The sequence below is a fragment of the Arthrobacter sp. NPDC080086 genome, assembly GCF_040702285.1.
The window spans coordinates 1-103,350 of the sequence record NZ_JBFBKP010000006.1 but is presented as its reverse complement, the minus strand read 5'-3'; the positions used below and the strand labels follow the sequence as shown (position 1 = coordinate 103,350).

At 60.5% G+C, this 103,350-nt stretch carries 105 protein-coding genes; 31 read left to right on the top strand and 74 right to left on the bottom strand.

Annotated features, from left to right (window positions below):
- Positions 1–195: 195 nt before the first annotated feature.
- From AB0305_RS04490 to AB0305_RS04460, 7 genes are all read right to left on the bottom strand, one after another.
- Entirely contained in the window at positions 196–618 is a 423-nt protein-coding gene (locus AB0305_RS04490) for a hypothetical protein (protein ID WP_366171779.1), read from the bottom strand.
- A 28-nt stretch (positions 619–646) separates the two neighbouring features.
- Positions 647–1,270 carry a glutathione S-transferase gene (locus tag AB0305_RS04485; RefSeq protein WP_366171777.1) on the bottom strand — a complete coding sequence of 208 codons (624 nt, stop codon included), beginning with the start codon at positions 1,268–1,270 and terminating at the stop codon, positions 647–649.
- Positions 1,271–1,735: 465 nt separating this feature from the next.
- Positions 1,736–2,194 (bottom strand): hypothetical protein, encoded by a 459-nt coding sequence (locus AB0305_RS04480; protein WP_366171775.1) that lies wholly within the window; start codon positions 2,192–2,194, stop codon positions 1,736–1,738.
- Between the two features lie 247 nt (positions 2,195–2,441).
- The gene (locus tag AB0305_RS04475) at positions 2,442–2,828 is read right to left on the bottom strand and encodes a hypothetical protein (RefSeq protein ID WP_366171773.1); all 387 of its coding nucleotides are present in this window, start codon (positions 2,826–2,828) and stop codon (positions 2,442–2,444) included.
- Positions 2,829–3,042: 214 nt separating this feature from the next.
- Positions 3,043–4,821, bottom strand: a complete 1,779-nt coding sequence (locus tag AB0305_RS04470) for an ATP-binding protein (protein ID WP_366171771.1) — start codon at positions 4,819–4,821, stop codon at positions 3,043–3,045.
- A 128-nt stretch (positions 4,822–4,949) separates the two neighbouring features.
- Positions 4,950–5,645 (bottom strand): response regulator transcription factor, encoded by a 696-nt coding sequence (locus AB0305_RS04465; RefSeq protein ID WP_366171769.1) that lies wholly within the window; start codon positions 5,643–5,645, stop codon positions 4,950–4,952.
- Positions 5,646–6,103: 458 nt separating this feature from the next.
- Positions 6,104–6,601 carry a hypothetical protein gene (locus AB0305_RS04460; protein WP_366171767.1) on the bottom strand — a complete coding sequence of 166 codons (498 nt, stop codon included), beginning with the start codon at positions 6,599–6,601 and terminating at the stop codon, positions 6,104–6,106.
- 913 nt (positions 6,602–7,514) lie between these two features.
- Between AB0305_RS04460 and AB0305_RS04455 the strand changes: the two genes are divergently transcribed.
- From AB0305_RS04455 to AB0305_RS04435, 5 genes are all read left to right on the top strand, one after another.
- Positions 7,515–7,958, top strand: coding sequence for a hypothetical protein (locus AB0305_RS04455; protein WP_366171765.1), 444 nt, complete (start codon positions 7,515–7,517; stop codon positions 7,956–7,958).
- Positions 7,959–8,358: 400 nt separating this feature from the next.
- A complete protein-coding gene (locus AB0305_RS04450; protein ID WP_366171763.1) occupies positions 8,359–8,559 on the top strand; it encodes a hypothetical protein in 201 nt (66 codons plus the stop codon).
- A 235-nt stretch (positions 8,560–8,794) separates the two neighbouring features.
- Entirely contained in the window at positions 8,795–9,616 is an 822-nt protein-coding gene (locus AB0305_RS04445; RefSeq protein WP_366171761.1) for an alpha/beta hydrolase, read from the top strand.
- Positions 9,617–9,799: 183 nt separating this feature from the next.
- Positions 9,800–10,087, top strand: a complete 288-nt coding sequence (locus tag AB0305_RS04440) for an H-NS family nucleoid-associated regulatory protein (RefSeq protein WP_366171759.1) — start codon at positions 9,800–9,802, stop codon at positions 10,085–10,087.
- Between the two features lie 665 nt (positions 10,088–10,752).
- Positions 10,753–11,592 carry an N-6 DNA methylase gene (locus tag AB0305_RS04435; protein ID WP_366171757.1) on the top strand — a complete coding sequence of 280 codons (840 nt, stop codon included), beginning with the start codon at positions 10,753–10,755 and terminating at the stop codon, positions 11,590–11,592.
- A 41-nt stretch (positions 11,593–11,633) separates the two neighbouring features.
- Here AB0305_RS04435 and AB0305_RS04430 read toward each other — a convergent pair whose 3' ends face one another.
- Entirely contained in the window at positions 11,634–11,990 is a 357-nt protein-coding gene (locus AB0305_RS04430; RefSeq protein WP_366171756.1) for a hypothetical protein, read from the bottom strand.
- A gap of 239 nt (positions 11,991–12,229) precedes the next feature.
- On the opposite strand from AB0305_RS04430, the gene radC reads away from it, so the two are divergent.
- From radC to AB0305_RS04415, 3 genes are all read left to right on the top strand, one after another.
- Entirely contained in the window at positions 12,230–12,736 is a 507-nt protein-coding gene (radC, locus tag AB0305_RS04425) for a DNA repair protein RadC (RefSeq protein ID WP_366171754.1), read from the top strand.
- Positions 12,737–13,348: 612 nt separating this feature from the next.
- Positions 13,349–15,229, top strand: coding sequence for a ParB N-terminal domain-containing protein (locus tag AB0305_RS04420; protein ID WP_366171752.1), 1,881 nt, complete (start codon positions 13,349–13,351; stop codon positions 15,227–15,229).
- A gap of 567 nt (positions 15,230–15,796) precedes the next feature.
- A complete protein-coding gene (locus AB0305_RS04415; protein WP_366171750.1) occupies positions 15,797–16,417 on the top strand; it encodes a hypothetical protein in 621 nt (206 codons plus the stop codon).
- A gap of 311 nt (positions 16,418–16,728) precedes the next feature.
- Here the strand turns inward: AB0305_RS04415 and AB0305_RS04410 are convergent, their stop codons facing one another.
- Complete coding sequence (locus tag AB0305_RS04410; RefSeq protein ID WP_366171748.1) at positions 16,729–17,262, bottom strand: hypothetical protein; 534 nt, start codon at positions 17,260–17,262, stop codon at positions 16,729–16,731.
- A gap of 353 nt (positions 17,263–17,615) precedes the next feature.
- Between AB0305_RS04410 and AB0305_RS04405 the strand changes: the two genes are divergently transcribed.
- Together AB0305_RS04405 and AB0305_RS04400 are read left to right on the top strand one after the other, a co-directional pair.
- On the top strand, positions 17,616–17,975 hold the full coding sequence (locus tag AB0305_RS04405) for a hypothetical protein (protein ID WP_366171746.1): 360 nt from the start codon (positions 17,616–17,618) through the stop codon (positions 17,973–17,975).
- A gap of 7 nt (positions 17,976–17,982) precedes the next feature.
- Complete coding sequence (locus AB0305_RS04400) at positions 17,983–21,084, top strand: LPD7 domain-containing protein (protein WP_366171744.1); 3,102 nt, start codon at positions 17,983–17,985, stop codon at positions 21,082–21,084.
- A gap of 278 nt (positions 21,085–21,362) precedes the next feature.
- Here AB0305_RS04400 and AB0305_RS04395 read toward each other — a convergent pair whose 3' ends face one another.
- The 37 genes from AB0305_RS04395 to AB0305_RS04215 form a co-directional block, all read right to left on the bottom strand.
- Positions 21,363–22,715, bottom strand: coding sequence for a hypothetical protein (locus AB0305_RS04395; protein WP_366171742.1), 1,353 nt, complete (start codon positions 22,713–22,715; stop codon positions 21,363–21,365).
- A 254-nt stretch (positions 22,716–22,969) separates the two neighbouring features.
- Positions 22,970–26,275, bottom strand: a complete 3,306-nt coding sequence (locus tag AB0305_RS04390; RefSeq protein ID WP_366171740.1) for a hypothetical protein — start codon at positions 26,273–26,275, stop codon at positions 22,970–22,972.
- Between the two features lie 156 nt (positions 26,276–26,431).
- Positions 26,432–26,779, bottom strand: coding sequence for a hypothetical protein (locus tag AB0305_RS04385; RefSeq protein ID WP_366171738.1), 348 nt, complete (start codon positions 26,777–26,779; stop codon positions 26,432–26,434).
- 221 nt (positions 26,780–27,000) lie between these two features.
- Positions 27,001–27,384, bottom strand: coding sequence for a hypothetical protein (locus tag AB0305_RS04380; protein WP_366171736.1), 384 nt, complete (start codon positions 27,382–27,384; stop codon positions 27,001–27,003).
- Positions 27,385–27,503: 119 nt separating this feature from the next.
- The gene (locus AB0305_RS04375; RefSeq protein ID WP_366171734.1) at positions 27,504–28,421 is read right to left on the bottom strand and encodes a hypothetical protein; all 918 of its coding nucleotides are present in this window, start codon (positions 28,419–28,421) and stop codon (positions 27,504–27,506) included.
- A 110-nt stretch (positions 28,422–28,531) separates the two neighbouring features.
- Positions 28,532–30,775 (bottom strand): DUF2235 domain-containing protein, encoded by a 2,244-nt coding sequence (locus tag AB0305_RS04370; protein WP_366171732.1) that lies wholly within the window; start codon positions 30,773–30,775, stop codon positions 28,532–28,534.
- Positions 30,772–31,344, bottom strand: coding sequence for a DUF3304 domain-containing protein (locus tag AB0305_RS04365; protein ID WP_366171730.1), 573 nt, complete (start codon positions 31,342–31,344; stop codon positions 30,772–30,774). The genes AB0305_RS04370 and AB0305_RS04365 overlap by 4 nt, the downstream gene beginning before the upstream one ends.
- The gene (locus tag AB0305_RS04360; protein ID WP_366171728.1) at positions 31,345–32,184 is read right to left on the bottom strand and encodes a DUF4123 domain-containing protein; all 840 of its coding nucleotides are present in this window, start codon (positions 32,182–32,184) and stop codon (positions 31,345–31,347) included.
- Between the two features lie 28 nt (positions 32,185–32,212).
- On the bottom strand, positions 32,213–35,092 hold the full coding sequence (locus AB0305_RS04355; RefSeq protein ID WP_366171726.1) for a contractile injection system protein, VgrG/Pvc8 family: 2,880 nt from the start codon (positions 35,090–35,092) through the stop codon (positions 32,213–32,215).
- Between the two features lie 147 nt (positions 35,093–35,239).
- Entirely contained in the window at positions 35,240–36,646 is a 1,407-nt protein-coding gene (locus AB0305_RS04350) for a hypothetical protein (protein WP_366171724.1), read from the bottom strand.
- A 19-nt stretch (positions 36,647–36,665) separates the two neighbouring features.
- Positions 36,666–37,811: an ABC transporter substrate-binding protein gene (locus AB0305_RS04345; protein WP_366171722.1), complete on the bottom strand. Its 1,146-nt coding sequence runs from the start codon at positions 37,809–37,811 to the stop codon at positions 36,666–36,668.
- Between the two features lie 86 nt (positions 37,812–37,897).
- A complete protein-coding gene (locus AB0305_RS04340; protein WP_366171720.1) occupies positions 37,898–38,170 on the bottom strand; it encodes a hypothetical protein in 273 nt (90 codons plus the stop codon).
- Positions 38,171–38,237: 67 nt separating this feature from the next.
- Positions 38,238–38,537, bottom strand: a complete 300-nt coding sequence (locus tag AB0305_RS04335; protein WP_366171718.1) for a hypothetical protein — start codon at positions 38,535–38,537, stop codon at positions 38,238–38,240.
- A 178-nt stretch (positions 38,538–38,715) separates the two neighbouring features.
- Positions 38,716–39,036 (bottom strand): hypothetical protein, encoded by a 321-nt coding sequence (locus AB0305_RS04330; protein ID WP_366171716.1) that lies wholly within the window; start codon positions 39,034–39,036, stop codon positions 38,716–38,718.
- A 27-nt stretch (positions 39,037–39,063) separates the two neighbouring features.
- Positions 39,064–39,618 (bottom strand): hypothetical protein, encoded by a 555-nt coding sequence (locus AB0305_RS04325; RefSeq protein ID WP_366171714.1) that lies wholly within the window; start codon positions 39,616–39,618, stop codon positions 39,064–39,066.
- A 4-nt stretch (positions 39,619–39,622) separates the two neighbouring features.
- Entirely contained in the window at positions 39,623–40,072 is a 450-nt protein-coding gene (locus tag AB0305_RS04320; RefSeq protein WP_366171712.1) for a hypothetical protein, read from the bottom strand.
- Between the two features lie 4 nt (positions 40,073–40,076).
- Positions 40,077–40,778 (bottom strand): StbB family protein, encoded by a 702-nt coding sequence (gene stbB, locus AB0305_RS04315; RefSeq protein ID WP_366171710.1) that lies wholly within the window; start codon positions 40,776–40,778, stop codon positions 40,077–40,079.
- A 42-nt stretch (positions 40,779–40,820) separates the two neighbouring features.
- Positions 40,821–42,194 carry an LPD7 domain-containing protein gene (locus AB0305_RS04310; RefSeq protein ID WP_366171708.1) on the bottom strand — a complete coding sequence of 458 codons (1,374 nt, stop codon included), beginning with the start codon at positions 42,192–42,194 and terminating at the stop codon, positions 40,821–40,823.
- Entirely contained in the window at positions 42,191–44,005 is a 1,815-nt protein-coding gene (locus tag AB0305_RS04305; protein ID WP_366171706.1) for a type IV secretory system conjugative DNA transfer family protein, read from the bottom strand. The genes AB0305_RS04310 and AB0305_RS04305 overlap by 4 nt, the downstream gene beginning before the upstream one ends.
- Positions 44,005–44,358: a hypothetical protein gene (locus tag AB0305_RS04300; protein ID WP_366171704.1), complete on the bottom strand. Its 354-nt coding sequence runs from the start codon at positions 44,356–44,358 to the stop codon at positions 44,005–44,007. The genes AB0305_RS04305 and AB0305_RS04300 overlap by 1 nt, the downstream gene beginning before the upstream one ends.
- Complete coding sequence (gene virB11 / locus AB0305_RS04295) at positions 44,355–45,401, bottom strand: P-type DNA transfer ATPase VirB11 (protein WP_366171702.1); 1,047 nt, start codon at positions 45,399–45,401, stop codon at positions 44,355–44,357. Before virB11 ends, AB0305_RS04300 begins: the two co-directional genes overlap by 4 nt.
- Complete coding sequence (locus tag AB0305_RS04290; protein ID WP_366171700.1) at positions 45,398–46,663, bottom strand: TrbI/VirB10 family protein; 1,266 nt, start codon at positions 46,661–46,663, stop codon at positions 45,398–45,400. The genes virB11 and AB0305_RS04290 overlap by 4 nt, the downstream gene beginning before the upstream one ends.
- A 4-nt stretch (positions 46,664–46,667) precedes the next feature.
- Positions 46,668–47,363, bottom strand: coding sequence for a hypothetical protein (locus AB0305_RS04285; protein ID WP_366171698.1), 696 nt, complete (start codon positions 47,361–47,363; stop codon positions 46,668–46,670).
- On the bottom strand, positions 47,364–48,164 hold the full coding sequence (locus AB0305_RS04280) for a TrbG/VirB9 family P-type conjugative transfer protein (protein ID WP_366171696.1): 801 nt from the start codon (positions 48,162–48,164) through the stop codon (positions 47,364–47,366).
- Positions 48,161–48,940, bottom strand: a complete 780-nt coding sequence (locus tag AB0305_RS04275) for a type IV secretion system protein (protein ID WP_366171694.1) — start codon at positions 48,938–48,940, stop codon at positions 48,161–48,163. The genes AB0305_RS04280 and AB0305_RS04275 overlap by 4 nt, the downstream gene beginning before the upstream one ends.
- A 9-nt stretch (positions 48,941–48,949) precedes the next feature.
- Positions 48,950–49,141: a hypothetical protein gene (locus AB0305_RS04270; RefSeq protein WP_366171692.1), complete on the bottom strand. Its 192-nt coding sequence runs from the start codon at positions 49,139–49,141 to the stop codon at positions 48,950–48,952.
- Entirely contained in the window at positions 49,138–50,082 is a 945-nt protein-coding gene (locus AB0305_RS04265; protein ID WP_366171690.1) for a type IV secretion system protein, read from the bottom strand. Before AB0305_RS04265 ends, AB0305_RS04270 begins: the two co-directional genes overlap by 4 nt.
- Positions 50,083–50,101: 19 nt before the next feature.
- Positions 50,102–50,428: a hypothetical protein gene (locus AB0305_RS04260; RefSeq protein WP_366171688.1), complete on the bottom strand. Its 327-nt coding sequence runs from the start codon at positions 50,426–50,428 to the stop codon at positions 50,102–50,104.
- A gap of 262 nt (positions 50,429–50,690) precedes the next feature.
- The gene (gene virB5, locus AB0305_RS04255; protein WP_366171686.1) at positions 50,691–51,422 is read right to left on the bottom strand and encodes a P-type DNA transfer protein VirB5; all 732 of its coding nucleotides are present in this window, start codon (positions 51,420–51,422) and stop codon (positions 50,691–50,693) included.
- A gap of 72 nt (positions 51,423–51,494) precedes the next feature.
- A complete protein-coding gene (locus AB0305_RS04250) occupies positions 51,495–53,984 on the bottom strand; it encodes a hypothetical protein (protein WP_366171685.1) in 2,490 nt (829 codons plus the stop codon).
- A gap of 10 nt (positions 53,985–53,994) precedes the next feature.
- Complete coding sequence (locus AB0305_RS04245) at positions 53,995–54,369, bottom strand: VirB3 family type IV secretion system protein (protein WP_366171684.1); 375 nt, start codon at positions 54,367–54,369, stop codon at positions 53,995–53,997.
- A 3-nt stretch (positions 54,370–54,372) separates the two neighbouring features.
- Entirely contained in the window at positions 54,373–54,669 is a 297-nt protein-coding gene (locus AB0305_RS04240) for a TrbC/VirB2 family protein (protein ID WP_366171682.1), read from the bottom strand.
- 54 nt (positions 54,670–54,723) lie between these two features.
- Positions 54,724–55,404, bottom strand: coding sequence for a lytic transglycosylase domain-containing protein (locus AB0305_RS04235; protein WP_366171680.1), 681 nt, complete (start codon positions 55,402–55,404; stop codon positions 54,724–54,726).
- Between the two features lie 153 nt (positions 55,405–55,557).
- Positions 55,558–55,929 (bottom strand): hypothetical protein, encoded by a 372-nt coding sequence (locus tag AB0305_RS04230; protein WP_366171678.1) that lies wholly within the window; start codon positions 55,927–55,929, stop codon positions 55,558–55,560.
- 238 nt (positions 55,930–56,167) lie between these two features.
- The gene (locus tag AB0305_RS04225) at positions 56,168–56,926 is read right to left on the bottom strand and encodes a LuxR C-terminal-related transcriptional regulator (RefSeq protein WP_366171676.1); all 759 of its coding nucleotides are present in this window, start codon (positions 56,924–56,926) and stop codon (positions 56,168–56,170) included.
- Between the two features lie 277 nt (positions 56,927–57,203).
- Positions 57,204–58,682 carry a M81 family metallopeptidase gene (locus tag AB0305_RS04220; protein ID WP_366171674.1) on the bottom strand — a complete coding sequence of 493 codons (1,479 nt, stop codon included), beginning with the start codon at positions 58,680–58,682 and terminating at the stop codon, positions 57,204–57,206.
- A complete protein-coding gene (locus tag AB0305_RS04215; RefSeq protein WP_366171672.1) occupies positions 58,679–59,989 on the bottom strand; it encodes an MFS transporter in 1,311 nt (436 codons plus the stop codon). The genes AB0305_RS04220 and AB0305_RS04215 overlap by 4 nt, the downstream gene beginning before the upstream one ends.
- A 188-nt stretch (positions 59,990–60,177) precedes the next feature.
- On the opposite strand from AB0305_RS04215, the gene AB0305_RS04210 reads away from it, so the two are divergent.
- A complete protein-coding gene (locus AB0305_RS04210; protein WP_366171670.1) occupies positions 60,178–61,095 on the top strand; it encodes a LysR family transcriptional regulator in 918 nt (305 codons plus the stop codon).
- Between the two features lie 174 nt (positions 61,096–61,269).
- Here the strand turns inward: AB0305_RS04210 and AB0305_RS04205 are convergent, their stop codons facing one another.
- The 18 genes from AB0305_RS04205 to AB0305_RS04120 form a co-directional block, all read right to left on the bottom strand.
- Positions 61,270–61,629, bottom strand: coding sequence for a hypothetical protein (locus AB0305_RS04205; protein WP_366171668.1), 360 nt, complete (start codon positions 61,627–61,629; stop codon positions 61,270–61,272).
- A 499-nt stretch (positions 61,630–62,128) separates the two neighbouring features.
- Entirely contained in the window at positions 62,129–62,359 is a 231-nt protein-coding gene (locus AB0305_RS04200) for a hypothetical protein (protein WP_366171666.1), read from the bottom strand.
- 31 nt (positions 62,360–62,390) lie between these two features.
- The gene (locus AB0305_RS04195; RefSeq protein WP_366171664.1) at positions 62,391–63,026 is read right to left on the bottom strand and encodes a HEAT repeat domain-containing protein; all 636 of its coding nucleotides are present in this window, start codon (positions 63,024–63,026) and stop codon (positions 62,391–62,393) included.
- A gap of 83 nt (positions 63,027–63,109) precedes the next feature.
- Positions 63,110–63,436, bottom strand: a complete 327-nt coding sequence (locus AB0305_RS04190; RefSeq protein ID WP_197335150.1) for a hypothetical protein — start codon at positions 63,434–63,436, stop codon at positions 63,110–63,112.
- A 54-nt stretch (positions 63,437–63,490) separates the two neighbouring features.
- A complete protein-coding gene (locus tag AB0305_RS04185; protein WP_366171662.1) occupies positions 63,491–64,087 on the bottom strand; it encodes a hypothetical protein in 597 nt (198 codons plus the stop codon).
- An 87-nt stretch (positions 64,088–64,174) separates the two neighbouring features.
- Positions 64,175–64,564 carry a hypothetical protein gene (locus AB0305_RS04180; protein ID WP_197335154.1) on the bottom strand — a complete coding sequence of 130 codons (390 nt, stop codon included), beginning with the start codon at positions 64,562–64,564 and terminating at the stop codon, positions 64,175–64,177.
- A 145-nt stretch (positions 64,565–64,709) separates the two neighbouring features.
- Positions 64,710–65,159: a hypothetical protein gene (locus AB0305_RS04175; RefSeq protein ID WP_366171660.1), complete on the bottom strand. Its 450-nt coding sequence runs from the start codon at positions 65,157–65,159 to the stop codon at positions 64,710–64,712.
- A gap of 241 nt (positions 65,160–65,400) precedes the next feature.
- Positions 65,401–65,769 carry a hypothetical protein gene (locus tag AB0305_RS04170; RefSeq protein ID WP_048933483.1) on the bottom strand — a complete coding sequence of 123 codons (369 nt, stop codon included), beginning with the start codon at positions 65,767–65,769 and terminating at the stop codon, positions 65,401–65,403.
- A gap of 89 nt (positions 65,770–65,858) precedes the next feature.
- Positions 65,859–66,188, bottom strand: a complete 330-nt coding sequence (locus tag AB0305_RS04165) for a CPCC family cysteine-rich protein (RefSeq protein WP_366171658.1) — start codon at positions 66,186–66,188, stop codon at positions 65,859–65,861.
- Between the two features lie 28 nt (positions 66,189–66,216).
- Positions 66,217–66,729: a hypothetical protein gene (locus AB0305_RS04160; RefSeq protein WP_366171656.1), complete on the bottom strand. Its 513-nt coding sequence runs from the start codon at positions 66,727–66,729 to the stop codon at positions 66,217–66,219.
- Positions 66,730–66,760: 31 nt separating this feature from the next.
- Complete coding sequence (locus AB0305_RS04155) at positions 66,761–67,219, bottom strand: DUF6882 domain-containing protein (protein WP_366171654.1); 459 nt, start codon at positions 67,217–67,219, stop codon at positions 66,761–66,763.
- A 75-nt stretch (positions 67,220–67,294) separates the two neighbouring features.
- On the bottom strand, positions 67,295–67,585 hold the full coding sequence (locus tag AB0305_RS04150; RefSeq protein WP_366171652.1) for a hypothetical protein: 291 nt from the start codon (positions 67,583–67,585) through the stop codon (positions 67,295–67,297).
- A 174-nt stretch (positions 67,586–67,759) separates the two neighbouring features.
- Entirely contained in the window at positions 67,760–68,077 is a 318-nt protein-coding gene (locus AB0305_RS04145; RefSeq protein ID WP_366171783.1) for a TonB family protein, read from the bottom strand.
- Between the two features lie 355 nt (positions 68,078–68,432).
- Entirely contained in the window at positions 68,433–69,869 is a 1,437-nt protein-coding gene (locus AB0305_RS04140) for a TolC family protein (RefSeq protein WP_366171650.1), read from the bottom strand.
- A 66-nt stretch (positions 69,870–69,935) separates the two neighbouring features.
- Entirely contained in the window at positions 69,936–73,010 is a 3,075-nt protein-coding gene (locus AB0305_RS04135) for a hypothetical protein (RefSeq protein WP_366171648.1), read from the bottom strand.
- A 24-nt stretch (positions 73,011–73,034) separates the two neighbouring features.
- A complete protein-coding gene (locus tag AB0305_RS04130) occupies positions 73,035–73,472 on the bottom strand; it encodes a hypothetical protein (RefSeq protein WP_366171646.1) in 438 nt (145 codons plus the stop codon).
- A 60-nt stretch (positions 73,473–73,532) separates the two neighbouring features.
- Positions 73,533–74,999, bottom strand: a complete 1,467-nt coding sequence (locus AB0305_RS04125) for an HlyD family type I secretion periplasmic adaptor subunit (protein WP_366171644.1) — start codon at positions 74,997–74,999, stop codon at positions 73,533–73,535.
- A complete protein-coding gene (locus AB0305_RS04120; RefSeq protein ID WP_366171642.1) occupies positions 74,986–77,175 on the bottom strand; it encodes a type I secretion system permease/ATPase in 2,190 nt (729 codons plus the stop codon). Before AB0305_RS04120 ends, AB0305_RS04125 begins: the two co-directional genes overlap by 14 nt.
- Before the next feature lie 163 nt (positions 77,176–77,338).
- Here AB0305_RS04120 and AB0305_RS04115 point away from each other — a divergent pair, with 163 nt between their 5' ends.
- Entirely contained in the window at positions 77,339–78,541 is a 1,203-nt protein-coding gene (locus tag AB0305_RS04115) for a hypothetical protein (protein ID WP_366171640.1), read from the top strand.
- 257 nt (positions 78,542–78,798) lie between these two features.
- Here the strand turns inward: AB0305_RS04115 and AB0305_RS04110 are convergent, their stop codons facing one another.
- Positions 78,799–80,220, bottom strand: a complete 1,422-nt coding sequence (locus tag AB0305_RS04110) for a replication initiation protein (protein WP_366171638.1) — start codon at positions 80,218–80,220, stop codon at positions 78,799–78,801.
- 818 nt (positions 80,221–81,038) lie between these two features.
- Between AB0305_RS04110 and AB0305_RS04105 the strand changes: the two genes are divergently transcribed.
- Together AB0305_RS04105 and AB0305_RS04100 are read left to right on the top strand one after the other, a co-directional pair.
- On the top strand, positions 81,039–82,391 hold the full coding sequence (locus tag AB0305_RS04105; protein WP_366171636.1) for an AAA family ATPase: 1,353 nt from the start codon (positions 81,039–81,041) through the stop codon (positions 82,389–82,391).
- Positions 82,388–83,365 (top strand): ParB/RepB/Spo0J family partition protein, encoded by a 978-nt coding sequence (locus AB0305_RS04100; protein ID WP_366171634.1) that lies wholly within the window; start codon positions 82,388–82,390, stop codon positions 83,363–83,365. Before AB0305_RS04105 ends, AB0305_RS04100 begins: the two co-directional genes overlap by 4 nt.
- Positions 83,366–84,152: 787 nt before the next feature.
- On the opposite strand, the gene AB0305_RS04095 is transcribed toward AB0305_RS04100, so the two are convergent.
- Both AB0305_RS04095 and AB0305_RS04090 read right to left on the bottom strand, forming a co-directional pair.
- Positions 84,153–84,413, bottom strand: coding sequence for a hypothetical protein (locus tag AB0305_RS04095; protein ID WP_366171632.1), 261 nt, complete (start codon positions 84,411–84,413; stop codon positions 84,153–84,155).
- The gene (locus AB0305_RS04090) at positions 84,410–85,042 is read right to left on the bottom strand and encodes a hypothetical protein (RefSeq protein WP_366171630.1); all 633 of its coding nucleotides are present in this window, start codon (positions 85,040–85,042) and stop codon (positions 84,410–84,412) included. The genes AB0305_RS04095 and AB0305_RS04090 overlap by 4 nt, the downstream gene beginning before the upstream one ends.
- A 152-nt stretch (positions 85,043–85,194) precedes the next feature.
- Between AB0305_RS04090 and AB0305_RS04085 the strand changes: the two genes are divergently transcribed.
- On the top strand, positions 85,195–85,431 hold the full coding sequence (locus AB0305_RS04085) for a hypothetical protein (RefSeq protein WP_366171628.1): 237 nt from the start codon (positions 85,195–85,197) through the stop codon (positions 85,429–85,431).
- A 30-nt stretch (positions 85,432–85,461) separates the two neighbouring features.
- Here the strand turns inward: AB0305_RS04085 and AB0305_RS04080 are convergent, their stop codons facing one another.
- Positions 85,462–85,920 carry a ProQ/FinO family protein gene (locus tag AB0305_RS04080; RefSeq protein WP_366171626.1) on the bottom strand — a complete coding sequence of 153 codons (459 nt, stop codon included), beginning with the start codon at positions 85,918–85,920 and terminating at the stop codon, positions 85,462–85,464.
- A gap of 754 nt (positions 85,921–86,674) precedes the next feature.
- Here AB0305_RS04080 and AB0305_RS04075 point away from each other — a divergent pair.
- The 5 genes from AB0305_RS04075 (at position 86,675) to AB0305_RS04055 (ending at position 91,422) form a co-directional block, all read left to right on the top strand.
- A complete protein-coding gene (locus tag AB0305_RS04075) occupies positions 86,675–87,370 on the top strand; it encodes a hypothetical protein (protein ID WP_366171624.1) in 696 nt (231 codons plus the stop codon).
- A complete protein-coding gene (locus AB0305_RS04070) occupies positions 87,367–88,197 on the top strand; it encodes a hypothetical protein (RefSeq protein ID WP_366171622.1) in 831 nt (276 codons plus the stop codon). Before AB0305_RS04075 ends, AB0305_RS04070 begins: the two co-directional genes overlap by 4 nt.
- Positions 88,198–88,258: 61 nt before the next feature.
- Positions 88,259–89,995 carry a tyrosine-type recombinase/integrase gene (locus tag AB0305_RS04065; RefSeq protein ID WP_366171620.1) on the top strand — a complete coding sequence of 579 codons (1,737 nt, stop codon included), beginning with the start codon at positions 88,259–88,261 and terminating at the stop codon, positions 89,993–89,995.
- Positions 89,996–90,776: 781 nt separating this feature from the next.
- Positions 90,777–91,214 (top strand): hypothetical protein, encoded by a 438-nt coding sequence (locus AB0305_RS04060; protein WP_366171618.1) that lies wholly within the window; start codon positions 90,777–90,779, stop codon positions 91,212–91,214.
- A 19-nt stretch (positions 91,215–91,233) separates the two neighbouring features.
- Positions 91,234–91,422 (top strand): hypothetical protein, encoded by a 189-nt coding sequence (locus AB0305_RS04055; RefSeq protein WP_366171781.1) that lies wholly within the window; start codon positions 91,234–91,236, stop codon positions 91,420–91,422.
- 69 nt (positions 91,423–91,491) lie between these two features.
- Here the strand turns inward: AB0305_RS04055 and AB0305_RS04050 are convergent, their stop codons facing one another.
- Positions 91,492–91,725 (bottom strand): hypothetical protein, encoded by a 234-nt coding sequence (locus AB0305_RS04050; RefSeq protein WP_366171616.1) that lies wholly within the window; start codon positions 91,723–91,725, stop codon positions 91,492–91,494.
- A 235-nt stretch (positions 91,726–91,960) separates the two neighbouring features.
- Here AB0305_RS04050 and AB0305_RS04045 point away from each other — a divergent pair, with 235 nt between their 5' ends.
- Complete coding sequence (locus AB0305_RS04045) at positions 91,961–92,263, top strand: hypothetical protein (RefSeq protein ID WP_366171614.1); 303 nt, start codon at positions 91,961–91,963, stop codon at positions 92,261–92,263.
- A gap of 418 nt (positions 92,264–92,681) precedes the next feature.
- Here AB0305_RS04045 and AB0305_RS04040 read toward each other — a convergent pair whose 3' ends face one another.
- Entirely contained in the window at positions 92,682–93,461 is a 780-nt protein-coding gene (locus AB0305_RS04040) for a hypothetical protein (RefSeq protein WP_366171612.1), read from the bottom strand.
- Between the two features lie 599 nt (positions 93,462–94,060).
- Between AB0305_RS04040 and AB0305_RS04035 the strand changes: the two genes are divergently transcribed.
- From AB0305_RS04035 to AB0305_RS04020, 4 genes are all read left to right on the top strand, one after another.
- Positions 94,061–94,756 (top strand): site-specific integrase, encoded by a 696-nt coding sequence (locus AB0305_RS04035; protein ID WP_366171610.1) that lies wholly within the window; start codon positions 94,061–94,063, stop codon positions 94,754–94,756.
- Positions 94,757–94,924: 168 nt separating this feature from the next.
- A complete protein-coding gene (locus tag AB0305_RS04030) occupies positions 94,925–95,125 on the top strand; it encodes a hypothetical protein (protein WP_366171608.1) in 201 nt (66 codons plus the stop codon).
- A 75-nt stretch (positions 95,126–95,200) separates the two neighbouring features.
- Positions 95,201–95,485 carry a hypothetical protein gene (locus AB0305_RS04025; protein ID WP_366171606.1) on the top strand — a complete coding sequence of 95 codons (285 nt, stop codon included), beginning with the start codon at positions 95,201–95,203 and terminating at the stop codon, positions 95,483–95,485.
- A 16-nt stretch (positions 95,486–95,501) separates the two neighbouring features.
- A complete protein-coding gene (locus AB0305_RS04020) occupies positions 95,502–95,990 on the top strand; it encodes a DUF1643 domain-containing protein (protein WP_366171604.1) in 489 nt (162 codons plus the stop codon).
- Between the two features lie 374 nt (positions 95,991–96,364).
- Here AB0305_RS04020 and AB0305_RS04015 read toward each other — a convergent pair whose 3' ends face one another.
- From AB0305_RS04015 to AB0305_RS04005, 3 genes are read right to left on the bottom strand one after another with little or no spacing between them, the layout of a single operon-like run.
- Entirely contained in the window at positions 96,365–97,258 is an 894-nt protein-coding gene (locus AB0305_RS04015) for a nucleotidyltransferase (RefSeq protein ID WP_366171602.1), read from the bottom strand.
- A gap of 14 nt (positions 97,259–97,272) precedes the next feature.
- On the bottom strand, positions 97,273–98,211 hold the full coding sequence (locus AB0305_RS04010) for a patatin-like phospholipase family protein (protein ID WP_366171600.1): 939 nt from the start codon (positions 98,209–98,211) through the stop codon (positions 97,273–97,275).
- Between the two features lie 54 nt (positions 98,212–98,265).
- Complete coding sequence (locus tag AB0305_RS04005) at positions 98,266–98,709, bottom strand: hypothetical protein (RefSeq protein ID WP_366171598.1); 444 nt, start codon at positions 98,707–98,709, stop codon at positions 98,266–98,268.
- A 19-nt stretch (positions 98,710–98,728) separates the two neighbouring features.
- Between AB0305_RS04005 and AB0305_RS04000 the strand changes: the two genes are divergently transcribed.
- The 6 genes from AB0305_RS04000 (at position 98,729) to AB0305_RS03975 (ending at position 102,638) form a co-directional block, all read left to right on the top strand.
- A complete protein-coding gene (locus tag AB0305_RS04000; protein WP_366171596.1) occupies positions 98,729–99,331 on the top strand; it encodes a hypothetical protein in 603 nt (200 codons plus the stop codon).
- 153 nt (positions 99,332–99,484) lie between these two features.
- Positions 99,485–100,630, top strand: coding sequence for a hypothetical protein (locus AB0305_RS03995; RefSeq protein WP_366171594.1), 1,146 nt, complete (start codon positions 99,485–99,487; stop codon positions 100,628–100,630).
- A gap of 58 nt (positions 100,631–100,688) precedes the next feature.
- Positions 100,689–101,045 carry a hypothetical protein gene (locus AB0305_RS03990; RefSeq protein ID WP_366171592.1) on the top strand — a complete coding sequence of 119 codons (357 nt, stop codon included), beginning with the start codon at positions 100,689–100,691 and terminating at the stop codon, positions 101,043–101,045.
- A 98-nt stretch (positions 101,046–101,143) separates the two neighbouring features.
- Positions 101,144–101,422, top strand: coding sequence for a hypothetical protein (locus AB0305_RS03985; protein ID WP_366171590.1), 279 nt, complete (start codon positions 101,144–101,146; stop codon positions 101,420–101,422).
- A 159-nt stretch (positions 101,423–101,581) separates the two neighbouring features.
- A complete protein-coding gene (locus AB0305_RS03980; RefSeq protein WP_366171588.1) occupies positions 101,582–101,914 on the top strand; it encodes a hypothetical protein in 333 nt (110 codons plus the stop codon).
- 40 nt (positions 101,915–101,954) lie between these two features.
- Positions 101,955–102,638: an SOS response-associated peptidase family protein gene (locus AB0305_RS03975; RefSeq protein ID WP_366171586.1), complete on the top strand. Its 684-nt coding sequence runs from the start codon at positions 101,955–101,957 to the stop codon at positions 102,636–102,638.
- Here the strand turns inward: AB0305_RS03975 and AB0305_RS03970 are convergent.
- Positions 102,635–103,024 (bottom strand): hypothetical protein, encoded by a 390-nt coding sequence (locus tag AB0305_RS03970; RefSeq protein ID WP_366171584.1) that lies wholly within the window; start codon positions 103,022–103,024, stop codon positions 102,635–102,637. The genes AB0305_RS03975 and AB0305_RS03970 overlap by 4 nt on opposite strands.
- Positions 103,025–103,350 lie beyond the last annotated feature (326 nt).

Here is a 103,350-nt window from a genome sequence, read left to right as displayed (position 1 = left end):
TGGACAACCCGATGGACAGGCTGCGCCTGCCCACAGGTTGCCCACGAGGCTACCCACACTTGCCCACAGCAGCACCAGTGTGCGAGCCCACATCACGAGCAATGTTTGATATTTTGAACCCCATTTTGAACCCCACCTGCGAGCGCTAGCGCCATGAAAAACTAGATGGGATATCCGCGGTCGCGGACCGGGTGCCTATCCCATCTGGGGCAAGTGTGAAGTGGGGAGGCCTAGGGCCTTGAGTATGGTGCCGAGCTGTGTGATGTAGCCCGCGTCGAGCGCGCCATGGAGGCAGGGTGCTACGTGCACCATGGCCAACGCCGGAATGAAGCCTGGATCGCTCCGCGCCGGATCATTGACCTCTACGATGAACGCTTCCGCACGGTAGTCATCGAGTCCGGCATAGAGTCTGTCGATCTCACTGTGCGTTAGCGCGTAGACCATCCCTGCCGCGACCTTGCCGGGGGCGTGCATCAGTATCGCCTTAGCCGCCACCACGATCTGGTGGTCGTGGATATACCCGATGCGCGGCTGGCGAGGTTGCACCCCTTTTTTTGCCAGACCGACGGCGTCCATGTGGAGGCCGTAGAAGAACATGTCGACGAGTCGTTCCATCATGCGTGTCGTTGAGAAGCGGCCATCAGGCCTAAGGAGTGCCGTTGCGGCAGTACTCGGCAAAGCCAGGCCAGTCGCTCAGACGTTCCATGTAGGCCAACGTCGCCGGGAAGCCTTCGTGCGTCAGAGGCGTTTCAAGCCAGCGATTGACCGAGAGGCCGATCGGAATGTCGGCCAAGGTGAATGACGTACCGGCGATGAAGCCTCCGGTACGTTCCAATTGCCCTTCGATGATGGTCATGTGCTTGGCCCATGCAGCGCAGGAGTTCGCAATCTGTGCCGAGTCCTGATAGTTAGGGTCACGCCGTGCAAGCGCCATGAAGGCGTAGGACCACGATCTGTTCAGGTCCGTGGCCTGCCAATCCATCCATTGGTCCACGCGGGCGCGGGCGATTGCCCCAGTCGGGTAGAGGTAGACCGCATGCTCGCGGTTAGCCAAGTAGCGGATGATCGTGTTCGATTCCCACAGCGTGAAATCTCCGTCGCGAATCACAGGTACCAACGCGTTTGGATTGAGGGCAAAAAACTCGGGCGTGTTGGTGGCGCGGAAGCCCGATCCCCAGTCTTCCCGTGTGAAAGCGATTCCCAGTTCGGCACAGGTCCAGAGCACCTTGCGTACATTGATGGAAGTGGCCTTGCCTAGTATCTGCAACATGGCGATGGAGGAGCGCTAGCGGTTCGTCGCGACGATTAAGGCCCGACCGCAGGTTAGCTTCTGTTGTTCTGGACGGCCCAGTGTATCGGCCAGGCGTATAGCGTCACCGATACGGTTCGATACAGTTCGACGCATTTTTACCGGGCCAGCGCTGTCTTGGCGCTGGCACACTCACGGTTGGACGCGCTGCTGTCAATACCGTCAGCACAATGAAATTGGCTTCGTCGACGGCTACTACGTCTGCGCAAGACGTTTTCTACAGCGGCACAACCCTCCCGGCAATTGCTGGCTCCAGCGCGCTGATACAGTAGCGGCTGCTTTCCATGCATTGGGAGTCATGCGTTGGAAATCTGGAGCATGTTATCGGTCAGCCTCGTTGTAGCGACTCTGCCGTTGGGCGTGCCATCGACAAAAGCAAGCGAAGCCGTGTCGTTGGCGCCCGAGGATAGGTTCACAGCCTAGCGGTCAGTTCCGAATCTGCGGCAATCCCGGTCCAGGATTGGGCGCCCCAAAGTTGCAAGTCCGAAATCCGCGCGCTGTACAGGGGTCTCCAGTCGTGCGCGCAGCCGGTGATTTGCTCGGTTGGCCGCCACTTTGGCGGGCCAATTGGCTCTGCAGTTGCACGACCGAGTCCATCACAGTATCTCTGGAGCCACCGTATTGTTTCGGTTGCAGACTTCCTCCTTGCAAGCCCTCCGACACTAGGCGCTCCACCTCAGCTTGCTGCGCACGCGCTTCAGCGTCCGCTTTCTGCTGTTCATCCCTTGCCCGGTCGGCGGCTGCCTGATCCGCAGTCTTGCAGATCCGGCATGTCTGCAGCACGATCTGCTTCTTACGGATCGGCTTTTCACTGGTGCCCATGACACGATCGCTCTCTTCCTTGCCATTCGGAAGGATGGTGAAAGACGGTGTGCTGTCGAGCAAGTACTCGACCTTTGCGCATGCCGGCGCATCGGCTCGTATGAGTAAGTCTGCGCCATACAGACCCTTCTGGCTGCCAGTCGGAGTCATCTGAATACTGGCATTGCAGCTGCCAATGATTTGAGTGCAATCGCACTCCTGAGCTTGCGCCTGAGTGACTGTACCAAGAGTCAGGAGTGCCAACGTCCCGAGTGCCCGAGGCAGCATGCGTGAAGAGTTGTGCATGTTATCGACCCTCGTCAAATTGGGCTTAGCTGCACTTGCGTACCGTGCTGACCTTGTCGAGCAGTTCAGTGCGGCGAGCGTAGGCGTCCGCGGTTTCCTTGCTGCTGTCGTGAGACTGTTGGAGTTGGGCGTTGGCGGCATGCTGCTGGCTCGCGAGCGAAGCATTGCCGGCGCCCATCGCCAGGCCCTCGGCCACCGCTCCGAGTAAGTCGACAAAGCCGAAGCTGCTGTTGTCTTCGTGGTAGTTCTTGTTTGCTTCCACGGCGGCGCGCTCTCGACTCAACGCCTCGCAATTCATGGTTGTGTAGGTTTGCGGATCTTGCATTGGCGGTAGCGAAGTGCATGCGCCAAGAATGGCCGTTGCCGCCAACGCAGCAGCACAAACAGCGTTCGATTTTTGCGAGTTCATCATATCCCCCCACTGAATTTACGCGGGCCAGTTGGAACGCGTGCCCGTGTGCCTGAGTCGGCATTGGTAAGCACGCGCCGATTTTCGTGGCGGAACTCCCCTATGCGTGAACGGAAGATAGGTGTTCTCGGGTGTGCGGGCATCCCCAGTTTTGGGGATGCCATAACCTCAGCGGCCCCGGAGGCCTCGTTGGGAGAATTTTGTTGGTAGTCGCGAACTACTTGAGAAGAGGCAGCAGCAAACGCACTACAGTGCCTTCGCTCGATGACTCGATCGACAGTTCGGCACCGATAGCCGCCGCTCTGGCGCGCATGTTGGTCAAACCGTGGCCGTGTATCACTGTGGCGACATCGAAACCTGGTCCGCTGTCCCAGACCTCGATCAGCACCGTACCTGCCTCTGTATTCTGCTCACCAAGGCTACGCGCGACCACTCGCAGCGCGCCCCCGCCGGCATGCTGCATGGCGTTCGAAAACGCTTCGAGCAGCAGGTACTGCAACTCGCGCACGATCTGCGGTGTAAGGCCAGCCACGGGTGGCAGGCGCTCGACTTGCCAGTCCACCGTCAGCCCGGCGGCCAGCAGTCGGTCGCGCAGACGGTAGCGCAGGTTGCCCAGCACCGCAGCCAGATCACCACCGGTGTCTTGCAGGGCATCCACTGAGAGTTTCAGGGTATCAAGGGCTTGCTGGAGGTGCTGCTGTAGGGCAAGGGGGGAACCCTTGCCGGAGCGCAGCAGGCTGAGCGCCCCGACCAGCGTGCTGCCAAGTCCGTCATGCATATCGCGCATGATGCGGCCGCGTTCCTTGAGGGCCGCCTGCTCACGTTCGATCTCGCGCGAACGGGCGTAGAGGTTGTGCAGCTCGATCTCCTTTTGGGCCACTTTCTGGTCGAGGTCGTGGTTGAGCTCCGCGAGCATTCGGCTCGTGCGGGTGTAGCGCTCTGCCAGCAACCAGGCCATGGCCAAGCTGAATAGCAGCGACACGTACTTGGTCAGGGCGGTTTCCCAATAGAAGTCTCCGATCATGGTGATCCGCACGATATCCGCAGACGTGAGCGCGGTTGAGAGCCCCACCGCAGTGGCGAGTGCGATGCGCTCTCGGTTTGGGCGGCGCAAGGTAGACCACACAAGCGCACTGCCCACGATGCACGCCATCACAACGTTGATGGCCCAATCGGCCATCTTGAGGAACGGCACGCTCAGCACGCTCGCCATCAGCACGATCAACGGCAGCTTGACCCACAGGTATATGTTGACCAGCCGGACCGGCCAGCGCACGCGGACGTCAATGATGATGAGCGCGAACCTGGCGGTGGCCACCATGAAAACCGCGCGGCCTGAGAGGATGATGACTTGCCACACCCCACGTGAAAGTGGCACGTCGGTTAGAAAAAACTCTGCAAGGCTCACGGCCCACGCGATCTCGGCCAGCGCGTATAGGCCGAACAGCGGATCGCGCTGGCGCCACCAGATCAGCAGCGAGATGCCGGCCAGTACCAGACTGACGGCGGCAATGACCAGCGGGCCGATCACGCGGAACCACAGTGCGCCCTCGTAGCGCGCGCGCATCGTGCTGCCAGGTCCGAACTCCACCGGCGACAGGCCACCACGCGCGCTTGCAAGTGCTGCAATGGTGATCTCAAGCGTGTTGTCGGTCTGCAGCATGGCCTCTGGCACTGGCACATAGAGGGGGCGCTGGCCACCATACGCAGCCGGTGTGCATAGATCTCCGGAAGCAGCCAGCAGCTTGCCGTTGAGCCACATCTCAAAACTGTTGGCGGCACGGGCCACGTAAAAAGCCGGGCTGTCATGGCCGGTGGCGACATGGCGGAAGGTTAGCCGGTAGGTGGCACGGCCGTCCTTGCCCGGGAACGTGCGATCCCAGTACTGCGGAAGTTGCACCGCTCTGAGGGCGGTACCGGCATGATTGCTGGCATCAATGCCGCTGTCTGCAGTGCAGCGCGTCAGGCTGATTGCCGCTTCGGCATTGCGAAGCACTTGCACGTCGTGATCAGTGCCGTCCTGCGCTGCGCGACTGGCCAAAGGCCAAACAGCGCCCAAAAGAACGAAGCTGATCCACAGGGCTGCGTTACGTATTGCGGCACCACGCACTATGTAGAGCGCCCTCACAAAGATTTCAGCAGACCGAGCTTGTGCGCCTCGAAGACAGCCTCGGTGCGCGAGTTCACTGCCAGCTTGCCGTAGATGTTGCGGATGTGCGAAGCCACCGTATTCACGGTGATCGAGAGATAACCGGCAATTTCCGCATAGGTATAGCCACGCGAGATCAGATCGAGAATTTCGCTTTCGCGCGTTGAAAGCGCGATGCTATGCGTCGGCGGCGGGGTGGTCTGGCCGTGCGGTTCCGCCTCGCGCAGCCGGTTGATCACCTGTCGCGCAATCACGGGGCTCATTGGCGAGCCTCCGGATCGCAATTCGAGTACCGAGGCGCGCAACTCATCATCGGATGCATCCTTGAGCAGATAGCCCGATGCGCCCGCAGCGATGCTGGCCAGGACGTTGGATTCATCCCCGAACATTGTGATGACCATGCAATCGCATTGCGGATGCTGCTGGCGCGCAAAGCGGATGACGTCAATGCCCGATCCATCCGGCAGGCCGAGGTCGCACAGGACAACGTCGGGCACATTCGCGCGCAGCCAGGACAATGCACTTGCGCGATCACCGCAGCTTGCCACCACATGGATGCCGGGCACGCTGCCCAGTGCGGCATGCAGGTGCGTGCTGGTGGTGCGGTCATCCTCTACGAGGAGGACACGAATCGCAGTATCCGCGGCCGGAGGTGGGGGCGAGTGGCGCATGTTCGGAGACGAGCTACTCCGGTTGGTCAGGATGGATCAGACAACGCAGGTCGATCCTAGCGATACGTTCTGTACCGGTCAATGTTGGCGCAGGGAGTGATCTGGCGCCGTACGAGCCTCCTTTCTGCGAGTTCCTGATCTCTGCGCCTGTTCTCAAGGGTGGAGTTGATCGGCCGCTACGGTCAAATTTCCCGCCAATCGTGGCTGCATAGTGATAGTGCACGACAAGTCTTCCTTTGGTCGGCTTGCGAGGTGTCGCTCGGCGGCGGGCCGTTCCAATGTGTGGACGATAGCTTTGTACGGCACGACTGGTTGGAGCGCATCCCCTGTTTTGGGGATGCGCTGATCAAAGATTGCGAAACGTCGCAGCGGCGCTCGGATGCCGTCCGCAATATCAGTCGCGCAGCAGCACGCACGCCGTTTCACCGGTAGTCGCCCTCGTCCTTGTCTAGTTGCGCTCAGCGATGGAATTCACATGTAACCCTGAAGCGAGGATTGGCCGGACGATGTGGGTTCGTTTTGCGCTCGGATGCAACTTTTTCCATACTGTCTCGTAACGCGACCACAACTAGACAGATTCCGAGATGCCAACGCCGCCAGCCATAGAAGGGGCCGAGTAGGGCGGAGGACGCGATGCATTCGGTGTCGAACAGCTTTCTCTGTTCGGGGTCGAGCGTGGAGCGCCCGCTGGATGAATTCGTACGATGAAAGGTAACCCGGCGGAATTCAATGCGGCGCGGGTTTTCGAGTGCGCGCGCTGGCGAGCACGCACTGTCGCGACCCTTCGATCGCGTTCCCAGCGCCCGATACAGCACGAGCGCGAGGGAGAAGTGCTCAATCACATCAAACATTCGCGGCACGTCTCCGACGAGCTGATGGACAGCTGTCTCGCCTTCGCGGTGCTGGCCGTGCTTTCTATGAACTGCTTTTCTGGTTCTTTGGTTGGTTTGGTTCATTAAATACTGATTGGAGAGGAAATGTCAGAAAACTGGACCTTGGGCTTTGATTCCATCAACCCCTATCAAGGCGAATTGCGGTGCACAAAGAATCGCTCAGCCGTCAAGTTGACCAACACCGTCGAAGGGTTCGCCAGCGCGGTTGTGTCGCTGGAAGACTGGTGGCCAGCGCTCTCACTGGTCAATTTCTCTACCGGCTTACCGAATACTTTTTACTTTGATCCGCGGCCGCCGGGTAGCTGGTGGGTGGTTCGTGGTACCGAGGCCGTACAGCTCAGCGCTGACGGTGCAACCGTCTTAACCCGTCTCGCCTCCCTCAAGGAAATATTCCCTGGACTGGCGCTATTGCCGCGAGAGGACGTTGACTTTACGTCTGGATTCGATTCCATGAACCTGTGCAGTGACGGATGGTGGTTCACTAGCGGTCCCTGGCTCGCCAAACTTAGCGACGACTTCAGCGGTATCAAGGCCCCGCCAACCACACTTATCGACCCCGCGCTGTTCCCGATTTTTTTGGGCACCGACTGGGCCTCGGGAGTGGATACGCTCTGCAGCACGACGGACGGATGGTGGACCACTAAGGGCTCGTTGATTGCTCAGGTCGCACTTAGCCGGACCGGCTGGAATGTGCTGCCAACTCGGCTGTCCGACAGGCTAAGAAGCATTGTCATCGTTCAGCCCGGCAGCTATGTCGTGGATAACACAGCTCCCATTCCAGACGGCACCGCTGAGGTCACGATTGAAATGTGGGGGCCAGGTGGCGGTGGGGGACAGAGCGTTGGGGAACCCAACAGTTGTGGCGGCGACGGAGGCGCTGGGGCTTACCTGAAGGACACATTTCCCTTCACTCCCAGCAGCCAATTCAAGCTCCACGTAGGCGGTTCCGGTGATTGCACCTACTACGGGGATTCCGTTGAAGACAGCATACTCGTCGCGGCTGGTGGTGGAGGTGGTGGCGGTGCGGGTGGCTTCGGCTATGGCAACGGTTGGGGAGGCGCTGGTGGTGCTGGAGACGGCTATACCAAAGGCGACCTGCGGGGTGGCGCGGCCGGCAATGCTGGCCAAAGTGGGTACGGCGGCAACGGCAGTGGTGGTGGTGGTGGCAAAGCCGACTCAGGCGGTGCTGGCGGCGCAGGAGGACAGGGTAGCGCTAACGGTAGCAATGGCCAACAAGGGGCGAGCACCGGCTCTGAGCGTGGCGGCGGGGGCGGCAAGGCGGGAGCCCATGGTGCTGCTGACAATCCGCCCAGTGACGGACGAGGTGGGGACGGTGGAGCCGGCGGTGGCGGAGACGGCGGGGACGGCGGGGGGAAGGCTGGGGGTGGTGGAGGCGGTGGTGGAGGTGGTGGTGGCGTAGGTGGGGCGGCTGCAGGTGGTGGTGGAGGTGGCGGCGGCGGCGATGGCGGTTTTACAGGCAGTAACGGCGGGGGAGGAGGTGGTGGCGGCGCTCAGGGCTGGAGTAGGGTACGGCTGACCACCCATTTCGACGGCGGGAATGGGACCGTTCCTGGAGGCAGCCCACCGCCCGGGACGGCGGTCGGTGGCCAAGGTGGTGTCAATGATGATGGCAATAAATACACGCCACCAACCTCTGGCGGGCCAGGTGGTATCAGGCTCAGTTGGCCGGCTACGCGGGGCTGATCACATCAGCCACGCCGATCCGTTCGCCATGTCCAATCGACGGGGAACCTCGCGTTGAAATCCCACCTAACATTGCGCGTCGGGCCGCTCGTGCAGGTCGGCGTGATCGTCGCCGGGTGAGCTATCTGCAGCGCGAGGATGCACTTGCTGCAGCGGTTGTTCATGCGCTTGAACAGCGCCTGGCTTCCCATGCAACACGAATTCAGATGACGCGCGAGCCGGGGCACGTGGTCTATACGTGCCCCGCCAGGAATGGCTTCGTCTATACCGCACCGATGCAAGCGGAGCTGCGTGGACTGAGCGAGGATCGCACCTAGCCCAGTTGTTGCGGCACGTGGTGCTCGATGCCCCGCCGTGCGATCAACGTTGCCGCTGCTCCCGTCGACATGCCGGCCATGGTGGTCCACTAGGCTGTGGACAGCCGCTGGCGCGGCCCGTGTGGATAGCCTGGTGGACAACCCGATGGACAGGCTGCGCCTGCCCACAGGTTGCCCACGAGGCTACCCACACTTGCCCACAGCAGCACCAGTGTGCGAGCCCACATCACGAGCAATGTTTGATATTTTGAACCCCATTTTGAACCCCACCTGCGAGCGCTCGCGCCATGAAAAACTAGATGGGACATCCATCATTCAGAAGACGCCAGTCACGCTGGTGCTGCTTCCCGGCATGGACGGGACCGGCCGATTGTTTCAGCCGCTGCTCGCCGAAATGGGGAAGGGCATCGTGCCAAAGGTCCTCACGTATCCGGAATCGGAGCCCCTTACCTACGAAGCGTTGATTCCTCGCATTCAGGCCGCGCTACAGGCCATAGACGGACCTTATGTCGTGCTCGGTGAGTCATTCTCCGGGCCGTTGGCAATCGAAATCGCTGCTAGCTGTCCGCCCGGCATGAGGGGCTTGATTCTGTGCTGTACCTTCGCGCGTAACCCGCATCCTCGGCTGCGCCCACTCAGGTCCGCCCTGAGCCTACTTCCGTTCAACGTCGCCATCACCAGCATCGGCAGCCGGCTGCTGTTTGGCCGATTCTTCACCCAGCCTTTGCATCGCCTGTTCCTGGAGGCCGTGGCCACGGTAACGCCGGCGGTCTTTCGCAAGCGCTTGCGATCCGTGCTCGAGGTGGATGTCACCGGCAAACTCGCCGCGGTGCAGGTGCCGCTCCTCTATCTCCAGGGAGCGCAAGACAATGTCGTGCCGCGTTCCGCAGCTGTGCTCATTCAGCAGATTCGACCGGACACGAAACTTGTCGAGATGGACGCACCGCATTGTCTCCTGCAGGCCGTGCCACGGGATGCGGCATGCGCGATTGACGAGTTTGTCGCGTCGACAGCTGATCATGCCGCGGCTTCGCAATGCCGTTCGGTTGGCTCGTGATCGTTACCCGTACGTGCCCACGGCGGCGCCAGTGTGCGAGCCCACATCACAAGCAATGTTTGATATTTTGAACCTCCTTTCGAACCCCACCTGCGAGCGCTCGCGCTGTGGCAATCTCAGTGGGCCCGCACGGGATCTTGCTCAGCGATGATCCGTGGCCATCCTCTCCGGACGTCTTCTCCCATGCCGAACCGCGCTGTGCTCCCAATCGATGAACCCAGCTCAGCTGTAACCCTGCGGCGCCGCGCCGATGCGATCACGTGGGTCCGTCTTCAGATTGCGCGTTACGGGCTGTCGTATGCCGACCTGGCGGCGGCAGGCGTGTTCCCATCGCGACAGCGAAAGCAGCTGAAGGTGCGCTATCGAAGCGCGGATGGCCAGACCTGGGACGGGGAGGGCGAGATGCCCGACTGGTTGCAGCGCGCGGTCAATGCTGGCCAGAGTGTGGAGCACTTCCGGGTCGACACCTGAGGCATCTGCCGGGCGCAGGACCCCCAGCTCCAACCGTCGTTGCAGAGGCGCAGACCTGTTCGAGGCTGCGCTTTTTTTCGTTGTGGCCATCACGCCTTGATGAGGGCTGCCGCGGCGTCGTGCTCATGAAATCCAAGTGCGGGCCGACGGCCCGTGAATGACGGGCGTCCCGCACCGCCTGCGCCCGGGCCAGTCCCGCGCCAGCGCTGCGCACTGTCACGCGCCTGGCTGATCCGGTCACATGCGGCGCAGGCCGCAGGCGGCGCCGACGCAGCCGTCACGCCAGCGCCAGAGCGCTGTCATGCCGGCCGCCTGATGTCGGCACCGCCAACGGCACAGCGACACGGCTGGCCACCACGTCGCGCATCCCCACACAACCCCCGTCACGCGGTGAGGGGGCCTTGTGTGGGGATGCTTGATGCGACGCGGCGACCAGCCGTGTTGCTCGCCGCTCGAACCCCACCCGATCCCAACCCTTGCCCGTGAGGGCAAGGGCTATCCCCACCCCCCGCCCGCCCCTGGGCGGGAGCGAGGGAAACCGAGCGAGAGGATCGCTCGTAAGTGCCTCTCCGAAAGAAAAAGCCCCGAGGCGGATCACTCCCCGGGGCTTCTTGACCACTTCTCACGGAGGCTCGTGAACTATGGCTAAGCGCCAGTCTACCCATTTGGACGCACACCAGCAGGCACTGGTGAAATTAATTGAGCAATGCGCGCGCAGGCATCGCCGGCATGAGGTGTTCCGCGATTTCTGCGAACTCGCGGCACTGTCCCTCAGCAACCGCGTTGATCTGCTGCAGTACGAGGCACGCGAGGCGCGCTACCTGGAAATCGTGAAGCGCTACGAGCGCGAGGAAGTGGAATGCTTCCCGCGCATGCTGGGCTGTCTGGTCGAATCGCTGGAGGGCGGCCACAAGGATGCGTTGGGCCAGATTTTCGAAGCACTGCAATTGGCCGACCACTGGAAGGGCCAGTTCTTCACGCCGTTCGAGGTGTCGCGGCTGATGGCCAAGATTCTGATGTCCGGCGCGGCCGCCGAGATCGAGCGCCAGGGCTTCCTCTCATTGATGGAGCCGGCCGCCGGCGCCGGCGGCATGGTGATCGCGGCAGCGTCCGCGCTGCTCGATGACGGCATCAACTATCAGCAGACCATGCATGCCACGCTCATCGATATCGACGCGACCGCGTGCCACATGGCCTATGTGCAGCTGTCACTGCTGCATGTCCCGGCCATCGTGATCCACGGCAATGCGCTGGCGCCAGACAAGGTCTGGGGCCATTGGGTGACGCCCGCCCATGTGATGGGCCTGTGGGACATGCGTTTGCGTCGCCGCGATCGTGAAGCGGCAGCGCGGGAAGAGGTCGACCAGGAACAGGGCGCAGCTCAGACCGTGAGCGCTACGGCGCCCACCGTCGCCACGGCGTCCGATCCGCTTGCACAACACCGTGCGGCGATCGTGACGCGCCGCATCGCGCAGAGCGAGCAGCTCGATTTGTTCGGCACCTGACCCTAGCGAGAGCCTCGCTGCCCGCAATGAACGCGGGCAGCTCAGCTGGCCTGGTCTGTGACCGCCTCCATGTTGAAATGCACCGCAGCGTAGTGAGCGTTGCAATCCCATACCTTGACGCCATCGCGATAGAAGGTGCACCACCGGCCATCGCTTACGCACACCGCCTCTGGATGCACGCTGCTGTGTCCGTCCTCTTCTGCGCTGAGTAGATCCGCCTCGCGGCATGTGGCGCGATAGGTGCCGGCGGCAATTGGAGGCGGCAACACGGGTTTCCGCCTCACCATGAACTGCTCTCCTGGTACATCTGTTTCCAAAAAACGCGTGGTGGTATGGCGCTGACGATAGCACGCGTGCCGGGCTATGTGTCGTGCACGGCGCAGCTTGTCGCGGTCCATTTTGCGGTCGCTTGAGGTTTCCGCCCGATGTGGGCGATGTGCCCGATCGGACGGTGTGTGCGTGAGAAGGGAGGGCGGACTTGCCGTTCCCTTCACCGTACCACGGCGTTCGCGCCGTCAAGGGCTGCGCGTGCCCAGCACGCTTGCGGCCTGCGGCCGTCGGAGACCCTGGACGGCTTGCGCTGCGCCGTGATGGCGACGGTGCCGGGCAAGTCCGCCCGAGCAACCGGAGCAAGACCATGTCGCAACATTCCATCCCTCTTCATGCCGCGCTGTCGGTGCGTGACGACCAAGGGTGCTATCAACTCGCGACGGCCGACCAGATCCTGGAGGCCGCGCGCCAGGTCATCGACCGCAAGATGGCGCGCGGTGCAGCGTTCAGCGCGCCAGCTGCGGTCAAGCAATACCTCCAGGTCAAGCTGGCCGGGTTCGAGCACGAAGTCTTCGCGGTGCTGCTGCTCGATGCGCAGCATCGGTTGATTGAGTACGTCGAGATGTTCCGCGGCACGATCGATAGCGCTGTGGTGCATGCGCGCGAAGTGGTCAAGGAGGCGTTGCGGCACAACGCGGCGGCGGTGATCCTGGCACACAACCATCCGAGCGGCAATCCCGAGCCGAGCAGTTCGGACAAGGCCCTGACCCTGCGGCTGCGGGACGCACTGGCCTTGGTCGAGATTCGCATGCTGGACCACATCGTCGTAGGAGGTGATCGGACGGTGGCGTTTGCCGAACGCGGCTTGCTTTGACGTTGGCGGGGCTTCGGCCCCTTTTTTGCGCCCTGAGCGCAGCCCTCCGGCCGGCAAGCGGCCTGCGCGGCGTCATCAGCGGTGCCCGTCTCCCGCAATGGATCAGAAAGAAAAAAGGCCCAAGCAAACGCTTGGGCCGGAAGTCCACCAAGGAGGTGGAGGAGACAGGCGCATTATCGGGGGATTTTTGCTGCACTGCAATATTGTGTGCCTTCGATGATCTGCCGTCGTTGTTTCCCATCCACGCAGCATCGCAGATCGGATCGGCCATCCAGTGCCGCTCGGATTCCAGTGCGGGCCTGCGGCCCGCAATAGGCGCTCGCCGCGCGGCGTTGGCCAGCGGTGACGGCGTGCCTTGCGCGCCATTCTCCCGAGCCCGTCGCCCTTATCCGGGACCGTAGTCAACGCCAACCAGGCGGCCAAGGGTTCGCAAGCCGCGCAAAGCGCGCCCTTGTCCACCTGGCCGGCGTTGCCTCCTTGGGTCCCAGGGCGACGAACTCAGGAGAACGGCGGCAAGGCTGACAGGCCGCCGCACCGCCTGGTCAACCTGCCCACGAGGGGGCTCCGAATCTAGGAGCCCGGTAGCACGACAACCTCTTATGGAATCCCATCATGCAAGAACACCTGACCACCGTACCGCTGTCCCGACTGCTCGAATCCGAGGCCAACGTCCGCAAAGGCGTGCTTGATGAGAACCAAGTGCGCAGCCTTGCTGCGACCATTGCCACGCATGGCCTGCTGTATCCGTTGCTCGTCACCGAGGTAGCGCCCAAGGGCCGAAGCAAGAAGACGGGATACGCCGTGGCCGCTGGCCGTCGCCGCTTTGCCGCGCTGCGGCTGTTGCGCGACGAAGGCAAGATCGATGCGGACTCCGCCGTGACGGTGCGCATCGTGGCCGACGAGAACGCCGCCGAGCTATCGGCGGTCGAGAACACGCATCAGCCGATGCATCCCGCCGACGAATACGAAGCCTTCCGCCGCATGGTGGACGAGGGTGCCGGTGTGGAAACCGTGGCCGCGCACTTCGGCGTATCGGTGGCCGTCGTACAGCGCCGGTTGAAGCTGGCCAACGTCGCCCCGGCGCTGATTGCGATCTATCGCGAAGGCGATATGTCACTGGAGCAACTGATGGCCTTGACGGTGAGTGACGACCATGCGGCACAGGAGCAGGTGTGGCATGGCGCGCGCTATCGCGCGCCTGAGTCGCTGCGCCGTGCGCTGCTGGGTGAAACGTCGATCGACTCGGACTCGCTGCTGGCGACGTTTGTCGGACGCGAAGCCTATCTGGCGGCCGGTGGCCGTGAACAGGTGGACTTGTTCGCGGATCACGGCGCGCACTGGATCGATGGTGCCTTGGCCCACCAGCTGGCCGAAGCACGTCTGGCGCAGCAAGCCGATACGATCCGTGCGGAAGAGGGCTGGGCGTGGGCCGTGGCACTGGTGCAGCCGGACTACGCGACCGTCAACGCCTACGGTCGTGCACCGAGGGCATGGCGAGATGCGACCGAGGCTGAGCAGGCTGCGATGGATGCCTTGGACGAGCGCCAAGAGGCCATCGAAGCGCAGATGGAGGCGTTGGAGTTGTCCGATGACGAGGGGGCTGACGAGGCCTATCAGCGCCTGTCGGATGAACTGGAGGGCATCTACACGGAGCGCAACGAGCGCGAAGCCGCGTTGGAGACGGTCGCCGACAAGACCAATGTTGGCGTCATCGTTGCACTGCGCTCCCACGGTGTGGAAGTCATTCGAGGCGTGATCCGCCCGGAAGACCGCAAGGCTGCAGCCAAGGCGGCGCGCGCGCAGGCGCGCGGCCCGGCAGCTGCGTCCGATGGCGGCAATACCGATCGCCTGCCCGCGATGCCCGAGAAACTGGTGCGCGCGCTGACCGCGCATCGCACGGCTGCCTTGCAAGCCATGTTGATGGAGAACCACCACGTGGCGCTGGCGGGGCTGGCCTTCACACTGGTGACCGATCTGGCCCGCGAGGTGTATTACCGCTGCAAGAGCGGCGTCGAGGTGTCTGCCAAAAGCGTGGCGTACTCCATGCACCTCGCTGATCCCAGCGTGGAGCAGTCGCGCGCGTGGCAGCAGATCGATGCGGCGCGGGCAGCGTGGAGCGAGCGCCTGCCGGGCGAGCAAGACGCGCTTTGGGCGCACCTGTTGGCGATGCCGCAGGACGAGTTGATCGCGCTGCTGGCCCACTGCACGGCGCTCACCGTCGATGGCATCCAGTCCCGCTGTGGCGCGCATTGCACCGATGCACTCGCGCAAGCCGTCAATCTGGACATGGCGGACTGGTGGAGCGCGACGCCCGATGCGTACCTGAGTCGGGTGCGCAAGGCCGATGTGCTGCAAGCGGTGAGTGAGGCCGTCTCGCCTGCGGAAGCCGTGCCGCTGGCGTCGATGAAGAAAGGGCCGATGGTGGAGGCCGCAGGGCGCTTGCTGGAGGGCAAACGCTGGGTGCCGCCGCTGCTGCGCCAGCGCGCTGCCTAAAAAAATACCCCAGCGATAGAGCCGGGGTGAGATGAGAGTTTGCGCGCGCAGAGCCATCTGCCGCGCACAGGCCACAGTGTAGTGGCTCGCGCCGTTGCCTGCAATTGTTCGCTGCCTTCTTGGCCGGTTGATTTGCCAACTGAGCGGCCATGTCCTCTGCGCTGTGTCGTGTCGCGCATCCCACCGCTTACGTGGATTCCAGTGCGGGCTAAAGCCCGCAATAGGCGCTCGCCGCGCGGCGTCTGCCAGTGGTGTCGCCGGGCACTACCGCCGTTCCCCTGAGTTCCCCGCCCTGTTGTGGACGGTAGTCGACGCTTGCCACGCCGCAAGGGTTCGCTTCGCCGCGTACTCGCCCGTTCGGTGCTCGCCCCAAGGGGCTGCGCTCCGCATGCGGCCTCCGTGCGCGCCCTTGCGGCGTGGCAAGCGTCGCCTCCTTTGTCCACAGGGCGAGGAACTCAGGGGAACGGCGGCAGCGCTGACAGGCCGCAACACCACCTGACAAACCTGCCCTGGAGAGGGCTCCAAATCTAGGGGCCCGGTAGCTAAAAACCAATGAGAGTACGAGCAATGAGCCAACATTACTTTGAAACGACCTACCTGAATCGTCCGGTGCGTGTCACGCTCGGCTGGGATCGACCCGTACAGCACTATTACCTGACGGTTGAGTATCTGGATGCAGACCGGTATGTGTATTCCAACCTGCAGGAGCGCAAGCCGTTTGGGTTCAACCTGGACGACTACCGCAGCAAGCTGGAGACGCTCGGGATCGCCGTGCCGCAGAGCATGTTCGTGCAGGCGCAGAAAGACCGCGCCGATAACGCGGCCAACCGGTACGTTACCCACGGTGAAGACGGCACCTTTTCCGAACACTTCCTGGGGGCCGCACCGGCAGGCGTAGAGGAGCGCCGGGGGCTGCCCTTCAAGCTGGGCACCGTGGCGATGACGGCAGGGTGTTTCGAGTTCATGAAGGAGCGCGCGCTATTGCCGGCCGTGCCTGCCGCGCTGGCTGCCCGTCATGCGATGGGCGATTGGGGCGATATGTGCGAAGAGGATTGCGAGCGCAATAACCGGGCGCTGGAAGAGGGTGGCCGTGTCATGTCGAGCTACATGGTCGGCAGCCGCAAAGTCTGGGTCATCACCGAGGCTGACCGAAGCGTGACCACCCTGCTGTTCCCAGACGAGTACTAAGCCGAGCGGGGCGCCACCCTAGGCGCCCCTAGGGCGGGCCAAGCCCGCCCACCCTCGCGGCGTGACGGCTACGGCTGGATACGCCGCGAGCGGTCCACCTGGCATGCCGGTTGGCTTGCAGTGAAGGGTAGTCAGGCAAGGGCAACGCTGAAGTTCGAGCGCTGCCAGTCCAACCCGCTACTCGGTCTCGCCAGACGCGCTAGACGCGCGACAACCGCCCAGACGCTGGCCTGTGCTCCCGGTTCCCCAGAGGGGCCCCCTGTGCCCTTCGATTGCGGCGCGGACACTCCTGACGCTGGCCGCCTGCCCTGCTATCCGCTCGCCGTGGTTGAAACGGCCCTGGTGCCCCCTGCCGCCGCCTGCTCGCGTTGCAGGCGTTTGCGCTCTTCCTGCTTGCGGAGCACTTCGGCCAGCGGATTCGGTGGCTCTGCCTGGAACTGGCGTGCGTACAGATCGCGTATCTCAGCCTTGCTGAGCATCGGATTTTCCGCAGTGAGTTGCTTTGTGGTCTTGAACGGAATTGGACTGGCGACGGACTGCGGTGCCCCGGCTTCGGGCGCATGGCTGATTGCCGTTGCCGGAGCTTCGCTGGCCACAGTGACCGCAGCAGGCTGCACCTTATGCAGATGTCGCCCAATAAACGCATTGAGCGTCGAGACCGCGACCGATACGTCGTTGTGCGCCAAGAAGTCTCGAATCTGCGCAAGCGAGCATCCGGCCTCCCGGAGCAGCTTGATTTCCGCCGCCCAGGGCGACAGCTTCGAGCGCTTCGATGCTGGCGTGACCTGCTTCAAGAAGTCAGCGGCACTGAGGCGAGACACCTGTCTGGCGAGTTCTGAGGTCATATCGACTAGATTCGATGCTTATACGTATACCAATCGGTATGTTTCTGGCATTGAGCGGTATCTATTCGGCGGAATTCTAATCTATTCGATTCTTCGAGGGTCACTGTCCGATCAGTGGACGGCCCTGTACGGTGAGTGTTCGGTGAAGGTATCAGGAGGGAGGCACGTATGATATGTTTACGCGATGCTCCGCATCCCGTAAAATATCCCCGTGCCAAAGGGGCTCGCCCCTTTGAAACCCCCGCGGCCAAAGCCGCGTGGAACCCGCCGCCAGACGGCACTCCGCGCCTCCGTTCATGCGTTGCGCGACGCGCCTCTGTCCTGCCCGTCACCCCCAACAAGAAGGCCCAGCGATGCCCAAACCGAAGACTGAAAGTGGCCTGTCCAAGCCGCTCAGCTTCCGGCTTCCGGTGGCGGAACGTGAGGCGTACTTGGCCAAAGCTGCTGCTGCTGGCCTCAACCCTTCGGAGTTCTTTCGCCAAGCCGTGCTGACCAACCGCACGGAGGTTGTCGCCCGCCTAGCGACCACGCCCCACCGTGACCGCTTGTTGTTCATTTTCAGCAAGGCGAGCCGCGACATCGAGCAGCTCGCGCGCCAGGCCTGCGCCGACCACGAGCGTGGCGCCCTGTCCGAGGAGACCTACCTGCAGATGCTCGACCGCCTGCAGCTGATTGGGCGGTATCTGAAGGCCACGCTGGCCAACGTGGATTGAGCCGCCCATGCTGATTCGCGTCCGGCACTACCGCGAGGGGGTCAAGGAGTACCTGGAGAAGGGCCAGAAGCAGGGCCGTGAATTCACGCGCGACGAGATGGACGAGCGCGTCATCCTTGCTGGCGACCTGGATCTGACGGATGCACTGATCCGGTCAATGGAAGACACCGACGGCAGCCGGTACATGACCGTCACGCTGTCGTTCAAGGAGGATGAGCTACCGCGCGAGGTGCTGGCTGAGATCACGCGCGACTTCGAGGCATTCATGTTCGCGGCCTACCGGCCGGACGAGTACAACTACTACGCCGAAGCGCACGTCCCTCGCCTCAAGAGCTATCCGGATCAAAAGACGGGCGAACTGGTGGAGCGCAAGGTTCACATCCACGTCGTGGTGCCGGCGTTGAACCTGCTCAGCGGCCTGCGCCTCGATCCGTTCGGCAGGTACGAGCAGCAGGTCCGCTTCCTGGAGGCCTTCCAGGAACACGTCAACGCCAAGTACGGTTTGGCCAGCCCGCGCGACAACCGCCGTGTGGCCTTCAACGATTCGTCGGAGATGATCAGCCGCTACAAGGGCGACACGTTCGACGGGTCGAACCGCGAGCTACGCTCATCGATCCTGGACGCCCTGCTGGCGCGGGACATCACCCGCTACGAAGATTTCCGCGCGCTGTTGTCCGAGTTTGGCGAGGTTCGCACGCGCAATGCGGGCGGTAGCAACGAATACGAGAACGTAAAGCTTCCGGGCGCGGCCAAGGGCGTCAACCTCAAGGACTACGTGTTCTCGCGCGAGTTCGTTGAGCTCAGTGCAGAAGACAAGCGCGCAGCGATGGGGGCCCGGGTGCAGGCGGAATACGTCACGCCTGGCCAGCCGCGCAGCACGCCGGCCGTGTTTCGTGAGGCACTGGCCGAGTGGCACGCGGTGCGCGCCCGTGAGGTTAAGTTCCTCAACAGTGGCAGTCCGTTCTACAAGATTTACCGAGAAGCGCCGGCGGACGAGCAGCGCAAGCTGCTGGCCGAGCGCGAGTTTCAGTTCTATCAACCCTATGGAGGTTTGGATGGCAAAGCAATCGACAGAGGCGAGCGCAGCGGATACGGCGAGCGGGATGCCTGGCGTTGGGCCGAACGAGTACGTGGACAGGGATGGGGTGATCCACACCCAACCGCCGACCACTCGCGGGGAGTCGAAGCGCAGCGGCCAGGCGAACGTGACCGGGGAATCGGGCACGGGCGTGGTGGCGCTGACGTTGATGCAGATCGACCCCTCGCGGCGCCCGAATCCGCAGACCGTGTGCGAGGTCTGCCCTTCGGCGGTGTGGATGGCCACCCCGCGAGAGTTGAAGTGCTATTGCCGGCTGATCCACTACTGGAGCTGGGAGTCGACCAAGCCGAACGAGCTGACGCATTGCGACGGGCTGGCGATCTCCCTGGAACAGGAGCAGGAGAGAGAGGCAGCGTAAGTCCGTCTGCCGAGGATCTCGCTTGGCGGTTTTTGGCGGCACGGATGTACGACGCCTACCAGGCGGGCGGCCCTGCAGAGCGGGCGCGCATGGGGGCCGCGAGCGCGACGAAGTTCACGCAGTACCAGTTTGCGCCGCCGCCCGGTGCGGCTGGGACGCCAGCACCGTTCGGGCAGCGGCCTGGGCCGCGCAACCTGGCTGACATCAAGGGATTCGATGCGATCGGCTCGCTGCCGTTTGACCCTGCGCGGTCGGCTGCCGGATCAAATGCAATTAACAGCCAGACCGTTAGGGCTGACGCACCTCCCCATTACTTCCAACCGCCGTTGTCCTGGCCAGCGGCCGCCGGCGACATTGTGGTGCCGTTCAACAGCCGGGCGCGTCCGTCGACCGGTCGCGAGGCCGATAGCGTGCTTGACCAGCTGGCGCGGGATCTGTCGGAGCGGCGGGCCGCTGGCAGTGACATCGAGCGCGCCGAATTCCGGGAGATCAAGGCGAACCTGGATGCGCAGCGGCTTCTGGATACGCTCTCACGCACGCATGGGCTGATCGTCGACAAGTACGCGGTCACCAAGGGCGCAGACGGCGGTGATCGCATCCGTGCCGGCACGCGCAACCTGAACGTGTCGGATTTCCTGACCAAGGAATTGAATCTGTCCTGGGCGGACGCCGCGCAAGTGCTGCGTTCGACGTATCGGGCGCAGACCGGCCGGGAGATTGACGCGCCGTCACCGCAGCGGCCGGAGCCGACGCCGGCGCTGTGGCGCGAGTTCATGCTGCAGCGTGCGAGCTTTGGACAGGCCGACCGTGCGGTGTGGACCGCGCAGCTGCAGAGCGAGCGTGAACGGCGCGAGACGAACCGGTCAGCATTCCGCGCAGCGCGTAACGGCATCAGCGAGGATACAAAGCTGCCGCGGGCGCGGATCAAGGCGGCGCTGTCGATGGCGCGGATGACGCGCGTGGAGCTGGAAACAGCGCTCAGCCGCGCGATCACCGCCGAGCGCGATACGCTGCGCGCGTCCCGGCCGTCGCAGGAGGATCGCTACCTGGCGTATCTCGCCGCTCGTGGCCAGCGCGGCGATACCGCAGCGCTGTTCGAGCTGCAGCGGCTGCGCCCACAAGAGCCGAGCGAAGATCCGCGCAGCCTTACGATCGGGCCGGCACGCCCGGTGCAGCCCAATGCGATCTTGTATGACGGCCCCATCATCACGCACCAGGTGCAGCGCAACGGCGACGTGGAGTATCAGCGCAATGGTGCTGCGTTGCTGGTCGACCAGGGCAAGTCCGTGCGGCTATGGCAGAACGATCAGGACGCGATCGAAATCGCCCTGCGCCTGGCGCAGCAGAAATTCGGGCCCGTGCTGCAGCTGTCTGGCCCGTTGGAATTCCAGATGGAGGCAGCGCGGGTGGCGGCCGATGTGCGGCTCAACGTCGAGTTTGCTGATAGCGCAATTAACCGCGTATTCGTTGAACGGAGGGCTGATCTGGAGGAACTGGCGCGGCGTGCGCGTGAGCCCTCGGCCGTGTCGCAGCCCAGCCGATCGCCGGACAAGCCAGAACCGACTCCCAGCCCACAGCAACCGATAGGCGACGCGCACGAACGTGGTCAAATGCGTTCCGATCCGGAGCCTGGGGGCGATATCGAGCGTTAGCAGCGGCGAGCATTGCGCGAACAGCGCGTGCATCCAAGTTCCCGCCTTTTGGCTCGCAGTGGCCGCGCCGAGAACACGACCTTCGGACGCACCGAGGGGATAGCGCTACGCCCAATCCTCGATGGCACGGTTGTTGGCCATCCTTCAACGCTTCGCATTGCTCAGGGCTCCAAGCGCAGCATTCAGAACTTCGAACGCTCGGTACTGCAGCCCAAACATTACGCATGATTTCCGCCTGATGCCCACCCGTTCAACTCAACCCGAATTGGACAAGTGAGCTAGGGCAGATGCTGATTCAGAAAGGTGTGCGTTAGTTGCTGGCGGAAGAACTCGGTATGCCACACGTCGCCTTGCTTTGCGCCAGGCGTCCCGAAATCCAGCAGGCGCGATTCCGGAATGTCTGGCATCGGCGACGCGACTCCGGAGTACGGCACAACCAGATCATTGTCGACCTGCATGAGCAGCCTGTCCAACAACACCCCAGCCTTCAGCAAATTGGACTTTGCACTGTCGAAATCCGCGCGTGCGCCAAAGATTCCAGCCTCCGACATGATGCTGTGGACCTTGTTGAGATCGCTGACCAGGGGCGAGTTGGTAGCCAACTGTTGAATGCTTTGCAGGTTGAACAGGCTCGAAACCAGCAGGCGCGCTAGACCAATCACCAGTGTCAGGCTAAAGCATGGCGAGCGCGAAGCAAGCAAGGCGGCCATGTTGAGAAAATTGCGAAGCGAGTCGGGGTCGGCAAGCTGCGATCCCTGATTTGCAGCGGCCACAAAGATCACCTTGTTCACTGAGCGGATCTTGCCGTTACGTGCAGCAACGATGCTCTGCAGGTCTGCACTGACGCCGTCATTTGGTGCCGGGTCGGCAAACATCGACCGCGTGATCAGGCCGCCTCGGCTATGGCATACGACATCGACGTCCCAGTTGGCGTCATCGGGAATGTCGCCCAGCAAATCCAGCGCGTTCTGGAGTGGTGTCTTGCTGATCGTCCAATGATCGTAGCCGAATACATTGCCGTCATATGCTTTGACAAGGCTGCGCATGGTCGAGCTCGCCAATGGATCGCCCAAATCCTTGAAGGCGCCTTCGATGGAGCTGAATATGCCGTGGATGAACAGAAGAACCCGCTTGCCGTTCGCAGCGGCCAATTGTCCATTAACCGGCGGCGATGCATAACCGTTGGCGAGTGCGACGAAGCCTTCCTTCCTGCTCGCCGCTTCAATAGCGTGCGCTGCCTCGTCGATGGCGGCGGTCACGAGGTTTTGCGGAATCTTCAGCGCGGTGCCGACCCACTTTTCGGCGTCGGATACTGCGGCAGCCAGTTGCCTCGGGAGCATAAATCCGAAATTGTGTGTAAGGCCGTCGTCCTGCACGACAGGCTGTCCGCCTTGCACTGGAAAAACGAACTGCACGACACCGGTATCGGTGTGCTGCAAGACCAAGAGGTTGGCTCCATCAATGTCCTGCGTTGGTGCTCCGACAGTCAGGCCGAACTCGGATGTGACCGGATGCTGGATCGCGCTCAGCTGAATGTTTTGAGCAACCACCTCTCCATTGTCCTGAGCAACGGAGAGGGCGTCACGCAGTTCTTTGGACTTGATCGGATCAAGGGGAACAGGATTGGACATTGCGACTCCTTTCCGAACACGAGGAAACGTTCGTGAAGTGAAACGGGCATGGCAGAAATATAGTCACTCGCGAACGGAAAACGAGGTGTGGCGCTCCCCTACTGAGGGAGTAATCTGAATTTGTGGGGGAAGACAGGTTAAGGGCACGCGGGCAACCGCCATTGCCAAGTGAACCGGACCGCCGCGACATGTCGCGCGGCGATCCCGAGTCTGGCGACGACATCGAGCGAATTCGGCGCCGCCAACGCGGATATTCACAGACTGCTTTCCGCTGTCAGCAATTCCTTCTGTTCGCTGGCCAGGTGGTGTCGGCCATCCCAGATCGCATACAGCCGACCGACCTTGCCTTCACCTCGCTCATAGGCAGAGAACGGCGTGCGAATCTCTCGTGGGGCTGCTCGCCACGACGTTTCCTCAGACGACGGTTGGTGGTCGTACTTGTAAGTACGATAGGGAATCGATCTGCGCGTCATGCGCTTGCGAATATCCTCCTCCAACGCGTGCTGATTCGATAGCAGGTGCATGCCATCGCTATCAGGATAGGCCACGCAGGCCAAACCATTGGCCTCCGCAATGTGGACCGCGGCATCGAAAAATGAGTCGACGATGGACGGGATGGAATGCGTCGTGCCAATTTCCCCGACTGGATTCAGCGCGCGAATCACAAGGCTGGGAGTGGTCGGGTCGATGGTGGGTATCACTTCAACGTAAAGCAGCGCCATCCCCGCCAGCCGTCTGGCAACTGGGTCCACAACCAACAGATGTAGTTGGCGGGCTTCGCACCACATTGCGGTGTTTGCCCGGGTACAGAGGTTGGCGGCTTCTTTCGCGAAGAATGCCGCTGGGGACTTCGAAATGATGGCCGTCAGCGGAGTTACCAGCGTCTCGCTGCCATCCTCCTTGAACTTGATTCGCTCACGTTTAACCCAGCGACCATAGATCGTGATCGCGCGATCTTTCGTATGAAGAATGGCACGCTTGAGCCAAACAACCGTGGACTCTTCTCCTTGCCGGGCCACGCCGAGCCTGCCTGCAAGGTAACCACAGTCGCTTTCGCTGAAGCGCGAGACGAACCGATTGACCCGTGAATTCACTGCATCGGGCAAGCCAACCAAAAAGTAGCTGAGCAATGCATCGACGTGTTCAACAGCTGTCACGCTCTCCGGGTCCATATGAAGGAGCGCGTCGAACTCCTGTTGGCCCCATTGGTCGGCAACAGAGTCGCCGTACGCCACGGCCATCAGCACCCCGAGGTGCATCGAGAATGACGCGGGATCTGCTGCGGTTCCCTTCGCCATACGCCGAGGCTTGAGGTTCCGGCAAGCGTCCTCCATCTTGCCAAAGTTCCACTCGCGGAAACGCATGGCGCATTCTGAAGCGCGCACCAGCGCAAACACGTAATCCCGACTAAGCGGTTTGCCGTCCATGCGCCATTTGACGTGGCGCCAGCGCATCGCCAGAGGAGTCCTCACCTGAAGCGCTTCTACATCGGCTTCCCGGCCGACAACAGCCTGCCAACGCGAGCGGACCACCTCAGTCGTTGTGCGGTAGACCATGGCGACCGCATCGGCTTCCAACGGGGTAAGGGGCACGGCAGACGGACCGCCGCCGGCAAGCAGCGTGTCCATGATCGGCGTCAGCTTGCCGAGCGCGTCCTCCAGTGCCGCATCTGAATGCCATAGGGCTTGCAGCAGTGTTGGAAGAACAATGCCACCCGTGCGAATCAACAGTTTGGGCAGTAGCGGAGCAAGCGCCGCCCTCTCTTGATCGATCGCGAGCTCCCTCGCGGCCCGGTAGGCCCCCTGATCGGCTTCGCTGCTCTCGTAAGGGAACCGCCCGAGCTTGAGTTCGACTTGATTGGAGACAGCGTGGAAAATGCACGACTGATTTCCCCCAAGCTGGCTGAAACTGCGACGCTCGAAAGCGTCATCGATCAACACCTCGTCGACGGCATCATGGCTGCCCCAATACCGGTAGCCCTCAATGCCCATGGCGTCATGGTAGTACCAGTCGCGCAGCGCCTTGAGCGTTCGCAATGCTCGTTTCTCGACGAGGTTGCGTAAGAGGGCGGGCCCAAGGCGTACAAGTTTCGATGCCTGATGCAATGCATCCAGGTTGGGCATTGGCACAGCACTGATCAGATACTCGTACGAACTGAAATACCCGCTTGCACGGGCCCCTTCCAGCCATTTCACCACGACGTGAACCGACTCGTCTCTGACGCGATCGCCCAGCAGGGTCAGCCACGCGTCAAGGTCCGAGCCATCCGATTCCCTGTATAGCGGCTGGAACGCTAGTATTTCTTCTGGCGTCCGAAAGCCGTGCCGGCCGAGCATCAGCAAGTAGCTGCCCAGATCGCCGCCAACTGTAAGGTAGCCCTTGCATGTCGCGAGCTGTTCCATCGTCAAGCGATAGGGCGGCGCGGCCAGCAATTCCAACTCAGCGGTGGGCGCAGGGAGATGCTCGATTTTTCCGACGTCAAGCAACATCTTCTGGCACGCTGCAATGGCCACGCTACCAGCATCCATGCCGACCAGGCTACGCGTCAGCTCCCATGACGGTTCATTGTCTGCATCGAGGGTTTTCTTGAAAAGCCCACTATCCACGCAGACATCAACCTGCGCACACTCCAGCAGGTATTTCCACCGTTCTGTGGGCGCGGTCCACAGCTGTTTCTGCACCTGATCAAAGACGGCGGCGATATTGTCGACCCCTGCCGCTTGCAGAAACTGCAGGTTTGCGCGTAGCCGAACCGGATGGAGGGACCAAAGGTGGTCGTAGAGAGCTTCCACCATGCGCCCTCGATCCACGCCATGAGGGGTCAACTGTCTGATCGTGGCACGCAATGCCCGCTCGCGCGCGAGTTCAAATTCGGTCCGCCCATAGCGATCGCGGCTGAGCAAGGAGATCCACGCGAAATCACCTGGTTCGCGAACCACACCCTCTTCCACGAAGATCATCAGCAGCCGGGCTTCACCGCGCCAGATCGGTGTCCGACAAACTTCCGCGATTCGGGCAATTTCCTTCAATCCGACTCGAGCCATCGCCTGCAGCGCGACAATGTCCACGCACCAGATCCGCTTTATATCCTCGACTTCGCGAGCACCTCTCAAATGGCGCAACGCGAAATCCGCCACTTCGCAGTAGTGAAAGTCTTTCGAGAGCGTCCCTTTCAGGAAATTCTTATAGATGTACCACCGCCCTTCTGGCGTCCGAACGGGGCGAAGTAGCTTGCGTGCGCTTTCCAAGTTGAAGCGCTCAGGCAGGAAGGCCTGTCCAAGCTGCCTCAAGCGGCTATACCCGCTTGGCAGCAGCGGTGCCGCCACCGGAATTCCCAATGCGCGCCGCACGTGTGGCTCCCAGGACGGCGACGTCTCCAGCAGCCTGGCAACATGGTCTGCAACGTATTCCCGGTATTTCCGAATCCGCACCCTCTGCGCGTGCAGGGGATGAACGTCGTCCGCGACCCGATATGCTGCTGTCCCCTGAGTGGAAGTCGACTTGCACTTCGAGAGCATCAGGCTGCGAAAGGCGGCGTACGACAGATCGTCGTGGGTCACGGGAAAGCCCTTGGTCATTCTTGGTGCGGTTAGAGGAGTCCTTGAAACGCTATCGGCATATCTCGCCTCAGCTTCAGATGACTGAATTGTCTAGATCACTCGCTTTAGTGCAAATGAGCGAACGGCGCTGGTGCGTAATTGGCACCGCTTGCCGCCCTACCCAGCAGACCGCTCTCGCTTCCGCAGGCGCTTCGTGATTTCGTCAAATGCGGCAAGTTTGGCTTCGTCCGATGAGCCGTACCCAACCCCCTTCCAGCTGACGCCTTCTTCCTCCATCGGACTGACGATATAGGTCCAAGACCGCCCGCTGAACGCAACAACGACACGATTGCCATCCGCATACAGGGTGGAACGGCCATCCGCCGTACGCTTCCAGGCCCGCGCTAGCCAGCGCGTCCGCTTCGTCGACCTGTCCTTTTCAGATGAGGCTGTCTTCTTCTGCTCTGCAGCCGGGATTTGCATCGTTGCCGCACACTGCACATCGACCCGGATAGATCCCTTCACGTTCGGGTGCTCCAAAAGATGGGAGACACCGCGTCGTACAGCGTTACAAGCTGCGCATAAGAACTGTTCGCGCTTCCGTCCTTCCACTGCGATACGCGTCCATCCGTGTAACGGGAGACCAGGTCTAACCCATCGCCCGTCTTTCCAAATCGCGGGATATCGCGTCCCATCCTCACTTTGAAGCTTCATGGTTGCCCTTCTTGCCCCGTAGGGGGGGCGCGTCAATCTGGCGTCGTGCCATGGACGATCACGACACCGTCGCGGCTCATCTCGACATAAACGTTGTGGCCACTGAATTCGTAGCCTTCCCCACTGGAGCTGTGCATGTAGGACAGCACGCCACCGCCCTCAAAGTGCAATGTGTGGGAAACGGTGTCGCAGACGCGAGCAATGTGGTGTTGGGTGACCCGTGAAATATCTGCCACACTCAACGCCCGAATAACGGGCAATTTCCCCTCGATGCTGCCGTCCGGCCCGCAGCTGACCGCAATGCCATTCGGGTTCGTTACGGAATAGCCGCCATCATCGTGCTCGATGCGCACACCGTCTTGGATATAGACCACGTCGCGTCGGCTCGAGGTTGATGGATTCTTTTCATGCGGCATTGACGGAACTCCAGACTGGTCGGGATTCCCTTTGAGCCCTGCTCTCCGCTAGCGTGGCGCTTGCCCGGTTCGAAAACAGCGGCAGGCGAAAGTCGCCAACACAGACGCGATGCACGGCCCTAGTGGCTCTTTCGGTAGGCCCACTTGGCGAACACATAGCCGCCGAGTGGCGTTAGCCCGAACTGAATGGCCAGGGGTATCGAATACGCATACTGGCCAAACTCCCAATTGCCTCCAATGAGGTATCGGAATGCACCCCATGAAACCACCGTCGCCAGCAAGAACGTCAAACCTGCTGCGAGCAAAGCCCGGGTAGGCTTCACGAGTGGCAACGGTGTCGGCAATCCGCGCTTTGCGCCCCACCAGGTCAACCAGCCCAAGCCGCCGGCGACGAGGAACGTCAGTGCTGCGGCAAACGTTTCGTCTTCCACGTTCAGGCCCAATCGCACGTACACCGGAAGAGCGCCAAGCGGCAATATCTGTAGACTCCCGTAGGCGACACCGATCATGCTTGCAACGCGCAGCCTGTGATCTTCTCGTGAGACGCCCGCCACGGCATGACGACGAAACAGTCGCGCAACGACCGTCCAAGAGAGAATGATGGCCACAAACGCCGATGCGCAGCTCTCCCAATGCACGAGCCAAACGATCCCCATCAGGCTGAGATCGGGCATCAACGGCCGAACGGTTGCGTCCACCAGCGCGCCCACGAGCGCGTCGAACAGCCAATACCCAGCGACAAACGCGGCCAAGACGGGCCAGTCCGGCCGGTAGGTCAATATTCTTCGATTCTCAAGGCTTCGCTGGACGACGAAGAAAGTGGTTCCTGCCACCAGTGGAACCACTTGCGCATCACTCCAAATGGAGACCGGGATTAGTGACTCCTCCCACCCGTACCTTCCAGGCGTTAGCGAATCAAGGAAAGCGTAGGCCAGCCCCAGCATTTTCAATGCGAGGAGCGTGAAGGTGGCTTTCCAGGGGAGCGTGTCGAACCGCGATGGTTGTGGTTCTGCAGAGCTCAGTGTGGTTTGTGTCATTTTGCGCGCGGAGAAGTCCGGCGCGCCGACTCCGTCCGACAGTTGACGTTGGTGTGCATACTCCTGCCTTGAGCGGTCTCAAGTTCGCACACCAGGTTTGTGATCGTTCCTCAGAGCGCGTGATTCCCGCCCTGATACTTTTGCAGAATCTCTTTGGCTGCGCGCTCAAGCGAATCCTTACCGGCATCGAGGAGCTTGCGCGCCGACTTTGCTAGTCGCTCCTCGGCATCGTTCGCGGCATCCTTCACTTTCTGCGTAACCTTGTGCGAGACGGCCGCCGCCCCGTCATAGATTGCCTGCACTTGATCTGCAAGCGTCGGTTGCGGGTAGTGGTTGCGCCAGCGCAGATAGCCCCACATGGAGCTAGGCTCACGGCCCTTCGTTTCCAGTGGGAGCGTTCCGTCTTTCAGATACCGATCCAAGTCGGCGCGGTCTTGGCGGACCATGACCGGTGGATACATGTCACCCTGCCCGCCCTCGTCGACCGGCGCGAAACGCTTGATCGTTCCTTCCGGATCGCGCTGAAGGTCCGCGTCAATCGTCGCCCACTCGGCTTTCCATTTCGCATCCAGCTGCTTCAGTTGCTCCATCCTTGCCTGCTGCTGCATCCTCCAAACCGCATCGCTCGGGGCGCCGAAGGGCTTGAACCAAGCGCGCGAGTCGTGCACGTAGTCGTCGAAGATTCGTACCACACGGGCGTCGAGCGGCGAGGTGTCATTCCAGTATGTCTTGACCTCGCGCCATTCCTTCACCTTATCGCCCCACACCGTCCGTTGGATGCCCGCCTCTGCTGCGGCCTCAGCTCCAACATACGGTGCGAGCAACAGGGCCGTTCGCATCCATGCATCTGAGTAGGTAGGGTCGTTCTCTCCTCTCGCGAGATCTTCCGCCTCTTCGCGCAGCATTTCATTCGCGCCGGCAAGCTCGCTCGCGCATTGGGCACTGAAATTCTGTGCGCGCTTGAAGAACGGCTGATTCTCAAACGCCTGGGCACCGCTGGCCAAGCGCATGCGGCGCCAGCGGAGGTAGAGGCCGTATTGCACGTGCACGGAGCCCGTGGTCCCACCGCCCTTCTTGCTGATCAGCGGATTCACAACGGCGACATAGTCGTTGAATGCCTTGATGAGTTCCGGGGAAATCTTCAGTGAATCGCGAACTCGCTGGGTGACCCCTTTGGCGAGCGGGTTCAGCGGCACCCCTGAAGCAACAGCTTCGCGATACATCTTGGCCAGTGTGACCTGTGAAATCTTGTTGCTGTCGTCGGGCTTCCCGTCTGGCCCACAGCCGCGCCCTTGGTCGCCTGGCTGATAGGCGCCGCCGACATCAGTGTGCACGCCAGGATATGCAAGCTCCAGGACGTTGTCAGCGGGCGCAACCTTGTCCAACGGAAACGCTCCGCGCACTTCATGAGCAGAAACAAGATGTACGGTGCGTTTGACGTAGCCCGGAACGCGCAAAAATTCCTCCGCGCCCCACCCAGCGTGGCCCGTCGCCACCTTGGTAACGTTGGCGATGCCCACCGACGCGACGGTATCGAAGATGCCGAGGAAGTCAAAGCTGACACGCACGCCCGCTAACGACATATCGTCGTCCAAGGCGTCCTTGAGCCAGTTGGCAAAGACACGCGCCTCCGCTGCGCCGCGCGAAAACCCGAACACAGAAAGTCGGATGCACTCCAGCTTTGGTTTGCTGTCGGCGATCAATGCTTTCAGCTTCTTTGACAAGATCTCACGCCGTTGGCGCAACATCGCGCGTCGTTCCTCGTGCCGGGGAGGTTTCCTGAGCGTCTCAATTGCCGTGCGCACCATTTCGACTTTGCTCGCCTTAGCAAGTTGCTCGACTTCATTGCCGCCGGCGCCGACAAGGTTTGCGACAGGGAAATTGAGGTCGGCAGAGATTTGACGTACCAGTGCGCGCTCGTCGAGACCCAAAGCCTCCGTGAGCTTCTGACCGCAGTAGAGACGGTGCAATTCGTCGGTGACTTGGAGCAAAGCCCAATTGATACGGGCCTCGCCGCCCCAGCCCGCACCGAGCCCTACACGCGCATGGTCGCCGCGACCGGTGTCGCCGATTTCTTTTTGGAATGGCGTGCCAATACCAGGGACATAGATCCGTTGCTGTTCTGGTGTCACCTCAAAGATGTCAAATAGCCTCGCCACATTGCTGTGGGCAAGCCGTGCCGTATCCCGGTACTTGTTGTTATTCGTGCCGTCGAAAAAGAAGCTCAGATGGAACTCTCTCGAACAGTGAGTTCCGAAGTTTTCCATGCGGCAGGATGCGAAGCGGGCCTGCTCGTCCACATTCAGCGCAAATGGATTGGGCCCCAGAGGTTCAAGCTCGGACGTCGTATTCACTGGTCTTTGCCCTGAATGAGTTTGCGATTGGGGTAGTACTTCGCAGAACACTTTGCGTCACGCATACAAAGGTCGAACGGATTCCTCAGTCCATCAGGGAAACCAGGGAAGCCAGGAGACGTACCTGACGGGATAGCGCGGATCTTCTTACCCGGGAAGAACGCCAGCCATAGAAACCCCGAGTGGATCGTGTCATATCGTTCGACAGGGACCGTTGCTTTGTAGAGGCCATTGGGGTCTTTGGCATACAGTGCATCGTCCTGCCACTCCACTTCGACTGTCAGCCCTGGTCGCCATTTCGCTGGCAAACCAACAGATCCGGCAATGCTATTTCCTCCCGCATGGCTGGACATCGAGCCTGCCCACTCGCCGTTGACGTAGACCACGCCGATACCTTCGTCCATGTAGTTGAGCACTTGGACGGACAAACCGAGCTCGTCGTCGGCACCAGCGTTTGCTGGCTCCGAGTGAGACGGCTTGCAGCCCGTGCTGAGCAGCACGAACATCAGCATTGCCAACCAGAGATGAATGCAATTGCTCTTCTTCATGTCGTTGTATTCCTGGGCCACTTAGGCAGCGTGCGGTTGCAGCAGCCCGGCATCATTGAGGGCTGCAGTGATTTTGCGCACAACCACCGCATCATGCATCGGCGATTCGGGGCTAGCAGCGTGAAGCACCGCTTGAATGCAGGCATATGCCTGCGAAGGTAGCCCAACAAGGGTGCCAAAAATGTGGGGACTGTTCCGGACCAAATTCAGCATGGCACCGGGCCGCGCAAGGGCCTGCAGTTGCTCCATTTGCTCTGCCGTACACATGTAGGGCGTGCCATCCGCTTCTTCGACACCGCTTGCGCCATCACTGACACACCGCAGTGTTCCGTTTCGACGGAAGTACCACCACTGGATGCCAGCAAGGAAGCGGCTGCGCTGCGTGTCAGTGAACACTTCCAGAACGGCATCCAGGGCGTTGGTATCCGCCAATCGAATCAGAAACGCAGTGCCCTCGTGGTCCACGGCTTCCATCTGGTTCCGAAGGTGGCTGAACGGATCGGCCGACAGGCCGTTCGAATGGAGGAAGCTGAGCATTGGCCTGCCGGACGTCTCTCGCAACAGAAGGGCTAGAAACGTGAACCGCTCCTGCGGCTCGTCCGGGACACGCAACAGAGTCGGCGCAATCTCGCTTAGGCCGGGTCCGTCATAGCGCCCTTCATAGAGGGAGCGCGACAGGATGCCGGGGACCCGATGCTGACAACGTCCTGCGAAACCGGTGTCATATCCGTTGTCGATCAACGCATAGACGTTGCTCGCTGGCAATGCGGCCAACAGCTGATCAATGGCATTGGCAGGGTAGGCGTCCACCCACGCAGGGGGGGTGTCGCGCCTATCCTTGATCTCGAAGTCTGTTGCCATGTTGTTCAACGATGGGGATTATTCGGACTCAACCATTCTTGATGGCAAAGGCGTGCTGATCGCGAAGGGCGCGCAGCATGCACTCCACGCAAATACTCTGCGGGAACGCCGGCAACGGATACGACTGGTTCACCGGGCCGTCAAATTTCCGCTCCGCCGATTTGTAGGTAATCGGCCCTGAGCACTCGACCGTGATGTTGCCGCCCTCCAGCGTGATGGCCGCGCCGGCCGCCGTCGCCAGGCGAATCCGCTTGGCCGCCGCAAAATCCACGTTCATGTTGGCCGACACCAATTTCAGGTCGTCCTTGGCCATGAGCTTGAGCGTGTCGTGCTGCGCCTGCACGTCGATGTTGTCCTGGCCAGCGGTCAGCTGCAGGCCGATGTTGTTTTCACCCGCCTTGGACAGGCCCGCCGCCACGCCAATCGCCTGCCCCGCGTGCATCCGCGCCTGTTTGCCCACGGCGATGTTGGTGTCCTGGCCGCTGCCCAGGGCGATGCTCTCGCCGTTGGCCAGCTGCAGATCCTGACCGGCCACCATGACGACTCCTGCGCGCCCAATGGCATGCACCATCGCCTCGCCCTGGTGCGGCACCTTGCCCTGCGTGCTGGTGTTGCCGGCGCTGGCATCCTGCTTGGCTGCATCGAGCGCCTGGCCATCCACCATGCCTGCGGCTGCCTTCTCCTGCTTGGCCAGCGGCGCATTGTCGTCTTTCGCCGCCGAGAGGCCAGCCGTCTGGTGCGTAACCGCACCCTGCCCCAGCGATGAGGTCAAGGCCTTGGCCTGCTTGATGAGCGCAATGCCGGCAGCGTTATCCCCTGTCGGCACGGCTTTGCCGCTGGCCGCATCGCTGTACGTGGTCAGCAGCAGACCCGCCTGGCCGCGCACGGCGCCGTGGCCATCGGTACGGAGCTCGAAACCCTGACCGCGGAAGCTGCCGCGCCGGTTGTCCTGCTGGTGAACGAGGTGACCCAGGTTGAGCTGGGTGTGCTGCTGCGTGGTGGCGAGCTGGGTGCGCAACTGGCCGTCACTGTCGTCAAAGACGAGTTGGTTGTAGCCGCTGCCGCCGTGCTCAGCGCTCTTGAAGCCGGTGTGGGCCGCGGCATTACGGTGACCCTCTGCCTCCGTTCCCATGCCGTGCCAAGCCGGGCTGTGCCCGCCGGCCACGTTGCCTTGCGCGCTGCCGGCGCTGTCGCTGCCTTGCCTGTAGAGGGCGGCCGCATCCCCTGTCCCGCCGGCACCCTGCCCGCCGGGCGTCGGCGCTATTCCAGCCTCACCCTGTCCGTTGTACAGGGCGCCAATGACCACGGGCTGGTCAATATCGTCTTCCTGGAATTTGACCAAGACTTCCTGACCGATGCGTGGCAGCCACTGCCACCCCATGCCGGCACCGGCCTGGCGCTGTGCCACACGGACCCAACGGGTGCTGCGATCGTCCGCACGCTCGCCGAGCTGCCAGGGAAACCGAACGCGGATCTCGCCCGCGGGCGTGGCGTGGTGTTCGCCATCCCCGCCGGCTTGCGTCTGGCCATCCGGGCCAACCACGATGGCGCTATGCACGCCCTGCGCGGTCGGTTCTGCGTACAGCCGGCCCGTGTCGGGATGCGTGACTGCAGGACGCCAGGGGCGGCGGGCATCGCCAGCGCGAAAAAGCCCTGCATAGCCGTGCGCACGTGCGGCAGTCAGCAGTTCTCGTGTGGGCGTGTCGCGCTCGAGGCGTTCATCGTCGGCCACGAAGCCAAACGCGCCTGGCCCGGACTCCGGTGGCGAGGGTGGCGCATCGAACGTCAGAGCGGTATCGAGCCCGCCCAGGCGGGCGCCAAGTGCGGCATGCGTGTCGGCGGTCAGGTTGTTGATCCCGCAGTGCTCAACCAAATCCATCAGTAGCGGATAGGCACCCTCCACGTCTTGCGGGAGGTGCGGGCAACCCACGACCTGCATGCGCGTGCCGCTGCGTAGCGTGCGGACCGTGCCGCGTCCGAAGCACAGCAGCGCGCGCGCCTCCAGGCTCTCCATCACCTGTTCGGCGATGCGTTGGGCATTGGCCGAGTCCGGTGCAAGCGACGGGCTGATCGACAGGTACGCATCGGGGCTACCGGCACTCGTTGCCGATCGTGCCGGCGCATGGGCGCGCACACTTTGTTTGCCCTCCGGGTCCCACGCGGCCACAGCAACGCCGCCTGCCGTTGTGCGGTTGTGGCACATCAGTTGTTGGATGGCGTCGCGCTGTTCCAGGCTATGCGCACGGTGGAAGCGGATGCCGCCCTCTACAGCCGACTCCACGTCTTCGGCCAGTTGGGTGCTGTCGGCAAAGATCAGCAGCGAATGACCGTTGGGCGCCTCCTCGTCTTCGACCGTGGTGAACCCAAGCCCGGCCTCAGCCAACAAGCGCGTAACAAAGTGGTAGTCCGTCTCACGGAACTGGGCGAGATGGCTACGCGTGCCGAACTCGGCCATGCGCGCTTCGGCGCCGGCGGCGTAGTGCCACGAGGCATACGGTTCGTAGGGCGACAGCACCTGCTCGAAGATGTCCGCCAGCGGCCGGTTCTGGAACACCTGGCTGTGGCGCTGCTGGGTTGCCAGCCAGAACCACGGCACCACGGTCAGGCGGTAGCGCGTGAGGCTGCCATCGGCGCCAAGTTTCTCGGCGAGGCGAACTAGCCCGGTGCGCTTGGTCTGCGTGCCGTTGGCCAGCGTTGTGATCAGTGTCACGCGCTGGCCAATCAAAGATTCCAGCGCGATTCGCGCGTTGGCGCTCAACGCAATGATGCGCCACTCAAACAGTTCGGACAGCGCCTCGCGGCCAAGCCAGGCTTCGACGGCCAGATCCGCCAGCGCGCCGTCGCCTTCCAAGGCATACAGGCGGTTGGCTGGGGCAAACAGGTTCTGCAGCAGAGTCGTGGCGTCCATCGTCGGCATCGAATGTTCAACATGCCCGACGTGCTACAGAAATGCGGGCCCACTATTTTAAATGGCAGGCGCCGTCTTTTGAACAATCAATACATTCAATAATGTTTGCCGAGCATTAAGAATGCGAAACAATTAATTTCCTGATAATCAGATATCGGATTTACTAATTTCACTGTCAGCTGCCCCGGACTGCCCCTGGCGCGGCACGCCAGCCAGCTCCAGCAGGCGAGCATAGACGCGCTTGCGCAGACGCTCGTCCCGCTCAGCTTGTTCACTATCGTTGCGCACTACATGCTCAATGATGGCGCCCCGTTGCCGCATGATTGCGTGCGTGGCTGACTTTTGATCCAGGTATTCCTGCGAATCCGCGCCCATGGTTTCGACCAGGATGCGGCTGGGTTTTGCCAGCGAGCCGGCCGGCGCAGGAATCTCAAGCTCGAAGTCCGCGCGGCAGTGCGCAGTCGTGCCATCCGCCAAGGTCACCTCGCTATCGAACAGCGGCTTCCTGAGCGAGACGGTGACGCCCTTCTTTTTGACCCACCGCATCACGTCCAAAAGCAGTTTGAGGGTCTGCCGTTCATAACTGCTGTCCAGAGGTATTGGTCGGCCCATCGTGAAGGCATGCTGGGCAAAGGCTTCGCGCACCCGTGCGGCACCGGAGTCATCTCGATCGATGACCGCGAGCACCCAGTACGGCGGATTCGAAAAATTCTGGTCACGGCCCCCGATTCGAATCTCGCTTGCCGGCGTCACCACAGCAGGCTTCCGACTGGTCAACTTGGTGGCGGCCGACGGACTCACTTGATCGGCGACGAACAAGAGGTAGCCCATACGCTTCTTCCCGCCGGGCCACGGCAACTTGTCGACATCGGCCATAAAGTCGCTGGCCTTGGTCCACGGCTCGGTCGCCATCACGTCCCAAAGCGTCAATGCATCTGTCACCGCTTCGTCAACGGCAAATTGCTCCAGGCGGTCCCAATGGGCCAGGGATGCTTGGCCGGTGTCCACGTCTTCGGTGCTGATCGTACTGAAGCCGGCCTGCTCAAGGAGCGTGTAAAGAATCCGACCCAGCTTCGGAAGACGTCGGCTCCGACCTGGTCTACCGCTCCCCCCGGCGCGCTCGCCGGGGCGCTGGCCACCCCCCTCATGCTCCTTATCCAGATAGTCCAGCGAGTTTCGGATCGGTCGCAGCGGTTGATGCTTACCGGCCTGCGGATCGTCCTCGTCCTCGGACGGATCGGTGCGGAACGTTTTAAGGACGCATTCGTGGGCGTCGCGCCCAACAATGCGCACGAAGTGCCTGGGTCCATCGCCGCGAACGCGCGCGGTCATACGTGGCCGCTGCCCGATTGCCTCCCCATCCCGGCAATCGCACTCCAGCCAATAGCGCGGCTCCTTGCCGTTATGCATCTCAGCAAGGATGGCCTCGACGGCCTGCGCATCGTGCGCTTCCGTATGCATGCCGGCGCCGCAGTACCGCCGAACCGATTCCGCCTCCGCCGTCGTGAGCTGGCGCAAGACGATGTTGTTACCGCTATTCCGAATCAACCGCATCGATCTCCATCCTCTCTTGCTAGTTCAACACCCGCCCTTCGCGGCCGATAATGCCAATATCCACGTACTGCGAGCCCTCATACTGGGCAGGGTTGTATTTGAGCTCGAAGTCGCCCAGGTCAAAGGGCCCACGTGTCTGCAGCGCAGTGCGAATCGCCTCGCCCGTCACTGGGCCATTGACCCTGCGCAACGCTTCAACAAACAGCCTAGCCGATGCATAGCCCTCCAGCGCAGTCGTCGATTTGGCCAGATCAGGGCGGCCCGCCGCAGTCATGTCGGCGAGGAAGGCACGTGCGAGCTTCGTATTGCGCTTCGTGAGCGCTGGCATCACCTCTGCGATACACACACCACGCGCGAAGTCCGCACTGGATGCGCGCACCAGCTCGTCGGCAGATGGGGTGGAATCCGTCGTCACCACCGCGTTGCCGCCTCGCTCACGGTAGGCCCGCAGGAAACCGCCGATGTTCACGCTGTCGGAGAACATCAGCACCACATCGATGTCGGCTTTCAGGACAGCCTCGGCGAGCCTGTTCAGCGTGGAGGCCTCCATCATCTTGGTCTCCAGAGGTAATGTCAGCACCGGTTTGATCGCCAGTGCCTGCATCGTCGCCATACTCTTGTTCAACCCATCCTCACCAAAGGCGTCTCCCTGATACAGCACGGCAATGCGTTTGCCACCAAGCGTCACGCCCTGCCGGATCATCCGGTCCGCCTCAGCCTTCAGGCCCGCGCGGATATAGAACACCCACCGGTTCTCAGGCATTTGACGCACCTGCGTTGACGACACGTTGGCGCCGAGCACCGGCGTGCGACTGCCATCCAGGACACCGCTCTTGATGAGCGTGGCGGTACGGGCAGACCCGTAGTAATTCAGCAGGGCAACCGGGTGGTGCTGCCGGATCAGATCCCCCGTGCGTTGCGCCGCCGTGTCGAGGTTGCTCGAACCGTTGACTGTCACCACCTTGATGGTGTGCCCATTCACGCCACCGGCGTCGTTGACCCTGCGCAAATACAGCTCCGCCGCCTCTGCAGTGGCGCGCGTCGACATTTCCACCGATCCCTCCAGTGGCAGCACCTGGGCCACCGTCACAACGTCGGCGTTGGCGTGGCTGGCCACAAGTACAGCCGCCACAGTCCCCAGCATGGCAAAGCGTCTGATCTTCATTATTGTTATCACCTAAAAAAGTGCCGGCTTGCGCCGGCATAAAGGGAATTCGTTTCGTCGTGCTTCAACCGGCGATCCCGGTTGGGCTACCACGTTGACGACGAAAGCTTGGCCTCGATCGCCTTGAGCGTGGCGAGCATTTCCGTCTGTGTCGCCAAAATTTGAGCCAGCACGCGAGTGTTCGCGTCCAACGCCACGCCCTGGGGCTTCTGCTCATCAACACCGCCGACGCGCAGCCGATTCGGCACACCGACGATGGTGACATCGGCTTCCTCCCTGTCGCTCGCGGTCGACCTCGGCGCGTGGGCGGCACCAGCGATGACGACATAGGTTGTGGATACTGGAATGGTTTGGGTCACGGACTCAATTCTCCGAATGGTCAATTGTTAGTGGAGGGGTCTTCCACCTGCTGCCCGGCGGCGCTTCCTATTTCGTCGCCTCGCTCTCACCCACCCATCGCGATGGCTCCCCGGCCGCCAGCGCAGGGGCACACATTTGGCCGTTGAGCTTTGAGCCAATCGAGAACGCCTTGCCGTCGAAGTAGCAATATTTCGGCTCACGCGGCGCTGCTTGCGACGCCAGCAGCGCGTGAATGGCATGCAATTGCGCCAATTGCTCGACCTGAATCGAACTCATCTTGACCAGGTCGGCACTCGGAACCTGAGCGAATACAGGCGTCGTCACCAGCATCGCGGCCAGCAAGGCCAGCATCGGCTTTTTCATCATCCTTGTTCTCCAAAAAAGTGTGTTCGTATGTCGTTGGCGGTCGAATCCGGGAATGTGCTGCCCTGGCTCCAACAACAGCGGTCCGGCCAACTGAAATGGCTCGGATCACGCGTTCAAATCCCCGGATGGTCGGTTGGCAGCGGCTTTCCTCCACCTGCTGCCCGGCCCCGCTGGCGGTCTAGCGCCGCCGCTTGAGCGCAATCACGGCGATCGCGACCAGGCACGCAACCGATGCGGTCAGTACCCAAGCGCGCCAATCCACGATGTGCCGTAGCGAAATGCAGGCGATCTGCATCAGTTCATCGGGATGGCGAGCGATGAGCGGCGCCACACTCAACAGAAATGCGTAGGCGACCAGGACCAAGCCGAATGCGGTGTGCTCGGCCTTCCATTCGCGGAATAGCTCATTCACCGAATCAGCGCTGCCAGTCCCACCGCCACTGCACTCTGGTAGGTGCGTCCGCCCGTCATCGGTCTTTTGCTGCGGCTCCAATTCCATACCTCCCCCCTTCGTGTTCATTGCGGACTACCAGCGCACGCGCTGATACCAGACGTTGTTCAGGTAGATATCGATTGCTTGCGAGTTCTGCGCCTTTTGCCAGACGACCTGGTCGTACACGTTGACCGTTGTTCCGTCGTCCATGCCGCCCATCTGGAAGCGGCCGACCAGCTTTCCGACACACGCACGCAGAACGGAAGTCGCACCCTGTTGAGCCGCACCCTTCAGGCTGTACCCGTAGACGCTGTTTGAGGCGGTTTGGCCCTGCACCACGTATTGATCCACATCGGCCGGCCGGAGCGGCGCGGGGCACGGATCAAACGGATCGCTGACCGGCACCGCCCGATTGCCAGTCTCTTCGGCTTCCTCACAGCGCGGGAATGGGCGGCCGTGTGCGAGGTCGAAGTACAGACGGTTGATCGGTTCTTGGCATTCGGCAACGCCCTTCGGTCCGCCGTTGGAGGCAGGGTTGGCCAGGCACAGCAGCACCTTGCAGCCGTAGTCGCTCGCGTTGGCGTGGCCCGAGGCCATCAGCGCAGCGAGCACGCCGATCCGAGCCAGGGATTGGATGGACAATTTCATGGGATCAATGAGAAAGGAGTCGTACAACAATCAAGGTGGTCAGGCCGCACGCCACGGCCGCACTACACAGCCCCACCACAATGCGGTCCAGATGTCGGCGAACGCCTTTGTTTGAACGTGTTGCATTCGCTGTATCAAGGGCCTCGCGGACCACTTCGAGCAGTTGCGCGCGTGCTTGCTCCGAGGCCTTCAATGCGACGGCCCCGACCAGCATTTCACGCGCGGCGCTCGCGTCCTTGACGGCGGCGGCCATCTGCAGGATTCGCTCTGTCAGCAGGGTGTCGAGGCGGGCGACTTGCTTCTCGAACTTGAGCGCTGCGAACTCGCCGCCGCGCTCAATGTTCTCCCGCGCTTGCGGCACCACGTTGGTCATCGCCGCCACGTCTTCACGCAGCGTGTGTACGTCGCCCAGCAGCTCGGCCAGGAGTGCCTCACGGGCAGAGGTTTCCGCCATGGCGTTAGCGCATCAGCGCCGCAAAGGCGTCATCGAGCTGCGCCTGCACGCCGACCGCCAGGCGGCGCATCGACACCTTGCGCGCCAGCTCGGTTTTCTCCTGCGGCGACTGGGCGTCGCGGATCATTGCCTTGTAGTCCGTCGTGTCGGCCAGCAAATCACCGATGGTCGTCGGACTATTGGCCAGCTTGCCGAATAGCTCGTTCTCGTGGATGGCGGCCTCCTCGCGCAGGATGAAGCCGCGATGGGATGCGTGGAATTTGAAGAGCATCGGAAACATGCGCTCCATCGAATCGCGCGGGTCCACGCGGTTCAACAAAACGCGGATGCGCTCGCGCTCGACGCCGATGTCATCGGCCAGGGCTTCGATCGTCGAAATGGTGTCGCGCTCCTGTTTGGCATCCGGCACCGTCGGCACCACGAAGACGTCGAAGTCTTCGTGAGAGCCCTGATAGCTCTTCATGCGGCTGACAAGCTCCTCGACGTTCGACGCCCCCACGTCGACCACGACCGAGTCCAGCGACATGATGTTCTCTTGCAGCGCACCGAACTCGTTCCCCCGCATCTGCATGCCATCGTTGTCATCCGCGTTGATCGTCTCGACAGCGATCACGGTGGCGTTACCCAGACGGGGTGCCAGCAGGTGGTGCGACGCCAAGCTCTTACCCACGTTGCCCGAAAAATTAATCACTGCAATCTTCGTCATGGAGGATTCCTCTACTGTTCTGAATTCAATGTTGATGTGGTGTCAGCGGTCCATCTCGATGCCCGGCTCAACCGCCGCCCGCTCGGGGGCCTTGGACGCTTGGCTGGGCTGGCCTGGTGCTGCCGGCTTGGTGCGGTCAACTTCCGGACGCTGGGCGGAACGACGCTGCGCCATGGTCTTCTCGGAAACTTTCGGGGTTGGCAGGTTGACCTTGCGGTCCTTGTAGGCCGCGGCGCTGGCAATGACCTGATCGAACTCCTTGCGGCACTTGTCCCGCGTAGCGGCCGGCCAGTCCGCAATCTGGCGCTCGAGCACCATCCGCGCTGCCGCAATGCCGAGGCTCTCCTTGTTGTTCGAGCCGGTTTTGTTGGCCACCGGTTCTGCCGTTTGCGTGGCCTGTGCAGGTTCGGGCGCTTTCTCAGTGCGCTCGTCCGCTTTGCCGTCATCCGCCTCCAGGCTGTTTTCCTTCTCCTGGCCCCGCTCGCCTGCGCTGATGCGCATCTCCTGCCTAGCCGCTTCCAACATCGCGCGGTCCTGCGCCTTGGGCCGGAAGCCGTTGGTCTTGACGCCAGCGAGCTCCGCGGCGATCCAACCCTGGCGGCGGAATTCCTCGCTACCCCTAAGCGTCAACGTGCCCCAGTTCTTCGCCTTGGCGACTTCGACCATGTGGGCGATGACGCTGCGCTCATTGCTGTCGGTGGAAAGCGAGCGCCCCTTGTCCTCAAAGTGCACCTTCTCGGTCTTGCGATCGACAAACTTTCCCTCGTGCGCGGTATAGAGCGCCGCAACCTTCTGCGGAATCTCGTAACCGGTCTTCTTGAAGACGGGCTTGGTGCCGGACTTGCTCACCAGCTCTCCGCCGGCGGCGTCCTTGTCCTTATTGTTTGCGGACCCCGTCGGCTCCTTTCCTTTGGTGGCGGCACGCACCTGCTCGGCCACCTCCCGCAGCATGGCTTCGGCGCGCCCACGGTCGGTCTTGCGTGCGGCCTTGACCGCTACCAGGTCCAAATCCGTGAGGCGCTCGGCGACCGGCTTTTCCGGCTCATTGGCCGGCTTCTTGGCATCGGCCTCATTGGCCGCTTCGCCCACCGCCACCTTGTCGATCTTCTGATCGACCGGCGTCGCCGGCGTTTGCTGCAGTTCCCGATGAAGACCGCGCTCAGCCGACTGGTAGCGCAGCTCCAGCGCCACTTCGGTCGCCGGGTCAATGAAGTCCGGCAGCGGTGCGTCGGTGCCAGACTCGCGCCAGGTGTCGGCCGCGACGTACCAATCGCGCTCGGCCAGGTCGCGCAACCCCTCCACAATGGGGTCGAGTTCAGCACGCTGTTCGCGCCAGTCCACGGCGGTTAGTTGCGCGCGCAACTCGTCGGCACGCTCCTTGATGGCTTCCGGGCTGTCGAAATCAATGGTGTTCATGCGGCATTCGCTCCTGCGGTGTTCAGGATCGCCATCACCTCGCCGAAGTACGGCATCACGCCGCACATGGCTTCGGTAATTTCGTCCTCATTGGTGAAGTCCGACGCCTGCAGGAAGGGCAACTCTTCCGGCTCCACGGGCCGGCTGTCATCCACGTGCGGGGCATCGAATCGGGGGGTATCTCGGAGAACGAGGGCCATCACCTCGTCGAATTCGGGCATCACCTGGCGCATCGCCAGCAGGATCGCGTCTGCATTGGTGATGTCGGAGGCCTCCAGGATGGCCAGTTCATCGGCCTCAACGGGCCGGCTGTCATCGGGCTGCGTACCGGTCTGCGCCGGCGACGCGTTCCAGTACGCCTGGAAGTCCACCTGCGGCAGCGCGATGCTGCCCTCGCCCCGTGTGAGAAACGCGTCTTCCAACTGCTCCTTGGTCGGCATGGCGTACTCACCCAACGCAGCGATCGATGGGCTGACTTCCTTCAGGCGGTCGATAAAGACCTTTTGTTTGTAGAAGAACGCTTTCTCGGCCTGGATCGGCTTGCAGTTCTCCAAGGTCACGATGAGCTTCTCCTGCCCCATCTCCTTGAGTTCCTGGGGCAGCATCAAGGCGCGCTTCTGGCCCGATTCGCTCTCGCCCGTACTGTTCGACCGTGCACCGCGGTTGCGGCTCTTGGAGCGAGCGATCGCCGTGAAGTACCCCAGCATCTCGGAGTATTCGTTGGCATCCTTCTGTTCACGCGGCGGATACAGCAGGTGGGCGCCGTGGTTGGTGATGAGCGTGCGGGCGCCCTGCTCCCCATAACACTCCGTCACCTGCGCGACCGTCTGGATGACGGTGGCCAGACGCAGGTTGTAGCCGGCCATGTAGCCATTGGCCTGCGCGATGATCTCGATCTTGCCGGGAGCGGTGGCTTCGTCGTTGAGCAGCAGGCACTGGTATTTGAGTTCCGGGTTGTCCGCCGGCAGCTCGCGCAGGTTCAGGTTGACCAGTTGCGAATAGAACAAGTTCACCAACAACTGCGCGGAGGCCTCGGCGAGCTTGGCCGGCGCGATGCCGACGTAGATCGTCATGCGGCGCTTGCGCACGTCGGCGAGATCAAAGTCGGACTTGCTGGTGGCCGCCTCCACCACCGGATCGGTAAAGATCTGCAGTGGCGCGTTGAACGTCGACAGCACGTTCCCCAGCGTGGTCTCCGGCTGGTTCAGGAAACGATTCAGCGCATCGACGCAGCGCCAGGTCAACGGCGGCACATCGGTATCGGTACGGGTACGCGCTTCCAGGATGCCCTTGAGGTACTCCTTGATCGGTTTCCCCTTGCCCGAACTCTGGCGCAGGATCTCGCCCAAGGTCACCGGCATGCCGGGCGTTTCGCGCAGATACAGCGTGAGTCCCAGGAAGAGACTGCGGGCGTTGTCGTTGAAGAAGCGGGCGCGGGGCTCCACTTTGGCCGGATAGAGCGCATCGCCGATCGACATGATGTCGCCGATTTGCAGGTGCTCCGGGCGCTGCCACACCGCGTCGAAGACGTTCCAGCAATGCGTATGTCCCGTCTCGGAGAACGGCGCCCACAGATACACCTCTTGGCCGTTACGCTGCCGGTACAGCGACGTGTATTTGAAGTTCTCTTCCTTGACGTCGAGTTGCACCACCGAATGCGGGTAATGCAGCAGGTTGGGGATCACGAAGCCGACACCCTTACCCGAGCGCGTACCCGCAGCCAGCAACACGCCCTGCTGGCCGTGGTAAATCAGCGGGCCCAGCTGGGGGTGCCAGCCGACGATCAGACCTGGATAGGTTTCCTGGCTCATCAGTCTCGCCCCACCAACCCAGACTTACGGATCTCGGCGAGCGTCGCAAAGCGGGCACTACCGTGCAGCTCGCGGTCCTTGTGCAGCTTGGCCAGCGCGATGCCGATGAACACAAACGGGACCGCCGTGATGGCGGCCGCGACCAGGCTGCAGACGCCCAAGGCCTGCTTGACCGGCTTCACGTCCGCATAGACCTGCCAGTAGCGATACAGCGTGGTCACGCCCACCGCCGAATCCGGCAGCTTCTGCAGCTTGGCAAAGAGCGTCGCGCCGGCGAGCTGGCCACCGACCGCAAAGCCGCCCACCAGGACCAACCCGGCCACCACGGCGACGATGATTTGCGGCGTTTTCATGCCAGCCCCCGCTGCAGCTTCCACTTGCCCACCGGATCGAAGTAGAGCTGCGTCATGCGCTTGGTCTTCTTGTCCATGAAGGCCACCACATCGATCGTGCGTTTGACTTCGGCCAACAGGTAGTTCCAGTCCAAGGTCAAGCCGACCGGGCTCTGCTTGATCAGCGTGGCGATACGCGCGAGCGCGGAAATGCAGTCGTTCGCGTGGACCGTGGTCATACCACCTTGGTGGCCGGTGTTGAGTAAGGTCAGGTAGTCCCAGGCCTCGTCGCCGCGCAGCTCCGACAGGTACACCCGGTCAAACATCATGCGCAGGGTTGACTTGACCAGCTCCCGGGCCGGGAGCGCGTCACTGAAGAACAGGTGCGTGCGGTTCGGGTGATTCGGCAGGGAGAGCTCGTGGGTGTCCTCGATCGTGCAGACGCAGGTTTCAGGTGGCACGAGGTCGGCCAGTGCCTTGGTGAGCGTCGTCTTGCCCGAGCCCGTGCCCCCCACCAGGACGATGTTTTGTCCGTTCAGTACGGCCAGCTCGAAGAAGCGCCGGATGTCGCGCTGCTCCTTGGCCGCCATCATCTCCAGTTCGAATGGCTCCAATTCGACGTCGGCCGGCACGGACTTGTTCGGCGAGACATCCCGAAAGCCCTCAAACGCCCCGAACCCGATCAGATCGTCAAGCGAGTACCGATCCTTGCTGGCGATGCGCACGGTGAAGGAGACGGTGTTGGGTTCGCAAGCCGGCGGGATCAACGCTTGGCCTCGCTGTCCGGCGGGCAGTTCCACCGATTTGATCGGGTCTTGCTCGGTCAACGCCCCCTTACCCCGGTTGAAGTTGACCAAGGTGCTGGCCAACTTGCGGGCCATATCCAGCGAACATTCAGGCGCACTATGGCGTTGCCAGCCTGCAGAACTCTTGGTCCAGATCTCGCCGGGGCGGTTCACTTTGACGTCGGTGACGCCCAGCGTATCAATGAACTTTGCGATGCCGGTCTGCTTGAGCAGACTGCGCACCGTGGTGGACCGATCGTAGTCGGGTACGGTGTTCATTGCGCACCTCCCGGCACGGACGGCAAGGCCGACACCAGCTCGTACTGCTTGCTGAAGTCGATGTCGCGCGCCACGAAGATGTTGATGATCGCGCCCTGATTGGCGTAGCCCGTCGGTGGGATGTTGATGGTGTTGCGCAGCGTCTCGGCCGCTAGGCTTTGTGTTGCCTGGGTCGTGTTGGACAAATTGACGGTTGTGGAACCGCTGTTGCTTCTGCTCTGGTTGGCCACTGCCTGGCCGAAGTCACTGATCAGCGCCACCATGGCCGCACCGCCGAAACGCTGCCAGAAGTGATTGTCGACGTAGGCTTCCATGCCGCTGGCGCCGAGGGAGTCGGTCACCGGCGAATCGAGCGGCACGGTCACGGGGCCGTCATCGATGCGGGTCATCAGCGCAAAGATGCGGGCCTGGCCTTGCAGCAGCGCAGAGCGCTGCTCGCCCGTTACATCGGCGCCCTTGCGCAAAAGCAGCGTGCTGCCGTCGGCGCTGTACACATCGCGCATCAGCGAACATGAGGTCATGCCGGGGTACGTCGTGACGGTCTTGGTGCCCATCACACACGGGAGCATGGTGCCGCGCTTGAGCAGGTAGCGCAGGTCCGGCAGGAAGCCGGCCCGAACGACGCCGGCACGCGAAGTAGCCGACGGAGCCAACTGCTCGTCCAGCGCATTCTTGCCGCTGCCACCGCCAAACGCCTGCGAAGGTTGGACGGTCAATGCGCCACCCTCTCCCTCTGCCGACGACGCTTGTCCTTTACGTTGGGACAGTACCGTCACATTGCCGGTCAGGCGGCGTTCTGCCGGCGATTCGACGCGCTGCTGCGGGCCGTTGCTTGGCGTGCCACCGGCCTGCTGCGCATTGCCACCTGCAGTGTTCCCAGGACCAGCCGTGCTGAAGCCGTTGGCTGTTTGGGCGCCCGCTGGCGTGGCCAGCCCGCCCGGTCCCGTAGCACCGGCGTTGGCTCCCTTCATCTGGGCGTCTTCCTCTTGGATGCGTTTCTTCTGTGCTTCCAGGTCGACGTTGTCTTGCTCGGGGTGCGCGCGTTCCTTCGGTTTGGAGCGCTCAGCCTCCTTCTCTGCAAGCTTCATGTCGGTCAGCCGCTTGACGAACAGGGCAACGCCGCCGACTCCCATGGCCAGCGCGAGCACCACCACGACGAGGATGACCAGCTTCTTGCTGTTGCTCTGTTTCTTGCCCCGGCGCACCGAGGGGATGCCGCGCTCTTCGGGCGGCGCGGGATGGATTGCGTTGGGTTCAGTCATGCGCTTATCCGAATTGAGAGGTCGGCAGGCCGTGCTGCAAGCTCATCCGCTCCAGGCGGATCTCGCCATCGGCTGGCGTGTTGAAGTGTTGGCGCAGCATCGTGGCGATCGCAGCGCGGTAGTGATTGCGGAAGCCGAAGCGGTGGCCCATCACGGCCATCCCAACCACCTGCACCACCAGGAACAGCCCGCAGTACCGCAGGAGCGTGCGCATCGCGTGCGTCACGTTGGCCGGGTCGGCGCTGAGCAGATTGCGGACGACGGCGGTGTGCGCCTCCGGCTCCAGGAGCGCCAGCGCGAACGCGCTCCCAACCATTCCCAAAGTCAGACCGACGAGAAGCTGGTTGGTGATCAACATCGCAACCTTCCCGGCATTCAGCAGCTGAGCCACCGCATTGCTGCCGTCATGCAAGGCCAGGCACTGGATCGCCGCATACTCGGCATCGGTAACGGCACCGACCTTCACATCATTGATTGACACGCTCCATACAAAGGGCGCGTCGGTTCTTGCCCTACGGGACAAGCGCGCATCTATCAACTTGAAGAGAAGGTGACCAAGCAGCACGCCCGCGAGGAAGGACTCCACGGATACCGCAAGGCGCAGCGAAGCGCCGAAGGCATAGCCAAGCCCCAAGGAGGCGATCACGGCAGGCAGTATCAGGACCACCCAGCGTTTGAGGAGGTTGTGTACCCAATTCATTCAATGTTCCTTCGTGAGACGCACCGTGCCGGGCACCGTCGCGCCGGCGGCGTTGTACTGGCCCTCAGGGGAATAGCCGTCGTTACGGATGCCCAAGACCGAATTGCCCAGGCGGGCCAGGAATTCGCGCGCGACCTCGTGCACGACGATCGTGTCGGCCTCCATGTGATACGCGGGCAAGGCTTCGGACCCATCCGCGCGCTTGACGAAAATGCGCGGCAGATCGCGGGCGGTCGCGTATCGGAAATACGTGAAAGTGCCGTCGTCCCAGGCCGCCGTCGGCGCCAGTTCGGTATGGCCACGCATCTGGTAATCGGCGTTGCGTGCCTTGGCAGCGCCTTTGGTCAGTTGAGCCACGGAGACGATCTGGGCGCGCTTGCGCGCATCCTCTGCCGATGCACGGGCCCGCGTGTCCGGGTAGTCGAACTTGAGCACCCAGGTGGACGGCACGCCGCGGGTGGCCGTTACCAGGTCGAAGGTGTAGGTCCTGCGGCTCGTGACAACCATCAGGTTGGTGTCGGGCCGCTGCGCCGCGCGCTTGAGCAAGATCCAGTTCTTGTTGGCCGAGACGTTCCAGGCCTTGCCGTCACCCATGCCGGCGCCGTCGTCCTCGATCGTCTCGCCGGGCTCGAGCTGCAGCATGATGGCTTTGCCAGGCGTGGTGGCGACCTCATAGACCTCGTTGGGGTCATAGACGGCGCACTGGATGTGGCTCTCGAACCCGCACGCACCCGGAATCACGCGCGCGGCCGCCGGAATCGCCGCCAGCGTGAGGGCGGCAACAGGAATCCATCGCTTCATTGGTGGGCTCCTTCCGGCGTGCTCGTGTCTTCGCCGCTGCGCGACCAGTCGCGCGTCACCGTGTAGCTGGTGGCCTTCCAGCCGGTCGGGTTGATGTCCTGCTGTTCCTTCTTCTCGGGGACGTTGTCGTGCCGGTACGTGATGGTGGCCACCCAGTACGTGGTCTCCGATTTGATTGCCGAATTGATCGGAACATACTTGCGCGAGAACATGACCTGGGCGGTCGTGCCGACAAAGCTGATCGCGCCGATCTTGGGGATCACGCGCGCATCGTTTTTGAGGACCTTCAGGGGCGAGTGCTCGCTACGGATGAAGTTGTCGTACAGCTCGCCTTCTTTCTCGGAACTCATGGCCTTCACGGCGTCGTGCATGTCCTGGATCGTTTCCCAGTCATAGCCTTCGCGCCGCTCGACGTACTTGCGCAGATCCGCGCGATCCGACTTCTCGCCAAAGGTCACCTTGCCGTCGGCCGAGGTCGGTAGCACATCTACCTTGCCGGTGGCGTTGTCGACGCGCAGCACCGGCGGCGGGTTCGGGCGCTTGACCACGAACGCGGTAGTCGCGCCGGCCACCGCAATGATCGCGATCGCGCCCATCCACTTGACCGCCAGCATTGCGACGTCGGCCGACCGCTCGCGCGACTCCACGCGCGACTTGGCCAGCTGCTTGCACTGTTCCAGATACCACTTGCCCAACTCAAGGTCATCGAGCTGCGGCATGGCCAGCGTTCCTGCAGGGGTGCTGCCCTGAAGCTTGTTTCTCAAAATATTGAACATGTCCGTCCCTTACTTCGACAGGGTTCGATTGATCGGCTGCCACGCGCCGGATGGCTGTGGCGCTTCGGGGGCGCTTGCGCAGGCGGCCAGGAACGCCGCCAGCGAAATGACGATGAGTGTTCTCATGGGGAAATCAGTCGAAAAATTTGGATGAGGCGCGGCACCGCTGTCGAGCGCGGCCGTACCGATCGGCCTGCTCATGCTCCCGGCGCCGGCCGGGCGCCAGATGTGCCTTCCATCGAGCCACCACTGCTGCCCTTGCCGCCACCGCCCTTCATGAGATCGCGCATGGCGTTCATCGCCCGCGCCGCTTGGCCGATCTTGCCGACCATGCTGGAGATGCCGACGCCGCCTGAGAGCTGCGAAGCAAGACCCGGCAGGTTGAGCGAGATGACAATGAAGGAAACGCCCATCAACACGAGCTTGATGAGCGACCCAAGCGTGGCGTTGTTCGGAGAGATCGATGTCGCAAACCGAATCTCAATCATGCCCGCGGCCGCCATCAGAGCAACGAGGAAGCCATAGCTCAGGCATTGCCCGATCCATGCCTCACAGAACCGGCGCGTCGCTGGGAACAGCGCCGCTGAGATAAACATCGGCCCGATGGCCAACAGCAGACCCAAAGCGAATCGCGACAAGATGATGTAGGCAGCGGCAATCGACATGAACGGCATGCCGAAGAGCAACGTGATCGCGATGTAGACGATCGCATTGAGCGACTCTTCGATGCCGTCCGCAGCCTTGAAGATTTGCCACATGACCTGCGCGTACTTCGTGGCCAGGGTGTCGAGCGCGGCGCCAGTCGAGGTGTTGCCGCACAGCGCGCGAGCGATGTCGTCACCCAAGCCGTTAAAGAACGGAACAACGTACTGGCTGTAGTAACCGATGTTCATTCCAAGTGTCAGCACCACAGCCCACCCCGCCATGCGCTGAATGAAGTCAGGCACTGGCTCGTGGCTATGCCCGCGCCAATAGGACACCATCACCAGCATCACGTAGAGCGAGAAGCCAACTGCCATGAGCGGCGTAATGAGCGCGATGATGTTGGCTGAACCGGAGTTGATGACGCCCAACAGGTTGTTGTCGAAGTCATTGAACATGTCGGTAAAGACCGTCACCTGCAGGTTTCCACTATCTGCCATGTGTCACTCCCTTTTGGTCTTACATCCGCTGCAGTTCGACTGGGCCAACCATCGTCATGGCGAAGTACCCGGTTTTCGTCACAAATGGCTTTTCCTTGCCTCCGTCAGACCACCCGGCAGGAACGCGAATCAAAGCCAGCGCCTTGGTCTGCAGTCCGATAGGCTCCACATCCACTGCATGGCGGGTCAGTCGTTCGAGATCGGCTCGCGTAAAGGGCCGCACTTCCTCCAAGGTGCGATCACCGCCCAGCAGCATCGATGTCCTGGGACGTCGCCAGTGATCGTGGCTGAACTCGAACAACTGGTATTCCTGGCCATCCTTGGTGACCTTGAGCAACGGAGTCACTTGACCAGTGTTCTTGGTGACGTATCCGTAGGTCCCGATCAAGTCATCCGGACTCGGCTGTTTGCTGGCCGTGGTGGAAGAGCGGTCGCACCCACTAAGGACGAAGAGGGTTGCCAGCAGCGCGAGTACTAGACGCCTCATTGCGTTTCCCCGAGAAACTTGCGTTTGAATTCGCTCTCATGCTTGCCGTCACCGTTCCCAGTTTTGCTGCAGCCGCCCAGCGCGGTGCACATCACCAGCAAAACAACCATTGCACGCCGCATCATTTGTCAGCCCCTAGGAAGTTGTTCTTAAAGTCACGGTGACGTTGCTCCTGTGCCAAGCGCAGTTCTGTCTCCTGCAATTGCGACATCAGGTTCAAGCGGGTCTGCTCGTTCTGCACCATGGTGTATTCGGCGGCCCAGCGGTTCTGCAGGTCTGCCTTGGCGGCCGGGTCCTGGGTCAGGTTGGACTGCTGCATGAGCGACTGGATGTTGTTCAGCCGCGAGAGCGTTGCGCTGTAGGCCTGCATGGTTATGGCTTTGTTGGCTGCGAGCGTGTCGTAGTAGCGTTGCTGGCCGGCCGTCGACGCATCCGTCAGTCCTTCCGACTTCGCGATCTGCTGGGCCGCGTTGGAGATGCCGTTCAACCGACCGCTCTTAACCTGGTCGTACACGGCCTGCCATTGATCGGGCAGATAGCTGCGCAGCTTGGGGTCGTTCAAGATGTTCCCGTAGCCCCGGTTGCCAGTCACCGCGTCGTACTGGCTCTTCATCTGTTTGAGCTGCTCCATCAGGTTCTGCACCATCAGCATGGCCTGCGCCAGGTTCGACACATCGAGCACCGGAATGCCCGTTGCGTTCGCCGTGGACAGGCAGAGGGCGCTCGCGAGCGCCACCACGGTTCGCCGTGCTGCTAGAGAGAGCGGCCGCTTCTGTTTGAGCATCCGTGTCAGCGACACGCCGCAGGACATGCCCCGCCGCGCGGGCGCGCAATAAAGCTGTTGTCGTTCCATTGTTCTGTTTTCCTGTTGTTGAGAGGACTCGGTGTCACTCCCCCCTGCTTTCTTTTTATGAACGCTGGGCCGTTACGCTGCCCGCCGATGTTCGCTGTCGTTTGCGCTTTGGCGCTGCTCGCGGCGTGCTTGCATCGCAGCCTCAAGCAACGGTTTCCATATCGACGGGTCGTTGCCGTACTCCGCTATCAGCTTCTTGCGAGTTTTCTCCTCGAATACGCGGTCCTGCAGGATGGGAAGCCACACATCGGGGTTCTCGCCAACCTCGGCCATCACCTCGTCGAGCAGCTTGTTGTTCTCCTTGTTGCCAGAGAGCACCACCATCTCGTCCTCGAAGCCGTACAAGTCCAGCGTCGCAAACGCAGACTGGTTGCTCTGCTTGATGAGGCACGTGCGCGATGACTTGGAGAGCCGCTTGAACTCCGTGAACTCCTTGGGCGTCATGTTGGTGCGCTGGTAGCTGCTGTATTCCGCTTCGGGATCGGGCAAGAAGATCTTGGTGGCCGTCTGGCTACGGATCTGCGGCCAGATCTCGCTGGCCATTCCCTGCTCCGGCTGCTGCGACACCAGCACCAGGAACTCACCCTCCTTGCGGCCTGCGCTCAAGACCTTGGCCATCTCATCGCGCGTGCGCTTGAACTTGATCGGCGCCCAGTACTCCTCGATGATCGACATCATCAAGCCGCCGTCCTTCTGCATCAGGGCCTTGAGGTGGAACAGATATGCAAACAGCGGCTCCGACGGCGCGTAGTTGTCGACAAGGAATTCCGTCACGTCGAAGCACACGTGGCGCTGCTGCGTGACATCGACCAGCGACCTGGGTCGGTTGTCGAACATCCAGGCCAACGGTCCGTCTTCGGCGTGACACCATTGGCCCAGACGCACGTACAGGCTGTCACCGCCCATGTTCGGAATGGATTCGAGCAATCGGCTGAAGGTGCGCTGCGACAGATCCTCCAGGGCCATCACGGTGTCGACGGCATCCTTGACCTGCTTCTTCTCTTCGGCGGTCAGCTTGCCGTCGGCGTCGCGCCCGCAGATGTTGACCATGTCGTACAGGAATTGGCGGTTGTATCCCGTGTCCGGCAGCTCGAAAGGCGCCAGCCCGGTCGCCACACCGCGCTGCAGCGAGATATACGTGCCGCGCAGCATCTTGAAGAAGATCTTCATGCCGCCGCCGTAGTCCAGGCCGAACAGCATCGGATCGAAGCGCATGAAGAACGACGCGATGGCCAGCTGCAGGGCGGTCTTGCCCACACCGGTGGCGCCGTGAATTACCGTGTGTCCGGCGATCTTCTCGCCGACGTTGAACTCGTCGTCGCGCGTTGCGTGGTAGTTGAAGCTGTAGAGCTTCTTGGAGACCGTCTGCAGCGGCATGACGGCGGTGCCATCGCCGATCGGATTGCCCTTGGATTTGCCAGCCGAGTAGTCGTGGAGCGAAAACGTCGATGCGAGGTTGCGCGAGCTTTTGAGCATCGGCCGCGGCAGGATCTTTGCGCCCGGCACCTGGCTGAAATACGTGTACGGCGCGGACGCAGTGGCCCGCACCCAGCCGACACCACACTCGCCCTTGGAGCGCACCTTCACCAGTTCGCCGCGGTCGATGGCTTCCTTGGCTGTGTCGCCGTAGACCACCAGCGCGCCGTGATATTGGCCGAATGCCAGCTCGTTGGCGCTGACCAGCCCTTGGGCTTTCTTGAGTTCCGCGATCTGTTCGGCTGCCTTATCTCCCACCGATTCCAGCTTGTTGATCTGGCCCTCAATGGCCTTGTCGGCACCGGCAGCCGTCAGACACCCAAACGATTGGGTGATAGTGAATTCCGCGTCCAAAGTGAGCAAAGGATTCAACTGACCCCATCCGCTCCTAGGGAAATCCTTCAGGTCGTAACACGTGGCGAACTTCTCGGCGGTGTCGGTGCGGATGACGAGCAGGTCATAGCCGAAATGCAGCCAAGAATCAGGAATCTGTTCGTAGCCCGGGGCCGCCGTGACCGGCACGGCAAGGTCCGTCCCGTTGACGAGTTCGCCAATGAAGCGGTACGGCTCGGAGAACGGCAGGCCATTGCGCTGATAGGTCTCCAGATACTCGGGATCGTAGTCACGCAGCGACTTGACGGCTTCGTCGCCCAACTGCTCGATCGCTTTGAGGCCATCGTCGAAGTCGTCGTACTTCAGGAGCAGCGACAGGTAGAACGAATTCTCAAAGTAGTTGCCGTTGTGGAAGCGCTTCAGGTACTTCGCCGTGAAGTCCTGCAGGAACTGCGATTGAAATTGATAGGTTTGGCGGAACGACACCTTACGGCGCTTGAACGTAGCCCACATCGACAGGCGGTTACCGTGGTCGCGGCCGATCCCCGCGTAGAAGCCGCTCAGGTTGTCGAACAGATTAGTCAGCAGTGCGTCGCTGGCCGACTCGAACGGAATGCCAGTCAAACGCATGCACAGCATCACCCGGCCGTCTTCGTAGTGGGTGACGCGGGGTGTGATTGGCATTTCGATGCGCGGCAGCCACGCTTCGATCGGCGGCACCTTGCCAAAGTCGCTGGTCAATTGTGCTTGCATGGTCAAATCCTTATTGCGCGCGCTCGGACGGCGCCTTGCGGAACGGCCGGCGATAGACGCTGAGGTGTTGGCCGTAGCGAATGGGGGCCAGGGTCAGGGTGTGGCCGAACATGCGCCAGGAGCGCCGGCGCAGCACGCACAGCACTTCGAGCCACAAGATGCGCAGCGCCTGGTCGTCGGTCTCGCATGTCTTTCGGAGGAACAGGAGAATTGGGACTGATAGGCCGCCAAAGAGCAGCCCGCCCGGGCCCATGAAGACACCGGCGATCAGCGCAACGAAGACGAAGAACCCAACTACTATCAGCAGTGGGATCAGCGGGACGCCCCATAACATCGCGACCCTGCCAAGGCCCGCGAATGCAGAGTACTTTGGCTTCTCCGTCATGGCTTAGCTAACGAAGAGGTTCCAGGCCCACGGCACGATCACGACGGTCGCGCCTACCGCCGCCACCTTGGCGATGGCCATGCCGAAGTCGGCCCACCGCGCTTTGTCGCTCCAAACTTCCAGGCCGACCCACAAGAGATAGACGGATGCGCACGCGCCTACAAAGCCGTACAACCAAAGCTTGAAAGTGTTGGCGGCCTGCGTGCCGGAATCCAGGCCGCCGGCGAATGCCGGGGCACAGCACAGCAAACCTGCAAACAGGGCTGCCAGGATCAGGGGATTTTTCTGGGGGGTTTTCAACTGCGTTCTCCTACGGGGATGCCGGCGATGCGGCTGGTTTGAATCGGGGGAAATTCACTGCGAACGGAAGTCGCCAAAGGCGTCCCACTTCGCGCGCGCGCTGGCGCGCTCGTCTTGCGCTGCTTCGGGGGATGTTTGGGGTGCGGCGACAGATGTTTGTCGAGCAGACCGTGCCGGCGTGGGGTTGCTAGATGCGCGCGTGGCTGGCCGATCCAGCACAACGGGGATGGCTGGTACTGCATCGACAGCCGGATTAGCCGCGGTCGGATTCGCCGCGGTCGCATTGGCAGCAACGCGTTGCACGTAGCTCGTGCCGCCTCGTTCAACCTGGAACCCGCGAGTGAAATTGCCGCTGTAGTAGCAGCTGATGGCGGCGTTCAACGCCTTATCAGGACCGACACGTGCGCGTGCGCGGTCGTAGCACTCTTGGAGGATGCGAGCGCCAGCCTGCAAGTTGGCGCAAGCGTCAAAGACGGTGTCGTAGCTCAGACCAAAGCGCGGCAGATGGGCCTTGTTGACCTGGCCCAAGCCCATGCTGAAGTTCAGACCCTGGGCGGCCAGTGCCTTCGCTGTCGCAACCGCCTCCGCGCGTGTCTTCGGCTGGCGGACCAGACGGCCGCCAACGACACCAATTGCATAGGGGTTGAAGCCGGATTCCGCGCGAACGACGGCCTGTAGCGTCGTCGGATGGACACCGGGAGCGCACTGTTGCGCAAGCGTATTGAAGTCAACCATGTGACCTCACTTACGCGCGCGCGTTTTCACAAGGCGAGCAAACGCTATAATGGGCGCAGCCATTTGAGCCTCTCACGGGTTTTACGATGGTCAGGCTGGCATTGGTGCTCGTAACACCGATGCCGGCCGCTTTTACGATTGGACCGCTCGATCCTATCCTTCCGCTCTTAGTTGCCAGACCTTGCCTTCAACCGCGATCGACAAGTTCTGACAGTTCTCGCAGTACTCATTCACGAACAACAGCGCATCCTCCAGATACCGCCAAGTTTTGGTTTTGCCTCGGTTTGTCTGGACCTGATACTGCTTTGTGGTTCTCTTGTCGGCATCGAGCACGCTGACGGCGATAACCCACTTCCCCTCTTCTTTCTGAAGGTCCAGGAAGTAGTTGTTTGAGCCGGTAAGCGCCACTGCCGCCAGTTCCCTAAATGTGAAGTACATATCCCCTCTGCCAGTTGCACAGGCGTATTTTCCATGGCCTGAACCGCAGAACGGGACTTTCGCCGCTGCATTGAGCAAATCATACACCGTTTTCGCTTCACTGAAATCAAAATGATCATTTTGATTTCAAATTGAGCGCGCTGTTGCCAGGGAGTTCGATGATCTCGCGATCGCAGCAACCCGGCCCGCGGCTGAGTCCCATGTGAGAAAACAGACCGGCGCTCGATCCAATGAGCTGCTACTTCAAATCACTAAGGGTCGTCGCAGCGGATCTTGCGATCCGCTGACAAAGAGCGTCGAGCATATCGGCCGCCCCTGACGTCCGCTATAGCACTTTCGTCCCAAGACTCAACGGCGAGGCGAACCACTTGGATGCAAACACTGCTACCCCTGCCCGATTAGAACAACCCATCTTGTCCATGATCCGGCTCAGATGATGTTTCACCGTGCTTTCAGACGCGCCAACCAGTGCAGAGATCTCCGCGTTGCTCTTGCCCTTCCCGATCCATTCCGCAATTTCGCGCTCTTTCTCCGTCAGGCTTGCAAGACCTTGCGAGGCAACAAGCCACTGCTTATCTGAATTCGCAATGGCGCGCACAAGCGCGGCGTGAAGGACCGGGGTGAGGAAGCGCAGGGTGGCGTCGAGCCCTTGTGGGTCGATATCGGGTAGTCGGTGAAAGCTGAAATAGGTGCCGACGAAGTTCTTCTCGTCGAACATTGCATCGGCCACGGCGTTGCGCAGCTCATGCTTGGCGAATTTGGCGAGCCAACTGGCGTCGATATCAGGCCATGGCGCACGAGTCTCGAAGTAGACCGGGCGATGCGTGGCCAGCCACCGCCGCATCAGCGGTGTGTCGATTCCGCCGGCGGAGTTCTCGATGGCTCTGAGATGCTCGATTGGGTAGTCGACTAAGACCACGTGATCCATGGAAACGCCGGCAGAAGTGATCCGCCCGTGTCCACATGCCAAACACTGGTGCCTTAAGACGAGACCGACATCATTGCGCGTCCATGCTTTGAAGTCGGCAATCGAATGAACATCCTCCGCCGCGATAATGCAGCGTTCAATGGCGTTGGTTATCATGACTTTCACACTGGTGGTACACACAGAGCTGCCTGTCCGCGCCAACTATTGCGGAGTCGCCACACGGCGACTCGCCCTCGCTTGGCGCGGATAGGCGCGTATTTCCCCCAGTTCGGGCTATTCTGAAATCACGGCGGGTACTTGATGGCCGTGACTGTGCTGCCCGTTTCGCGCTTCATGAGCGCCAGACGCTTGCGGAAGATTCCGCCTTCCCCGTATCTATTCGTTGCGAGCTGCGCCGCTTTCCCGCGCCTGGTTGATCGCGGTTGCGAACGTTCTACTTCGCGTCAATCCGTGCTGCCGGTCGCACTCGCATACCCGGCGCCAGCCTTGTCCATGGAAGCTCACCGGGATCGGCCAGCGCCACACCGGGCGCTTTTGCCACCAGCACCGCTTGGGCGATCGGTTCAAAATCTGCCCGGAAGTGCACCGAAGACTTATTCACCAGGATCTTCATCAGCTCGGGCTGAATGCCCACCATGCGGTACTGATTGCGGTCCATCATCTGTGCACGTGCCGATGCCACCGCAACATAGACGTCACCAATGCGTAGGCAGGCCGACATGCCCAACTGAAGCTTCAATCCGCTCATCATCGGGCCATCAAGAACACATTCGCCGTCGGACAAACTTACAATCGTGAACGTCCCTTCAAATGGTGCTCCAGAGCGGGAGCCAATTGCGAGCCGGATCTCGGCCCCGAGCCCTGCGGCGTGGGCTGCCTGCGCAGCATCAGGATCATAGAGAAGCCCAATTGCAGCGCGCTTGGCACCGTGCCTCACAAGTGCCGCCAGCATGCCCGTGGTGTTCGAGTCGCCTCCAGCGCCGGGGTTGTCCTGCGTATCGGCAATCACTACCGGCTTCTGCGCCGGCTCGGCAATCTTCATAGCGGCAAGCACGGCTTCGTCGGGCGACAGGAACGTTGTTCCCCACAAGGGCTCGTTGTCCAGTATGTCCCGGTATAGCGCGTCAACAGCGCGGTCTAGCTCTGCCATGTCCAAGCCGTAGCCAAAGATGGTGGGGCCACACTCGGGAAAGTCGGCAGCGGGAAAGCCCGGCGCAAACGAGAGTGACAGAACGCCACCTGTCTCCACTTGAGCCAAGCGCATGTACACACTGCGCGCAGGTTCTGCGCTCGTACACATACCGTTGATCGGAATGAGAAACGGCAAGCGTCGACACGCTTTGGCGACCGGCGACCTGGCTGTGGCAAGATCTTTGAGCAGCTGTGCGGCTCGCAAGCCCGTTGTGGCCATGTCCACGTGCGGATAGGTGCGATAGGCGACAAGCCCGTCCGCGCACGCTTGCATTTGCGCGGTCACGTTGGCATGTAGATCGAGCGACGCAACGATCAGCACCTCATCACCAGTCGCTGCTCGCAGCCTTGCGAGCAGTTCCCCTTCCCCGTCGTCACAGTGTTCGGTCACCATCGCGCCATGCAGATCGAGATAGATGGCATCGAAATCATGCTGCTGGGCAGCAGCGATGATCTCACCGGCAATCTTCTCGAATGCATCCTTTGTGACGGGCCCCGACGGATTCGCTGCTGCCCACAGCACCGGCACCAGCTCGTGCCCTGCGGCGTCCATGGCCGCCAAAAATCCGGCCACCGGCACGTTCGCATTGCGAAGAGATAGGACTTCCTCGCCCCGCTTCATCGCTGGCCACCCATCGCCGTTGACGAACAAGTCATAGGTCGCGCGGGAACGCGCGAAGGTATTGGTCTCGTGATGGAAACCGGCGATCAGGATCTTCATGGCATCACCGCTTGCGGGACTCCGGCCTCGCGGCGAAGCGCCAAAAGCACGGCCCCTATGACCAACAATGCGGCAATGACCAGAAGGCCGGCCTGCAGCGAACCAGTCACGCCCTTGGTCCAGCCGATGATGGTCGGGCTGAAAAAACCTCCAAACAGACCAATCGAGTTGATGAAGGCGATGCCGCCGGCCGCGGCAGTTCCTTTGAAATGCTCCTGGGGGATCGCCCAGAAAACGGTGTATGACGCAAAAATAGCCGCCGTCGCAAGCGTGATGCTGGCCAGCGCAGCAGGAAAGGATGTCGAGTAGGCAGCAACGGTCAGAAAACCCGCCCCGAGGATGGCGGGAGCCGCACTGTGCCACCTGCGTTCACCACCCCGATCAGAACTCCGGCTGAGGATGTACATGGCAACGATTGCTGCGAGATACGGCACGGCCGAGTACATACCGATTTTGAACAAGTCGGTGAGCCCTGCGGACTTCAGAATCGTTGGCAGCCAGAAGCTGACTGCATACAGGCCACAGATGAGGCAGAAGTACGCTGCCGCCAAGATATAGATTCGCGGGTCGGCGAGCGCTTTGGTTAGCGAGCTGGATCTGCCGGTGGCGGGTCGTTCCACCTGGCTGGCAATGATGGTCTTCTGCGCAGCGGTCAGCCAAGGTGCGTCTGTCGGCTTATCAACCAGAAACAAATACGCCACCCCCCCGAGCAACGCGGAGGGCACGCCTTCGATCAAGAACATCCATTGCCAGCCGGCCAATCCGCTAGCGCCAGCCAAATGCGTCATGATCCATGTCGACAACGGCCCACCAATCGCGCCGCCGACTGGTGCGGCGCCAAGCACGATGGCCATAGCCCGCGCCATTCTGGCCCGCGGATACCACAGGGACAGGTAATAGATCATGCCCGGCGCAAAGCCAGCCTCGAAGGCACCAAGCAGAAAGCGCAGCGTGTAGAACGCCGCCACGTTGGTGACAAACAGCATGGCCGCTGAGGTCATACCCCACAAGATCAGGATGCGGCTGAGGGTACGGCGGGCGCCAATCTTGGCGAGCAACAGATTGCTTGGCACTTCGAACAGCACATACCCCAAGAAGAAGATCCCCGCGCCCAACCCATATGCGGCATCGCTCAGCGCGAGGTCACTTTGCATCTGAAGCTTTGCGAAGCCGATATTGATGCGGTCCAGGTATGCGAACAGATAGCAAATCGCGAGAAACGGCAATACGCGCCAACTAACGAGGCGGTACACGGCAACCTCCGCCTCACGGATGCCCGACATATTGCTTGCTTCATTTGCTACCATCGACCGCTCTGCCATTATGCGAAACGTGGCAGGACTCTACACGAATCACATACTCTACGTGGCCGCGATTTTGTGGACGGGGTGGCCTCGAAATATGACCACCTTTGTTTCACTCCCTCGAGGGATGAAGCCACCCAAATGGTCGATTAACAATAGATAACAGTCGCTCATTACCCGAAGGCAATTGCATGTATGACATCACCCGCGCCAAGATGCGCGTCTTCCAGGCGTTACTCGAACACAAATCGGTCCGTAAAGCGGCGGAGCAGCTGGATATCAGCCGGACCGTCGTCAGTCGGTATTTGACTGAACTGGAAGAGATGATTGGGGAACGGCTCTTCGACAGAGCGGCGACTGGTCTCATGCCAACAGATGCCGTGCCCTACCTGCTTGAGTACGCTCGCAGTGTTGAGGCTTCGCACGAACGGCTGCTCGACGGAGTGAACCAACTGAAGTGTTTGCACACCGGCAACCTTCTCATCTCTTTGAGCGAAGGTCTGATCGATACGCTTATAGAGGACGTACTGGCAGGCTTTGCGGATAAATATCCAGGCGTAGAGATCGTACTGAATATGCGAGCGACCGCAGAGATAATCGACGACGTGCTGTCGAATGAGGCGCATATCGGGTTAGCCTATAACCCACCGTTGACCGAAGGTATCGAGTTCTGCGCGAGCGCGGTTCACAACATCGTGGCGGCCGTTAACCCCGATCACCCGCTAGCACAAAGCGAGGGACCGATCTCGCTCGCTGCAGCTCTTGCGTATCCCGTTGGAATCATGCCGCAGACATATGGCTTGGGCCTGTTGATTCGCACCATTGCCAAGGCGGAAAACCTCCGTCTAGCGCCAAGTTTCAACGCCAACACGCTGATGGCGCTACGCGCCTATGCGAGGCACGCAGGCGGCCTGGCATTCGTTACCGACTTTTCGATTCGAAAGGAAGTGGCAGCAGGCCAACTGGTCGGGATTCGGCTCGACCATCCGCTCACCGAAAATCAGTACGCCCGGGTACTGATCAAGGAGAAACGCCCACTGCCACGAGCGGCTCAAGAAGTCATCACCGCGATCAACCAGCATCTGGCAACACTCTCCACGCAACCTTAGCCTGCACACATCCAATGCAGAGAAGGATGGGGAGTTTCATTTCGACCACTACCCACACAATTGCGTCTCCTCCACGCCTGCGTCTTCCGACGTCCAGTTCGAAGGCAAAGGTGTCTGCGCTCGGTGTGCAGGACGCATTCTTTTGATTGAAATGCCACGTGACAAGGCAGGTTGCTAGCTCCAGAGTTTCCAGAATGGCTTACGCGGCGGCGGGGCAACGGTGGCTGCCTTCGGAAACTTGAAGCTCGCGCTGAATTTCCATGTTCCTTCGACTCGCCGAAAATCGATCTGTGATTCTAGCCAAGCCTCGCCGTTCTTCATGAAAGCTCCCCAGTATTCTTCACACAGCCGAGCAAGCTCGTCTGAAATGAACGCCTTGTCTTCCGCTTCCTCGTTTTTGAGCCTGTAGTCGATGCGGTGGCCATCACACTGAATTGTCAATCGACCGGCCTCCCACGATTCCGGCGAGCACCGAATGGCTTCGTTCACCAGCGCAGTCAGCGCTTCGTTATAGGCATCGAATTTGTCAGGCATTTTCAGGTGCGCATGCGTTCAGTTGTGTTGCGCCATTTTATTGGCGGAACGGCTGTTGTTGGCCGGGAGCGGACGCACGGTCAATTCGATATGTCTTCTCATATCGAATTGGAATTTTTGGGCTCCCAGTAGCCGCCGCTACCGTGATACGTTTCCGCGTGCAGCCAGAACTCTTCGCTGCAATGCAGGCAGCGAAAATGGTATTCAACGTAGTCATCCCACTTTTCTCCTCTCAGGAGTTCCTCGAAGGAGATGGAGGCGTTTCGGGGCTCAGAAATGGTTTCGACAAGCACCCCATCTGCGATGTTCTGTGCCGCAACTCTCACTGCTTTGTCCTGCTCGCGGGGATGTCGGATTGCGTAGCGAACACAAAGGTCTGCACATTTTTGACACGGCACGAGGGCCTCCGTCGAATCTCGCTTGGGCAGGAAGTCGTCCGATTTTCGATGATTGTGGCAATCATATCGAACGACAGAGGTTGGCTGATGGCAGACGGTGGCTATGGGTCGTCGCCTTTTCCTCTCAACGTGCCAGCACCTATCCAAGAGGCGACAACTACATTCACCGTTTCGACCACCGTATCCCAGTCGTTGGGGTCAAGTCCGTGTGATTCGATGCCATCGAGCGCGGCGATAGCTAGCCGCGTTGAGTGGTCACTTGCAACGTGGAAGCGGTCCTTAATCAACGCTGCCGCTCTTGCAATCATATCGCTGCTATAAAACACACTCATAGCTTGCTCGGTAGACTTGTTTGGACCCCGACTACCTCTTCAGCGCAAGTAGCGCATCATGCGCGTTCTCGACCACAAATTTTCGACCATCCTCGTCGGCCAATCGCACGTATTGCATAAGTTTGCTCGGGGCAACATCTTTGAGAACCCACAACGCAGCTATGCGTTGGTATTCGTGCCCCGTGCGCCACGCCCTCTCCGCAAGACGCTCGGCGTGCGGCGACTTCAATGCTCCAAGAGCGAGCAAGGCGCGTCTGCTGACGTATTCATCCTCGTCATCAACTAAGCGAAGGAGCTGTAATTCTCCTTCCTCTCTATTCGTGGATAGCGCCCCGAGCTGCACAGCCACTTGCCACTTTGCATCTGGCTCTGATGAGTCGATTGCTAGCCGCGCGAGTTCCAGAAGCGCGTCAGGCTTGCCAGCAAGTTGACGGGAAATCCATTCCATCTCATTGTCGCGGGCAATCGCATAGAGCAAGTTTGCACGGCAGCTTTCGCTCCACGCGTTCGGCGGAACGGATTCCAATACCGCAACTGCGGCATCCCATAGTGATTGCCAGTGGTCGTAGCTACACTCCCACTCGCCAGTTCGCTGGTGAGGCGGGAACAAGGCCGCCCACGCATTGAATTTCTCTACTTCTTCTTGCAATGCATCTGACGCGTTCATGGAGCCGCTTCTTCTATGGACTTCGGGATTGCTTGTCACTATGACACCTCGTACCGACGAATGCTCCTAGCTGAACAGTGACGTCAGCATTCTTCGACGAGCGGACCACCCGGTGAGCGCCATGCGATTCGTCGATACGTTCCTTGCAGCAAACCTTCATCGCGAAAGTGTTCGAAAATTTCTGCTGGGGACCACCCCGGACCTGCGGCGAAACAGAAGTCGTGTGCGCGCAGCTGATAGAACAGCGCGGCTTTCTCGCCATCGCCTCTGACGGTTATCGAGTATGTGCCGGACTCGTCGTTTCGATATTTGAAGCCCATAGCAACAAGCGCATCCTGAAGTCCAACATGGGGAGCTTTAACAACTACTTTCGAGGCGGACGCCTCGGCAACATAACCGGTATCGGACATACGATTTCTTCAGGTGGCCCAAACATCTTCGTTTCGGATTGACGTGGATGGCCGTCACGGCCTCCACACGCTGATGTCACCCTTTTCATCGACCGATTGCAACAGAAGTTGCGCGCGCCAGTCGACGAGCAACAGCCCGTACTTCTCGGACAAGGTCATGTAGGCCCGGGTCAACTGTGTATCGTCTCCCCCGCGAGCAACCGTGGCGCCCAGCGTGCTAATTCCCCCTGAGGACGTGAGTCCATAGAGCAGCACGGACCCAGGAAGCTCCAGAGTGAACCCATCCTTGACCTGCCCAAGAGGTCGAGAGCTAGTCGTCAGAATCGGTGACGGGCGAGTAACCGCGCCAACTGACGCCGCGACAGCGGACGGGGCATCGCTTCCTTGCACAACGCTCTCCCGAGGAATTCTGCGGGCGTAGATGTTGTTCCAACCGTGCTGAACCCCGTGCTTTTCTTCAAATGCCTTGTACTCGACCAAGTGGCCTTGGATTTCGGCGAGTCGACTACGCGGGAAGAACTCCAGTTGACACCACTCATCTTCGTGGAACTGTGGAGCGCCCTGGAACGATTCCTCGGTAGGCGTTGCGAACTCGATGTCGTCGGCAGCCACGGTCGGCATGGAAAACATGATGGTCTTGGCGTCCACCATCTGTATTGGGGGCTCAGCATGCGTCGCTGGTTGCATTCCGAGTGCCGTTAACACCGAGGAAAATAGCTTTTTCATAGTGGGCAGGAGCTAGAGTGGTGGCGCCGGCCGCCAGCGGACGTAGCCCGGAAATGGTCCGTTAGCCTGGAAGGCCAGAAAGATTTCGACAACCTGGGTAGCGATGAACCACTCGTCTGAGCGCATCGGGAGGTTTCCTGCTCCGAATACCAGCAATGTTCCATCGGGGCGTGCGGCGTTCGGCTTGTCGTGGAACGCCCTGGAGCGAACCTCTGCTGAGGCGTCGAATAGCTCGACCATGCAACTTACACCGCCCCCGGCGACCTGTACGTAGCTGCCTGACTCATTCGTCAACGAGGCGTAGGAAGCCCGCCCATAGCTTTTGAGCGACTGAATCGCTCTAGCAATCTGTGCTGGCGTCGCATTGCTGACACTGGCTTTACCTTCGACTTCGAACTTCATTGGCTGGCGCCTCAACGTCTGTTCTGGCTTCGGAAGCGGGAGCAATGATTTTCAGCCACGAAGTCCCGTTTGTCGAGCGACCGAAGCTGGCCGGGAGCGGCCTACAAGCGCGGCATCGGCCCCCGCCCTGTGTAGACGGGAAGTGTCACGGTCGCTGCCGGGACGAACTTGCAAACAATCGCGTTACAGCTCGACTGTTCTGCCACTCGAAATACATACCGCCAGCAAAGGAGGCAACTGCAAAAGCTCCGAACGCCAATGCACCGACCGGTATCCGTACCTCATTGCGTTCTACCAAGAGCAGCCATAGCAGTACGAGGGTAGCCAGACACAGCAAGCACAGGTAAACCAGACCGGCCAGCGGCGAGATTGACATCACGACCTTGTTGCGGTCATCGAATCGCCAGGCTTGCAACGTCTCCCAGTTTCCCGGCTCGCCCAGGACTACGGTAATCCGCATTCCCGGCAGTACTTCATGGAGCCCGGGAATCCTGACCCACCGCTGGCGAACATCTCCCGCAACAAAGTCGAACTCAGTGAACACGCCTTGGCGTGATGATTCACGGCGCAACGACGAAACCTCGTCGAGCGTCATTGAGATGGTCTGATACGTGTATCGCACAGTGCAAGGAAATAGTGACGGGCGCCGGCGTCAATGCGGCGTGTTATAGCGATGGAGAATCATCTCGAAAATCGCCCGTGCTCGCTCCTCCGCCATCCCGTTGTAGAAATCCTGCGAGAGCGGGTGGTCCGAGACTGCGAGCCTGACCAGCGGCCTGTCGTTTCCGGGTTGGAGAAAGGTCTGCGACTCCGGCTCAACAAGAGCAAACAAGAACCTAGCGCCTCAAATAATCAGTGAGCATTCGCTCAGCAAATGCCTCAGATTCTTCATCCGAGAACCACAATGCATGCCGCTGAAGCGCTGACAAGAACATCTCCTTGTTCAGGGGAACACCCCGCACATGCCACCAGTAGACCTTCCCAAGCACGGCGCTTCCGTCGTCTGGCGTGCCCAAACTGTCGAAGAAGGCCCGGCCGGCCTCGGACGAATTTCGATAGTAGGCGATGGAACGAATTAGGCCGTTCAGCCCAAAGTGCATTTGCCACAGGTCTGCTTCTGCTAGCTCTCGAATCTCACGCTTGGTAGCCTCATCTAGCGTGGCATCCAACGCCTGCAGCAGCTCCAAAATTCCCGCAATTCCCATCGAGTTCTCCCCGTCATTTCTTGTCCCGCTCGTACCGGTATCTAGAGCTCGTGAACCGACGTTCAGAGTTGTGGTTGGTGGTGCGTGAGTCACGGTTGGCGCGGTACATGCCGATAGAGGCCGCGCGCGTCCGACGGCAGGACCTTCGCGCGCATCGCCTCGCAGCACGCGCCTATGCGTACAAAATTGTCGCGCGCTTCCCGCAAGGTCAGCCCGTGGTTGGCACCCGACCGTAGGTCCAGCGACTCCAGCCCAAGGCCGTCGTCCTCCCAAAAGCACACGGGACAAATCTCCCAATCCCCTTTCGCGCCGAGGGTGAAGTGGTCGCAGCACTCGCATTGAGCATCGAAGTTCATTGTGGTGTTGTTATCCATTTTCGGCAGGCCGTCGAGTGGCCGCTTCTGGCCGAGAAGGGACATTTGCCTGCGGGGCAATCGCTCTCACTTTTCACGCTAGCCATTGGTCTGTGTCGCGATGCGCATCCAGACCCGCCGCCTCGAATTCATCGCGAAACTCACCTTTGGTCACACCGAGGTAGAGAAGCGCGCCGTTGATCGCACTACTTGACACCACAGGCGGACGAATCAGTTTGCCTTCAGAGATGAGTGCGTGAGCTTGGGTACCTTCACCGCCAAAGTACTCGGCCTCGACGTAGGCTAGCGGGGATTGAGCACCCAACGACTCGAACAGCGAGAGCAGTGTGACGGGCACTTCTGCGCCGTTCCCGTCGATAAGCGGAAAGAACGGTATTCGTTGCACGGCACGAAGCTCCGAGGCGAGAGGGAGCATCTCGAGGCCACAACGAAGGTGAACGATGCGAAACCCCTTGGGGAGTGTTTTCCCCGAGAAAGCTCCGTGGGCCGCGAGGATAGCTTGAAGTGTGTAAGCCATAGTTCTAGAAACGACCTTTTTATTCTTGGGCGAGGCAAACGACATCGGCAATGCGCGGTTGCGGATCAACTGGCTGCTCCTGGCCGCTAGCGGACGGCGGCTAGATTCTGTTCACGTGGGCAATCAAAACGTAGGAATGCAAAGCCGCATGAGGAATCCGATAGACCCCAGCCGTCTCCAAACACTTGCATGCCAAAGCTGCGATTTCCCACGCCATAGACTCGTCGCACTCGACGGTTTCCTGTGCAAACAACGCAAAGCCCGTTACAGCTTGAAGTTCCATAACGGCCCGAGACATCTGTTGTACTGGTTCCGGAAACACGTCATTGGCCCATGCCCAGCGGAGGATGCCCTTCTCGGGGATGTGTGTAGCAACGGGAAGTATTCCCGCGATTGCGCAGGGCCGCTCGCCATCAAAGAACGAAAGGGTCAGGCGCTCGTAGTCCACGACGAATCGCTCGTGGTGACCAATCCCATAAGCGTCAGCAAGAACTCTCTGCTTCGCGTCCAGTTCGTCCTGAGCGATTTCCAAATATGCGTCAAAGTCTTCGTCTGTCATCCAGGCCTCCGCAACGGAATGCGTGGCAATGACTCCCTCTGGGGAGCCTGAGTCGTCGTTCGCTCGACCGGTGAGCTAGATGTCGACCGCCTCGAGGACCCCATAAATCCTGTCGCGGATATGCTCACTTTCTGAGGCAACCGAGCACGTCCAGTTGTCTTGCATAACGGTGATGCGTTTCCCTTCAAACGCCAAATCGCATGCATAGCCGTCAAGGATGTCAACAACGCTAGGCATTGCCATGTTCAGATGCGCGCAAATGGCTGACACGATGAAGAGGAAGTAACGGTCCTCATAGGGGTGGATGTCGATGGAGGGCCATCTGTTGCCGTCCCAAGTGGATTTGCATAGCGTGAGCTTGGTCAACGTGACACCTAGCGTTGGTAGTGGGTGGTCGGCGGAAGCTGGCATTTCAACAACTCACTCGCTGAAGGTGGCAAGCGGCGCGTGCCCCCCAGTGAGCTGGCCACTCCTAGTCCATAAACTTGAACACGAATGACCCCTGCTGGCCGAAAGCGCTCAGCGAGCCGATGGCTGCTATTAGTCCGTAAGTCTGAACACAAATGACTTCAGGAAGTGGACCGACGTTACGGTGCCCGATTCAGGGTCTCGGAACGGAGCACATTTGATAGTCCGGGCGGCCCGGACGGCCGCGAAGTCCAGGGCGGCGCTACCGGAGGACTTGGTAATTTTTGTCTCGCTGACGTTTCCGCCGATATCGACTACTGTGTCAACAACGACACGACCTTCCGTGTGCGACCTTTGCTCCTCCACCGGAAAGAAGACCGTTGGGTCTTGGCACAATGCCCTGGTCTCACGAACATCCACCTCGCGCGGCGCCCCGTGCGCGCTAAGCATGACTGCAACGCCCAGCCACGCTAGGAACACTTGTTGATATACCGTGGACCGTTCTGGGAGAAGATATTTCATCTGGTGCTACTCGCAGGTTCGAGGAAGTGTCATGGCGCGATTGCCTATTGAGAATAACAACGGAAATCCACCTGCCGAACTCATCCTTCGGGATTTCGTCGTACACGCTGCCCATGCTCACCGAGAAGGTAGTTCCTTTCATCTAAAGGGCTAGCATCCTTGTCATTCGCACTTTGATAGCCCCTAGGAACATGGAATCCTAAACGGCCGAGCGCCTCATGGGTCATGAACCCAGCGCCCTTCAGGCATCGGAGACGGCACACTTGTCGGGAACAAAAATTCTTCACGGCGAGGGGATCGTTTCAAGCACTCGGTCCGCAAACGAGTGTGCATCCATAGACCTGGACAACCGCCAACCTGCGACACGGAGCTCAGCAGTCTGCTCTTCCAACAATCGTTCCGATTTTCGAACGTCGATGCGCGACTGTTCGACGCTATCGATAGCGGCTCGCCCAGCCTTGTAGAGTGATTCAGTAAGAGCCAGAAGCTTGCGCGACTCCTCGACGCTGTCTTTGGCCGCTCGAACAGCATCCTTCGCCTCAAGCAAGGCATTGAAAGCCGCATGCAGCCGATTTCTCGTATCGACAATGACTTGCTGTAACGCGGCCTCCTGCCGGAGTGCATCGGCCTTCGCGGTCTCCAATTCTGCATACTCGGTGGTGAATGGACCCAGCGGCTGCTGAACCGATACGCCCACGCGATAGCTTTGGTATCCCAATGCGCCGTTGGCTGAGCCGAAGCCGGAAAGGCTCTGGCCCAAGAAATCCTTCTTGGCAAACGCACTGACAACTGGCAGAAAAGCACCACGAGCCTGATCGACCTTTGCGTATGCTGCGTCGACCTGCTGGCGTGCTGCAATCACGGCCGGATCAGCCATGACCACGGCATCCATGGTGGCTGCATCCGCGAGCTCCGTATCTGCGGAGGGCACATTGCTGCTCGCTACCAGGACTTTGCCCGGCGACACATCCGCGCCCATGGCCTTGACCAACGCATCTGACCTATCGCGCAGTGTGTGGCAAGCCTGGTAGAGCTGGCGCTCTGCATCCAGCACGTCATTGCGTGCCTTCCCGATGGCGATGGTGGTCCCATGGCCATCACGATAGCGTTCCGTCGCTGTGCCCTGAATGATCTTCAGGCTCTTCAGTACCCGCCCACTTTCATCCACGACGAGTTGTGCCTTATACAAGTCGCCATAGGCAACGATGACAGCCTGTAGGGTGTCAGCGAACGTGGCATCGAGTGTCGCTTCGCTGGCGCGCTCCAGCGCTTTGCTGCCACGATAGCCGGCAACGTCCCGGCCGCCGTTGTATAGGTTCAGATTAACGCTGACCGCGCCGTAACTGGTATACCCCTGGCCGTTACCACCTACGATGGAGTTACCGACGACAATTGCGGGAGTGCCTCCATTGGCTGGCTTGTACCGGTCGTTCTCAACCGTTGCTGCAGCGGAAGGCAAAAAGGCTGACCACGCCTTCAGAACGCCTGCCTTGGCCTTTTCCTGATCCTGGATTGCCATCAGGTACTGCGGTTGCCCCTGTGATGCAATCTGCAGCGACTTGCTCAGGGCGATCGGCTCTGCACTCAAGCCCTGACACCGCACGGCACCATCGGATTCGGCTTCACCGGTAACTCCCCCGGCATGACATGCGCCGCACCAAAGCGCTGTTAGGAGAACGGGTGCGAGACGATCGAACATGAAAGACAACTTTGCTGCCACTACGGAAAGCGTATCTATCAAAAAAAAGACGAGCCGCACTCACGCACGGCTCGCCTCCGTTACGTACTACGCTGCTGCCTGCTGATCGGTCGTTCCGGCGGGCATATCGGGAGTGCTTGAGCTCCCATCGCCTGCACCGGGATCACCGGTGCCCGGGTCGCCTGCGCCAGGATCGTTGCTGGCACCGTCCCCCGCAAAATAGTCCTGCCAGTACTGATCGTACTGATCCACCGTGATGTTGGCGCTGCCGATCTTATATTCCTCGGTTCCATCGCTGTCGGTGACGTGTGTCAGCGAGATGCCGTTGATCGTATCGGTTTCAGTTGTCTGGGTGCTGCCATCAGCGTGGGTATCGGTTTCGATGTCCCGGGAAGCGCCGTTGGCATCGCGCGACTCTTCCAGGGTGGAATATGTACCAGTCGAGGCGTCGTAGCCGTTCGTTGTGGTGCTACCGGTGGCAGGGTCGTAGGTCACATCCGAGTAGGAGCCGTCGGCACTGCGCGTCACGTCTTGGAGGATGTGGCCCTCTGGATCGTAATCCGTGGAATGGTAGTTTCCGTTGTCGTCCCAGTGTGCCGTTGAGCTGGATCCATCTGCGTTTTTCGTCGTTTGATCCGAGATGCCGTTCACCTCGATCGTCGTCGTGGTACTGGCAGTCTGGCCAGACGAGTCCGTCTCAGTGTCGTGCGTAATCTGCCCATTCCCGGCCATCTCTACTTCATGGGTTGAGCTTGAGCCGTCGCTGTTGTACGTGGTTTCCCAACTGCTGCTAATGGTTCCACTCGATGTGTTGTCGCTCGGTATCGAAGCGTTGTAACCATCCTCGCTCGTCAAGCGACCGCTCGCATCGTAGTTGTCGGTGATGCGCTCATTCCCGTCGTTGGTGACGCGCGTTTCTGAATGGGAGCCGTCGGGGTTGGTGGTTTCGATCACATGGTCTTCGCCAGTTCGCGTGTCAACGCTGACGGCACCGTTATCTTGGTAGATCGTCGTGACATCCGAGTCACCGTTGCTCACTTCGACGCGCGTCACGTTCCCGTTTGCGTCGCGGTCGGTAGTCGTGTTGGTCCCGTCCGCCTGTTGTTGCGTGTCGGTACGCGAACCGTCGTTATAGATGGTGGAATGGTCGTACTCACCCGTGGTGGCGTTGTATGACGTTTCCCAAGTAATACCCATCGCCGTCGTCTCGGTCGTGTTGTACGAGCCGTCTGCCGACGTGACTGTCGTGGTGGTATCTCCGTAGCCGTATTGATTGGTGCTGACGACTTCTACCGACGACCCGTCCGGGTTGGTGGTGATGGTCGTGTCGTTGTAGATGTCACCGTAGCCACCGCCGTAACCACCACCATAGTCGCCACCGTAGCCGCCCCCATAGCCACCGCCGTAACCGTCACCGCCGCCGGTCGAGTAGTTGTCCTCTCTTGTCGAGGTGGTGACAGAGCCGTCAGCGTTGGTGGTAACGGTGGTCACGCTCGAGCTCGCGACTGACCCGTCTTGGTTGTAGGTATCCGATCCGGAGCTGCCACCCGTCGATTGCCAAGTGTCAGAAGCGCGAGAACCATCCGAGTTATACGTGTCGGTACCGGTTGTGCCATCAGGGGATTGCCACGAGTCGGAAACCAAATTTCCGTTCTGGTCGTAATTGTTGGTGCCGGAGTGGCCGTCATTGGTTTGCCACGAGGAGGATTCCAGCGTGCCGTTCGAGTCGTAGGTGTTGCTGCCCGAGTCACCGTGGCCATCATTCCAGGTTTCGTTGGTGATCTGGCCGTTCGAGCCGTAGGTGTTGGAGCCGGAGGCTCCGCCTTCGGTTTGCCAGCTGTAGGAGGTCAGGTTGCCATTGGCGTCGTAGTCGCTGGTCGTGGTGTTGCCATGCCCATCATTCGATTGAACGCTATGGCCCGTTTCCGCACCGGTGGTGGTGTCGTAGTTCGTTGTGCTGGTGGTCGTTGTGACGCCACCCTGATCATCGATCTGAGTTGCGACGGTCTTCACCGACGTGACGTCACCGTGGGCGTCATAGTTGGTGGTCGTACGATCACCGTGCCCGTCATCTTGGTATGTGCTGGAAGACCCGTCAGCGTTTAACTGACTACCGCTGCTTGTCCCGTCTGAGTTGTAAACGTCGGCACCGCTCGCCCCATTGTCGTCTTTCCAGCTATCACTGGTTAGCGCTCCGTTTGCATCATAGTTTGATGTTTTTGAATTGCCATCCTTATCCGTTCTCGTGACACTTGACCCCGAAATGCCTCCGTTGTTGTCATAGTTCGTCGTTTTGGAAACATGATCGCCGCCGTCTTGGTAGTCAATTGTAGTTTGTAGAAGAACCCCATTTGGATCATAAATTGATACAGTGGTCCGATCCCCGTCCGTAACAGTGCTAACCGTATTGCCATTTTGATCGATCGAATCACTTACGCTTTGACCGTCTCCACCACTGTCGCTATTTGCTGCGGAGTGTATTTCCTTGAGAGCCTTATCGAGATCCGAAGAGCGACGCTGAATGTCATTTGGGTTTTGAATAGCCTGCGTTGTATTGCCAATATAGTTTTTAATGTCATTGACAGAAAGCCCGGCACCCGCAGGCAATTGCAGCACCGCCCCGCTCCCAAGCGTCACAGGGTAGCCCTCCAAATATCGAAGCATACCATTCTGAGATGCGGCAGATCCACCAAGCCCGGAAATATTGAACTGATTATCGAAGTCCAGAAGCCTGAGTTGCAAGTCCTTATCATTGAGAATCGACTGCGCTGCGCTCGGGTTAGCGTCTTTTAGGATATTAATTAATTGATCCAATCTGTTTATCTTCTGATCCATTTGGGCCGCCATAAACTGGTCGACGGCTCCCTCATGGGAGGCAAGTATCTGATTTAGATTCGCCAACTCGCTGGCAGATATTTGCCCCTGCTGGCTCAGCTCGGCAATCTGCGACTGATTGAATCCAATTGTTTGCAAAAAAGACTGTGCTTGCCCATTGTGGCCAACATCCGCTTGGATTACCCCAAAAGACCATGTACTCTGCCCCCCAGCATAGCTAAAGCTATACAGCGTTGAGGTATTACCAGAGTTTTCGGTGTAGAGAAACATGGTTCCCATGTTCGCCACCAGAATGCTGCGATCATAACCATCGAAATTAGATGCCATGCCAACCCCCTCTCATTTGAAATGCTACTTTGTAACCTCAACGAAATCTCGAACCCCAAAAACGGCCGGAGCAGCGCAATATTGCGGCGCACATGAATCATTAACATCGGAGAGCACAAGCGTATGCCCCTTAAACCTTATGTCGAGCAAGCAAGCTCCGCCCCGATAAACATAATGGCGCACGCCTTTCCGCTTGGCAGTTCCTGAGATCGAGCAGAGATGAAGGTTTTCGCCGCTGAGATGCACCCAAAATGGAAGCGAATTTCCCCCTCCATTCCCTACGAGAACTTGATTTTTTACCGACCTAACTTCCAGCCCGTGCTCTCGAATCATTGTTACATCTTGCCTCTGTTCAAAGCGCCTGGGAGCCCCATTAAAGTCAGGCTTGTCCGCCTCTTCGGCGGACGAGAGCAAAGGTACGAGGGCAATAACAAGGAAAACAGTGCAAAATTTCAATCCCATTGCTACCTCCAAAAAAATTAGATGTGTCGTCCCACCGGAAGGAAAGAGGGCTGGTTTTCTCTATCTAACGCTAGCGGCCTCATCCAAGTACTTCACTACAGGGGAAAGTAAGAACTGAATTATTCTCCGTCGATCCGTAGCGATATCGGCCTGCACCGTCATTCCTGCTTGCAATGGCGCAGGGCGCCCATCCACAACAAAGCCACTTCGTTCCGCCCGGATACGCACCTTGTAGACATAGCCGTCCTTGACCGACTTCACGTTCTGGATCGCTTTCTCCGGCTGACTTCCCCCGGCGCCGTTCTCGTCGCTGATGGAGGCACTGCTCTTCTCCTCCGCGTCGGGGCTTACCCACACTAGCGTTCCTTTCAGCGTCCCGTACTTCTGGAACGGGAAGGTGTCGACCTTAAGCTCTACCGGCTGCCCCACTTTGACGTAACCGATGTCGTCGTTAGAAAGCGTGGCTTCGACCACCAGCGGCATGCCATCCGGCACGATGGTCATCAGCGTCTGGGCTGGATTGACGACACCACCCACCGTGGTCACATTGATCTTCTGCACCCAACCGTCCACCGGCGCCTTGAGCCATTTCAAGTCATGCAGTTGGCGGCTTTTCTCCATATCGCCGCGCAGCCCCGGCTCGTTGGCCACCTTGTCGCTCAACTGCCCGTAGACCTCGGCCTGGTGCTCGTGCTCGACTTCGGCCAGACGCTTTTGGGCTTCTTGCAGCGCAGCGCGCTGCTCGTCCACCGTTTTAGATTGCGCAGCAAGATCGTTGCGATTGCTGGTCAGTTCTTGCTTGAGTTGGAGGTAGTCGACGCGCGAGATGGCACCGGTCTCCACCAGTGGTCGCGCGCTGGATTCGCGCTCTTCGCTGATGGCGGTGTTCTCTCGGTATTTCGTCAGCGTGGCCTGGGCTGCAGCCAAACTGTGGGTTTTCTCTTCGACTTGCGAGCGCGCTTGCTCCCGCTTGGCGGTATACGCTGCTTCCCTCGCGGCGCGCGTACTTTCCTGCAGCGCAACCCATGCAGGGTCAGCGTTGCGGTAGTCAGGCGCGGCGTGCGTCAGTTCGGCGGCGAGCCGCGCTTGCTCCAGGCGGTTGTAGGCGTACTTGTCTGAGCTTGCCTGTAACGCAGCACCACTAATTGCCGGATCGAGTTCGAGTAACAGGTCACCCGCCCGCACGTGCTGGCCCTCCTGCACATGGATCGCCTTGATGGTCGACGCTTCCAGGGGTTGGATCTGCTTGATCCGCCCGTCGGGGATGAACTTACCCGGGGCCGTCGCTACGACTGCGATTTGGCCAATGCACGACCACACAATCGAAATCACCACGAGCCCGACAATGCTCCACATCACCTTGCGATGCGCCGGAGAGGGTGGTGTCTCCTGGATTTCCAACAGATGCGGGAGAAACTCCTGCTCCAACGGAGTCAGCGGGGCATTGCGACGGGCACGCCGACGTTCGGCCTTTGTCTGGCCATTTGCATCTGCCCGGTCAAACTTCATCAACTTAAGCAGCGGCATATTCGGGCCCCGCTTGTTGAGCGAACAAATGCGCGTAGATGCCACCGCGCGCGAGCAACTCCGCATGTGAGCCGCGCTCAGCCAGCTCGCCCTTGTCCATCACCAGAATGGTGTCGGCATGGCGAATGGTGGACAGCCGGTGTGCAATGATGAAGACACTGCGCCCCTCACAGATCTTGCTCAGGTTGTCCTGAATGATCCGCTCCGACTCGTAGTCCAGCGCGCTGGTCGCTTCGTCAAAAATCAGGATGCGTGGGTTGGCGAGCAAGGCACGAGCGATGGCAATGCGCTGACGCTGCCCGCCGGAAAGCGCAGTGCCGCGTTCGCCAACCGGGGTGTCATACGCCTCGGGCAGTTCGAGAATGAAGTCGTGCGCCCCGGCGAGCTTGGCGACTTCCACGATGCGCTGCATCGAGGTGCCAGGCGCGTGGATGGCAATGTTGTCGCGCACGCTGCCGTTGAACAGGAAGTTCTCCTGCAGCACGACACCGATTTGTCGGCGCAGCCACATGGGGTCAGCCTGCTGCAAGTCGACACCATCGATGAGCACGCGCCCGGATTCAGGTACATACAGTCGCTGAAGTAAGCGCGTGAGCGTGCTCTTACCGGAACCACTGCGCCCCACGATGCCGACAGTCGTGCCTGGCTCAATGGTGAACGAGAGATTGCGCAGGATTTCAGGGCCGTCGACGTTGTAGCGGAAGCGCACGTTCTCCAGCCGCACAGCGCCCTGGATAGCGGGAAGGCTTGCCTTGTTTGGATTGAGTGAGGGCTCCGCACGCGTGTTGAGAATGTCGCCCAATCGCTCAACCGAGAGCCCCACCTGCTGGAACGTTTGCCATGTCTGCACGACCCGCAGCACCGGCGAAATCACGCGACCTGAGAGCATCTGAAACGCGATCAGTTGCCCGACTGTCAGGCTGTTCTCCATCACCAGATAGGCGCCGACCCACAGCACGGCCAACGTAGACAGCTTCTGAATGGATTGGCCCAGCGCGCCGGAAATCCCGGACAGATGTGAGGTGCGGAAAGACGCGGTGACGTACCGCGCAAGCAGTTCTTCCCAGCGTTTGTACAGAATCGGCTCAAGCGCCATGGCTTTGACGGTCTGCACGCCCGTAACGGCCTCCACCAAGTAGGACTGGCTTTCCGCGCCGCGATCGAATTTCTCTTCCAACCGCTCACGCATCAGCGGGCGCATGACCAGTGACAGTGCAACGAACAGCGGAATGAACGCCAACACCACCGCGGTCAGTAGCGGGCTGTACAGCAGCATCACCGCGATGAAGATAACGACGAACAACAGATCCATCACGACATTGATGGACGAACCCGTTAGGAACTGGCGAATGCCCTCAAGTTCGCGTACGCGGGCCACAGTGTCGCCGACGCGCCGGACCTCGAAATAGCGCAGAGGGATGTGCAGTAAATGCTTGAACAGCTTCGCCCCCAGCCCAACGTCGATTCGGTTCGAGGTATGCGCCATCAACTGCGCTTTGAGCACGTTCAGGATGGCCTCGAACACGATCAGGATCAGCATGCCGGCTGCCAGCACGTGCAGCGTCGACAAGCTCTTGTGCATGAGCACCTTGTCGATGATGACCTGCGTGAACAGCGGTGTGACCAGGCCAAACAACTGGATAACGAAAGCCGCGACCAGGATCTCGCCCAGAATGCGCTTGTACTTCCAGATTGCTGGAACGAACCACGCAATATCGAAAGGGCGATTGGGATTGTCGAGCCGGAGCTTGGTCTTGATGAGACAAAGCTGTCCCGTCCAGACCTCTTCAAATGCCTCGCGAGTAAAAAGCGTGGCGCGCGGCTGCCGTGGATCTGCCACGACGACTCTGTCATTCGAGAGGATGCGCAAGATAACAACGCGCTCCCCGCCGTCCAACGTTGCAATGGCAGGCAAGGGGGTACGCGCGAGCCGCTCCCAGGAGGACGATGCGAACTTGGCCTTCAGGCCAATCTCTCCTGCAGCCCGAAGTACATCCACGTCCGAGAGAAGACGGCCAGGCTCGAACGCAAGCGAGCGCGCCAGTTGATTGGCATCCGTTGGCCGCTGGTGATGTCCGGCCACAATGCAGACGCAAATAAGGCCCGTGCTGATGCGCGTAGCCCCGACTTTATCGGCTACGCTCCCGGTGGCGTTGACGTGATTGCCCTCGGTCATGCTGAAACTCTCCCCGTGCTACGCGTATCGACGCGTTTGCTATTGGGCAGTGAGCGTAGCAGCTAGGCGCCTGGGAAAAAGCTCCTCCTAAGGTGGGTGTGCATGTTTCACGACAGCAGTTGAAAGTTTCGAAAATCAGATCTTCGTATTTCTTTTTTCCAGCATGAGTCGCATCCTCTTCGCCTGGGAGTTGGGCGCCAACCTCGGGCATCTCGCACGCGATCTGCCAGTAGCCGAAGTGCTACGAAAACAAGGCCATGACGTACTGTTCTCGGTAAAGGACTTGCGTGTCGCTGAACAGGTTTTGTCGCCAGCCGGCTTCAAATTTGTCCAAGCCCCGGCTGCCGCAAGCACCCCTCAAGATAGTTACGCCCCAGCGAACTACTCCGAAATGTTGATTGGGGCTGGATACGGAGATGTGCTTGGCACCCTCGCACGCGTGAAGGCATGGGCGGCCCTCTTTGATTTGCACCTAACCGACGTTGTGGTGATCAACCACGCGCCAACAGCACTCCTCGCGGCACGCGCCCTCGGGCTACCTGCCGTGCTGACCTGCATTGGCTTCGAATTGCCACCTGCCGTCAGCCCGCTTCCGAGCATCCGGCCGTGGGAAAGCATTCCCGTCGAGCGGTTGCAGCAAGCAGATTCGGTGGTGCTGCATACCTTCAATGCGGTTTTGGACAGATTTGGCCAAGCCCCGATATTGCGTATAGCGGACTTGTTCACCAATCTGCCGACTGTACTAACGACGTTTCCGGAATTGGACCACTATGGGGCGCGCACTGATGTCCTGTACGTTGGCCCCATCTCCATGCTGACGAACGCGGTTGAGTGCCCATGGCCAGCGGGTGCGAGTCGCCGCATCTTTGCCTATCTTCGCCCGTCCGTCCCCGGATTCGAGCACATGCTTGCAGCACTCAGGGACACAGCGGCGACAGTGCTTTGCGTTTCGCCTGGTATGTCGGCAGACGATATAAAACGACTGAGTTCGCCGCGCCTCAAGATTTTGCCGCACCCTGTCGCGTTGACTGGCACGCTCCAGGGCGTGGACCTCGCCGTGGTCTACGGAACCGGCACCATGGCTGACGCATTACTGGCTGGGGTACCGCTGCTAATGGTTCCGCAGGTCATTGAGCAAGCTTTGGCGGCGCGACGCATTGAAGCTCTTAGCGCAGGGATCCTGTGGAAACCGCCTCGCACGCTTGAAAGTGCTCGCACAGTGCTCGCGGCCGCGCTCTCGACTTCATCGTTGAAGCGGAAAGCGGATCTCTTCGCGAAGCGCTATCAAGGAACTGCGCCAGAAAAGGCAACCGGCACCATAGCCCGAATGATCAGCGATGCCTCATTGCAGGGCCATCGGTGTTAGCAGAGTCGACCAAATCTCTGAAACAACTGTCCATTTAGCAATCGCTGTCCCTATTAACGCCCGTTTGCGTAGGCATCGTAGAAATTGAAGCCGTGGGGGGTAGTTACCAAATGCCCTTCCCGCAAAACGAGCATGGGTTCCTCTTGCGTGCTAGGCGCAGACGCGCGCAGCCTCGGCGCAACAGTGCTAAGTCCCGAGCACACGGATACCCCGCTGAGGCCGGCGCAAACTTTGCGTCGCAGTCAAGAGAAGCCGAGTTAGGTGTTGTCACCTGCGCGGGCCGCTTTGCTAATCTTCGCAGAGACGAACTGGCAGAAGGACGTGACGATGTCCGTGTGTAGAGCCAGGACGTTGCTTTCGGTGATATCGGCGGGGGTCAGCTTATGTCGGCGCAGCATAATCTTGCCGTGCAGGGGGGACGCAAGGAACGTTCGGACAAGGTCCTTGCGCGTTTTCGCGTCGGCGTCAGTGAAGTGCTTGCGTCCGGACTGGATTTCATCGTTGACGCGGTCTCGGGTCGCCGCGTCGTGCATGGCCGTGCTGGTCTGGACTGCCTTGTGGGCTGATGACTTCTCCTCTGCTAGTTTGCGTTCGGCCGTTAGCAGGTTCCCCTGAATGGCATTCATCTTCAGCTCGGCTTCGCTGACGGCCCAGTTGCCTCTCAAGGCCTGCATGAGATACCCGGCCGGACTCTTTTTCACCACGCCCTGATTGATGCGATATCGAGTGTATTCCAGCGCCTGCAGAATCCGATCGTCTGTCCACGTGTTCCGGTTTTCAGAGATTTCCGTGAATTGCTCTGTCGACAGGCGAAACTCATTCTTCAGCGTCATGTACAAGTCGCTCGCATCGGAGAGATTCACAAGGACTGCATCGGCGGTTTCTTTGCGCTTCAAATTCACGAACCGGATGCGGTCAATTTTCTTCGACGAGGGCGATTCACTGCGCGTTTCGTACTCCAGCTCAATGTCGGAAATCTCGTTGATTTCCTTCACGGCGGGCTCCAGCCAATCACGCTTGAAGTACTTGAAGATGGCCGCATTCGCGCCCATTTTCCCTGGCCAATTGCGGACCTCCTCGAGCGGTATCCAGTCGGTCCTGCCCTGCTGGACACTTGGCAGGATGCGGTCGTAGATTGCACGAGCCAGACTTCGCGTGAACGCCGTGGCAATGCGAAGGCTCAACCAGTGCGAGCGTTGCGGGTCACGGATGTGGGGCAGTAACTCAGGAGGTACGCGAAATCCAATTCGGCCACGATGCATGGCCACCGTACCCATCAACTGCACTGATACCCACGAGTCGTCGTCGCGCGGCGCTTGACCTGGCGGCGTGCTGGTAACGCGAATTTTGCCATTCTGGCACTCGTCCGCAACGGACCTCAGGTGTTTGAGGTTGCGGCTGTCATACCGCATAAGCCACTTGAAGTAATTCAGGTCAACGTCGAAGAAGTCCTTCTCAGAAGCGTCTTGAGCGATGAGGAAATACGCCGCGTCGAGAAAGCGGCGTGCGGGCAGGCCTACGTTGACAATCTCAGTGAAGAGGTTGTTGCGCTGGTAGCCAATTTCCCGGTTGGCTTCATTGATAGGCACGCCGGTATCGAACATGTCCTCGAATAGTGAGAGCGCCATCTGCCGTGATGTCGCTTTGACGGTGCCGTCTGCCGGGATGTCCGCTGCCATTGCTAGGTCTGCCCTTTTTCTGTTCCGTGGACTGTAGCACGCGATGGTGAGCAGTCAACACATAGAACCTCACCGTAGCATCCAAGGGACATCTGCACAACCTACCTCACCTTACTCTGCACAACCTACCTCACCAACAAATGCGGTTCGATGCCCGGGAAGCCTTACTGAATGCGGGTCAATGGGTTATCCACAGGCGTACGCACAACCTACCTCACCCGCCGGGTATCCAAATTCATCGTGCACACGCAGGTTCACCTTGGTGTAGTCCGAAGCCTCACCTTGTCCGCACAGCTACCCTCACCTGCAAACACACTAAACCTCACCTCCAGCACAACAGATCTCACCTTTCCGTGCCTAAACCCTTGAATTTAATAAGTATTGAGTTCTACTGTTGGTTGGTTGGTCGGTTGTTTTTGAAAAAGAAAACCAACAAACCTTGAGCTTCTAAGAAGCTTAATTGGTAGTGCGAAGGTTCTCGGCGACCTTCATGGTGAGGTGCATTGTGCGTACGTGTGGAATGAAGTCATATCTATGCGCGAGACGTGCCCGTACCCCTTCACTCTGGGTGAGGTTCATTGTGCGGATGAGGCCGGGGTGGAGTTCAACGGTGAGACTCATTGTGCTGAATTCAATGAATGGAGGATCAGATGTTCGTTCCGCCACCGTTTGGGTCGGGAGATTTCGGCATGTGAGCCGCAGGTCGTGCACCGCATGTGTGTGGCCAAAATGCACTTCCGTGTAAACCAGCACATCGGACCTCACCATGAAGACGGAATTGGGGATTCTGTCGAGGGTCGAACAACTCGAATTGCAACTTGTTTCCGGTAGCGAAGCGTTTCTGCAACGAAAGCGCCGAAAAGTGCCGGGTTGTTCAAGAGAATCTTCCGTTCACTAAAGACGCTTTCTGTATTTTGCTATATTCTGAGGTTTGTCGAATTTTTCTGGAAAACCTCAGAATGGTAAAAACAAGCCAACTTCCGGCGATCGACCGGACTGTTACGCTGGAGCAGATTAGCCAGTTTGCAGACAAGGTCACCATTTTTACCGACGAGCTGCGCGAAACGATTCTCGCACCACGACCGCGGAAGACCCCACCGATCTTCAAAACAGGCGAGATTGCCGACATGTGCAACATCTCGCATTCGCAAGTCCAGTATCTGGCGACGAAAGGAGATGGTGAGCTGCCCGCTGGGACTGCTGCCGGCACCGGTAGGACTCGCACGTTCACGCTAGCTGAAGCACGTACGTGGGTCCAGAAGGTCAGTGATATCTACCAAACACCTCTGGCTTCTGGAACTGGCGATGGCAAGGGGAAGATCTTGATTACCGCCCAGCTCAAAGGGGGGTCTGCTAAAACCACTACAACCATGTGCATCGCACAGGGGTTGACACTTCGTGGGCGAAAGGTACTTGTAGTTGACTTGGATCCGCAGGCGTCGCTCTCGGAGCTGTGTGGGTTGTATGCCGAGAAGGATGTCACGTCGGACGACACGGTGCTGCCATTTATCTACGACCAAAAGATGCCAGGTGGATTGGAGTCAAAAATCCAATCCACCTACTGGGACGGCTTGGATGTGCTCCCCGCCCATACCGAGCTCATCGGGGCGGAGTTTCACCTACCGGCCATGCAGCGAGTCACTCCAGGCTTCAAGTTCTGGACCGTGTTGCGCGATGGGCTCGAGCCACTGCGCGCTAAGTATGACTACATCCTGATGGACACTTCGCCGTCGCTTTCCTACATGAATCTCAATGCTCTGTTGGCGGCCGACGCTATGGTCATGCCCATGGTTCCTGAGAGCCTGGACTTTATTAGCTCGCTGTCATTCTGGAAATTGTTCTCGGACGTGTCCAAGAGCTTCCTTCAGTACGAACAAGGCAAGAAGTACGACTTCGTTTCACTAGTGTTGTCCAAGGTCGACTACGGACGCACCTCGTCCGCGCCGGTTGTTCGTGCATGGGCGGAGTCAGCATATGAGAAGTGGCTTCATTCCATCGAGGTGCCGGCGAGTTCAGTAATGAGTACCGGCGCGTTGGCGTTTTCTACCGTGTTTGACGTGAGCAGCTCCCATAGCGCGGCAAAGTCCCTTCAGCGTGTTCGGCAGCCGTTGGTTGATTACTGCCGCTGGATTGATGAGACATACGCTGAGAAGTGGAGGAACGAACAATGAGCAACAATCTGCGAGAATCCCTACTGAACAAGACCGCCGGCCTTCGGAAGACTTCGGACATCAAAGACGGTGAAGTGCCCCGGAATAACCGCACACAGACGGCGCCGGGTCTTGCTGGCGCGCTTGCTGTTGCACAGCTCCGTGTGCAAGAGCTTGAAGCGAAAGGGACTGCTACTGAGCTCTTGGTTGTGGAGATTGGTCCAAATCCGTGGCAGCCGCGTCGAAAGTTCAATGAAGCGAAGATGGCCGAGCTCGCAGAGTCTATTCGCGAGGTCGGGCTCATGCAGCCTATCGTTGTTCGGCGCGTGGAGACCGGGTACCAAATTGTCGCGGGCGAGCGACGTTGGCGAGCACACAAGATCCTCGGCCTGGAGAACATCAAGGCGGTCGTGGCTGGGTGCAGTGACGAGGATATGGCCGTGCTGGCGCTCGTCGAGAATATGGGGCGCGACGACCTATCCGACTACGAGATCTCCTTGTCACTTCAGCGATCGGTGAAGGAGTTTCCGAACAGGAAACGCCTGGCTGAGGCGCTTGGTTTGTCGAAGCAGGGGCTACATCGTTTCTTGGCATTCGAGGGGTTGCCTGACTTTATCCGTGCTGACTTGGACCTTGAGCCAGGTTTGCTAGGCGGAAATGCTGCGGAAGCACTCGCCTCCGCGTTGAAGAAGCACGGCGAGGCTGCAGTTGCAGCTGCGAAGGAACTTTGGCCGTCGGTATCGTCTGGCCAGATGGCGGAGACGAAGCTTGCTCCTGCCGTGATCGCAGTCGCGACTCGTAAGGGAACGCCCGCCGTTGCGACCGAGCGTACCATCGACAAGTTCTTTTCGGGAAAGAAGCAGGCTGGAAGTCTCACTAAGGATGTGAACTCGCTGACGCTGAAAATCAAACGTTCCATGCTGACTGATGCTCAAGAGGTGCGGATTCGGCAGCTCATGAATGAGCTATTCAGCGAGAACCCTGGACAGGATTGACCTAGATGCTCGCAGTGAAGAGCCCTTTGGGGCTCTTTTTTTTCTGGTAAATGGCTCGGTCCCTTTTAGGGACTGGAGAGCCGGTTTTTGCGAGCCGTGTGATTGACTTGCGGAGCTCCCGCGGCAAGCAGTCCCTAAAAGGGACTCGGTTCTCCGGATTGCTCTCGGGGCCTCCCGAGCGACTCCAGAGGCCACCAGCACTCGCAACGTTCTGGGAAAGGGGGGGCGCCGCCCTTCCCACCATTGCCGATACAGCGAGTGGCGCGCAATTACCTCGGCATGCGCACGCTCTACAGCGCTCACAAGAGAACTGACTTCTGGGTGCCTGGGAGGATGGTCATAAGGCGCGGTGAGCTCGGTCCCTTTTAGGGAGCGGCCTTCTGAACGTTAAGTGGTCGGATGCAAGCTTTTTTGCCGCAGGATCCGCCACGTCAAACCAAGTCCTTGAGGGGGCTCGCGAAGCGGAACTCAATAGGACAAAGGCAGCGGGCAACGTTCTTCTTCGTCCTACCCTTTCCCTCTCGATTCAGGGGCTGAGCTTCGGCGGCTTCGTGCGTCACTAGTCGAACAGGCGCTGCTGTCCGTGCGGCGCTTCGAGTCGATCACGCAGAGCCTGTTTGCTGCGCAGATGCGCTACCAAGTGTCCGGTGCCGCAGCGGCTGCAGAGCCACGAATGCATGGAGGACGGAGCGGGTGCGGTGGTGGCCGCCTGGCAGTGGTCACACAGGTGGTCGCAGGTCGGGCAGGCTAGCCAACGGGTCGACGCAGCCATAAAAAAACCGCCGGATCAGGCGGTCTTTTTGTGGGGGGCTTTCACGATGATGGTGGGCGTCTTGCGCCGCACGGTCACCGCCTGACTGGCGGGCCGGCGTCCTTCGCGCAGGCGCTGGCGGGCCAGTTCCAGATGCTCGGTGCCGGCGTCCAGGATATCGACGCTGACCGAGTCGGTTTCCCTCCGAACGGTCGTCGCGCCGTGCTTGGCCAACACACTCGCCATGCGCGCCAAGATCGCCTTCGGCGGCACGGCCGCTTTGCTCCTCGTCGTCATAGCTCTACGCCCTCGCGTTCCATATAGGCGTTCAGTATATCCCAGCAGCCCGAGTCGGGCGCGAGATCAAAGATAACATACACACCGTGCCCGTTCCTGCGCCAATGGTCGGCGCCGCCCGGGCACAACATCAACTGATTCAACGACCGGCAATGCGCCATGTCGGCAGGCAGCGCCGCGATGTCCGCCTCGGTCAGATCCGCATCGAAGCCAAAGAGGGGCCAGGTGTAGTAGCCAACCCTCTCGCGGCCCGGTCCACCGGCGGCCTCACACGACACGGAGGCGACCCCACACGCCCGCGCGGTGTACAGCTCCAGGGCCACACTGCGAATCCCATAGCCCTTGCGCTGCTTCGCGGGTAGCAGAAAAAATTGCTCGTTCATCAAGTAGCGCATCGCGCCATCGTGATCCCACCACAAGACCCGCAGCATGGGCTCGCGCAGCCACCGATGGGTGACCGTGAAGAGGTACTCGCCGCTGGCTTCCTGGCTGACCGTGATGGTGCTCCCATCAATCGCGCCGACAAACTGGGGCACGAGTTCAGCGGGAATCGGCAGATCCTCCTGCGCGACTTCCAGAATGACGGTGGAATGGCCGGAAAACAGGCGGCGGGTGATGCGATCGGCCATCGAGCGGGCGGGGCGGTCGGGGTCTGGAGGCCGCACATCCTAGCATGACGGTGGTGCTGCGCTGATCCCCGGCCGGCTAGGGATCGGCATCCAACGAGGGTTGCCTTGTGATCCAAGCTACACTGGACGTCCAACCATCTAGGAAGCAGGTCATGACGTTTCAATTCACCGAAAAAAGCGAAGACCGCGTCGGCATCAAGGGCGAGGGCCAATCGATCCTGATCCAACTCGACCACGTGATCGGCATGGGGGTGCAAGTCCGTGGCCCCGACTTTCAGGTCATTCTGAATACGACCCAGGGGTCGTTCGACATCGACCCTCCGTACTCCACGGAGGCGGAGGCCGAGGCCCAAAAGGGAAAGCACTTCGACGAGATCTTCCGCTTCTAGAGCCGGCTCCGTTGCCGGTGGGCGCCTCAGTCAGTCCCGTGCGGGTTGTGCTGCCTCGGATTTCGGGCGACCGGCCCGCATCTGTCGTCCGCGGCTCGCTTCGGCGGCCGTGACGTGCCCGGCGGCTTGGCCGGCGAGGTCCACGCGCGGCGCAGCTTCGGCGAGGCATGCCCAGTAGCGCGTGCCCCGGCACCAGGTCCGCAGCGCGTCGCGCAGCTCGGCTTCGGTCAGCGCCAACGTCGGTGCCTGGGCCAGGAGGTCGGCGAAGATACCGATCTTCAGCGGCACCTTGGGCGCCGGGTTCTTGGGGAACGCCTGTGGGAAGTGCTGTTGCAGCTTGCCAATGTTCCGCACCACGGGGTCGACCGGTGGTCTCGCGGTGGGAGCAGACGGGCGCTGGCGGGGCGCCTTCGGCAGTGCGGCGCGCTGGGCCTGTTTGGCCTGTTCGGTGAGGGTCGCCTTGAGTGCGGCCAGTTGTTCGAAGCCCATGAGTCCAGTTCGGTGAAGTGTCGCGCGAGAGTATAGCGGCGGCGCGACCCGATTGGTGGCGACGGGCGAGCGTCCGCGTGGGCGGTTGCTGCGCGGCCCACGTGGGCACGATCCGCCGCTGCTCGCAGCGTTGTCATCGCCTGAACGCCTTGCCGATAACTCCTATTACCGGCTACGACCGTGCCCCGGGCCGGTCTCTCGTCAGTGCCGATAAATGCTATTATCGGCACCAGCATTTACGCGCAAAAAGCCGCGTTTGGCGAAACGCGTCGCGGAAAAGTGAGGGTTGGCGGCCGCAGCAGGCCAGCTTTGGCGCGTCGGCGGGGCAGGGCGGTGGCGGTCGAAAGAAAGTTCGGTTGGGCGCGCGTCATGGACGCCTGCGCGCGCTATACGGTCAGGCAAGCGCACGGTGCGCTTGCGCCGGGGGCGCCAAGGCCCCGGGCAACGCAGCCAACAAGGAGGCCGCATGCCTTTCCAACACCAAGCCAGGTCCAGGACCTTCACCAGCCGCGACTCGACCCTTACTCGTGCGTGTTTTCCATCTCCAAGCGCCCGGCGGAATCCTCCGCCCCTGGCGGTTCAGCGCGCACGGTGCGCGCGGGAGCGGCAAATGCCACGATGGTGTGTGCAGGTCCTGTGGGGCCTGTTGATAGTGATGGTGGTTGGATGGCCCACGGTGGTGTCCTGACCAGTGAGTGCAACGAAATGCCCCGCCCCGACCATGGGGCGGGGCCCTTGCAAGGAGAACCGCGGCATGACGGGCATTCCCTCCACGCGCCGAGCCGATCGCGGCGACCGCGAACCCTCAGCGGGCGCGCGCCCACTGCGGCCGCGCGCCGGCGTGAAGCTGCGCGCGTTCGGCCTCGCCGCCGCGTTGTGCCTGTGGGCGAGCGTCGGCACAGCCGCCTGCGTCACGACCGAGAGCCTGCCAGGGCTCGACCAGACCACCGTGCCCCGCGCGGATGGCCCGCTTGGCCTGAGCCTGTCACAACTTCTCGACGGCCGGCCCGTGCAGCGCCGCGAATCGGAACCCAGCGCCACGCTCGGCCAACTCACCACGGTCACGCTGTCGAAGCACCTGTGGGTAACGGCGGAGGGTAGCGGCGCGCAGCCCGCGCGCTTCAGCCTCACGCTGATCTCGCCCGACGCGAGCGCCCAGAGCGCAGCCGATGCGCGCGAGTCGTTGGCCGTCGTCGCCAACGCGTTCGGCGCCCGCACGCTCGACCCCATTCTCGACACCGTGATTTGGTATGGTCAGCTGGTAGCGGAGTTGCGGCGCCAGGTCAGCGAGGCGCAGCGCACGCTCCCACCGTCGAATCGCAACGTGTTCTTTACGGTGCAGGAGCGCGGACCGTATCGGGTGACCGCCTACATCATGCGCCTGCAGTCGGTCCTGACCCTATGTTTCGAACCCCGGCCCGGCCAACCGCTGTCCGGAGCGCAACCATGACGCCCTCAGAAGATCCGTCGGGCGCGGCCCCTCGCTCGCGCCGTCTGCCGACCGGCTCACGCGCATCGATGTGCCCGGCTTTGCGGGTAGTGGCGTTGGGCATGCTCGCCATGTGCGTCGTGATGAATGTGTCGCGCGCCGAACCCACCGCCGCGCGCGTGGTGAGCCTCGGGCAGGCGCGGATCGTCCTGCCCGTGGCCGATGGCTTGCGGGATGTCACGGACGAGCCGCGCGGTGCCGCCATGGGCGCTGCCGTGATGGAACCCCAGGCGCAGTTGCTGGCGTTCCAGGTGCGGCCCGAGGACAGCCGGTCCGGGTTCCTTCTCATCAAGACCGGCCGGGACATGGCCACGCAGGACATCAGCGCCGCACAATTTGCCGGCTACACCGACTACATGCGCAGCGTGGCGCAGCACCAGCGTCACTACGATGACCTGGCCGACGCCACCAATCGGCAGATGGATGCCCAGCGTCCGGCGGTCGAAGCGACCGCCGGCCATCGTCTCGGGGCGACCGCCTTTGCGCCGTCCCTGCTGATTGCGAACGAGCGCGATGACGACCAGGACTACGGGACCACGGTGGCGACTCGCATCGACACCGTGATCGACGGGCGTGCCGACCACTGGACGGACCTGATGTGTTCGCACCTCCTGCGCGTGCGGGCCCGGGTCCTCATCGTGCAGTGGCATGCCCGGCTGGCCCAGGCCGGTGACATCGATCGCCTGCGCGCGGCTTGCCGGAACTATGTGGCCGCGCTCCAGGAAGCGAATTCGCCGCAGGACGTGGCACCGGCGACGCCCGGTCCCATCCCCACCCCCGCGCCATGACGATGCCGTCTGGTTTTGAGCTCCGGATGGGCCACCACCCCCTCACCGGCGAGGCACCACGGTGAGCCCCGATCGCGCACCGTTCCGCGCGCCCACCCGCGCCGAGTACGCCGCGGTCCGTGCCTGGCTGCAAGGGGTGCGGCCCGTGGCGGTCGCGAGTCGGTGGCTGTCCTTCGATCCCGACACCGAGTGGTCCGACCTCGAAGCGACGCGGGCGCTGAAGACGCTGCGCACGACCTTGGCCCAGCTGGCGCTGCGACACGGCCGTGAGCCTTTGGCCAAGCTGCTCGCGGCCCGCGCGCCGGGCGCGGAGGCCGTCGAGTCGATGCTCGCCGGGCTGCGCGAGCTGGAGCGGCTGGGCACGCCTGCACCGGCGCTCACGCACGACGTACGGCTGTGGTTCGCTGCGCCGTTGGCGCGTCGCCTGGCGAACGCCGGCGTACGCACCTTGGGCGACTTGATGGCGTTGGCCAACGACCTGGGCGCCAGCTGGTGGCGGCGTGTGCCGCGCGTTGGGCGCCATGCCGCTGCGACCGTGGTCCGCACCCTGGTGGCCGCCGAAGCGACGTTGGGGCGGTTGGGCGCGCACGTCACGGGCGCCCCGCTGCCGGTGCCGATGCTCGCGCCGCCCCTGACGCCCGCCGCGCCGCGCGCGGTGCCACTCGAAGCGATCCGCCTGCCGGCCCAGTTCGACGGCAGCGCCGGCGTCAATCGGGGCGAGCTGCGCCGCTGCCGCATCGCGGCTACCAACGACTACGCGGCGATCCAGACCTGGCTGTCGCTGTGGCCGACCGGCAGCCATACGTGGCGCGCGTACCGCAAGGAGGCCGAACGCTTCCTGGCCTGGGCCATCCTGGAGCGCGGCAAGGCGTTCTCGGATCTGCTGACCGACGACTGTGTCGCCTATCGGGCCTTCCTCGCGACGCCGGAGCGTGGGCTGCGCTGGAATGGACCGCCGGTCGCGCGCCACCTGCCGGGCTGGCGCCCGTTCCAGGGGGCGCTATCGCCGCGCAGCCGCGCGTATGCCGAACAGGTGTTGGGTGCGCTGTGCGCCTGGTTGGTGGGGCGTCACTACCTCGACTCGAATCCCTGGGAAGGGGTGCCGGCGCTGCGCGTGGCCGAGCCCGCGATCGACCCGGAGCGCGCCGTGCCGGAGCCGATCTGGCAAGTGCTGGTGCCCTGGCTGGCGGAGCAGGCCGCCGACGATGCGCGCTGGCGCACGATTCGTGCGGCCGTGCTGCTGCTGCGCGATTCGGGCATGCGGATCTTCGAGGCGGCGGCGGCCGAACGGGCCGAGCTGCGGCTGGTGGCGGGCGACGGGCCCTTGTGGGGCGAAGTGAAAATTGTGGGCAAGCGCAACAAGGTGCGCCAGGTGCCGGTGAGCCGTCGCGCCCACGACGCCCTGACGCTGCACTGGCGCGACCGCGGCGTCGAACACACGGGGGAGGGACCGCTGCTGGTGCCGGCGGAGGCCGACACCTTGCCGCGCGTGCGCGCCAAGGTTGCCGCCGGCCGGGCGGGGTATAGCGACCGCGGCTTGCGCAAGCTGGTGGAGCGGGCGGCGGAAGATTTTAGGGCGTACCTGGAACAGGCGCATCCGGCGCTGCTCGCCCAGTCCGGCCACCTGCATCCGCACGCCTATCGCCATGCGTTCGGCACGGCGTCTGCCGAAGCGGACGTGCCGGTCGACGTGGTGCAGAGCTATCTGGGGCACGCCTCACCGGCCACCACGGCGATCTACAACAAGGCCGGCGCGCGCCGGCGTCAGCGCGAGATCGCCAAGCTGCTGGCGCAATAGGGTAGGGCGGCTGTTGAGTCGTGCATTGGGGTGCGGTGGTGCATCCGGCTGTGGACAGCCGCTGGCGCGGCCCGTCTGGACAGACTTTGGACAACCTGATGGACGGCCGCCGGCCGCCCACGAGGTTGCCCACCGCCTGCCCCCACTTGCCCACAGCAGCATTAGGAAGCAACGCAACGGCACGAGCGACTAGGCAGAGAGAACAACCCAAAGATGGATCACGTCGCACCGTATCGAGGAGCGGCGAAGCAGAGCCGCGAGAATCAATGGCAAGAGTGCGCGATCACCTTGGGTAACTTACCCAGATTGAGTTAATCAATCTCTTCAATGGCAGAGCATGTGCCTCCGCCGATACCATTCTGCAATGATGGCTTAGAAAGCGCGTCAGGACGACGCCCGATGCTGACCGGATGTCCGCGAAAAAGAGCCGGAGGAGACATGCCAAACGTAGATTTGACGCAAGCGAAAATGGTTCGTGGCGCGAACGACGAACAGACTGCCAATCAGCTAATCGCCGAGGGGTGGGTGCTGATCGATGCGGCATCCGGGAATGACGAAAACGGCTATCCGTTTACCCGCTATGCGTTGGCCTGGTTCGCAGAAGTGACCGAGCGAAGAGAGACGGCGCCATTAACCATCGGGCCCCACGTTGATCGGGCGACTGATCCAACCACACAGGAGGGGGGGAATCCACCCCCTGACAGCCCTCCTGGCCCTGGCCCGCTGGGAGGCTGGGAGGGTGGCCACGGTAATCACTGAAGCGCTAGCAATTCACCGAGACATGAGTATGACCGCCTACTACAACGGATTGGAGTTCAGGAGCAAATTGCTTGCGCACTGGGCTGCCTTCTTCGACCTTGCCGGATGGTCGTGGCGCAACAACCCCGCCCCGGTTGGAGATTGGCTTCCGGACTTCTCGGTCAGCTTCGACTGTGGTCACTCGGAGTGTCCAGAGCAACACCACCTCTTGGTCTCGGTGTTGCCTATCGACACGATCGAAGGCATCGGAGGGCATCCGGCATTGGGACATTGCTATATGGTTTCAGACGAGGTAGGAAACAGGCTCGCCGACGCTGGCGCTGTGTTCGGACGGACCCCCTTTGTTTCGCGATGGGAGATGGCTCACGGAGCGGGCGGAGGAGTCGAATCCGTGCCAAATTGGGTGAACGATGCCGCAGAGATGTGGCGCCGTGCGGGGGGCCTGGTAGGGGCCTCATGATGGGGTTGGCCTTGGCGCAATTGGCCAATACCTGAAGCGGACCGATCCCAGTTTTTTATCCAAGGCTTTCGGCTTTGCCGCGCTTTCGGACACGATTCGTGCGTATCCAGAACTCACATCAAAGCAGGAAAGCGGAACGGGGCTGTGGGTCAACCTAAGGGCGGCTGGGGAGCGAGCAAGCCCTGGACAGACCAGCGATAGCCTCTGACGTTGCCGGCGAAGTCCGATGCCGTGGGTGCTTCGTCTCGCACGCTGATGCGGATTTTGACCGGAAGATTCATGTCGAAGGGAATATGCCTGCTTCTTGCAGCGCTCGGTGCGTTGCGGCTAGGGTGGCACTGAACTCTGCATCTATATAGTCGATCACGCCGAACATGATTGCCGCATTGCATTCAGGGATGCACTGGTGCCAGTGATGTTCAGTGCCGCCCGTTTGTAACATTTCTAGCAGGGCGTCGAGTCTGTCGATTGCGCGTTCACAGTGTTCGTCACTCTTGCGATCGGTTCGCATACGTCGAAGGGAAACGAGTTGCGCCCGAGCTTCGCACAGTGCGAGGCTCAGGGCTCGGGCACTACCGGGGCGTGGTGACTGCATGGCTGGCCCCATGGTCGTCGTGTGGAGCGTCGAGCGTACCGAAGAAGCGCTCGAGTACCGCATCTAGATTGTCTAACTCGGTGAACTCTCGCCGATGAACTAGGCGGTGCTCCGGCCTCGTCGGTTTGAGGCCGGCGGAGTTGGCCCGTGTATGGCGCGCCACTGGGAATCCCTGCAGATCTGGAAGCGGTTGTCCGGGAAGGCCGCCAAACCAACGGAAGGCTCGGAGATGCAGCGCATGGTCAACCACGATCCAGAGTACGCATCCGCTGGGCTTGAGCGCGAGTTGAAGGTTCACTACCACCCGGTTCGCCTTGCCACCTTCGAGCATCGCCTTCAACTGCAAGTGGCGTATTACAGGGCCACGGGTAAGCACCAAATCGTAGCCTCCGGCATCGAACTCAGCGCGCAACAGCTCCACATCGGTAACGCCGCGCTGCCACAGCCTGCGTAGAAGGTCACCAATGAATACGTGCTCGACGATTCGCTCTCGCAGAACTGAGTGCCTAGCATGGCAGCCGCTATCGGCGGCGGTGGGGGGGGCGGAGTTGGCCGACCGTGGCATGGCGTTCGCGGTCAGGTCGTTCTAAGCAATGCGCCCACCTCAATGTCCCTGCCGCCACACTGGGGGCATTGCGGTCGGCGATCGCCTGGCCCGGCGCGCTTGCGGCCCACTGCCGTCGAATCCGGCGCTAGCTCCGTAAAGCCGGAATACCTTGTTTCTGTGCGGTTCCAGTCATCGGAAGAATCGATGCGTTCTCCCGCATGGCCACAGGCGCGGCATGTCGCCTTGTAGTGATGGTGCTGCCAGGACATGATGTCTCCTCCCAGACCGAGATGGCGTTCTGGAGAATTGCGCCAACGTGTTGGACTTACCGGGCACTTTGCCTGTTTCGATTACGTAGGCGGGCCGGCGGAACGAGGCGGTCTGTTTCGCGGCGCCGCGCGTCCTCCGTCTGGAACGCAATCAGTCCGGTGTCCCGCATAACGCCACTTGCGTACTGCGACCGCGCACGCACGTCATCCTTTCTCGCACTGGATATGTTTGCGAGTTCGCTCCAGCGGGCAGCCACAAGCCTTTGCGTTTCTTCTTTCAGTCGCGCCAAGGAGTGTGTTTCGATATCGAGCCCCAATAACTGCTTTTCGACGCTTGCGAAGTCCGTTGATTCAGGGATGAACTCTTTGCCGACTTTCGAGAACACGCGCCACGTCCCTGTTGCGGTATTGAACGTGACGTGGTGGTGCGCGTCGATGGGGGCGGGGACAGGGATGCTCGAAGGCTTAAACCACCAAACCTGGCGCCACAGCGAGGGGGGTGTCCACTGCCGCAGCGCGAGTTCTGAGTCAAATTTCGGGAAACAATAGAAGACCGGAAAGCCGTTCGCTTCCAACTGCAGCAAGAGCGAATGTTGGTCCTTGTGCGTGGTCCGATTGAGATCCCACCGGTGGATGTTGCCGTTGACATGGAGGCGCTTGTACTGGATGTAGCCGCCGCACCAAGAGCCATCGGTCATCAACACATCGTAGCCGAGTTGTGCTTCCTGAGCTTGGCTGGCGCCGATGGCATACGCGTTGATCCGATGCGTTCTGCGCATCTTTTCGACAACCGTCCGAGAGACGTTCAGTTCGACGGTCTTTTCCGTGATGGCCATCTGATTCTCCCCTTTCTTCGTGAGTGAAAGCCTGCAGCGTCGATGCGGGCTGCTGTACGCCGATCTAGTTGTCAGCACTGTCACATGACACTAGGCGGATTCATGGCCTGGCACAAGCAGCAACGTCGGTGAAGGGAAGCGAGCGCAGCAGGCCCGCTGATGTGGTGATGCGGGTAAGGGACATGACGTGCGGGTCGGTGTCAGAACAGGGGCGGAGCCCGCCCGCCAATGTTTGCGGCGTTGCGGGCTAATCCACCTTCCAACAACTTTGGGAGAGGGCTATCAGCACGGCCCGACCATGGCGGTGGGGAACGAACCAGTTGCGATAGTGCTCGGTCCCCTAACCCTGGTGGCGCAGCCCGACCGAACGGGCCAACGAAACCACTGCGCTATCACCCGAGCCGCGGACTGTGAGGTCGACGCTCGGTACCGTTCCAGCGGAGATCTCCCCGTGATTGCCTGGGAGCCGATAGATGGGGTAGGGCTTAGACGGTTTTTCCGAGGACGCGGCCAAACGGGCCAGTTTATGATGGAAAGGAGCGCTCGCCGTTTCTCTCTCGTAACAGCCCCGAAATTCGGGTGTATTCCGAGATGGAGAAATGATGCACGTCAAACGCGCCAAGACCCTCAAGCCTTCCCAAATCCGTCATCTGCTTCGCGTCACCGAGGCCACCAGCCGCCATCCGGAGCGCGACGTTCTCATGCTGCTGTTGGGGTTCACTTGCGGCATGCGCGTGTCCGAGGTAGCCCGTATCGAAGTGGCAGATGTGATGTTGCCCGGTGGGCAGATTCGTGAAGAGGTAAGCCTGCGCGCCGCAATCACGAAAGGCTGCCGACAGCGATGCATTTATCTCAGCCACCCGAAGACGATCGCAGCCTTGGAACGCTACATCGAACGGCGGTGGCAGAACAACAAGGGCACGGCAATGGACCGGAGCATGTGGCGCGGGCTGATGCCACAAACGACCCTGATACTCACGCACAAGGGCGGCCCGTATCAGCTCAGCTTCAAGCACCGTATCAATGATGCAGGCGAGCAGGTCGAGTATCTGGCGGCAGACAGCCTACAGAGTTATGTCACTGGCCTTTATCGTGCGGCAGGCTTTGGTTCAGGGTACAGCAGCCACTCGGGCCGCCGCACCTTCGCCAGCCGAATTCTGGCGCAAGGGCACACGATCGAGACCGTTCAGCTTCTGCTTGGGCATGCGGAGCTGGATCACGTCGCCTCTTATCTGGAAGTGACGATGCAAGAACTGCGAGAAGCGATGGCCGAGGTGGGCGATCACTGGGGGTAAATTACCCAGATTGAGTTAATCAATCTCTTCAATGGCCGAGCGTGCTGCTCAACCTATACCATTCAGGAAAGCTGAGCGAGCGGGGCTGATATGACACGGTGCAGAGTTCGGGTGAGGGATGGTCGAGTCATAGCCGGATATGCGCACGATGGAGCGCGCCTCCGAGTCATGCCTGGAGAATATGAGGCGCAATGGATTTCCATCGCCCGCGGGCAAGACCCTACCTTTCATGCGGCTCTTCGGATCATAGATGCGGATACTCGTGGCGGCGACCTCGACGTGTTCCGTAAGGAATACGCTGACGATCTCCAAGATTTTCCGAATCTGCCTGAGGACAGCAAATTCGAGGTTCTCGCGATACTCGGATGAAAGGGAAAAAAATGGACGACGCGATGCCAGTGCATTTCCCAAACACGCGGGGTGTCTAGTTACGGGGAACATTCGATGATCCGCAAGACGCTCAATGCATCTCGGATGCAGGACGAGGTAAGCCGACGCATCCATCGCATTCACGAAATCGTCGAAGACGGCGTGAAAATTCGTGTGCCTCGTCCGCAACTGCAGGAGCCTGATGAAACGGGCTGCAACTGGACCATGAAGCATTTCGGTAACGCCGCCGGCTATGAGCGGGATATCACTGCGGTACTCATAGCGGTACGTGCTGAATACAATCTTTCCAGCGAAGCAAAGACCCCCGGCAACCCCTTCGAGGACGTGTCGGGCAACTGACATCCAGGAAAAACACGTGAGCGCGATCCTGAGTAAGTGCGGCACGTTCCGCTACCGGCTTGAGCGAGAGGTGGGGATGACGGGGCCTGTTTACGCCTACTTTGGCGTGAACTGTTCGACGGCCGATCACCGTATCGACGACAACACGGTCAAGCGCTGGATCGGCTTCACCAAGCTCTATGGCGGTTGCAGGTTTATCGTCGGCAACCCGTTTGCGTTCCGCTCACCGGACGTGAAGGATCTTTCAGCAGCTACGGACCCCATCGGTCCGGAGAACGATTGGCATCTGGCTCGCATCATCTCGGACGCGGACATTTTGGTGCCATGCTGGGGACCGCAGACTAAGGTTCCGCGGCGCTTGCGCTATCGGTACTCAGAGGTTGAGGCAATGCTGCGCGCGAGCGGTAAGCCCGTGAAAGTCTTCGGCCTATCGAAGGCGGGCGATCCGCTGCACCCGCTCATGTTGCCGTACACGACTGAACTGGTTGACTGGGTTCGTTCGTAGGACAAACGCAACTGGTCCAAAGGAACAGGAATAATAACCAGGCGCGTCCAGCGCCCCGCGGCGGCCGGTATCTGCAGCATGGGGTTGGCACTGCTCTCATGGTCGAGTTGATGGGATGGGCGGAAAACAATCCCCGCGTGCATGTTTATGTTCTGCGCAATGCTAGCCAATACTTCCAGCCTCAGTTACAGCAAGCGTTCAGGTTGTGGCTATGAGGGAAGCCCATAGCCGCAAGTCTCGGGGCAGCACGTTGAGCATGTTGCCGCGATGCCCAGCGCCAAGCCGACTGAATCCTAGCGGAAATTCGTCTACCGCGACCAACGACACCGGTCGTTCCTGGGAGTTCGCTCGCAGTAGTGGACGCCGCCGAGGTGTTACCACTCGTTCCATAGCTTCACTGCGGCATTGACGAACGCGTCGCAATTAGCCGGAGCCCAACACGTGTGGCTTCCGTCGCGGAGCAAATAATACTGTTCATTCGCGCACACCAACTCGGATTTTTGCGCGTCCTGCAAGTACCAGTTAAGTACATTGACAACGCAGTTTTGGTAGCTCCCAGTGAGCTTCGCGATAGGAACGTTATAAAGCAGCCCCTCTAGGTAGTATGAAGGGGCTGTGCCTGCCTCGATTTTTCCATCCTCAACCAGTCGGCTTCGCATGTTTTTGAGCACGCGAACCATCGGCTTCAAGTGCTGCGATGATGCTTGATGCCGAGCCGTCAAATTTGTCGAGTGCTGCTTGGGGTAGTTCGCTATTCGCTCGCCAGAGGAGTTAAAGAAACAAATGCCATCTACGTATGCGGAGTCTCCCGGTGAGCGGAAATATGAATATCTCCGAAACTGGCACGACACGATTACATCAGCTTTTCGCCTAGATTCGCTAGCGTCGATCGCAATCGCCTTGGCGCCTGCGTGGACCGCGGACGTGTACTGCGTGCGAAGCACATTCAGTACATCCTCTTTAAACATCGCTAGGGTATATTTTGCGTCAGAAAAAGCCTGTTTGTGAGCAATTTTTTCTTCGTCTGTAAGGCTGTTTAGGTCGCTGTAGAAACAATCATTTAAACAAATCACGATATCTACGTCGCTTTCCGCGTAAATATTCGTGGCATTGCCATATGAGCCCTGCAGGAAGACATTGAAGCTCTTTCCGGCGTATGGCGTTGTACTCGCTTCCAGGACGTTCTTGATACTGTTATATGTAGTGCTCGACTGAGCGATTGAGCCCTGGTGTGACCATGTCTCAAGCTGTGATTCTGGTATTGGCATGTCCCCCTCCGGTACTACATCAAGAATTTTCGCAGTGCCTCCTCGCGTGAGGCGAATGATTCTCGGCCGCGTTGGAAAAGTATGCCGAGCTTCTGTAGGTCGTGCTCGAGCAAATCAGTGGCCATTTCGGGTTCGGCATAGGTGTCGCTGATTCGAATGGTCGGTACGTCGCCGAATAGCACGTGTCTCAACTGATCCATCGACTGAGTATTGATTTCAAGCGTCTTTTGTAGCAATTGGACGCTAACCAGATACTTCTTGGCAAACCACATTTTCAAGCTGGGTTTAGGCTCTGGGTAGATGCCCACGCCGACGCTCACGATCCGAATATCTTGTCGATCGTGTTCTAATGCGTGGACGGCATCTGCAATCGCATATAGGGTCGGATTGTTGGCGCAGTATCCGCCATCGATTAGTTCGATTTCCTCGCCCATCGAGGTTGTCACTACCTTCCGTTCAAAGAAAGGGTAGGCCGAACAGGATGCTTGCACGGCGTCGGCCAACGGCACGCCAAAGCCGGGCACGAAGCTCGCCGTACGTCCGTGAGCCTGCGCAACACTTGCTTTGAAAATCATCGGGCGCTCAGTTAGCCACCGTGCAGTGACAATGCCGATACCAGTCTTCACCTGATCGAACTTGGCATCGCCAAAGACATCTTGAGCCAGGGCCTGTAGGGCTCTTGTTCTCCCGGATGCTGACTTCTCTCGCATCACTGTCGGCACATGCTGTCGATACAGTTCAAGGATGGAGTCGACGCCGTGACCGAGAGCTATCAACGTAGCGATAATGGCTCCTGTGCTAGTGCCGAAAACAAGATCGAATTTCTCGTGCAGCGGGCAACCCAACATCGCCTCGATTTCTTTCAAGACGCCGAGTGTGTAGAAGCCTTTGGCACCCCCACCGTCCAGCGTAAGTAGCCGAAGGGGACTCTTTGGGGGGGCGGAGGGGCTCACGTTATTTCCAGGTTGAGAAATTCTGCCTTACGTAGGGAATGGTCGGGAACTGTGTCAATTAAGCTGAGTAATGTTGCCGCGTTGATAACTGAATAGCTGCAATTTTGTCGCTAAATAGACACGGTCGACGCCGTTTACGCAACTCATGGCTAAGCAGCTATTGAAGGCGGATCCGCGATTCGCGACGGCGGGTGCCGCAGCAACATTCGGATGAAGTCGGTATGACCAGCCCGAAATCCGATAATCCTCTGTGGCGGTGCTCCGCGAAACAATGATGGCGCCATCGTGAACTGCTGCGTTAAGATGCAGCGCTTGCTCGAAGACTGTCACGAAATCTTCTGCCAACAATATGCCGGTGGCGGGACTTGGCTCGCGCGGCATCGGGCTGCAGCCCTCAGGCAGGGTATCGCCCGTGCAAAGGCAAACGATCACCGCGGATTGTGTGTCCGTGCGTTCGCGCAGGCGAAGGAAAATACGATCGATTCTGTCTGGGGTCAACTTACTGTTTCCTTCGATTATGCTTCATTTGCTTCCCCTGCGGGCCGCCCTACGGTTGCTGATCATACTAGTTGCGGTTGGCGTGGCGCTGATGTTCGGAGCCGGTATCCTCAGCGACAAGGAGATCTTTAAGGCTGCGACGCAATTGGTTCGATGGTCCACACTCATCGTGACCGGATCAACTCTCCTTTGTTATGCCGGATGGCGCTGGATACCAATCATACAGCGGTGGATATTTCCGTATTTGGGCGGTGATTGGGAAGGTACGCTTGTCTATTCTCGCGGTACGAGCGAGGCGACAGTCCCCATTCAGCTCCTTGTAAAACACACTCTTTTCGGGATTCGTCTCTTGCTAGATAGCGCTGAGTCGACTTCCCAAACCTTAGTGGTTCATGCAGAGAAAGACCCCGATTTCGACCGCTATAAGCTCTACTACGTCTACTTGAACCAGCGGAAGGAGGGAGTCCAAGGAGCTGGTGATCGCTACCGGGGGCTGGCAGTGCTTCGTGTCGACAATGACGGCTTGCTGCTACAAGGCGATTATTTTACGGAAAACCATCGTAGAGGGACGCTCTCGTTGGCGTACAAGAAGCCAACGGCATGGTGGAAGATTTGGCGTTAAGACGTCGGGCACGCGCAGTCGAAAGCGGTTTCTGCGCGTTCTGCTAAGAACGGACTGGTTCGCTTGAGGCCCCAATGACTTCCATCTCTGATTTGCGCAAACGTCCTTTCTTCCCATGCGGTTGCCGATAGACGAACGCAGATAGGTAAATCAATGAGTAAGCCGCAAGTTGAAGCGTTGCTGGCGCGTCACGCTGCTGCGCCCCAGGTCTCGACCCGTGAGTACGTCGAGACCCTTGTGGCAGAACTCGGAGCCTCTATAGCGGGTAGGCACAAGCTGTACCTTGATACCCGCTACTGGATTCATTTGCGTGACGCGGCCATGGGCAGATCGGTACACCCCGCTCATTCTGAAATTCTTGATCTCATCCGATCACTGGTCTCCACCGGGGTAGCCATATGCCCGGTCAGCGATGTCGCCTGGATGGAGCTCTCCAAGCAACGCGACCCTGAAACACGATTGGCAACAGCTGACGTGCTTGACGAACTAAGTCTCGGCGTAGCAATTAAGTCCGAACAGGAACGCGTAGTTGCCGAGCTCGAGCAAGTCATCATGCGTCCAGACCTAGCCGCGACGCCGCCAAATCAGGGAAACCGGGTGTGGGTCAAGGCGTGCTACGTGCTTGGCATCACGGTTCCCATGGTCAAAAATTGGTCTGATGAGCAAAACCTGCTTTTTCAGAAGGCATCTGTCGATCTCATCTGGCAGCTCACTCATCGGGAGATGGCTGAAACGGAAGGTTCATTCCAGCAAGAGGCTGATCGTTTGGAGCAGGCGGCCAAAAGCATTACCGATGCCATGCGCCGCTATTCACACGAGATTCGCAGTATTCAGCAGGCCTTCGCGGCAGAGAGCGCCGGCGCTCTTCGTGCGTTCAAGAACGCCATCCAGGCGCTTATCGTCAGAGCTTTCATGAGCACAGCAAGCGACACTGGATCCGTGACAAAGGAACAGGTCGACGTGGCAACCGAACAGATGTTGTCTGGATTGGCGAATGCGTTTCGGTTGCGGCCCAAGGTTATGGCCCAGCGCGTACCATCGCTTTACGCCTACGCGATGTGCCACGCTGCAGTGCGTATGGATAGATCGCGGAAACTCAACGCACACGACCTGCTCGATATCCATCATGCAAGTTCGGGCATCCCATACCACGATGCCGTGTTCACGGAAAATCCGTTGCGTGTTCTGGTGACGGCCGGGAATATCGCGCTCGACAAGACGTTTCAGTGTGCGGTGTTGTCGAAAGAATCCGAAATTCTGGATTACCTCCGGCGGTTCCCGAATGCACAGCCCGGCTAGAGGCGGCCTGCCGGTAACAGCCAAGAAAAACGCCGGCCTCGCCGGTACAAGTAAAAGCATGGACATGAAGAAGTCAGGCTGGATGAGCGAAGCTGGCCGCACGAGCGGCGAAAGACATGCTCGCCTCGAAGAGCAACGGCTTCGCACGCGCTCACCTGTTGACATGGCGGCCGTCGCGCTCCTCAGCATCATCATCGTTGCGATGGTTGGTTGGCTGATCTATCTGCAGCGTCAGGACGAGCGTGCTGCCACCTACGTCCGTGCGCTGCAGCAGCGCCTTGCAGCTCGCGCAAAGCCGATCCATGCGATGAGCGTCCAGGGGGAAACGCTCTATACCTGCACCACCAAGACCGGCTGGATCTACACGGCGCCAACGGAAGCCGAGTTGCGCACTCTCTGCGGGTCCCAGTCGTAGTCCGACCACCGTCTCGTGCCGGATTCGTCCCAAAAGTTGACACTGTATGGATATACAGTAGTATACCTCTGACGCTAGCCGCGCCGGACGCAGTGGGAATGCGCCGCACGCTCGGCCAGCCCACGGTCGACAAGGAGGCGGCGATGGATTACTGGACGCAGGTTTCGCCCTACGGTTGGGAGCACCCGAGCGGGTGGGCCATTGCCTTGCTGTACGTGCTGGGCCAGCCAGGCTACATGCTGTCGCGCGATGCCACCATCCATGGGCCGTTTGAGTCGCTTTGGGACGCCAAGGCCCGACACGCGATTCTGGCCCCCGCTTTTTCCGCTATCGAGGTCGAGACGCCAGAGCTGGCTGAAGCCGAGCTGTGCGATTGAAAGGCGGGGGTGGGTGGGTTGCGGTAGCCCGATGTTTTCGGATCCTGAGGTGATCGGCCGCGGCGCAAACAGGCTTGCGCCCGCCCGTTGTTGCGCTCGCTAGTTTTCCGTTTCGCCGGGGTGGGGCGGGTGCGGGGTTGTTGTGTAGCGGTGCCTGCCATGAAGAATCCGGAACGGAAGAACTATCCCGCGCTCTCCCAGGCGGAGATCCGTGCCCTCTACCAGGAGAACCCGACGCGCGCCATGCGTCGCCTGGTGTGGGAGATTTACTGCCTACATGTCGTCATCAAATCCGCCGGCGCGGTGATCCGCGCGCGCCGCATGCAGGATCAGCTCATCCCAGGCGGATTCGACTATGTGCTGGACGAATTGGCCAAAGCACTCGAGCCCGAGATCTACGTCCACGAGAACTTCCCGTCGATGCACGAGATCTACGAAAGACGCAAGGCCCGCACGAGCACGAAGAAGCGTAATAAAAAAGTCTACCGGTAGTGCTCTATGATGGCGTCCATCGCAAGACTGCGAGGTGCGCATGTGTAACAACTACGAGCCTTCGGAGCTGGACCGCATCAACGCGTTGTTTCGTACGGCCGCAGAGCACTTTGATTACCGTGCCGAGTCGTACCCCGATTACGCCGCGCCGATTGTGCGCATCAACGAGCACGGGGTGCGGGACTGCGTCGTGGCCAACTTCGGTTTTGTGCCCAAACGCAGGCTACCGCCAGGTGTCAGCTATGACACGACCAATGCGCGATCCGAGACCGTCGGCGAGAAACCGACCTTTGCGAAGTACTGGAAAGCAAGCCAACTCTGCTTGGCCCCAGCTCGCGCGATATTCGAGCCCAACTACGAGGCCGATCCCAAAAAAAGCACCCGCTACAAGATCTGGTTGAAGGAGGAGCCCGACTTTGCCATTGCGGGGTTGTGGCGCGCCTGGGATGCGCGTGCTGACGGCCTGGCACCCGGCTACAGCTTCACGATGCTCACGGTCAATGCCGACGCACACCCGCTGATGCGGCGCATGCACGCGCCGAACAAGGAGAAGCGGAGCATCGTCATCGTCCCGCGCGATCGCTGGGATGACTGGCTAGATTGTCGTAACCCGGAAGTGGCCCGGACCTTCCTGAGCCTCTATCCGGCCCAGCTGATGGACACTGCGCCGGCGCCGCGGCCGCCTCGGGCCGCCAAGGCGCCATCGAGCGACCTCCTGATCTAACGCTTGTACACCGTCGTCACTTCGCGGTGGTGGGGGGTGTGGAAGCCCTTCGGTGTCAGGTCGATCATCAGGTCGCTGAAGATCTCGATTACCTTCTCATCGACCTGCACGTGCACGATGGGGAAGACGACCTGGCCATCGTTGATTGCCTCACGATAGGCGGCCGCCGGATCGCGACTACCGGACGCATCGAACAGGGTGACGGTCAGGTAAGGGGTCTTCAGCCCCTTGGGCGCCACCGTGGCACGCAAGTATAGCTGGACGTTCACCACGACGTGGCCGGGCGGCAAGATGCCGTTGGCCTGCAGGTGGGCCGCCAGCGTGTCCGCCGTGCGGTTGTTCTGCGCGAATGCGACACCACTCCAATCGTCGTCGGAAGTGCTCATTGTGGTCTCCCGGTCTTTGTAGCGCTGGTGGGCACGAACGCGTGACTACCGATACGAGGCAGGGGGCATTCAGCGCGGCCGTTTCTGTTGCACCGTTCTGTTCCATCTTACGCCTGCGTGCGCGGGTTCTGCAGGCGTGGAGAGGCCATTGCGATCGACTGTCGACTGGCGAGCCGTAGTGGTCCACCAGGCTGTGGACAGCCGCTGGCGCGGCCCGTGTGGATAGCCTGATGGACAACCCGATGGACAGGCTGCGCCTGCCCACAGGTTGCCCACGAGGCTACCCACACTTGCCCACAGCAGCACCAGTGTGCGAGCCCACATCA

What these genes read in the sequence shown, in the direction of transcription:
- AB0305_RS04490 (WP_366171779.1), bottom strand. Translation starts at nt 618, where the DNA reads ATGATGGAACGACTCGTCGACATGTTCTTCTACGGCCTCCACATGGAC.
- AB0305_RS04485 (WP_366171777.1), bottom strand. Translation starts at nt 1,270, where the DNA reads ATGTTGCAGATACTAGGCAAGGCCACTTCCATCAATGTACGCAAGGTG.
- AB0305_RS04475 (WP_366171773.1), bottom strand. Translation starts at nt 2,828, where the DNA reads ATGATGAACTCGCAAAAATCGAACGCTGTTTGTGCTGCTGCGTTGGCG.
- AB0305_RS04465 (WP_366171769.1), bottom strand. Translation starts at nt 5,645, where the DNA reads ATGCGCCACTCGCCCCCACCTCCGGCCGCGGATACTGCGATTCGTGTC.
- AB0305_RS04460 (WP_366171767.1), bottom strand. Translation starts at nt 6,601, where the DNA reads ATGAACCAAACCAACCAAAGAACCAGAAAAGCAGTTCATAGAAAGCAC.
- AB0305_RS04445 (WP_366171761.1), top strand. Translation starts at nt 8,795, where the DNA reads ATGTTTGATATTTTGAACCCCATTTTGAACCCCACCTGCGAGCGCTCG.
- AB0305_RS04440 (WP_366171759.1), top strand. Translation starts at nt 9,800, where the DNA reads ATGCCGAACCGCGCTGTGCTCCCAATCGATGAACCCAGCTCAGCTGTA.
- AB0305_RS04430 (WP_366171756.1), bottom strand. Translation starts at nt 11,990, where the DNA reads ATGGACCGCGACAAGCTGCGCCGTGCACGACACATAGCCCGGCACGCG.
- radC (WP_366171754.1), top strand. Translation starts at nt 12,230, where the DNA reads ATGTCGCAACATTCCATCCCTCTTCATGCCGCGCTGTCGGTGCGTGAC.
- AB0305_RS04420 (WP_366171752.1), top strand. Translation starts at nt 13,349, where the DNA reads ATGCAAGAACACCTGACCACCGTACCGCTGTCCCGACTGCTCGAATCC.
- AB0305_RS04415 (WP_366171750.1), top strand. Translation starts at nt 15,797, where the DNA reads ATGAGCCAACATTACTTTGAAACGACCTACCTGAATCGTCCGGTGCGT.
- AB0305_RS04410 (WP_366171748.1), bottom strand. Translation starts at nt 17,262, where the DNA reads ATGACCTCAGAACTCGCCAGACAGGTGTCTCGCCTCAGTGCCGCTGAC.
- AB0305_RS04405 (WP_366171746.1), top strand. Translation starts at nt 17,616, where the DNA reads ATGCCCAAACCGAAGACTGAAAGTGGCCTGTCCAAGCCGCTCAGCTTC.
- AB0305_RS04400 (WP_366171744.1), top strand. Translation starts at nt 17,983, where the DNA reads ATGCTGATTCGCGTCCGGCACTACCGCGAGGGGGTCAAGGAGTACCTG.
- AB0305_RS04395 (WP_366171742.1), bottom strand. Translation starts at nt 22,715, where the DNA reads ATGTCCAATCCTGTTCCCCTTGATCCGATCAAGTCCAAAGAACTGCGT.
- AB0305_RS04380 (WP_366171736.1), bottom strand. Translation starts at nt 27,384, where the DNA reads ATGCCGCATGAAAAGAATCCATCAACCTCGAGCCGACGCGACGTGGTC.
- AB0305_RS04375 (WP_366171734.1), bottom strand. Translation starts at nt 28,421, where the DNA reads ATGACACAAACCACACTGAGCTCTGCAGAACCACAACCATCGCGGTTC.
- AB0305_RS04360 (WP_366171728.1), bottom strand. Translation starts at nt 32,184, where the DNA reads ATGGCAACAGACTTCGAGATCAAGGATAGGCGCGACACCCCCCCTGCG.
- AB0305_RS04355 (WP_366171726.1), bottom strand. Translation starts at nt 35,092, where the DNA reads ATGGACGCCACGACTCTGCTGCAGAACCTGTTTGCCCCAGCCAACCGC.
- AB0305_RS04350 (WP_366171724.1), bottom strand. Translation starts at nt 36,646, where the DNA reads ATGCGGTTGATTCGGAATAGCGGTAACAACATCGTCTTGCGCCAGCTC.
- AB0305_RS04345 (WP_366171722.1), bottom strand. Translation starts at nt 37,811, where the DNA reads ATGAAGATCAGACGCTTTGCCATGCTGGGGACTGTGGCGGCTGTACTT.
- AB0305_RS04335 (WP_366171718.1), bottom strand. Translation starts at nt 38,537, where the DNA reads ATGATGAAAAAGCCGATGCTGGCCTTGCTGGCCGCGATGCTGGTGACG.
- AB0305_RS04330 (WP_366171716.1), bottom strand. Translation starts at nt 39,036, where the DNA reads ATGGAATTGGAGCCGCAGCAAAAGACCGATGACGGGCGGACGCACCTA.
- AB0305_RS04325 (WP_366171714.1), bottom strand. Translation starts at nt 39,618, where the DNA reads ATGAAATTGTCCATCCAATCCCTGGCTCGGATCGGCGTGCTCGCTGCG.
- AB0305_RS04320 (WP_366171712.1), bottom strand. Translation starts at nt 40,072, where the DNA reads ATGGCGGAAACCTCTGCCCGTGAGGCACTCCTGGCCGAGCTGCTGGGC.
- stbB (WP_366171710.1), bottom strand. Translation starts at nt 40,778, where the DNA reads ATGACGAAGATTGCAGTGATTAATTTTTCGGGCAACGTGGGTAAGAGC.
- AB0305_RS04310 (WP_366171708.1), bottom strand. Translation starts at nt 42,194, where the DNA reads ATGAACACCATTGATTTCGACAGCCCGGAAGCCATCAAGGAGCGTGCC.
- AB0305_RS04305 (WP_366171706.1), bottom strand. Translation starts at nt 44,005, where the DNA reads ATGAGCCAGGAAACCTATCCAGGTCTGATCGTCGGCTGGCACCCCCAG.
- AB0305_RS04300 (WP_366171704.1), bottom strand. Translation starts at nt 44,358, where the DNA reads ATGAAAACGCCGCAAATCATCGTCGCCGTGGTGGCCGGGTTGGTCCTG.
- virB11 (WP_366171702.1), bottom strand. Translation starts at nt 45,401, where the DNA reads ATGAACACCGTACCCGACTACGATCGGTCCACCACGGTGCGCAGTCTG.
- AB0305_RS04290 (WP_366171700.1), bottom strand. Translation starts at nt 46,663, where the DNA reads ATGACTGAACCCAACGCAATCCATCCCGCGCCGCCCGAAGAGCGCGGC.
- AB0305_RS04285 (WP_366171698.1), bottom strand. Translation starts at nt 47,363, where the DNA reads ATGAATTGGGTACACAACCTCCTCAAACGCTGGGTGGTCCTGATACTG.
- AB0305_RS04280 (WP_366171696.1), bottom strand. Translation starts at nt 48,164, where the DNA reads ATGAAGCGATGGATTCCTGTTGCCGCCCTCACGCTGGCGGCGATTCCG.
- AB0305_RS04275 (WP_366171694.1), bottom strand. Translation starts at nt 48,940, where the DNA reads ATGTTCAATATTTTGAGAAACAAGCTTCAGGGCAGCACCCCTGCAGGA.
- AB0305_RS04270 (WP_366171692.1), bottom strand. Translation starts at nt 49,141, where the DNA reads ATGAGCAGGCCGATCGGTACGGCCGCGCTCGACAGCGGTGCCGCGCCT.
- AB0305_RS04265 (WP_366171690.1), bottom strand. Translation starts at nt 50,082, where the DNA reads ATGGCAGATAGTGGAAACCTGCAGGTGACGGTCTTTACCGACATGTTC.
- virB5 (WP_366171686.1), bottom strand. Translation starts at nt 51,422, where the DNA reads ATGGAACGACAACAGCTTTATTGCGCGCCCGCGCGGCGGGGCATGTCC.
- AB0305_RS04250 (WP_366171685.1), bottom strand. Translation starts at nt 53,984, where the DNA reads ATGCAAGCACAATTGACCAGCGACTTTGGCAAGGTGCCGCCGATCGAA.
- AB0305_RS04245 (WP_366171684.1), bottom strand. Translation starts at nt 54,369, where the DNA reads ATGACGGAGAAGCCAAAGTACTCTGCATTCGCGGGCCTTGGCAGGGTC.
- AB0305_RS04235 (WP_366171680.1), bottom strand. Translation starts at nt 55,404, where the DNA reads ATGGTTGACTTCAATACGCTTGCGCAACAGTGCGCTCCCGGTGTCCAT.
- AB0305_RS04225 (WP_366171676.1), bottom strand. Translation starts at nt 56,926, where the DNA reads ATGATAACCAACGCCATTGAACGCTGCATTATCGCGGCGGAGGATGTT.
- AB0305_RS04220 (WP_366171674.1), bottom strand. Translation starts at nt 58,682, where the DNA reads ATGAAGATCCTGATCGCCGGTTTCCATCACGAGACCAATACCTTCGCG.
- AB0305_RS04215 (WP_366171672.1), bottom strand. Translation starts at nt 59,989, where the DNA reads ATGGTAGCAAATGAAGCAAGCAATATGTCGGGCATCCGTGAGGCGGAG.
- AB0305_RS04210 (WP_366171670.1), top strand. Translation starts at nt 60,178, where the DNA reads ATGTATGACATCACCCGCGCCAAGATGCGCGTCTTCCAGGCGTTACTC.
- AB0305_RS04205 (WP_366171668.1), bottom strand. Translation starts at nt 61,629, where the DNA reads ATGCCTGACAAATTCGATGCCTATAACGAAGCGCTGACTGCGCTGGTG.
- AB0305_RS04200 (WP_366171666.1), bottom strand. Translation starts at nt 62,359, where the DNA reads ATGAGTGTGTTTTATAGCAGCGATATGATTGCAAGAGCGGCAGCGTTG.
- AB0305_RS04195 (WP_366171664.1), bottom strand. Translation starts at nt 63,026, where the DNA reads ATGAACGCGTCAGATGCATTGCAAGAAGAAGTAGAGAAATTCAATGCG.
- AB0305_RS04190 (WP_197335150.1), bottom strand. Translation starts at nt 63,436, where the DNA reads ATGTCCGATACCGGTTATGTTGCCGAGGCGTCCGCCTCGAAAGTAGTT.
- AB0305_RS04185 (WP_366171662.1), bottom strand. Translation starts at nt 64,087, where the DNA reads ATGGTGGACGCCAAGACCATCATGTTTTCCATGCCGACCGTGGCTGCC.
- AB0305_RS04180 (WP_197335154.1), bottom strand. Translation starts at nt 64,564, where the DNA reads ATGAAGTTCGAAGTCGAAGGTAAAGCCAGTGTCAGCAATGCGACGCCA.
- AB0305_RS04175 (WP_366171660.1), bottom strand. Translation starts at nt 65,159, where the DNA reads ATGACGCTCGACGAGGTTTCGTCGTTGCGCCGTGAATCATCACGCCAA.
- AB0305_RS04170 (WP_048933483.1), bottom strand. Translation starts at nt 65,769, where the DNA reads ATGGGAATTGCGGGAATTTTGGAGCTGCTGCAGGCGTTGGATGCCACG.
- AB0305_RS04165 (WP_366171658.1), bottom strand. Translation starts at nt 66,188, where the DNA reads ATGTCCCTTCTCGGCCAGAAGCGGCCACTCGACGGCCTGCCGAAAATG.
- AB0305_RS04155 (WP_366171654.1), bottom strand. Translation starts at nt 67,219, where the DNA reads ATGACAGACGAAGACTTTGACGCATATTTGGAAATCGCTCAGGACGAA.
- AB0305_RS04145 (WP_366171783.1), bottom strand. Translation starts at nt 68,077, where the DNA reads ATGCTTAGCGCGCACGGGGCGCCGCGCGAGGTGGATGTTCGTGAGACC.
- AB0305_RS04135 (WP_366171648.1), bottom strand. Translation starts at nt 73,010, where the DNA reads ATGGCATCTAATTTCGATGGTTATGATCGCAGCATTCTGGTGGCGAAC.
- AB0305_RS04130 (WP_366171646.1), bottom strand. Translation starts at nt 73,472, where the DNA reads ATGGGATTGAAATTTTGCACTGTTTTCCTTGTTATTGCCCTCGTACCT.
- AB0305_RS04125 (WP_366171644.1), bottom strand. Translation starts at nt 74,999, where the DNA reads ATGCCGCTGCTTAAGTTGATGAAGTTTGACCGGGCAGATGCAAATGGC.
- AB0305_RS04120 (WP_366171642.1), bottom strand. Translation starts at nt 77,175, where the DNA reads ATGACCGAGGGCAATCACGTCAACGCCACCGGGAGCGTAGCCGATAAA.
- AB0305_RS04115 (WP_366171640.1), top strand. Translation starts at nt 77,339, where the DNA reads ATGAGTCGCATCCTCTTCGCCTGGGAGTTGGGCGCCAACCTCGGGCAT.
- AB0305_RS04110 (WP_366171638.1), bottom strand. Translation starts at nt 80,220, where the DNA reads ATGGCAGCGGACATCCCGGCAGACGGCACCGTCAAAGCGACATCACGG.
- AB0305_RS04100 (WP_366171634.1), top strand. Translation starts at nt 82,388, where the DNA reads ATGAGCAACAATCTGCGAGAATCCCTACTGAACAAGACCGCCGGCCTT.
- AB0305_RS04095 (WP_366171632.1), bottom strand. Translation starts at nt 84,413, where the DNA reads ATGACGACGAGGAGCAAAGCGGCCGTGCCGCCGAAGGCGATCTTGGCG.
- AB0305_RS04090 (WP_366171630.1), bottom strand. Translation starts at nt 85,042, where the DNA reads ATGGCCGATCGCATCACCCGCCGCCTGTTTTCCGGCCATTCCACCGTC.
- AB0305_RS04085 (WP_366171628.1), top strand. Translation starts at nt 85,195, where the DNA reads ATGACGTTTCAATTCACCGAAAAAAGCGAAGACCGCGTCGGCATCAAG.
- AB0305_RS04080 (WP_366171626.1), bottom strand. Translation starts at nt 85,920, where the DNA reads ATGGGCTTCGAACAACTGGCCGCACTCAAGGCGACCCTCACCGAACAG.
- AB0305_RS04075 (WP_366171624.1), top strand. Translation starts at nt 86,675, where the DNA reads ATGACGGGCATTCCCTCCACGCGCCGAGCCGATCGCGGCGACCGCGAA.
- AB0305_RS04070 (WP_366171622.1), top strand. Translation starts at nt 87,367, where the DNA reads ATGACGCCCTCAGAAGATCCGTCGGGCGCGGCCCCTCGCTCGCGCCGT.
- AB0305_RS04060 (WP_366171618.1), top strand. Translation starts at nt 90,777, where the DNA reads ATGAGTATGACCGCCTACTACAACGGATTGGAGTTCAGGAGCAAATTG.
- AB0305_RS04050 (WP_366171616.1), bottom strand. Translation starts at nt 91,725, where the DNA reads ATGCGAACCGATCGCAAGAGTGACGAACACTGTGAACGCGCAATCGAC.
- AB0305_RS04045 (WP_366171614.1), top strand. Translation starts at nt 91,961, where the DNA reads ATGGCGCGCCACTGGGAATCCCTGCAGATCTGGAAGCGGTTGTCCGGG.
- AB0305_RS04040 (WP_366171612.1), bottom strand. Translation starts at nt 93,461, where the DNA reads ATGGCCATCACGGAAAAGACCGTCGAACTGAACGTCTCTCGGACGGTT.
- AB0305_RS04035 (WP_366171610.1), top strand. Translation starts at nt 94,061, where the DNA reads ATGATGCACGTCAAACGCGCCAAGACCCTCAAGCCTTCCCAAATCCGT.
- AB0305_RS04030 (WP_366171608.1), top strand. Translation starts at nt 94,925, where the DNA reads ATGCCTGGAGAATATGAGGCGCAATGGATTTCCATCGCCCGCGGGCAA.
- AB0305_RS04025 (WP_366171606.1), top strand. Translation starts at nt 95,201, where the DNA reads ATGATCCGCAAGACGCTCAATGCATCTCGGATGCAGGACGAGGTAAGC.
- AB0305_RS04015 (WP_366171602.1), bottom strand. Translation starts at nt 97,258, where the DNA reads ATGCCAATACCAGAATCACAGCTTGAGACATGGTCACACCAGGGCTCA.
- AB0305_RS04000 (WP_366171596.1), top strand. Translation starts at nt 98,729, where the DNA reads ATGCTTCATTTGCTTCCCCTGCGGGCCGCCCTACGGTTGCTGATCATA.
- AB0305_RS03995 (WP_366171594.1), top strand. Translation starts at nt 99,485, where the DNA reads ATGAGTAAGCCGCAAGTTGAAGCGTTGCTGGCGCGTCACGCTGCTGCG.
- AB0305_RS03990 (WP_366171592.1), top strand. Translation starts at nt 100,689, where the DNA reads ATGGACATGAAGAAGTCAGGCTGGATGAGCGAAGCTGGCCGCACGAGC.
- AB0305_RS03985 (WP_366171590.1), top strand. Translation starts at nt 101,144, where the DNA reads ATGCGCCGCACGCTCGGCCAGCCCACGGTCGACAAGGAGGCGGCGATG.
- AB0305_RS03980 (WP_366171588.1), top strand. Translation starts at nt 101,582, where the DNA reads ATGAAGAATCCGGAACGGAAGAACTATCCCGCGCTCTCCCAGGCGGAG.
- AB0305_RS03975 (WP_366171586.1), top strand. Translation starts at nt 101,955, where the DNA reads ATGTGTAACAACTACGAGCCTTCGGAGCTGGACCGCATCAACGCGTTG.
- AB0305_RS03970 (WP_366171584.1), bottom strand. Translation starts at nt 103,024, where the DNA reads ATGAGCACTTCCGACGACGATTGGAGTGGTGTCGCATTCGCGCAGAAC.